Annotated in this window: 96 protein-coding genes and 3 pseudogenes (1 of these 99 cut by a window edge); 47 read left to right on the top strand and 52 right to left on the bottom strand. The window is 69.9% G+C overall.

All coding sequences use genetic code 11. From position 1 onward, the window contains the following. The 3 genes in view from OG729_RS05915 to OG729_RS05905 are tightly spaced (at most 33 nt apart) and all read right to left on the bottom strand, a layout consistent with a single transcriptional unit that may run on beyond the window. Positions 1-1,168, bottom strand: partial view of a nucleotide disphospho-sugar-binding domain-containing protein gene (locus OG729_RS05915; RefSeq protein ID WP_405804730.1) — the 5' portion only. It extends 44 nt beyond the left edge of the window; 1,168 of the gene's 1,212 nt are visible here — the first part of the coding sequence; it begins with the start codon at positions 1,166-1,168; the stop codon falls past the left edge of the window. 33 nt (positions 1,169-1,201) lie between these two features. Continuing rightward, positions 1,202-2,230, bottom strand: coding sequence for an LLM class flavin-dependent oxidoreductase (locus OG729_RS05910; RefSeq protein ID WP_360884579.1), 1,029 nt, complete (start codon positions 2,228-2,230; stop codon positions 1,202-1,204). Between the two features lie 6 nt (positions 2,231-2,236). Continuing rightward, positions 2,237-3,265, bottom strand: a complete 1,029-nt coding sequence (locus tag OG729_RS05905; RefSeq protein WP_405804728.1) for a methyltransferase — start codon at positions 3,263-3,265, stop codon at positions 2,237-2,239. A 300-nt stretch (positions 3,266-3,565) separates the two neighbouring features. On the opposite strand from OG729_RS05905, the gene OG729_RS05900 reads away from it, so the two are divergent. From OG729_RS05900 to ahcY, 7 genes are all read left to right on the top strand, one after another. Continuing rightward, entirely contained in the window at positions 3,566-4,810 is a 1,245-nt protein-coding gene (locus OG729_RS05900; protein WP_405804726.1) for an NAD(P)-binding domain-containing protein, read from the top strand. After that, entirely contained in the window at positions 4,807-5,250 is a 444-nt protein-coding gene (locus OG729_RS05895) for an SCP2 sterol-binding domain-containing protein (RefSeq protein WP_360884570.1), read from the top strand. Before OG729_RS05900 ends, OG729_RS05895 begins: the two co-directional genes overlap by 4 nt. Positions 5,251-5,373: 123 nt before the next feature. Continuing rightward, a complete protein-coding gene (gene metK, locus OG729_RS05890; protein ID WP_405804725.1) occupies positions 5,374-6,600 on the top strand; it encodes a methionine adenosyltransferase in 1,227 nt (408 codons plus the stop codon). A gap of 45 nt (positions 6,601-6,645) precedes the next feature. Further along, positions 6,646-7,629 (top strand): carbohydrate kinase family protein, encoded by a 984-nt coding sequence (locus OG729_RS05885; RefSeq protein ID WP_360884565.1) that lies wholly within the window; start codon positions 6,646-6,648, stop codon positions 7,627-7,629. After that, a complete protein-coding gene (metH, locus tag OG729_RS05880; protein ID WP_405804723.1) occupies positions 7,626-11,138 on the top strand; it encodes a methionine synthase in 3,513 nt (1,170 codons plus the stop codon). The genes OG729_RS05885 and metH overlap by 4 nt, the downstream gene beginning before the upstream one ends. After that, positions 11,135-12,037, top strand: coding sequence for a methylenetetrahydrofolate reductase [NAD(P)H] (metF, locus tag OG729_RS05875; RefSeq protein WP_405804722.1), 903 nt, complete (start codon positions 11,135-11,137; stop codon positions 12,035-12,037). The genes metH and metF overlap by 4 nt, the downstream gene beginning before the upstream one ends. Then, a complete protein-coding gene (gene ahcY, locus OG729_RS05870) occupies positions 12,015-13,424 on the top strand; it encodes an adenosylhomocysteinase (RefSeq protein ID WP_405804720.1) in 1,410 nt (469 codons plus the stop codon). Before metF ends, ahcY begins: the two co-directional genes overlap by 23 nt. A gap of 99 nt (positions 13,425-13,523) precedes the next feature. Here the strand turns inward: ahcY and OG729_RS05865 are convergent, their stop codons facing one another. From OG729_RS05865 to OG729_RS05855, 3 genes are read right to left on the bottom strand one after another with little or no spacing between them, the layout of a single operon-like run. After that, positions 13,524-13,817, bottom strand: a complete 294-nt coding sequence (locus tag OG729_RS05865; protein ID WP_360882705.1) for a hypothetical protein — start codon at positions 13,815-13,817, stop codon at positions 13,524-13,526. 59 nt (positions 13,818-13,876) lie between these two features. Continuing rightward, positions 13,877-14,236: a hypothetical protein gene (locus tag OG729_RS05860; protein ID WP_360882822.1), complete on the bottom strand. Its 360-nt coding sequence runs from the start codon at positions 14,234-14,236 to the stop codon at positions 13,877-13,879. A 53-nt stretch (positions 14,237-14,289) separates the two neighbouring features. Beyond that, positions 14,290-14,790: an ATP-binding protein gene (locus tag OG729_RS05855; RefSeq protein ID WP_405804719.1), complete on the bottom strand. Its 501-nt coding sequence runs from the start codon at positions 14,788-14,790 to the stop codon at positions 14,290-14,292. 124 nt (positions 14,791-14,914) lie between these two features. On the opposite strand from OG729_RS05855, the gene OG729_RS05850 reads away from it, so the two are divergent. Beyond that, positions 14,915-15,775 (top strand): helix-turn-helix domain-containing protein, encoded by an 861-nt coding sequence (locus tag OG729_RS05850; RefSeq protein ID WP_405804718.1) that lies wholly within the window; start codon positions 14,915-14,917, stop codon positions 15,773-15,775. Further along, positions 15,776-16,033 carry a DUF397 domain-containing protein gene (locus OG729_RS05845; protein WP_360882714.1) on the top strand — a complete coding sequence of 86 codons (258 nt, stop codon included), beginning with the start codon at positions 15,776-15,778 and terminating at the stop codon, positions 16,031-16,033. It abuts the gene before it with no gap. A gap of 64 nt (positions 16,034-16,097) precedes the next feature. Here the strand turns inward: OG729_RS05845 and OG729_RS05840 are convergent, their stop codons facing one another. Further along, positions 16,098-18,002: a M64 family metallopeptidase gene (locus OG729_RS05840; protein WP_405804716.1), complete on the bottom strand. Its 1,905-nt coding sequence runs from the start codon at positions 18,000-18,002 to the stop codon at positions 16,098-16,100. A 211-nt stretch (positions 18,003-18,213) separates the two neighbouring features. On the opposite strand from OG729_RS05840, the gene OG729_RS05835 reads away from it, so the two are divergent. Both OG729_RS05835 and OG729_RS05830 read left to right on the top strand, forming a co-directional pair. Next, positions 18,214-18,669 (top strand): hypothetical protein, encoded by a 456-nt coding sequence (locus OG729_RS05835; protein ID WP_360882720.1) that lies wholly within the window; start codon positions 18,214-18,216, stop codon positions 18,667-18,669. 57 nt (positions 18,670-18,726) lie between these two features. After that, on the top strand, positions 18,727-19,071 hold the full coding sequence (locus tag OG729_RS05830) for a hypothetical protein (protein WP_405804715.1): 345 nt from the start codon (positions 18,727-18,729) through the stop codon (positions 19,069-19,071). Between the two features lie 20 nt (positions 19,072-19,091). Here the strand turns inward: OG729_RS05830 and OG729_RS05825 are convergent, their stop codons facing one another. Further along, positions 19,092-20,498, bottom strand: a complete 1,407-nt coding sequence (locus tag OG729_RS05825) for a glycosyltransferase family 87 protein (protein WP_405804713.1) — start codon at positions 20,496-20,498, stop codon at positions 19,092-19,094. 155 nt (positions 20,499-20,653) lie between these two features. Between OG729_RS05825 and OG729_RS05820 the strand changes: the two genes are divergently transcribed. The 3 genes from OG729_RS05820 to OG729_RS05810 all read left to right on the top strand — a co-directional run bounded on the left by OG729_RS05820 (position 20,654) and on the right by OG729_RS05810 (position 22,977). Then, positions 20,654-21,826 carry a molybdopterin-dependent oxidoreductase gene (locus OG729_RS05820; RefSeq protein ID WP_405811063.1) on the top strand — a complete coding sequence of 391 codons (1,173 nt, stop codon included), beginning with the start codon at positions 20,654-20,656 and terminating at the stop codon, positions 21,824-21,826. Continuing rightward, positions 21,826-22,215: a hypothetical protein gene (locus tag OG729_RS05815; protein ID WP_405804711.1), complete on the top strand. Its 390-nt coding sequence runs from the start codon at positions 21,826-21,828 to the stop codon at positions 22,213-22,215. Before OG729_RS05820 ends, OG729_RS05815 begins: the two co-directional genes overlap by 1 nt. Before the next feature lie 129 nt (positions 22,216-22,344). Beyond that, positions 22,345-22,977, top strand: a complete 633-nt coding sequence (locus OG729_RS05810; protein WP_360882732.1) for a hypothetical protein — start codon at positions 22,345-22,347, stop codon at positions 22,975-22,977. Here the strand turns inward: OG729_RS05810 and OG729_RS05805 are convergent. From OG729_RS05805 to OG729_RS05785, 5 genes are all read right to left on the bottom strand, one after another. Then, a complete protein-coding gene (locus OG729_RS05805) occupies positions 22,890-23,537 on the bottom strand; it encodes a methyltransferase domain-containing protein (RefSeq protein ID WP_360882735.1) in 648 nt (215 codons plus the stop codon). The two genes, OG729_RS05810 and OG729_RS05805, sit on opposite strands and share 88 nt — an antisense overlap. Further along, complete coding sequence (locus OG729_RS05800; protein ID WP_405804709.1) at positions 23,534-24,175, bottom strand: DUF2064 domain-containing protein; 642 nt, start codon at positions 24,173-24,175, stop codon at positions 23,534-23,536. The genes OG729_RS05805 and OG729_RS05800 overlap by 4 nt, the downstream gene beginning before the upstream one ends. Next, complete coding sequence (locus tag OG729_RS05795) at positions 24,172-24,855, bottom strand: glycosyltransferase family 2 protein (protein WP_405804707.1); 684 nt, start codon at positions 24,853-24,855, stop codon at positions 24,172-24,174. The genes OG729_RS05800 and OG729_RS05795 overlap by 4 nt, the downstream gene beginning before the upstream one ends. After that, positions 24,852-25,907 carry an NAD-dependent epimerase/dehydratase family protein gene (locus OG729_RS05790; protein ID WP_405804705.1) on the bottom strand — a complete coding sequence of 352 codons (1,056 nt, stop codon included), beginning with the start codon at positions 25,905-25,907 and terminating at the stop codon, positions 24,852-24,854. Before OG729_RS05790 ends, OG729_RS05795 begins: the two co-directional genes overlap by 4 nt. A 226-nt stretch (positions 25,908-26,133) precedes the next feature. Then, the gene (locus tag OG729_RS05785; RefSeq protein ID WP_360882747.1) at positions 26,134-26,550 is read right to left on the bottom strand and encodes an ATP-binding protein; all 417 of its coding nucleotides are present in this window, start codon (positions 26,548-26,550) and stop codon (positions 26,134-26,136) included. A 175-nt stretch (positions 26,551-26,725) separates the two neighbouring features. On the opposite strand from OG729_RS05785, the gene OG729_RS05780 reads away from it, so the two are divergent. Continuing rightward, positions 26,726-27,493, top strand: coding sequence for an IclR family transcriptional regulator (locus OG729_RS05780; protein ID WP_360882750.1), 768 nt, complete (start codon positions 26,726-26,728; stop codon positions 27,491-27,493). A gap of 44 nt (positions 27,494-27,537) precedes the next feature. Next, positions 27,538-29,061, top strand: a complete 1,524-nt coding sequence (gene glpK, locus OG729_RS05775) for a glycerol kinase GlpK (RefSeq protein ID WP_405804703.1) — start codon at positions 27,538-27,540, stop codon at positions 29,059-29,061. 8 nt (positions 29,062-29,069) lie between these two features. Here glpK and OG729_RS05770 read toward each other — a convergent pair whose 3' ends face one another. Then, positions 29,070-30,827: an FAD-dependent oxidoreductase gene (locus OG729_RS05770; protein WP_405811062.1), complete on the bottom strand. Its 1,758-nt coding sequence runs from the start codon at positions 30,825-30,827 to the stop codon at positions 29,070-29,072. A gap of 142 nt (positions 30,828-30,969) precedes the next feature. On the opposite strand from OG729_RS05770, the gene OG729_RS05765 reads away from it, so the two are divergent. Continuing rightward, entirely contained in the window at positions 30,970-31,401 is a 432-nt protein-coding gene (locus OG729_RS05765) for a YchJ family protein (protein WP_405804702.1), read from the top strand. A 36-nt stretch (positions 31,402-31,437) separates the two neighbouring features. Here OG729_RS05765 and OG729_RS05760 read toward each other — a convergent pair whose 3' ends face one another. Next, positions 31,438-31,695 (bottom strand): hypothetical protein, encoded by a 258-nt coding sequence (locus OG729_RS05760; protein ID WP_360882759.1) that lies wholly within the window; start codon positions 31,693-31,695, stop codon positions 31,438-31,440. A 349-nt stretch (positions 31,696-32,044) separates the two neighbouring features. Next, entirely contained in the window at positions 32,045-33,115 is a 1,071-nt protein-coding gene (locus OG729_RS05755; protein ID WP_405804700.1) for an ATP-dependent DNA ligase, read from the bottom strand. Between the two features lie 52 nt (positions 33,116-33,167). Here OG729_RS05755 and ligD point away from each other — a divergent pair, with 52 nt between their 5' ends. Then, a complete protein-coding gene (gene ligD, locus OG729_RS05750) occupies positions 33,168-34,181 on the top strand; it encodes a non-homologous end-joining DNA ligase (protein ID WP_360882765.1) in 1,014 nt (337 codons plus the stop codon). 29 nt (positions 34,182-34,210) lie between these two features. Here the strand turns inward: ligD and OG729_RS05745 are convergent. Continuing rightward, positions 34,211-34,969, bottom strand: a pseudogene (locus tag OG729_RS05745) (DUF1080 domain-containing protein); the annotation flags it as partial. Here OG729_RS05745 and OG729_RS05740 point away from each other — a divergent pair. Continuing rightward, positions 34,955-35,230 (top strand): annotated as a pseudogene (locus OG729_RS05740) (multicopper oxidase domain-containing protein); the annotation flags it as partial. The pseudogenes OG729_RS05745 and OG729_RS05740 sit on opposite strands and share 15 nt — an antisense overlap. An 18-nt stretch (positions 35,231-35,248) precedes the next feature. Here OG729_RS05740 and OG729_RS05735 read toward each other — a convergent pair. Both OG729_RS05735 and OG729_RS05730 read right to left on the bottom strand, forming a co-directional pair. After that, positions 35,249-39,730 (bottom strand): aminotransferase class I/II-fold pyridoxal phosphate-dependent enzyme, encoded by a 4,482-nt coding sequence (locus OG729_RS05735; RefSeq protein WP_405804699.1) that lies wholly within the window; start codon positions 39,728-39,730, stop codon positions 35,249-35,251. Positions 39,731-40,485: 755 nt separating this feature from the next. Further along, complete coding sequence (locus OG729_RS05730) at positions 40,486-40,821, bottom strand: hypothetical protein (RefSeq protein WP_405804697.1); 336 nt, start codon at positions 40,819-40,821, stop codon at positions 40,486-40,488. A 19-nt stretch (positions 40,822-40,840) separates the two neighbouring features. On the opposite strand from OG729_RS05730, the gene OG729_RS05725 reads away from it, so the two are divergent. From OG729_RS05725 to OG729_RS05715, 3 genes are all read left to right on the top strand, one after another. Next, positions 40,841-41,500 (top strand): family 16 glycosylhydrolase, encoded by a 660-nt coding sequence (locus OG729_RS05725; RefSeq protein WP_405804695.1) that lies wholly within the window; start codon positions 40,841-40,843, stop codon positions 41,498-41,500. Positions 41,501-41,763: 263 nt separating this feature from the next. Next, the gene (locus OG729_RS05720) at positions 41,764-44,538 is read left to right on the top strand and encodes an HAD family hydrolase (protein ID WP_405804694.1); all 2,775 of its coding nucleotides are present in this window, start codon (positions 41,764-41,766) and stop codon (positions 44,536-44,538) included. A 262-nt stretch (positions 44,539-44,800) separates the two neighbouring features. Then, positions 44,801-45,919: a GNAT family N-acetyltransferase gene (locus OG729_RS05715; protein WP_405804693.1), complete on the top strand. Its 1,119-nt coding sequence runs from the start codon at positions 44,801-44,803 to the stop codon at positions 45,917-45,919. 7 nt (positions 45,920-45,926) lie between these two features. On the opposite strand, the gene OG729_RS05710 is transcribed toward OG729_RS05715, so the two are convergent. The 4 genes from OG729_RS05710 to OG729_RS05695 all read right to left on the bottom strand — a co-directional run bounded on the left by OG729_RS05710 (position 45,927) and on the right by OG729_RS05695 (position 51,223). Further along, positions 45,927-47,216, bottom strand: coding sequence for a lipopolysaccharide biosynthesis protein (locus OG729_RS05710; protein WP_405804691.1), 1,290 nt, complete (start codon positions 47,214-47,216; stop codon positions 45,927-45,929). A 259-nt stretch (positions 47,217-47,475) separates the two neighbouring features. Then, on the bottom strand, positions 47,476-48,564 hold the full coding sequence (locus OG729_RS05705) for a GNAT family N-acetyltransferase (RefSeq protein WP_405804689.1): 1,089 nt from the start codon (positions 48,562-48,564) through the stop codon (positions 47,476-47,478). 154 nt (positions 48,565-48,718) lie between these two features. Continuing rightward, complete coding sequence (locus OG729_RS05700; protein WP_360882786.1) at positions 48,719-49,786, bottom strand: aminoglycoside phosphotransferase family protein; 1,068 nt, start codon at positions 49,784-49,786, stop codon at positions 48,719-48,721. 186 nt (positions 49,787-49,972) lie between these two features. Beyond that, positions 49,973-51,223, bottom strand: coding sequence for an ATP-grasp domain-containing protein (locus tag OG729_RS05695; protein WP_405804687.1), 1,251 nt, complete (start codon positions 51,221-51,223; stop codon positions 49,973-49,975). 601 nt (positions 51,224-51,824) lie between these two features. Here OG729_RS05695 and OG729_RS05690 point away from each other — a divergent pair. Genes OG729_RS05690 through OG729_RS05670 form a run of 5 tightly spaced genes read left to right on the top strand, consistent with a single transcriptional unit; the run spans position 51,825 to position 57,343 of the window. Then, on the top strand, positions 51,825-52,967 hold the full coding sequence (locus OG729_RS05690) for a phosphotransferase family protein (RefSeq protein WP_405804686.1): 1,143 nt from the start codon (positions 51,825-51,827) through the stop codon (positions 52,965-52,967). After that, entirely contained in the window at positions 52,964-54,820 is a 1,857-nt protein-coding gene (locus OG729_RS05685; RefSeq protein ID WP_405804684.1) for a glycosyltransferase, read from the top strand. Before OG729_RS05690 ends, OG729_RS05685 begins: the two co-directional genes overlap by 4 nt. Further along, complete coding sequence (locus OG729_RS05680; protein ID WP_405804683.1) at positions 54,817-55,209, top strand: hypothetical protein; 393 nt, start codon at positions 54,817-54,819, stop codon at positions 55,207-55,209. Before OG729_RS05685 ends, OG729_RS05680 begins: the two co-directional genes overlap by 4 nt. A gap of 26 nt (positions 55,210-55,235) precedes the next feature. Next, on the top strand, positions 55,236-56,510 hold the full coding sequence (locus OG729_RS05675) for an NAD(P)-binding domain-containing protein (protein WP_405804682.1): 1,275 nt from the start codon (positions 55,236-55,238) through the stop codon (positions 56,508-56,510). A gap of 5 nt (positions 56,511-56,515) precedes the next feature. Continuing rightward, positions 56,516-57,343 carry a family 16 glycosylhydrolase gene (locus OG729_RS05670; RefSeq protein ID WP_405804680.1) on the top strand — a complete coding sequence of 276 codons (828 nt, stop codon included), beginning with the start codon at positions 56,516-56,518 and terminating at the stop codon, positions 57,341-57,343. Between the two features lie 28 nt (positions 57,344-57,371). Here the strand turns inward: OG729_RS05670 and OG729_RS05665 are convergent, their stop codons facing one another. The 5 genes from OG729_RS05665 to galE form a co-directional block, all read right to left on the bottom strand. Beyond that, positions 57,372-58,184 (bottom strand): polysaccharide deacetylase family protein, encoded by an 813-nt coding sequence (locus OG729_RS05665; protein ID WP_405804678.1) that lies wholly within the window; start codon positions 58,182-58,184, stop codon positions 57,372-57,374. After that, the gene (locus OG729_RS05660; protein ID WP_405804677.1) at positions 58,181-59,188 is read right to left on the bottom strand and encodes a glycosyltransferase family 2 protein; all 1,008 of its coding nucleotides are present in this window, start codon (positions 59,186-59,188) and stop codon (positions 58,181-58,183) included. The genes OG729_RS05665 and OG729_RS05660 overlap by 4 nt, the downstream gene beginning before the upstream one ends. An 82-nt stretch (positions 59,189-59,270) precedes the next feature. After that, positions 59,271-60,641, bottom strand: coding sequence for a glycosyltransferase (locus OG729_RS05655; protein ID WP_405804676.1), 1,371 nt, complete (start codon positions 60,639-60,641; stop codon positions 59,271-59,273). After that, positions 60,638-61,480 carry a glycosyltransferase family 2 protein gene (locus tag OG729_RS05650; RefSeq protein WP_405804674.1) on the bottom strand — a complete coding sequence of 281 codons (843 nt, stop codon included), beginning with the start codon at positions 61,478-61,480 and terminating at the stop codon, positions 60,638-60,640. Before OG729_RS05650 ends, OG729_RS05655 begins: the two co-directional genes overlap by 4 nt. A 104-nt stretch (positions 61,481-61,584) precedes the next feature. Continuing rightward, on the bottom strand, positions 61,585-62,622 hold the full coding sequence (gene galE / locus OG729_RS05645) for a UDP-glucose 4-epimerase GalE (RefSeq protein WP_405804672.1): 1,038 nt from the start codon (positions 62,620-62,622) through the stop codon (positions 61,585-61,587). A 206-nt stretch (positions 62,623-62,828) separates the two neighbouring features. Here galE and OG729_RS05640 point away from each other — a divergent pair, with 206 nt between their 5' ends. From OG729_RS05640 to OG729_RS05630, 3 genes are all read left to right on the top strand, one after another. Continuing rightward, positions 62,829-63,635: a TetR/AcrR family transcriptional regulator gene (locus tag OG729_RS05640; protein WP_405804670.1), complete on the top strand. Its 807-nt coding sequence runs from the start codon at positions 62,829-62,831 to the stop codon at positions 63,633-63,635. Positions 63,636-63,744: 109 nt separating this feature from the next. Then, positions 63,745-64,539, top strand: a complete 795-nt coding sequence (locus OG729_RS05635; protein WP_405804669.1) for a VOC family protein — start codon at positions 63,745-63,747, stop codon at positions 64,537-64,539. Positions 64,540-64,644: 105 nt separating this feature from the next. Further along, a complete protein-coding gene (locus OG729_RS05630) occupies positions 64,645-64,890 on the top strand; it encodes a WhiB family transcriptional regulator (RefSeq protein ID WP_360866159.1) in 246 nt (81 codons plus the stop codon). An 18-nt stretch (positions 64,891-64,908) separates the two neighbouring features. On the opposite strand, the gene OG729_RS05625 is transcribed toward OG729_RS05630, so the two are convergent. From OG729_RS05625 to OG729_RS05610, 4 genes are all read right to left on the bottom strand, one after another. Next, positions 64,909-65,307, bottom strand: a complete 399-nt coding sequence (locus OG729_RS05625) for a hypothetical protein (RefSeq protein WP_405804667.1) — start codon at positions 65,305-65,307, stop codon at positions 64,909-64,911. 203 nt (positions 65,308-65,510) lie between these two features. Next, positions 65,511-66,203: a hypothetical protein gene (locus OG729_RS05620; protein ID WP_405804665.1), complete on the bottom strand. Its 693-nt coding sequence runs from the start codon at positions 66,201-66,203 to the stop codon at positions 65,511-65,513. A 16-nt stretch (positions 66,204-66,219) separates the two neighbouring features. Next, positions 66,220-67,455: a hypothetical protein gene (locus OG729_RS05615; RefSeq protein WP_405804664.1), complete on the bottom strand. Its 1,236-nt coding sequence runs from the start codon at positions 67,453-67,455 to the stop codon at positions 66,220-66,222. After that, complete coding sequence (locus OG729_RS05610; protein WP_405804662.1) at positions 67,448-67,750, bottom strand: hypothetical protein; 303 nt, start codon at positions 67,748-67,750, stop codon at positions 67,448-67,450. The genes OG729_RS05615 and OG729_RS05610 overlap by 8 nt, the downstream gene beginning before the upstream one ends. Positions 67,751-67,929: 179 nt before the next feature. Here OG729_RS05610 and OG729_RS05605 point away from each other — a divergent pair, with 179 nt between their 5' ends. Both OG729_RS05605 and OG729_RS05600 read left to right on the top strand, forming a co-directional pair. Continuing rightward, positions 67,930-68,727: a VOC family protein gene (locus OG729_RS05605; RefSeq protein WP_405804660.1), complete on the top strand. Its 798-nt coding sequence runs from the start codon at positions 67,930-67,932 to the stop codon at positions 68,725-68,727. A gap of 146 nt (positions 68,728-68,873) precedes the next feature. Beyond that, on the top strand, positions 68,874-72,269 hold the full coding sequence (locus OG729_RS05600) for a hypothetical protein (RefSeq protein ID WP_405804659.1): 3,396 nt from the start codon (positions 68,874-68,876) through the stop codon (positions 72,267-72,269). A 230-nt stretch (positions 72,270-72,499) separates the two neighbouring features. Here the strand turns inward: OG729_RS05600 and OG729_RS05595 are convergent, their stop codons facing one another. The 3 genes from OG729_RS05595 to OG729_RS05585 form a co-directional block, all read right to left on the bottom strand. After that, positions 72,500-73,474, bottom strand: coding sequence for an acyl-ACP desaturase (locus OG729_RS05595; RefSeq protein ID WP_360866138.1), 975 nt, complete (start codon positions 73,472-73,474; stop codon positions 72,500-72,502). A 116-nt stretch (positions 73,475-73,590) separates the two neighbouring features. Then, complete coding sequence (gene ddaH, locus OG729_RS05590; protein WP_360866135.1) at positions 73,591-74,367, bottom strand: dimethylargininase; 777 nt, start codon at positions 74,365-74,367, stop codon at positions 73,591-73,593. A gap of 114 nt (positions 74,368-74,481) precedes the next feature. Next, on the bottom strand, positions 74,482-76,125 hold the full coding sequence (locus OG729_RS05585; protein WP_360866133.1) for an ABC-F family ATP-binding cassette domain-containing protein: 1,644 nt from the start codon (positions 76,123-76,125) through the stop codon (positions 74,482-74,484). A 275-nt stretch (positions 76,126-76,400) separates the two neighbouring features. Between OG729_RS05585 and OG729_RS05580 the strand changes: the two genes are divergently transcribed. Further along, the gene (locus OG729_RS05580; RefSeq protein ID WP_405804657.1) at positions 76,401-77,078 is read left to right on the top strand and encodes a GPP34 family phosphoprotein; all 678 of its coding nucleotides are present in this window, start codon (positions 76,401-76,403) and stop codon (positions 77,076-77,078) included. A 64-nt stretch (positions 77,079-77,142) separates the two neighbouring features. On the opposite strand, the gene OG729_RS05575 is transcribed toward OG729_RS05580, so the two are convergent. Then, positions 77,143-77,559, bottom strand: a complete 417-nt coding sequence (locus OG729_RS05575) for an SsgA family sporulation/cell division regulator (protein ID WP_360866128.1) — start codon at positions 77,557-77,559, stop codon at positions 77,143-77,145. A 153-nt stretch (positions 77,560-77,712) separates the two neighbouring features. Here OG729_RS05575 and OG729_RS05570 point away from each other — a divergent pair, with 153 nt between their 5' ends. Beyond that, entirely contained in the window at positions 77,713-78,840 is a 1,128-nt protein-coding gene (locus OG729_RS05570) for a WD40/YVTN/BNR-like repeat-containing protein (protein WP_405804655.1), read from the top strand. Positions 78,841-78,859: 19 nt separating this feature from the next. Here OG729_RS05570 and OG729_RS05565 read toward each other — a convergent pair whose 3' ends face one another. Continuing rightward, positions 78,860-79,159 carry a YciI family protein gene (locus OG729_RS05565; protein ID WP_142212731.1) on the bottom strand — a complete coding sequence of 100 codons (300 nt, stop codon included), beginning with the start codon at positions 79,157-79,159 and terminating at the stop codon, positions 78,860-78,862. 293 nt (positions 79,160-79,452) lie between these two features. On the opposite strand from OG729_RS05565, the gene OG729_RS05560 reads away from it, so the two are divergent. Together OG729_RS05560 and mmpA are read left to right on the top strand one after the other, a co-directional pair. Then, positions 79,453-80,166: an endonuclease V gene (locus tag OG729_RS05560; RefSeq protein ID WP_405804653.1), complete on the top strand. Its 714-nt coding sequence runs from the start codon at positions 79,453-79,455 to the stop codon at positions 80,164-80,166. Positions 80,167-80,215: 49 nt separating this feature from the next. After that, entirely contained in the window at positions 80,216-80,356 is a 141-nt protein-coding gene (mmpA, locus tag OG729_RS05555) for a morphogenic membrane protein MmpA (protein WP_404727879.1), read from the top strand. Between the two features lie 14 nt (positions 80,357-80,370). Here mmpA and OG729_RS05550 read toward each other — a convergent pair whose 3' ends face one another. Next, positions 80,371-81,570, bottom strand: a complete 1,200-nt coding sequence (locus OG729_RS05550; protein WP_360866115.1) for a saccharopine dehydrogenase NADP-binding domain-containing protein — start codon at positions 81,568-81,570, stop codon at positions 80,371-80,373. Between the two features lie 259 nt (positions 81,571-81,829). Between OG729_RS05550 and OG729_RS05545 the strand changes: the two genes are divergently transcribed. The 4 genes from OG729_RS05545 (at position 81,830) to OG729_RS05530 (ending at position 87,656) form a co-directional block, all read left to right on the top strand. Beyond that, positions 81,830-82,960: a CaiB/BaiF CoA transferase family protein gene (locus tag OG729_RS05545; RefSeq protein WP_405804651.1), complete on the top strand. Its 1,131-nt coding sequence runs from the start codon at positions 81,830-81,832 to the stop codon at positions 82,958-82,960. After that, the gene (locus tag OG729_RS05540) at positions 82,957-84,099 is read left to right on the top strand and encodes an acyl-CoA dehydrogenase family protein (RefSeq protein ID WP_405804650.1); all 1,143 of its coding nucleotides are present in this window, start codon (positions 82,957-82,959) and stop codon (positions 84,097-84,099) included. Before OG729_RS05545 ends, OG729_RS05540 begins: the two co-directional genes overlap by 4 nt. A gap of 24 nt (positions 84,100-84,123) precedes the next feature. After that, positions 84,124-85,338: an acetyl-CoA C-acetyltransferase gene (locus OG729_RS05535; RefSeq protein ID WP_360866106.1), complete on the top strand. Its 1,215-nt coding sequence runs from the start codon at positions 84,124-84,126 to the stop codon at positions 85,336-85,338. 143 nt (positions 85,339-85,481) lie between these two features. After that, positions 85,482-87,656 (top strand): 3-hydroxyacyl-CoA dehydrogenase NAD-binding domain-containing protein, encoded by a 2,175-nt coding sequence (locus OG729_RS05530; RefSeq protein ID WP_405804647.1) that lies wholly within the window; start codon positions 85,482-85,484, stop codon positions 87,654-87,656. Between the two features lie 35 nt (positions 87,657-87,691). On the opposite strand, the gene OG729_RS05525 is transcribed toward OG729_RS05530, so the two are convergent. The 4 genes from OG729_RS05525 to sph form a co-directional block, all read right to left on the bottom strand. Continuing rightward, complete coding sequence (locus OG729_RS05525) at positions 87,692-88,450, bottom strand: MerR family transcriptional regulator (protein ID WP_405804646.1); 759 nt, start codon at positions 88,448-88,450, stop codon at positions 87,692-87,694. A gap of 232 nt (positions 88,451-88,682) precedes the next feature. Beyond that, on the bottom strand, positions 88,683-89,744 hold the full coding sequence (locus OG729_RS05520) for a S1 family peptidase (protein ID WP_360866097.1): 1,062 nt from the start codon (positions 89,742-89,744) through the stop codon (positions 88,683-88,685). Positions 89,745-89,891: 147 nt separating this feature from the next. Further along, positions 89,892-90,827 carry a cation diffusion facilitator family transporter gene (locus tag OG729_RS05515; RefSeq protein WP_360866095.1) on the bottom strand — a complete coding sequence of 312 codons (936 nt, stop codon included), beginning with the start codon at positions 90,825-90,827 and terminating at the stop codon, positions 89,892-89,894. Positions 90,828-90,905: 78 nt separating this feature from the next. Next, positions 90,906-91,895 (bottom strand): sphingomyelin phosphodiesterase, encoded by a 990-nt coding sequence (gene sph, locus OG729_RS05510; protein WP_405804645.1) that lies wholly within the window; start codon positions 91,893-91,895, stop codon positions 90,906-90,908. Between the two features lie 171 nt (positions 91,896-92,066). Between sph and OG729_RS05505 the strand changes: the two genes are divergently transcribed. Continuing rightward, the gene (locus OG729_RS05505) at positions 92,067-92,561 is read left to right on the top strand and encodes a hypothetical protein (RefSeq protein ID WP_405804643.1); all 495 of its coding nucleotides are present in this window, start codon (positions 92,067-92,069) and stop codon (positions 92,559-92,561) included. A 50-nt stretch (positions 92,562-92,611) separates the two neighbouring features. After that, complete coding sequence (locus OG729_RS05500) at positions 92,612-93,475, top strand: oxygenase MpaB family protein (RefSeq protein WP_405811060.1); 864 nt, start codon at positions 92,612-92,614, stop codon at positions 93,473-93,475. 58 nt (positions 93,476-93,533) lie between these two features. On the opposite strand, the gene OG729_RS05495 is transcribed toward OG729_RS05500, so the two are convergent. The 4 genes from OG729_RS05495 to OG729_RS05480 all read right to left on the bottom strand — a co-directional run bounded on the left by OG729_RS05495 (position 93,534) and on the right by OG729_RS05480 (position 98,394). Next, positions 93,534-94,934 (bottom strand): GH1 family beta-glucosidase, encoded by a 1,401-nt coding sequence (locus OG729_RS05495; protein WP_405804641.1) that lies wholly within the window; start codon positions 94,932-94,934, stop codon positions 93,534-93,536. A 45-nt stretch (positions 94,935-94,979) separates the two neighbouring features. Then, complete coding sequence (locus OG729_RS05490) at positions 94,980-95,885, bottom strand: carbohydrate ABC transporter permease (RefSeq protein ID WP_405804640.1); 906 nt, start codon at positions 95,883-95,885, stop codon at positions 94,980-94,982. Continuing rightward, positions 95,882-96,838: a carbohydrate ABC transporter permease gene (locus OG729_RS05485; protein WP_405804639.1), complete on the bottom strand. Its 957-nt coding sequence runs from the start codon at positions 96,836-96,838 to the stop codon at positions 95,882-95,884. The genes OG729_RS05490 and OG729_RS05485 overlap by 4 nt, the downstream gene beginning before the upstream one ends. Before the next feature lie 251 nt (positions 96,839-97,089). Next, on the bottom strand, positions 97,090-98,394 hold the full coding sequence (locus OG729_RS05480) for an extracellular solute-binding protein (protein WP_405804637.1): 1,305 nt from the start codon (positions 98,392-98,394) through the stop codon (positions 97,090-97,092). A gap of 248 nt (positions 98,395-98,642) precedes the next feature. On the opposite strand from OG729_RS05480, the gene OG729_RS05475 reads away from it, so the two are divergent. Then, entirely contained in the window at positions 98,643-101,426 is a 2,784-nt protein-coding gene (locus OG729_RS05475; RefSeq protein ID WP_405804635.1) for a glycosyl hydrolase, read from the top strand. Positions 101,427-101,472: 46 nt separating this feature from the next. Here OG729_RS05475 and OG729_RS05470 read toward each other — a convergent pair whose 3' ends face one another. Both OG729_RS05470 and OG729_RS05465 read right to left on the bottom strand, forming a co-directional pair. Continuing rightward, complete coding sequence (locus OG729_RS05470; protein WP_360866068.1) at positions 101,473-102,513, bottom strand: LacI family DNA-binding transcriptional regulator; 1,041 nt, start codon at positions 102,511-102,513, stop codon at positions 101,473-101,475. A gap of 269 nt (positions 102,514-102,782) precedes the next feature. Continuing rightward, a complete protein-coding gene (locus OG729_RS05465) occupies positions 102,783-104,288 on the bottom strand; it encodes a M1 family metallopeptidase (RefSeq protein WP_405804633.1) in 1,506 nt (501 codons plus the stop codon). Between the two features lie 189 nt (positions 104,289-104,477). Here OG729_RS05465 and OG729_RS05460 point away from each other — a divergent pair, with 189 nt between their 5' ends. After that, on the top strand, positions 104,478-106,481 hold the full coding sequence (locus OG729_RS05460; protein ID WP_405804632.1) for a Xaa-Pro dipeptidyl-peptidase: 2,004 nt from the start codon (positions 104,478-104,480) through the stop codon (positions 106,479-106,481). Continuing rightward, entirely contained in the window at positions 106,481-107,758 is a 1,278-nt protein-coding gene (locus tag OG729_RS05455; protein WP_405811059.1) for a M14 family metallocarboxypeptidase, read from the top strand. Before OG729_RS05460 ends, OG729_RS05455 begins: the two co-directional genes overlap by 1 nt. Before the next feature lie 75 nt (positions 107,759-107,833). Here OG729_RS05455 and OG729_RS05450 read toward each other — a convergent pair whose 3' ends face one another. Next, the gene (locus tag OG729_RS05450; RefSeq protein ID WP_405804631.1) at positions 107,834-108,787 is read right to left on the bottom strand and encodes an FAD-dependent oxidoreductase; all 954 of its coding nucleotides are present in this window, start codon (positions 108,785-108,787) and stop codon (positions 107,834-107,836) included. A 66-nt stretch (positions 108,788-108,853) separates the two neighbouring features. On the opposite strand from OG729_RS05450, the gene OG729_RS05445 reads away from it, so the two are divergent. Beyond that, positions 108,854-109,894, top strand: a complete 1,041-nt coding sequence (locus OG729_RS05445) for an oxidoreductase (protein WP_405804630.1) — start codon at positions 108,854-108,856, stop codon at positions 109,892-109,894. Between the two features lie 140 nt (positions 109,895-110,034). Continuing rightward, a complete protein-coding gene (locus tag OG729_RS05440; protein WP_405804628.1) occupies positions 110,035-111,672 on the top strand; it encodes an ABC-F family ATP-binding cassette domain-containing protein in 1,638 nt (545 codons plus the stop codon). Between the two features lie 78 nt (positions 111,673-111,750). Here the strand turns inward: OG729_RS05440 and OG729_RS05435 are convergent, their stop codons facing one another. The 3 genes and pseudogenes from OG729_RS05435 to OG729_RS05425 form a co-directional block, all read right to left on the bottom strand. Continuing rightward, the gene (locus OG729_RS05435) at positions 111,751-114,111 is read right to left on the bottom strand and encodes a Tex family protein (RefSeq protein ID WP_405804627.1); all 2,361 of its coding nucleotides are present in this window, start codon (positions 114,109-114,111) and stop codon (positions 111,751-111,753) included. Between the two features lie 82 nt (positions 114,112-114,193). Then, positions 114,194-114,327: pseudogene (locus OG729_RS05430) on the bottom strand (LPFR motif small protein). Between the two features lie 61 nt (positions 114,328-114,388). Further along, positions 114,389-115,252: an SCO6745 family protein gene (locus OG729_RS05425; protein WP_405804625.1), complete on the bottom strand. Its 864-nt coding sequence runs from the start codon at positions 115,250-115,252 to the stop codon at positions 114,389-114,391. Positions 115,253-115,343: the final 91 nt, after the last annotated feature.

Genomic DNA, 115,343 nt, shown 5'->3' with positions numbered 1-115,343 from the left:
CCGCGAGCCCGGTGAGGACGTCGACCACATGGGCGGGCGCCGGACGCTGCTGGATCTCGTGGCGCACTTCCTGCGCGGCCTTGCGGTACGCGGGCTCCTGAAGCAGTTCGCGCACGGCCGTACGGATCCGCTCCGGCTCGGCCTCGTCCTTGGCGAGGCTCAGCCCCGCCCCGGTGGCCGTGAACCGCTGGGCGTTGAAAGTGTGGTCGATGAGCTGGGGAACCACCAGCTGCGGCAGCCCGGCGGCGAGCGAGGTGAGGATCGTGCCCGCGCCGCCGTGCGCCACCACCGCGTCGCAGTGCGGCAGTACGGCGTGCAGCGGCACCGAGTTCAGCACCTTTACCCGCTCGGGCACGGCACCCAGCAGATGGCGCTGCTCCCGGGCCACCGCGACCACGATCCCGACGTCGAGCGAGTCGAGCGCGGCGACGATCCGCGGCGCGAGATACATCTCCCCGTCCAGCCGTCCGACCGTCGTGCCCCAGGTCACGCAGACGCGCGGCCTGCGGCGCTCGACCGGGGGCAGCGGCACGGGCAGCGACCCGGAACCGTTGTACGGCACCGGGCGGACCGGCTGCCGCGTGATCGGCCGCGCCGCCTCGACCGCCGGCACCTGCATGGCTGCCGGGCAGGGATCGAGCGTCAGGCTGCCCAGCAGATCGACGCCGTCGAGGCCGAAGCGCTCGCAGAGCGGGGCCATGACCTCGCGCTCCAGCTCCACGGCCCCCGCGCGGTGCATCAGATCCGCACCCCAGGGAAAGCGCACGGACGGAATCCCGAGCACCGTCGCCGCCAATGGCCCCGCATACGCGGTGGGTTCGAAAACAATGAGGTCCGGCCGCCAGGCGCGGCCGTACGCGACCAGATCGTCCGCCATCGCCGAGGCCAGATCGGCAAAGAGCGACACCGCCCGCGGCCCCTTGGCACGTGTCGGCCGGCCGGCCGACACGGGCGCCCGCCCGGGTATGTAGTCGCGGATCCGGGCGACCGCGTCGACGCTGTCGTCCCCGACCGCCACGGCGGACACCCCGGACGCGGCGATCGTCGCGCTCAGCGCGGGCGCGCTGGCCGCCCGCACCTCATGACCGGCCGCCCGCAGCGCCCAGGCCAGCGGCACCATCTGGTAGTAGTGGGTCGGCCATGCCCAGCTCGTGAACAGCACCCGCATGTGTCGCTCGCCCCTTCCGGTGCGTTGCTCTCGTCAGTCGCCGAGACCTGCCTGCCGGTGCGCCTCGGCCGCCGCGCGCACCAGGGACAACTGGCCCTCCAGCGTCGGCGCGTACGGCGAGATCCCGAGGGTGGTGACGCCCGCGGCGGCGAAGTCGGACATCCGGCGGGCGATCCGCGCGGGCGGCCCCAACAGCGAGGTGCTGTCGATGAATTCGACCGGCACGGCCGCGGCGGCACCGCGCGCGTCCCCGGCCGTGAACCGCTCCTGGACCTCGTCGGCGGCCTTCTCATGGCCCATCCGCACGGCCAGCCGGTAGTAGAAGTTGCTGTCCTTGTCGCCGAGGCTCATAAAGCGGGCGACATAGTGGCTGATGGCCTCGGCCGCGGACCGTACGTCCGAGCCGACCGCCATCGGGGCGGACACGAAGGCGTCGAAACCCTCCAGGTCAAGTCCCGCCCGCTGACGTCCCGTACGCAGCTCGATCAGCGCTTCCTCGGCGAGCTCGGGGGAGCAGAACACCCCCACCCAGCCGTCCGCGATCTCGCCGGTCAGCTGCAGGCTGCGCGGGCCGACCGCGGCCAGGTACACCGGCAGCCGCGGATGCGCGGGCTCGGTGGTGAGCCGGAACGCACCGCCGGTGCCGCCCGGCATCGGCAGCGCGAAGTGCTTGCCGGCGTAGGTGACTTCGTCCCGCGCCAGCGTGCGCCGCACGATCTCCACGTACTCCCTCGTGCGGGCGAGCGGCTTGGCGAACGGCGTGCCGTGCCAGCCCTCCGTCACATGGGAGTTGGAGATCCCCAGCCCGAGCCGGAACCGGCCACCGGACAGTCCGTCCAGCGTCGCCGCGGTCAGCGCCATGCTCACCGGAGTGCGCGCCGGGATCTGGATGACCGTGGAGAGCAGACCGATACGGCTGGTCCGCGCGGCCACCCAGCCCAGCACGGAGACCGCGTCCGAGCGGAACCCCTCGGGCGCCGCGGCGACGTCGAAGCCGAGCCGTTCGGCTTCCTGCGCCGTCTCCGCGCAGCCCTGGGGAACGAGATTGATCCCGAGTCGCATCGCGTGTCACTCGTCCTTGTGGGCGATGACGAGCGAGTCGGTGTTGCTCAGCACCTTGGACTCGGTGCGCGAGAAGCCGGCCGCGCGCATCCACGCGGCACAGTCGGCCGTGCTGTACTCCGAGCCGGTGTGGGTGACCAGCAGCATGTCCAGGCTGATCAGCAGATTGACCAGATCGGTCGGCTGGTCGGCGACCATGCGGTCGTACACCAGCAGCGCGCCACCGGGACGCACCGCCTGGTACGCCTTGGCGATCAGGCCCTGGCGCTCCTCGGCGTTCCAGTTGTGCAGGACGTGCCCCATGATCAGCACATCGCCCTCGGGCAGCTGGTCGACGAAGAAGTTGCCGCCGACGAAGCTGATGCGGTCCCTGGTGCCCAGCTTCTCCATGTGCTCGTCGAAGGCCCAGCCCATGTGCGGCAGATCGAAGACGGTCGCCTTCGGCTTCGGGTGCGCCTCGAGAAGCAGTGCGGACAGATTGCCGCGGGCGCCGCCGACGTCGACGAAGGTCTCGTACGCCGAGAAGTCGAAGGCGGCGGCGAGCCTCGGGGCGACCAGGCTGTTGAGCGAGTCCATCATGGTGAGGAACTGGCGCAGATGGTCGGGGTCGTCGCCCATCTGCCCGACGATGTCCCCCTCCTTGCCCTTGACCTGGGGCTCTCCGGTCTGCAGCGCCGCGGTGAGGTTCTCCCACGCCGGGTACAGCATCGAGTTGGCGCGCTCCAGGAACCCGCCCGCGTAGCTGCGCTTGTTGCGGTCGAGGAACTTGTCGGCGGCCGGGCTGTTGCGGTAGCGGCCGTCCTCCACCTCGACAAGACCCAGGGTGACCAGAGCGGCGATGAAGTCTTCCGAGCCGCGCGGGTGCAGGCCCGCCGACGAGGCCAGTTCGTCCTTGGTGGCGGGTCCGGCGGCGAGGGTGGAGAAGAGGTCCAGTTCAAGCGCGCTCAGCAGGATCTTGGCGGTGCAGAAGGCGGTGCCGATCCGGATCAGCGCCTCAGGGCTGGACGTGTCCGTGAGGGAAGCGTGAGTCGTCACAGACGAACTCCTTTCTCGGTTACCGGACGGGCGGGGTCGTGGCGTGCCCGGGCCATGTTTTGGCACCGGCCTCGAAGTCCTCTTGAGCGGGGATCGGCCGTGCCCCTCGCGCGGGCCGGAGCAGCCCTCGATCGGGCATTGAGCGGCGGCGGAGACCGTGGCGCTCAGGGCCTGTCGTTCGGGTCAGGCCGGATCAGTGAGCGGCGTCGGAAGCGCGTGCCACGGCACGCGAGCCCGGCAAGATCCGGAAGACAGGCCCTTCATCGTGCTCAAGGGACCTTGCGCTTGGAGGCAGACATCATGGCCGGCAATCCACCGTTCCGCGTGATCCTGCGGATGGAGATCCTCCCGGGCGTGCAGGAGGAGTTCGAGAAGGTGTGGTGGGAGGTTGCCTCGGTCATCGCCAGGCAGCCCGCCAACCGAGGGCAGACGCTGGTGCGCTCGGTCGAGGAGGAGCGCGTCTACTACGTCATCACCGACTGGCAGGACGAGCCCACCTTCCGCGCCTTCGAGCTCAGCGAGGCGCATGTGGAGCACCGGCGCAGGCTCCAGCCGTACCGCAGCGGCGGCCATATGACGGTGACGCAGACGGTGTACGACCTGCCGCCCGCGCCGCCCGTCGCCGAAGTGCCGGCACAGCGGACGACGGCCCCCGCCGCGGACCGGGTGGCGTTCATCGGCCTCGGCAACATGGGCGCCGGGATGGCGCACAGCCTCATCGACTCCGGCCGGGCGCTCACCGTCTTCAACCGCACCGTCGCCAAGACCACGCCGCTGGCCCAGGCGGGCGCCGCGGTTGCCGCGAGCGCGGCCGAAGCGGCGGCGGGAGCGTCCGTCGTCGTGCTCAGCCTGAGCGACGAACCGGCCGTCGAGGACGTGCTGTTCGGGCAGATCGTGCCCGTACTCGCCCCCGGCGCCGTCGTCATCGACACCTCCACCGTCTCCCCGGACTATGCGAAGGAGTCCGCCGCCAGGCTGTCGGCCGCCGGGCTGCGCCGGGTGGAGGCCTGTGTCGTCGGCAACCCCTTCCAGGCCCGCGAGGGCAAGCTGCGCGTATACACCAGCGGCGAGCAGGCGGACATCGACGAGGTCCGCCCGCTGCTCGACACCATCGGCAGCGAGGTCGTCCACCTGGGCGCGCCGGGCACCGCGGCCACCATCAAGCTCATCTTCAATCTGCTGCTGGGGGCCCAGGTCGCCTCGCTCGCCGAAGCCGTCGCCTACGGAGTGGAGGCGGGACTCGACCGGGACAGCCTCCTCGGTGCCATCGCCGGCAGCGGATTCAGCTCCATCGTGATGCGGTTCCGCGCCGAGCTGATGCGCAAGTCCAGCTACGAGCCCGCCTTCTTCCGCTCCACCCTGATGGAGAAGGACCTGCGCCTGGCCATCGATGACGCGGCTCTGGCCGGAGTGCGCCTGCCCGTACTCGACACGGTGCGGGAAAGCTTCGCCGCCGCGGTTGCCGCGGGCGACGGCGACAAGGACGCCTCCGTACTCATCGAGCACACCACCGCCGCCACCAAGGGGAAGGGGGGCCGGCCGTGACCGACGAGGATGAACGGCACCTGCGGCTGAGGGACATCGCCGAGGTCGCGGAGGCATCCGGTGAACTCGTCGGCGAGCTCCCTCTCCACGACGACGACCGGATGCTCGACCTGGTGTTCGTCTGGTTCCGTGCCTGCTTCCGCCCCGAACGCACCAGAGGCCGCGGCGGTATCTTCCACTACGAGGTCAACACCCCTTCAGGGGTGCGGCACCGCTATGTCACGGTCACCGACGGCCACTGCACATCGGCCCGCGACGCCGGCACTCCGAACGCGACCATCGGGGTGGACATGCAAGACCTCCTCGCCCTGGCCACCGGGGAGTTGAAGGGCACGGACGCCTTCATCAGCGGACGGCTGAAGATCTCCGGCGATGTCTTCTTCGCGATGAACTGGATCGAGTGGTTCGGATCCCGCAGCGCCCAGCCGACAGCCGAATAGCTTCGTTTAGCCGCCTTCGAGCCCCCTTGCAGGGACGGAGCGCAGCCTGACCGCAGTGCGGCACCTGCGACACCCATGGACAGCACGTCAACGCGCCTACCACGCCCGGCAATTGGAGGATTCGTGTCCCTTCGCCTGTTCACCTCGGAGTCAGTGACCGAGGGCCACCCCGACAAGATCGCTGACCAGATCAGCGACGCGGTCCTCGATGCGCTGCTGGCGCAGGACCCGAAGTCGCGCGTCGCCGTCGAAACGCTGATCACCACCGGCCAGGTCCACCTGGCCGGAGAGGTCACCACCAATGCGTACGCCGACATCCAGAGCCTGGTCAGGGAGACCGTGCTCAAGATCGGCTACGACTCGTCGGCGAAGGGATTCGACGGCGCCTCCTGCGGCGTCTCGGTCTCCATCGGTGCCCAGTCGCCCGACATCGCCCAGGGCGTCAACACCGCCTACGAGAAGCGCGTCGAGGGGTCCGCCGCAGGTGAAGGAGGTGACGAGCTGAGCGAGCAGGGCGCCGGCGACCAGGGCCTGATGTTCGGCTACGCCTCCGACGAGACGCCCGAGCTGATGCCCCTGCCGATCACGCTCGCCCACCGGCTCGCCAAGCGCCTCACCGAGGTCCGCAAGAACGGCACCGTCCCCTACCTGCGGCCCGACGGCAAGACCCAGGTCACCATCGAGTACGACGGCGACGCGGCCGTCCGTCTCGACACCGTGGTCGTCTCCTCGCAGCACGCGCCCGGCATCGACCTGGACTCGCTGCTGATCCCGGACATCCGCGACTGCGTCGTACGCCCCGTGCTCCAGGAGCTCATCGAGGACGGCGTGCAGCTGCGCACCGAGGGCTACCGGCTGCTGGTCAACCCGACCGGCCGGTTCGAGATCGGCGGCCCGGTCGGCGACGCCGGCCTGACCGGCCGCAAGATCATCATCGACACCTACGGCGGCATGTCCCGCCACGGCGGCGGCGCCTTCTCCGGCAAGGACCCGTCCAAGGTGGACCGCAGCGCCGCCTACGCGATGCGCTGGGTCGCCAAGAACGTGGTCGCCGCCGGTCTCGCACACCGCTGCGAGGTCCAGGTCGCCTACGCGATCGGCAAGGCGGACCCGGTCGGTCTCTTCGTGGAGACCTTCGGCACCGAGACCGTGCCCGTGCCGGACATCCAGCGGGCCATCGACCAGGTCTTCGACCTGCGTCCGGCGGCGATCATCCGCGACCTCGACCTGCTGCGTCCCATCTACGCCCAGACCGCCGCGTACGGCCACTTCGGCCGCGACCTCCCCGACTTCACCTGGGAGTCCACCGACCGCGCGGAGAAGCTGCGCCAGGCAGCCATCGCCGACTGAGCCCAACCGAGCCAACCGAGCCATACGAGCCAAGGAGCAGTGACCGTGCGCATAGCCGTAACTGGTTCGATCGCAACGGACCACCTGATGGTCTTTCCCGGCCGGTTCACCGAGCAGCTGATCGCCGGCAGCCTCGACAAGGTCTCGCTCTCCTTCCTCGTCGAAGAGCTGGACATCCGGCGCGGCGGCGTCGCCGCGAACATCGCCTTCGGCCTCGGACGGCTGGGCATCGGCCCCTATCTCGTCGGAGCGGTGGGCGCGGACTTCGCCGACTACCAGATCTGGCTCAAGGAGAACGGCGTCGACACCGACTCGGTGCACATCAGCGAGACGCTGCACACCGCGCGCTTCGTGTGCACGACCGACGCAGACAACAACCAGATCGGCTCCTTCTATCCCGGAGCCATGAGCGAAGCCCGCACCATCGAGCTGGCCCCGGTGCGGGAACGGGCCGGCGGTCTTGACCTGGTGGTGATCTCGCCGAATGACCCCGGCGCGATGATCCGCCACACCCGTGAGTGCAACAGCCTGGGACTGGCCTTCGCCGCCGACCCGTCCCAGCAACTCGCCTTCCTGCAACGTGACGATGTGCGCGAACTGCTCGCCCACCCCGCCTATCTGTTCACCAATGAGTACGAGAGCGTGCTCATCCAGGAGAAGACCGGCTGGACCGAACAGCAGATCCTGGGCCGGGTCGGCACCTGGGTCACCACCCGGGGCGCGGACGGCGTCCACATCGCACGCGCCGGGCTGCGGCCCGTCGAGGTGTCGGCGGTGCCGCCGAACGGCGCCCTTGAGCCGACCGGCGCCGGCGACGCCTTCCGGGCGGGCTTCCTCGCGGCGACCGCCTGGGGCCTGGGCCTTGAGAGCGCGGCCCATCTGGGCAGCGCACTGGCCACGACCGTGCTGGAGACCACGGGCCCGCAGCCGGCCGAGCTGAACGGCGGCGAGCTGCTGGCACGCATCAATGGCACCTACGGAGAAGAAGCCGCCGCCGAGCTGGCTCCGCACGTGGCGGCACTGGGATGAGCGGAACCCGTGCCGACGCCCTGCGCGAGGCCTTTGCCACCCGTGTGGTGGTGGCGGACGGGGCCATGGGCACCATGCTTCAGGCGCAGGATCCGTCGATGGAGGACTTCGAGGATCTCGAGGGCTGCAACGAGATACTGAATGTGACGCGTCCGGACATCGTGCGGGCGGTCCACGAGGCCTATTTCGAGGTCGGCGTGGACTGCGTCGAGACGAATACGTTCGGTGCGAATTTCGCGGCGCTGGGGGAGTACGACATCCCCGAGCGGGTGTACGAGCTGTCGGAGGCGGGCGCGCGGATCGCGCGTGAGGTCGCCGACGAGTTCACCGCGTCGACAGGTCAGCAGCGTTGGGTGCTGGGCTCGATGGGGCCCGGTACCAAGCTGCCGACCCTGGGCCACGCCCCGTACGTCACGCTGCGCGATGCCTATCAGCAGAACGCCGAGGGCATGATCGCGGGCGGCGCGGATGCGCTCCTGGTGGAGACGACGCAGGATCTGCTGCAGACCAAGGCAGCGATCCTGGGCGCCCGCCGGGCCCTGGACCGCACGGGAGTGAACCTTCCGCTGCTGTGCTCGGTGACGGTCGAGACGACCGGGACGATGCTGCTGGGCTCGGAGATCGGCGCGGCGCTGACCGCGCTGGAGCCGCTGGGCATCGACATGATCGGGCTGAACTGTGCGACCGGCCCGGCCGAAATGAATGAACACCTGCGCTACCTGGCCCGCCATGCGCGGACCAGGGTGTCGGCCATGCCCAACGCCGGCCTGCCGGTGCTGGGCAAGGACGGCGCCCACTACCCGCTCAGCCCCGCCGAACTGGCCGATGCCCATGAGGCGTTCGTACGCGAGCACGGTCTTTCGCTGGTCGGCGGCTGCTGCGGTACGACGCCGGAGCATCTGCGCCAGGTCGTGGAGCGCGTACGCGATCTGACGCCGACCGAGCGCGAGCCGCGTCCGGAGCCCGGTGCGGCGTCGCTGTATCAGACGGTGCCGTTCCGCCAGGACACGTCGTATCTCGCGATCGGTGAGCGGACGAACGCGAATGGATCGAAGAAGTTCCGTGAGGCCATGCTGGACGGCCGCTGGGACGACTGTGTGGAGATGGCCCGGGACCAGATCCGCGAGGGCGCGCACATGCTCGACCTGTGCGTCGACTACGTGGGGCGTGACGGCGTCGCCGACATGAAGGAACTCGCCGGGCGTTTCGCCACCGCGTCGACTCTGCCGATCGTGCTGGACTCCACCGAAGTCGACGTCATCCGGGCCGGGTTGGAGAAGCTCGGCGGCCGCGCGGTCATCAACTCCGTGAACTACGAGGACGGGGACGGTCCCGAGTCGCGGTTCGCGAAGGTGACCGCCCTGGCCCGTGAGCACGGCGCCGCGCTGATGGCGCTGACGATCGATGAGGAGGGCCAGGCCCGTACGGTCGAGAACAAGGTCGCCATCGCCGAGCGGATCATCGCGGACCTCACGGAGAACTGGGGAATCCACGAGTCGGACATCCTCATCGACACGTTGACGTTCACGATCTGCACGGGTCAGGAGGAGTCCCGCAAGGACGGCATCAACACCATTGAGGCCATACGTGAGTTGAAGCGGCGCCGCCCCGATGTGCAGACCACGCTGGGCCTGTCGAACATCTCCTTCGGTCTGAATCCGGCCGCCCGGATCGTATTGAACTCCGTGTTCCTGGACGAGTGTGTGAAGTCCGGTCTGGACTCGGCGATCGTGCACGCGTCCAAGATCCTGCCGATAGCCCGGCTGGAGGAAGCGCATGTCCAGGTCGCTCTCGATCTGATCCACGACCGGCGTGCCGAAGGCTATGACCCGCTCCAGAAGTTCCTCGAACTCTTCGAGGGCGTCGACACCAAGTCGATGAAGGCGGGCAAGGCGCAGGAACTGCTCGCCCTGCCGCTGGAGGAGCGCCTCAAGCGGCGCATCATCGACGGCGAGAAGAACGGCCTCGAAGGGGATCTGGACGAAGCCCTGGCCACACGTCCCGCTCTGGAGATCGTCAACGACACCCTGCTCGAGGGCATGAAGGTGGTCGGTGAGCTGTTCGGTTCGGGGCAGATGCAGCTTCCGTTCGTGCTGCAGTCGGCCGAGGTCATGAAGAACGCGGTGGCCTATCTGGAGCCGCACATGGAGAAGTCGACTGATTCATCGTCGGGTGGGTCGGGCAAGGGCACGATCGTGCTGGCCACGGTGCGTGGTGACGTTCATGACATCGGCAAGAACCTGGTCGACATCATCCTGTCCAACAATGGCTACAACGTGGTGAATCTGGGCATCAAGCAGCCGGTATCGGCGATCCTGGAGGCGGCCGAGGAGCACCGGGCCGATGTGATCGGGATGTCGGGTCTGCTGGTGAAGTCCACGGTGATCATGAAGGAGAACCTGGAGGAGCTCAACCAGCGCAAGATGGCCGCGGACTACCCGGTCATCCTGGGCGGTGCGGCGCTGACCCGGGCGTATGTCGAGCAGGACCTGCACGAGATCTACGAGGGCGAGGTCCGCTACGCCCGCGACGCCTTCGAGGGCCTGCGTCTGATGGATGCCCTGATCGCCGTGAAGCGCGGCGTTCCGGGGGCTGTCCTTCCCGAGCTCAAGCAGCGCCGGGTGGCCAGGCGTGAGACCCCCGTCCTTGAGGTCGCCGAGCCCGAGGGCGCGGCCCGTTCCGATGTGGCGATCGACAATCCGATTCCCGGGCCGCCGTTCTGGGGCACCCGGGTGATCAAGGGCATCCAGCTCAAGGAGTACGCGTCCTGGCTGGACGAGGGTGCGCTGTTCAAGGGCCAGTGGGGACTGAAGCAGACACGGGCCGGTGACGGCCCGACCTACGAGGAGCTGGTGGACAGGGAGGGACGGCCGCGGCTGCGCGGCTGGCTGGACCAGCTGCACACCCAGGGCCTGCTGGAAGCCGCCGTGGTCTACGGCTACTTCCCCTGCGTGTCCAAGGGCGACGACCTGATCCTGCTCAACGAGGACGGCTCCGAGCGCACCCGCTTCTCCTTCCCCCGCCAGCGCCGTGGCCGCCGCCTCTGCCTCGCCGACTTCTTCCGCCCCGAGGAGTCCGGCGAAACCGACGTGGTGGGTCTGCAGATCGTCACGGTCGGCAACCGCATAGGCGGGGCGACGGCCGAGCTGTTCGAGACCAACGCCTATCGCGACTATCTCGAACTGCACGGGCTCTCGGTGCAGTTGGCGGAGGCGCTGGCCGAGTACTGGCACGCCCGGGTGCGCGCCGAACTCGGCTTCGCCGGCGAGGACCCCACCGACATGGAGGACATGTTCGCGCTGAAGTACCGCGGTGCGCGGTTCTCGCTCGGTTACGGTGCGTGCCCGGATCTGGAGGATCGAGCCAAGATCGCGTCGCTCCTTGAACCCGAGCGGATCGGGGTCCAGCTGTCGGAGGAGTTCCAGCTCCACCCCGAGCAGTCCACCGACGCGATCGTCCTGCACCACCCCGAAGCCCAGTACTTCAACGCGGGAAGGGCCCGGCTGTGAGGACTCTGCGCGATGTGCTCGCGGCGGGGGAGCGGTCGTACTCCTTCGAGTTCTTCCCGCCCAAGACCGACGCCGGCGAAGAGCGCCTTTGGGACGCGATCCGCCGTATCGAATCCCTGTCGCCGGCCTTCGTCTCGGTGACGTACGGAGCGGGGGGATCCTCCCGGGACCGTACCGTCGCCGTGACGAAGAGGATCGCCGCACAGACCACTCTGCGCCCGGTCGCCCATCTGACGGCCGTCGGGCACTCGGTGGCCGAACTGCGGCACATCATCGGCCAGTACGCGGACGCCGGCATCCGCGACGTACTCGCCCTGCGCGGCGACCCGCCCGGCGATCCGCAGGGCGCCTGGGTGTCGCATCCGCAGGGACTGACGTACGCCATCGAACTCGTCGAACTCATCAGGGAACTGGGGGACTTCAGTGTCGGCGTCGCGGCCTTCCCCGAGCGCCACCCCCGCTCCCCGGACTGGGACAGCGACATCAGGCACTTCGCGGCCAAGTGCCGCGCGGGCGCCGACTACGCGATCACCCAGATGTTCTTCGACGTGGAGTACTACCTGCGGCTGCGCGATCGGGCCGCGGCGGCGGGGTGCGACACCCCGATCATCCCCGAGATCATGCCGGCCACCGACTACCGGCAGATCAGGCGCTTCGCCGAACTCAGCAACGCGGCCTTTCCGGACGACCTGGCCAGACGGCTGTTCGCCGCCCGGGACAAGCCGCAGGAAGCTCATCGGATCGGTGTCGACCATGCGATCGCGATGGCGGAGCGGCTGCTCGACGAAGGCGCTCCGGGACTGCACTACATCACCCTGAACCGATCGCCTGCGACGGTGGAGATACACCGGGGCGTCACGAAGACGAGGAGTACCCATGCCCTCTCAGTCCGCCACTGACTTCAAGGTGGCCGACCTTTCCCTCGCGGAGTTCGGTCGCAAGGAGATCACTCTCGCCGAGCATGAGATGCCCGGTCTGATGTCGATCCGCAAGGAGTACGCCGCCACCAAGCCGCTGGCCGGCGCCCGGATCACCGGTTCGCTGCACATGACCGTGCAGACGGCCGTGCTGATCGAGACCCTGGTCGCCCTGGGTGCCGAGGTGCGCTGGGTGTCCTGCAACATCTTCTCCACCCAGGACCACGCCGCCGCGGCGATTGCTGCAGCCGGGATCCCGGTCTTCGCCTGGAAGGGCGAGACGCTGGAGGAGTACTGGTGGTGCACGGAGCAGGCGCTGACCTGGCCGGGCCATCCCGGCCCGAACATGATCCTGGACGACGGCGGCGACGCCACACTCCTGGTGCACAAGGGCGTGGAGTTCGAGAAGGCGGGCAAGGTTCCCGACCCCTCCACGGCGGACAACGAGGAATTCCGTATCGTCCTCCAGCTGCTGAACCGCTCCACCATCAAGTGGTCCGAACTGGCCTCGGAGATCCGTGGTGTGACGGAGGAGACCACGACGGGTGTGCACCGGCTGTACGAGATGCACCGTGACGGCACGCTGCTGTTCCCGGCGATCAACGTGAACGACGCTGTCACCAAGTCGAAGTTCGACAACAAGTACGGCTGCCGCCACTCGCTGATCGACGGCATCAACCGTGCCACCGACGTGCTGATCGGTGGCAAGACCGCCGTCGTCTGCGGCTACGGCGATGTGGGCAAGGGCTGCGCGGAGTCCCTGCGCGGCCAGGGCGCACGGGTGATCGTCACCGAGATCGACCCGATCTGCGCGCTGCAGGCGGCGATGGACGGCTACCAGGTCACCACGCTCGACGAGATCGTCGACAAGGCCGACATCTTCGTCACGACCACCGGCAACAAGGACATCATCATGGCCGCGGACATGGCCAAGATGAAGCACCAGGCGATCGTGGGCAACATCGGCCACTTCGACAATGAGATCGACATGGCCGGCCTGGCGCAGATCCCGGGCATCGTCAAGGACGAGGTCAAGCCGCAGGTGCACACCTGGACCTTCCCCGACGGCAAGGTCCTGATCGTGCTCTCCGAGGGCCGTCTGCTGAACCTGGGCAACGCGACCGGTCACCCCTCGTTCGTGATGTCGAACAGCTTCGCGGACCAGACGCTGGCCCAGATCGAGCTGTTCACCAAGCCCGAGGAGTACCCGACCGACGTCTATGTGCTGCCCAAGCACCTGGACGAGAAGGTCGCCCGGCTCCACCTCGACTCGCTCGGCGTGAAGCTGACGACCCTGCGCCCGGAGCAGGCCTCCTACATCGGCGTCGAGGTCGAGGGCCCGTACAAGTCCGACCACTACCGCTACTGACCGGTGTCCCCGATCAGCAGCTGATCAACCCCCAAGACCAGGCCCCCGCCTATCCCCCGGGCGGGGGCCTGACCTTTCCCCGTTCGCGTTCCGCCCGACTCAGCGCATCGAATCGATTGCCCATTCCGCCACGAGGGCCAGCGCGACACAGACACCCAGCACCGCGGTGGCCACCCGAGTGCGCCCCTGCCGGCTGAGGACCAGCGCGCTGCCGGAGAGGATCAGCGCGAAGCCGTAGAAGCCCATGGTCAGCACCGAGTGGGTGCTGCCGAGCCGCAGTACGAGAGTGACCCCTACGGCGATCATGATGACCGCGGAGAGAGCAATCCGTACGTGGCGTGCCTGACGTGGTGTGAGCCCCTGCCGCTCAGGGCTCGAATTGGCTTCTGACATGCTCGGAAGACTAGCCGCCCGGTCCTCGTGGAGGGTGCTCGGGCTGAACCCCGGCCAGCTCACGCGCCGCGCGCACTGCCGACGCCCGCCGGCCACAGGGGAGTGGTTCCGGTGAGCTGGCAGGCCATCAGATAGAGCGGTATCGGCGCTGTGTAGGGGCTGGTGTCGTCGGGCCGGCGGATCAGCCGGGGCCTGGTCGCCGGTACGTGCGCCCCGCGGGCGTAGTGCGACGGCAGCGGCCAGGTCAGCTCCTGGTCGGAGCCCGCGGGCACGATCCACCACCACCAGTCGGCGTCGGCGAAGACGCAGCCGTTGCGCGGCAGCAGCCCGAGCAGCCGGATGCCGAATCGTGCGGGCACGCCCACGGCGTCGCAGCCCAGATCGGCCGACAGCGGGGGCGGGAGGGCGAGCCGGGTCATCCGGGTCTCGCTGTCGTGGCGGCCGCTCCGTGCGAGGAACACCGCCAGGTGCTTCAGCACGGCCTCTCCGGCCCGTAGGGAAAGCCCGCTCGAAATCCCGCTCCGTACACAGCGTCCGAGCGCTGCAGCTCCGCCCAGACGATGCGGCCCGAGCCCTGCTTCGCGTGGTGCGCGCCCCAGGCGCTGCTCACCGCCTCGACCAGCAGCAGCCCGCGACCGCGTTCCTCCTCGATGCCGTGGCACACATGAGGTTCCGCGGGCGAGGAGCCCTGGTCCTGCACGGTGATGCGCAAGTGCTCGGCGCCGTTGAGGAGTTCGCAGGCCACCAGGTGGCCGTCGGTGTGTACAACTGCGTTGGTGACCAGCTCGGAGACGACGAGCATCGCCGTGTCGTGCAGATCCCCGCCTATGCGCCAGCAGCGGAGCCGCTCGCGCACGAGCGTTCTGGCTCGGGCGACGAATTCGGCGCGCGCAGGCAACTCGAAGCCATACCGGTGGTGGTCGGCCCCCGAGCATGGGTCCACGAGCTGGGCAGTGAGCGCGTCACGGTTCACAACGACACTGTCCCGCCGCAATGGACACCTTGGCAAGGGTCACTCTGAAAAATCCAGAGTGGTCGTATTCATTGAGGCAGGCGCGTGGCACACTGCTCGCAACAGCACGTGGGGAGGTCTCGAAGTGAGTGAACCGCGGTCCGCCCCCACCGTGGGTCAAGTAGTTCTGGGTAAGCGCTTGCAGGATCTGCGGGAGCGAGCCGGACTCAGACGCGAAGAAGCGGCACGGGTGCTTCGCGTGGCCGCAGGCACCATCCGCCGGATGGAAACCGCCGAGGTTGCGCTGAAGATCCCTTATGTTCAGCTGCTGCTGAATGCGTACGGGATCGCCGACGAGGAGGCCCGCGGTTTTATCGAGCTGGCTGAAGAGGCCAATAAGCCCGGCTGGTGGCAGCGCTTTCACGACGTCCTGCCGGGCTGGTTCAGCATGTACGTCAGCCTGGAGGGCGCGGCCGGCCTCATCCGTGCGTATGAGCCGCACTTTGTGCCAGGTCTGCTGCAGACCGAGGACTACGCCCGGGCGATCATGCTCGGCGGAGCCGTCGGACAGACCGATCCGGCCGACATCGACCGCCATGTGGCGCTGCGGATGGAACGCCAGGCCCTGCTCACCAGCCCCGACGCACCCAAGTTCTGGGTGATCATGGACGAGACGGTCTTCCGCCGGCCCGTCGGCGGCCCGGGCGTCATGCGAGCACAGATCGACAAACTGCTCGAAGGCGCGCAGCTGCCCCATGTCACCCTGCAGATCGCGGAGTTCGCGACCGGACACCACCCCGGCACCTATGGGCCGTTCGTGCTGTTCCGGTTCGCCGTCCCCGAACTCCCGGACATGGTCTACAGCGAGTATCTGACCGGCGCCGTCTATCTCGACGCGCGTCCCGAGGTCGCCTCGCATCTGGAGGTTCTGGACCGCATGGCGGCTCAGGCCGCGACTGCACAACGCACGAAGGAGATCCTCAAAGGTCTCCGCAAGGAGCTGTGAATGGACCACATCTACAACGGCATGCCGGCCGCCGAACTGGGCGACGAGGGCTGGCGCAAGCCGTGGAGCGGCGGCAACGGCGGAAACTGCTTCGAGACCATGAAGCTTGCCGACGGCCGGATCGCCGTACGTCAGTCCGCGGACCCGGACGGCCCCGCGCTGATCTACACCCCCAACGAGATCGCGGCGTTCATCGAGGGGGCCAAGTCCGGGCAGGCGGACTTCCTGCTGCCCGAGGGTTCGGCGGACGCGGCCTGATCCCGCGCCCGGCCGGGCGCGGGATGCAGACCGCGAGCGGCGATCCGGTTCCGGCGGGCCGTGGTCAGCCCGTCGCGGCCGGCGCCGGGAGCAGCGTCGCCAGGAAGGACTTCGGCGCCGAGACATTGCCGGCCGAGTCGATCGTCCGGTACTCGATCGTGTGGGTCCCGAAGTCGGGTGAGGCGTCGTCCCACGGCACCGCGCGCGTCCTGCCGAGCTTGCCGTAGACGAGGTTGTCGATGAGCGTGCCGCCGGGGGTGAAGCGGAACGGTGCGTCCGCGTCGGTCGGCCAGCCGTAGTACGTCTGCCAGCCGTCGCCGTCGACCCGGAACTGCGAGACCACGGAGCCGCCCTGGTCGTCGCGTGCCGTCAGCTTCATCGTGAACGGCCCGTCGTAGACGTACTCCACCGGCCTGCCCGGCCGTTCCACCGTGCGCAGCGGCTTCGACAGCGCGTACGCACCTGTTGCCGGTGTCGCGTCGACCGTCCAGGTCAGCGTGGGCCCGGAGCCCGCGATCCGGGCCGCAAGGGTGTGGGCGCCGGGACGCAGCCGCAGCGCGCCCAGATCGAGATCGCGGTCGTTACCGGGGTTCGCCACCGGCCGTCCGTCGAGCGTCCAGCGGACCGCCAGGGTCCGGTCGACGGGGTGGGTGGTGTCGGCGTACACGACCGACGCCGCGCCCAGCGGGGCCTTGGTGTCGGTGTGACTGGTGAACGCGGCCCGGACCGGCTCCCGAGGGGTCCTGAGGGCCGTGTCCACACTCCAGGAGACGGTCCGCGTCAGTGCGGCCGACGCACGGATGGCGGGGTCACGCACGAACGGCGTGGGATCGGTGATGGTCGCCGTCAGCGAGTGCGTGCCGGGGGAGAGTTGGAGCCGGCGCAGATCCAGCGTGCGGGCGCCGTCGGCGACGCGCAGCGGACGGCCGTCGAGCCGCCATGCGAGATCGAGCTCTCCGCCCACCGGATGCAGGGTGTCCACCCACACGGTGCGGTCGTCGCCGATGGCCGCGGTGTTGGGGGTGTGGTCCTGTACGAGATTCACCTTGGCGGAGATCTTCTGGACCATGACCTCGCGCCCGACCTGGTCGAAGGCGTAGCCGAGGGTCTTCATGATCGAGTGCTTGCTGGGCCGCCAGACACCCTTGGTGCTGTACATCCCGCCCTCGAAGCGGCCGATGACCCCGCCCGACTCGCTCTTCTCACCCAGCCAGCGCCACCACTTGGCCCGCTGCTGCTTCATCTGCTCCTCGGTGAGCAGGGTGTGGTGGACGGAGGAGGGCTCTCCCTCCTCGTACGCGCCTCCTGGGACGCCGCGCGCGTAGTAGTCGTACTCGTCCTGGAGTTTGCCCAGCGAGTGGCCGATCTCGTGCGGAGTGATCAGCGAGGAGAGCGCATTGCCGCCGGACGCCGTGGCGAAGGTGCCGCCCGCGCCGCCGTACGTGTCGCTGTTGGCCAGCGCCACGATCTGCCGGTTGGCGCTCGTGGAGCCGGGGACGAGATCGGCGAGAGCGGTCGCCGAGGTGCTGTCGACGGTGAGCAGCCGCTGCACGCTGTTCGCCTCGCAGCCGCCCCAGAAGCCCATGCCCAGGGCGGTGTCACGGCGGGGTGAATCCAGTCCCGGGTCGCAGTCCACGCCGGACTCGGCCGAAGGGACCTCCACCGCCCAGACGTTGACGTAGGAACGGTACGAGGCGAAGGGTTCGGTGGACCAGAGCACATTGAGATGCTTGTCGACGTCGGCGCGGAAGGCCGGCATCTCCTCGGCGGTGTAGCCGTCGCCGAGGACGATGATGTTGAAGCGTTTGTCGGCGGGTCCTGTGGTCTGGACGGGCACCACCTTGGCGGCCTCGGTGACGGAGGTGTCGGCCGCAGCCGCGGGGGTGGCGGCCAGCAGGCCGGTGGTGAGCAGCGCGCCCGCGGTGGCGAGCGCGGCTGCTCTACGTAAGCGTATGCCGGGTGTGGTCATGGGCACGGAGCGTAGGGCGGTGCCCAATGGGCCGTAAAGACAGCCGAGTTGGCCATGAGGTTCCCGGCGGACGGCTTGGGAGACACCGAGCACAACTTGCTTGACCACGTACCGGAAGGCGTGGTGGTGTGGTGATCTCCACGACCTCGGGGACGAGGTCTGGCACACCATGCCCCGCCGACCACGGGGAATACTTCAAAGGGGGAAACTCATGCGTCTCAACGCATCCCGCACCGTCAAGGCAGCGTTAGTCACTGCCGTCGCCACATCGGCTCTGGTAATCCCGACGGCCGGTTCTGCGACCGCCGCGACCCCTTCGGCCGCTGGGGTCGCCGCCGACAGCATCGACGCCACGTGCCGGAGCCACAGCCGCAATTACGTCGTTCGGACGTACTACCGCGGGCCCGGCAAGTACACACTGCGCTGCGGCACCGCGACGTGGGGCTGGAAGCACATCAAGGCGCGTCATGGCTGGGACCGTACGATGGACAGGAAGATAAGCGCTGCCATCTGGTCCGGGAAGCCCAACGGTCGCGGCGGCTTCTCCACCTACACCAACCAGTGCCCCAGCGTCGAGAAGTTCCGCACCATCATCGGCACCCCCGCTGCGAGGAATGACCTCCTCACCGCGTACAAGGTCAACACTGTCGCCGCCGCAAAGTGTTAGTCGCCGTGCACGGGGACTTGTGCCCCACTGGATGAGGTGAAAGGGCGGGTGGAGTGCATGCCGGCACAGACACCGGCTGAGCGTGCTTTGGCTCGCTCATACACCACAGGTGACGGGCAGATCACATTCGACATCTCAGATCTGTCGGTCGATCATCACTCGGACCGTAGCGTGACATTGACATACCGGTTCACTGCGGTGCGTCAAGGTCACCGGGACGAGCGTTGGGTGTTCACTCTGCCGTGGGACGACAAGTCCATGGTGGATGTTTTTGCCTCCCCCGCCCCCGACCCTGACCGACTCGGGCAACTCGTGTATCTGGTCCACACCCTGTTGGAAGAGTGGTGGGACACCAAGGAGCACAATCGGCAGTCGGCGAAGATGGGGCGCCAGTTGCCCTGACTCGGCGGTTGGTCAGTAGCTCAGGAGCGCCCGATGTGACTGCCGAGCCCGCTCGTCGCGCTCCTGGGCTGCCGGACCTGACCGCGGCGCAGTACGCAGCCGGCGAGCGCCACGATGGCTGCGACCGCGTACACCGTGGTGCCCAGCCCGTCCGGCTTGACGCCCATGTACACGCCGACGTACTTCGCGGCTCCCGCGACCGCGACCGCCAGCCACTCCCACCGCCCGTCGAGCGCCACCAGGGCGACCAGCAGCAGGGCGTACCAGGAGTAGCCCGGGGTCAGCAGCAGGAATGCCGTACCGGTCACCAACAGCGCGCCGTTCCACGGGCGTTCGGGATCGCCGCGCCACATGACGTGGACGGTGACGGCCAGCAGGACGAGGACCGCGGCACCCGGCGCCAAGCCGTCCGGGAGCACCAGCCGCAGCAGCGCGAAGCGGTTGCTGGCCGAGGGGTCGTCGTAACCCTCCTCCTCCATATAGCCACCGAGGAAACCGAGGACCGAGCTGTCGGAGGCGAGGACGTACGGCAGATAGCTCAGCGCCACCACGGCTGCCGCGGGCAGCAGCACGGCCGCGGCATCGCGCACCCGCCGCACGCCGGACAGCGCGCCCGGCAGCACCACGGCGGGCAGCAGCTTGGTGACGATCGCCGCGCCGAGCAGTGCCCCGCCCGCGATGCGACGGCGCCGCACCAGTACAGCCAGGCCCACGACCGCAAGCAGCGCGCCGAGTACATCGGCGTGCGCGTTGTTCACGGCCTCGATGGGCACGAGCGGACACCACGCCCAGTACGCCGCACGGCGCGGATCGCCGCGTCTGCGCAGGACGAGCAGCAGCGCCGCGGTGGTGGCGAGGGACAGCAGCGCGCCGCCCGTCTGCAGCGCCTTGTGCCGCACGCCGTCCGGCGAGAGTTCGTGGACGAGCAGAAAGTACCCCTCCGCCACCGGCGGGTAGATGGTGTGCACCTGCGGCCGGTTGATCCGGGTGCAGTGCGCCTCGCCCGCGGGGCCGGGGACGGGCGCCCGGTCCGGACCCGTGCAGCCTGTCCCGGTGGGGAACAGCCAGCCGTCGCGCAGCCCGGCGAGCGCCGGATCGGCGGGGGCGTGGTCGTACGGCGAGATCCCGGCCGCCTGCACCCTGCCGTCCCAGGCGTAGCGGTACGAGTCGGTGCTGGTGCGCGGGGGAGCGAGCAGCCCGGTCGCGGCGACGGCGACACTGCCCGCGACGATCAGGACCACGGCGTGCCGCACCGGGGCCTTGCGCACGGCGAGGGCGGCCGCCGCGAACAGCGCCCAGCAGGCGGCGTACCACCAGGTGAGCCCGGTGGGATCGGTGAAGTAGCCGTCCTTGCAGATGGTCAGGGCGAGTACGGCGGTGAGGCCCGCCAGCAGGGCTCCGGCGGCGAGGGTACGCGGGTTGATCACATGCCCAGCGTGGCAGCCGGAGCCGGGACGGGACGCGCGCCGCCCGCTGACGTCCGCATTCCGTAAGGTGTCACAACCGTCCGCGGGGGCCCTTGCGGAGGTCTGATGGAGACATGAAGCTCCGACCGCCGCGATCGATCCGAGTGCCCAAGGCAATGAGAGTGCCCCGGCCGCCTCGACTGCCCCGGCTGCCTCGACTGCCCGCCCTCGCCCCGCCCACATTCTCGGGCAGGCTGCACGACGCCCGCACGGCCACCTCGCTCGGCCGCTGGCTGGGCGCAGCGATCGCCGTCTGCTTCGTCACCGGCCTGACCAGCCACTATCTGCAGCACCCGCCGGGCTGGCTGGCGGACGTACTGCCGAGCCGTCCCACGTGGGGCTACCGGCTGACGCAGGGCCTGCATGTGGCGAGCGGGATCGCGGCGATCCCGCTGCTGCTCGCGAAGCTGTGGACGGTCTATCCCCGGCTCTTCTTGTGGCCGCCGATGCGGTCCGTGCGGCATGCGCTGGAGCGGCTCTCCGTGGCGGTGCTCGTCGCCGCAGCCGTCTTCCAGCTCTTCAGCGGCCTGCTCAACACCGTGCAGTGGTACCCGTGGCCGTTCTCCTTCGTGCCGGTGCACTTCGCCGTCGCCTGGCTGCTCGTCGGCGCGGTCGTCCTGCACATCGCGGTCAAGTACCCCGAGATCAGGGCGCATTGGAGCAGACGCTCGCCCGGCACGCTCGAACTCCCGGCGGCCGACGGTCCGGACAGGCGCTCCCTGCTCACCGGCGTCGCGGCCGCGGTCGGCGCGGTCACGTTGACGACCGTCGGCCAGTCGTTCACCCCGTTGAAGCGCTTCGACCTGCTCGCGCCCCGCCACCCCGACCACGGACCGCAGCAACTGCCCGTGAACCGCACGGCGGCCGCCGCGGGCCTTGCGGGCGTGAGCACCGTCCACTGGCGGCTGACGGTGCTCGGCAAAGACTCGTACCAACTCACCCTCGACGAGCTCACCGCGCTGCCCCAGCACACGGTGACCCTGCCGATCGCCTGCGTGGAGGGCTGGAGCAAGTCGGCAGACTGGACCGGCGTACGCGTACGGGACCTGCTGGAGCGGGCCGGAGCGCGCCCCGGATCGGCGGTACGGGTGGTGTCGCTGGAGAAGCGTGGTGCGTACCGCGTGATGGAGATGGGCAGCGACTACGCCGGCGATCCCCTCACCCTGCTCGCCCTGCGCCTCAACGGCCAGGTGCTCTCGCTGGACCACGGCTTCCCGGCGCGCATCATCGCCCCGAACCGCCCTGGCGTGCTGCAGACCAAATGGGTCACCAGGATGGAGGTCATGTGATGCGGATGGTGACGGGCGCACTGGGCATCGTCCTCATGGCCGTCGGCGCGACGTTGCTGGCGACCGGTGGCCAGATCAAGGACGTGGCGCTGTGGCTGGCGGGCGCGATCGTCCTGAACGACGGGATCATCGCGCCGCTGGTGCTCGGCATCGGCCTGCTGCTCGCCGCCGTCCCCGCCAGGGGCACGGTGCGCGGCGCGCTGGTGGTGGCCGGGTGTCTGACGATGGTCGCCCTGCCGGTGCTGCTGCGGCCCGGGCGGCCGACGAACCCGTCGGCGCTGCCGCTGGACTACCTGCGCAACTGGCTGCTCGTCCTGGCGGCCGTGGCGGTGCTCACCGCCGTACTGCTTCTCGCGCGGCGGCTGTTGCGCAGAGTGCCGCGCCGCTGAACTTTTGGCGAACGGCTCGGCGGGGAGGTCGATCTCCGCCGGGCCGCGGGCATAGTGGCAGATGAGTGCCCGTTTCCGGCGGACAGTCGGGCAGGTCGGGCAGGCGGGTCGAGCACGGGGGACGCGGCCATGGTCAGATTCGTCCACAAGCAGTTGGCGTACGCCTCGGTGTGCGTCGTGACCGGGCTGATCGCGCTGGCGGTGGGCATCGCCGTGAACGGCCCCGTCAGACTTCCGGGCTGGTGGTTTCCCCTCGCGATGCTGGGGTGGGGGATCGTGTGGGGCCTGCTCTCCACGACCAGGCTGCTGAAGGAAGGCGACCTTCCGCTGTTCCGCGCGGCCGTCCCGATCGCGGATTCCGCCACCGTGCTGTCCGCTCCGGCACAGAGCCGGCGGACGCTGCTGAAGTTCTACGGCACGATGTTCGGCTTCTGGATCGTGGTGGCCACGGTGCTCGCCGCGTTCGAACCGCTGGCCGCGGTCTTCAACCTCTTCTGGGCCGTCGACCCGCTGATGCGGGCCGAACGGGCGGCGCGGTGGGAGCGGCGGCGCGGGGTGCTGCTGTGGCAGGGCGACGTCGACCAGGAGGCGCAGCCGGTACCGGCCGGTCAGCCGCCCGTCTTCACCACGCCGCGGCGGCGCGCCCCGAACACCTTCTGGGCACGTGTTGGGAATCAGGCCCGGCGCAGCGCCACGAAGGTGCGTCCGGCCACCGTCCAGCGCTCGGCCTCCGGGACCTCCCAGCCCGTGGATCGCGCGTAGTCGAGCAGCGCGGGAGTGCCGACGCGGGCCCAGGGGAAGGCCGAGCCCTGCGCACGTCCGCCGTCGAAGACGCGCACCTGCACGCGTTCGTCCACGTCGAGCGGAGCCGTCTCGGCGAGCAGCAGACCGTCCTCGGCGACCAGGTGTCCTACGCGGGCAAGCAGGGCGTGCGGGTCCCCGCCGATGCCTATGTTGCCGTCGATGAGCAGAGCGGTGCCCCAACTTCCCTCACGGGGAAGCGGATCGAAGACCGAACGGTGCAGCGCGCTGCCGCCCGTGCGCAGGGTGCGGGCCACCGCTTCGGGGCTCACATCGATGCCGAGCGTCGGCCTGCCCAGCGCGGCGAGCGCGGCGACCAGCCTGCCGGGACCGCAGCCGATGTCGAGCACCGCGCCCCGGCAGCGCCCGAGCACGGTCAGGTCCGCGGCGTCCGGCGCGGCACACCAGCGCTCGACCTCCAGGGGCAGCAGCCAGCCGTCGCCGCGGCGCAGAAACAGCGGGCCACGGCCGGTGCGCAGTGCGTCGGTGTACGGATCTGCCTGCCAGGCGGGCGCGGTCATCGCACCCCTGTCCCGGCGAGCGCGGCCAGCGCCACGGCGAACCTGGTGCCCGGCGCCTCGGCCGCGACCAGGCGGGCGTCCGCCGCGGTGTCGACATCACGCAGGAGCGGCAGATCGCGCACGGTCAGCCCGGCCCGGTCCAGCCGGTGCCGCTGTACGGCCCCGGTCTCGGGCACGGACATCGGCACTCCCCGCAACAGCCCGGGATCGGGCTCGGCCATCCCGAGCGCCCAGAACCCGCCGTCGACGGCCGGTCCGAAGGAGGCCTCTCCCGGAGCCAACTCCAGGCCTCTGGTGAGGAGTTCAGCGGTGATCTGCGGAGTGTCCATCCCGACCAGCAGCGTCGGCCCCGTACAGAGCCCGAAGGCATGGGCCAGCCGCGCATCGAGCTCTCCGGCACACTGCGGCACGACCTCGAACCCGCCCGGCAGCCAGTCGCCGGGCACACCGTCGAGCACAAGAACCCGGCGCCGTACGGGAGTGTCGAGCACGACGTCCAGGGTGTCCCGGAGCGCGGCCTCGGCGAGCCGGGCGGCCTCCGCGGGCGAGTAGGCGGGACAGAGCCGTGTCTTGACCCGCCCGGCGACGGGTGCCTTGGCGATGACGACCAGCGTGCCGGGGTCGTGTCGCGCCGTCATCGCACCCCACCCGCAACCGCGCTCATCGGCTGTTCCGACAGCACCGTCCGCATGTCCCTGACCGCCTGCCAGGTGCCCCGCCATGTGCCCGTCACCTTCGACCTTCCCGATCTCGGCAGATACGGGACGTCCACCTCGGTCACCCGCCAGTCCGCGTCCGCCGCGCGGACCACCATCTGGAGCGGGTAGCCGCTGCGCCGGTCCGTCAGGTCCAGGGCCAGCAGGTCCTCGCGGCGCGCCGCACGCAGCGGTCCCAGGTCGCGCAGCCGCAGGCCCGTGCGCCGGCGCAGCATCCGCGCCAGCGCCAGATTCCCCGCGCGGGCGTGCGGCGGCCAGGCGCCCCGGCCCTGCGGGCGCCGCCGTCCCAGTACCAAGTCGCTGTCACCGTCCGCCAGTTGGCGTACGAATCCGGTGAGCAGTCCCGGGTCCAGCGAGGCGTCACAGTCGCAGAAGCACACATACTCCGCCTCCGCGGCGAGCAGCCCCGCATGGCAGGCCGCCCCGAAGCCGCGCCGCTCCTCGTGCACCACGCTCGCGCCAAGTGCGCGGGCGATCACGGCCGAGCCGTCCGTCGAGCCGTTGTCCACGACGATCGCGCGCCAGCCCGGCGGGATCCGCTCCAGCACCCACGGCAGCGCCTCGGCCTCGTCCAGACAGGGCAGAACCACATCCACCCTCATGACGCCGCACCCCGCAGCTCGCTCGCCGCGAACTGGGCCATGCCCTCGGTGAAGCCGACCCGGGCCTTCCAGCCCAGCTCCGCCCGCAGCCGCTGCGAATCCGCGGTGATGTGCCGGACATCGCCGAGCCGGAATTCCCCGGTGACCACCGGCGCCGGACCGCCGTGGGCCGAGGCGAGCGCGTCCGCCATCTCGCCGACGGTGTGCGGTGTCCCGCTGCCCGTGTTGTACGCGGTGAGCACGCCCGGCTCGCGGCCGCGCACCGCTTCCAGCGCGAGCGCGTTCGCGTCCGCGACATCCCGTACGTGCACGAAGTCCCGCCGCTGCCGCCCGTCCTCGAAGACCCGCGGTGGCTCGCCCCGTTGCAGCGCGGAACGGAAGAAGGAGGCGACACCCGCGTACGGGGTGTCGCGGGGCATCCCCGGCCCGTACACATTGTGGTAGCGCAGGGCCACCGCCCGGCCGCCCGTCGCCCTGGCCCACGCCGCGGCCAGGTGCTCCTGGGCAAGTTTCGTCGTCGCGTACACATTGCGCGGGTCCATCGGCGCGTCCTCGCCCACCATGCCCGGCGCCAACTCCGCGCCGCACTCGGGGCACAGCGGCTCGAAGCGTCCGGACGCCAGGTCGGCGGCGGCGCGCGGGCCCGGCCGCACCCGGCCGTGCAGCCGGCAGTCGTAGCGGCCCTCGCCGTAGACGACCATGGAACCGGCGAGCACCAGATCGGGGACGCCCGCCTCGGCCATCGCTGCAAGGAGCACCGCCGTGCCCAGGTCGTTGCAGCCGACGTACTCGGGTGCGTCCGCAAAGCCCTTGCCGAGCCCGACCATCGCGGCCTGATGGCAGACCGCGTCCACACCGCGCACCGCCCGGGCCAGCAGCGTCCGGTCCCGTACGTCCCCGAGGATCCATTCGGCGTCCGGCAGCGGCGGGGGTTCCGGATGGGCCGCCGGGAGCAGGGCGTCGAGCACGACCGGGTCATGGCCGCGGGCGGCGAGCGCCGTGACGACCTGCGAGCCGATGAAGCCCGCGCCTCCTGTGACAAGTACACGCATACCCGCGACGCTACGACCCGGAACCCCGCTGATCGCGGTCGCACGCCGTGCCGTCACAGGTCCGTAAGGACTTCTCCGCGCCGGTCCGGAAGGACGTCTCCACCTCAGGCTGGACGCCGACACCACCTGGGCGAAGGAGACCGTGCCGCGGATCCACAAGCAGCCGCAGATCGACGAGATCCAGGTGGGTTTCGCCTATCCGCGCAGCCACAGCCGCCACTGAGGGCTACGCCACGAAGAGATCAGCCCAGTGGGTGACCCCACCGGTGTGGACGTGTATGCCGCACCGGGCCGACAGGGCGGCGACTATGGCGATTCCCCGGCCGTGCTCGTCCGGGTCGGCCGACTGCCTGACCGGGAGGGCGCGTCCCGCGTCGGTGACTTCGACGCGCAGGGCTCTGCGTTCGTCGACGTGGACCCACGACAACCGCAGCGTTGCCGGTGGCAGGGCATGGAGGAGCGCATTGGTCAGCAGCTCAGAGACCACCAGGAGCGCATCCATGGTGACGTCCGGGGCAAGGCCCCACTCGGCGAGCACCGCGCGGACACGTCCGCGTACGACCGAGACAGCCCTCGGGGAATGCGGCACGGGAGAGACATGATCGACTGCCTCGCGAGCCACTGTATTGAGCTGAGCCGTCATGTACCCCTCCTCGGCCAGTGCTGTCGGCGGGATGCCGACCTCAACGCACGCTAGAGAGTGATACGAGCCCGGTCAATGAACAGCGGTCGGCATTATCGAACGTGAGCCCTGGATCCTGAGAAATTACGGCATTATTCGGCACCAAGACCGGTAAAGACGGACTTAGAATCGCCTTATGGCCGGCCCAGTCCAGTCCATCGAACGGGCGGCGGCAATCCTGCGCCTGCTCGCCGGCGGCCCTCGTCGGCTCGGACTGAGCGAGGTGGCCGCGTCGCTCGGGCTCGCGAAGGGCACCGCCCACGGCATTCTGCGCACCCTGCAGCACGTGGATTTCGTAGAGCAGGACGCGGCGACGGGAAAGTACCAGCTCGGGGCGGCGCTGCTCCACCTCGGCACCAGTTACCTCGACGTCAACGAGCTGCGGTCGCGCTCCATCAACTGGGCCGACGCTCTGGCCGCCCGCAGTGGGGAGGCAGTCCGCCTGGGCACACCCCTGGAAGGCAGGGTGCTCATCGTCCACCACGTCTTCCGGCCGGACGACACGCTCCAGACCCTGGACGTGGGCGCGCTGCTGCCGCTGCACGCCTCCTCGCTCGGCAAGGTCCTGCTGGCCTTCGGCACCGCGACCGTGGAGTCGGCGCTGGACGCCGGACTGGAGGCGTACACCCGGCACACCCTGGTCGACCCGGAGGAGCTCACCCCAGCACTCGCCGAGATCCGGGAGGACGGATGGGCAGCCGAGGTCCAGGAGATGAGCATGGGTGAGGCCGGCGTCGCCGCGCCCATCCGGGGGCACGGCGGCCTCGTGGTGGGAGCCATGGGCGTATCCGGCCCGGTCGAGCGGATCTGCGATGCCAAGGGCAGGCCTCAGCCGGCCCTGATCACCCTGCTCCGTGAGGCCGCACGGGCGATCTCCAGAGACCTGGGGGCGGCCCGCTGGTAAGTCCCACCACCACATCGTGGACGCATCGGAAGGCGGTCCGGATCATGGTTGAACGGTATGTGATGTCCATAGACCAGGGCACCACCTCCACCCGTTGCATCCTGTTCGACCACCGTGGGCGATTGGTGTCGGTGGCCCAGCGCGAGCACCAGCAGTATTTCCCGAGGCCCGGCTGGGTCGAGCACGACGCCCTCGAGATCTGGCGCAATCTGCGGCGCGTCGTGCCCGAGGCCCTGTCCGGCGTCGACGTCTCCGTCAAAGAAGTCTCTGCCCTGGGCATCACGAACCAGCGCGAGACGACGGTGCTCTGGGACCGGCGGACAGGCACCCCGCTGGGGAGAGCGATCGTCTGGCAGGACACCCGCACCGCCCGGCTCGTCGAGGACCTGAGAAACCACCCCGGCGACGAGTTCTTCCAGGAACGCTGCTGCCTGCCGCCCTCGACCTACTTTTCCGCGCCACGGATCCGCTGGCTGTTCGACCACGTCGCAGGGCTGGAACAGCGAGCCCGGAACGGCGAGGTGCTGTTCGGCACGATGGAGACCTGGCTGATCTGGAACCTCACCGGCGGGCCTGCCGGCGGTCAGCACATCACTGATGTCACCAACGCCAGTCGCACGATGCTCATGAACATGCGCACGCTCACCTGGGACGAGGAACTGCTGGGGTTCTTCGGGGTCCCCCGCGCCATGCTGCCCGAGATCCGGTCCTCGGCGGAAAGCTACGGTGAGGACCGCTCGGTCCTCCCGGGCATGCCCATCACGGCCGCGCTCGGCGATCAGCAGGCCGCACTCTTCGGGCAGACCTGCTTCTCCCCGGGCGAAGCGAAGTGCACCTACGGGACCGGCAGCTTCCTGCTGCTCAACACCGGCACCGACGTCGTACGGTCCCGGAACGGGCTTCTCACCACCGTTGCGTACAAGATCGCCGATCAGCCCGCGGTCTACGCGCTGGAGGGCCCGATCGCCGTCACAGGCTCGCTGGTCCAGTGGTTCCGTGACCGTCTGGGACTGATCAGCAGCGCGCCGGAGATCGAGACCCTCGCGCGCACCGTCGAGGACAACGGCGGCTGCTACATCGTCCCGGCGTTCTCCGGTCTCTTCGCGCCCCACTGGCGCAGCGACGCACGCGGTGTCATCGTCGGCCTCACCTCCTACATCACCAAGGGGCACCTGGCCCGAGCTGTGCTGGAAGCCACCGGCTGGCAGACGCGTGAGGTCGTCGACGCCATGAACGCCGACTCCTCGCTGACCCTGAATGAGCTCAAGGTCGACGGCGGCATGACATCCGACAACCTGCTCATGCAGATCCTGGCCGACGTTCTCGACGTGCCCGTGGTGCGGCCCATGGTCGCCGAGACCGTCTCGCTGGGCGCCGCCTACGCCGCCGGGCTGGCCGTCGGCTACTGGTCGGACCTGGAAGTCCTGCGCGGCAACTGGCACCGGGCGGCGCAATGGCTGCCCGACATGGACTCCGCACGGCGCGAATCGGAATACGACAACTGGCAGCGGGCCGTCGAGCGATCGCTGGGGTGGATCAAACCATCGAACCCGCACGGAGCCGCATGACGCTCAGCTCACCCCACGTCGAACGCGTTCCGCAGCCCCAGCCGGTACCGCGCACGGTCATGGCGCTTCAGCAGCTCGATCTCCGGAGCGCTGAAGAGCTTCTGTACGGTGCACCGTGCGGCGGTCGAACCTGTCCTGTCCAAGAGGGCGTTGACGGCCGCGCGGGCTGACGCATTCGCCCCCTCCATCGTCGCCAGATCGATGTCCACGGCCACGTAGTCGCCCGCCAGAAAGAAGTTGGGGATCCGGGTGGCGGCCTGCGGACGGTTGTGGAACGTGCCGACCGGGTGGATCAGCAGCTCGTCCTCATTGGTCGGGTCGGGCGTGCCGAGCCCGTCCACGCCCGGGTCCAGGAACCAGGAGTGCAGCGCGCTGTCCTTGAGTACCGTGCGGCCGGTGTCGTTGACGGCGGCCTTCAGCTGCGCCCACACCTCCCTCGCGACCTCGGTACGGGTGCACTGCTTGGCCGTCTTCCCGTACAGAATCCCGGGCCTGTCCCACTCGGAGATGTCCACGGACAGGCAGTCCACTGCCACCCCGTCGCCGTAGTCGACGGGGAAGTTCCGGGACGGCCAGTGCCCGGCCTGCTGAATGGCTGTCAGGGACCAGGGGGAGTCGATGCAGTTGAGGTGGCCGTGCAGCAGCGGCGCCTTCTCGGTCAGATAGAACTGGATGCCCGTCATCCAGTCCGTCTCCAGCTTGTCGCAGCGGGCCAGTTGGGGGTCTGCCGCACGCAGATCGGCTCCCCAGGTCCGCCGCGCGTGCTCCACCGGCATCGCGGAGATGTAGTGATCGGCGGCCACCGAACGGCGCACCCCCTGAGGGTCCTCGATCACCGCGGCCGACACCTTGCCGGCGGCGTACTTCACTTCCCGTACCGTCCAGCCGACCCGGAAGTCCACACCGAGCTTCTTCAGATGGTCCACCCAGGGGTCTATCCAGGCCTCGTTGGTGGGGGCGTTGAGTATCCGGTCGAGCGGCCCGTCGGCGCCCCGGCCCAGCGCGTTGAAGACGAAGGCCTCGAGGAGTGTGGCGACCGTACGGGTGCTGGCCTCCTCGGCCTTCGTGGCGACGATGTTCCGGGTGAGGCCGACGGCCAGGATGCGCTGGTAGTCGTAACTCATCTGCTCGGCCCGGATGAACTCCCACCAGGGCGTTCTCTCCCAGGCCTCGTCGCGCCGCTCGGCGCAGCTGGTGAGGAAGACCAGCCCGCGGTTGACGAAGTACGCCGTTTCATGGGCCGGTATGCCGTGGAGCGTCTCCAGCATGGCGGTCAGCGCACGGCGGATCTCGTCGAGTGTCAGGTCCGCGGGCTTGTGACCCGGCCAGGGGAGTGGGATCCGTAAGTCCTCGCGGCCGGTACGCGCGAACGACATCTCCGGCGGCGCCACCAGGTTGTCCCAGACCCCGTTGGCGTTTCCGGGGAAGGGAATGCGCCTCATCGTGTCCGGCAGGTTGTGGTAGATGCCGGGAATGAAGCGGAAGCCGTGTTCGGCGGGCAGTGGCCTGCGGCCGCCCTTCGCGCTGTTCGGGACGTCCATGCTGCGGGCCTTGCCGCCCAGCGCTCTGCGCTCGTAGACCGTGATCTGGAATCCGCGTTCGGCCAGCTCGTGGGCGGCGGTGAGGCCGGCCACCCCGCCGCCGAGCACGGCGACCGACGGGGCGGCCCGGGGATTGTCCCCCGTCGTGCGCCCGGCTGCCGCCGCGGTGCCTGTCGCGGCCAGAGCCGCCGTGCCGCCGACTGCGGCGGCCCCCGCTCCTGCCATGAAGGTGCGTCGTGTGCTGCCCACCGGATCCCTCCCCCTTACCGACGGTAACTATCGCGCTCGGCGCAGGAGCATACGGAGATCGCCCATGACCCGGAAGCCATACGTGGGCCCATTCGTTCAATGGCTGGAAAATGGAACCATGTCCCGACGCAGCTCCCGCTCCCGCGGCAAGGCCCCCGCCCTCTCCGACACCTCGCCCTGCCCGTGCGGGCTGGCCGCCGCCTATGGCGAGTGCTGCGGCCGCTACCACTCGGGCGAGTCGGCCGCCCCCACCGCCGAGCTGCTGATGCGCTCCCGCTACAGCGCCTTCGTCGCCGGGAACGAGGCGTATCTGCTGCGTACCTGGCACCCCTCCACCAGGCCGCGGCACCTCGAACTCGACCCGGGAATGCACTGGACGCGGCTGGAGATCCTGGACACCACGGACGGCAGCCCTTTCCACTCCTCCGGCACGGTCACCTTCCGGGCCCGCTTCCGGCACCACGGAAAGCGCGGCGCGCTGCACGAGCGCAGCCGCTTCGAGCGCCAGAACGGCGCATGGGTCTATGTGGACGGGGTCTTCCTGGAATGACCAGGGCTCCCGGGCCGGGGCCGAGCGGATCCCGGGTCAGTGGGCGCGCGACGGCTTGATGATCAGTCGCGGGTTGTAGGCGGCCAGGATCTTGTTGGCCATTGCCAGCGTGGAAAGGGCGTGCTCACGGTCGGCCCGGTCCTCGGTGCACAGCGGGGCACGGAACCGGTTCACCTCGCGTGCCGCGCACTCGGCGTCGATCTCCGCCTGCAGAATGTCGATCGGCATGCAGGAACCGATCAGCGCGGCGACGCGATCGGGGATCGGTACCGGAATGAGGGGCGACGCGGTCACGTGTAGTCCTTCTTCTTCTCTGTCGAGCGCCGGAGGTCGGCGGCTCACCCCTTCATACGTACCGGACACGCTTCCGGATTCGACGGCGGGGATGTCTCTGTGCGGCAACCGTTTCGGGTCACCCGTTGATTCCCATTACGCGGAAGCAAGTCGAGTTCCACGAAGGTGCTGAGATCCCGTCAACTCCCCGCCCTCGAGCCGCGATCAGGAGCCGACCCCCACTGCGCGACCCGCCCGGCCGACCGCCTCCGGCAGCACCGCCGACATACCATACGCGAAGGCGTACCAGACACCCCAATCGATCATCGTTCGTCGCAAAAGCGACCACGGGGAGTGGCGGGGCCCGTGCTCACTGACCGGGGGCGGAAAACACCTCGGCCAGGTCATACCGGACAGGTTCCTCCAGCTGCGCGTAGGTGCAGTCCCCGGGGACGCGGTCCGGCCGCCAGCGGCGGAACTGCGCCGTGTGCCGGAATCTGTCGCTCTCCATGTGGTCGTACGCGACCTCGATCACCCGCTCCGGCCGCAGCGCCACCCACGACAGGTCCTTCTTGCCCGTCCAGCGGCTCAGCGCTCCGGGCAGCCGGGCGCTCTCATGGGCGCTCTCCTCGGCCCACGCCGCCCAGGGGTGGCCGTCCGGAGGGTCCATCAGCAGCGGCTCGAGCTCCTCGATCAGCTCCTCGCGGCGCTTCATCGAGAACGCGGCGCAGACGCCGACGTGCTGGAGCGCGCCCGAGTCGTCGTACAGCCCGAGGAGGAGTGAGCCGACGATGGGGCCGCTCTTGTGGAAGCGGTAGCCGGCCACGACCGTGTCCGCCGTGCGTTCGTGCTTGATCTTGAACATCAGCCGGGCGTCCGGTCGGTAGGGCAGGTCCAGTGGCTTGGCGATGATCCCGTCGAGCCCGGCGCCCTCGTACCGCTCGAACCACTCCTGCGCCAGCGCGGCGTCGGTGGTGGCGGGCGCGAGGTGCACGGGCGGAGCGGCGTTCTCCAGTGCGGCGGCCAGCGTGGTGCGCCTGACCGAGAGCGGGGCGTCCAGCAGAGCCTCGTCACCGATGGCGAGCAGATCGAAGGCGACAAAGCTCGCGGGGGTCTGCTCGGCGAGCAGCCTCACCCGGGACTCGGCCGGGTGGATGCGCTCGGTGAGCCGGTCGAAGTCCAGCCGTCCCTCGTGGGCGATGACGATCTCGCCGTCGACGACACAGCGCTCGGGGAGATTGGCCAGCAGATCGGCGGCCAGCTCGGGGAAGTAGCGGGTGAGCGGCTTGCCGGTCCTGGAGCCGATCACCAGCTCGTCGCCGTCCCGGTGGACGATCGCCCGGAAGCCGTCCCATTTGGCCTCGTACTGCATACCCGGCGGGATCTTCTTCACGGGCTTGGCCAGCATGGGCTTCACGGGCGGCATCACGGGCAGATCCATACGCCGATTGTCCAATATGCGATGAATCTCGGCACGGCCTACGCTGACGGGCATGGCCGGAGCGATGGAACTGGAAGTGGGCGAGCGAACCGTACGCGTGTCCAATCCCGACAAGGTCTACTTCCCCGAGCGCGGCTACACCAAGCTGGACATGGTCCGCTACTACCTCGCTGTCGGCGACGGCATCACCCGTGCTCTGCGGAACCGGCCCACCACCCTGGAGCGCTACCCCGACGGAGTGACCGGCGAGTCCTTCTTCCAGAAACGCGCCCCCAAATACCTCCCCGACTGGATTCCGACCGCCCACATCACCTTTCCCAGCGGCCGGTCCGCGGACGAGATGTGCCCGACGGAACCCGCCGCCGTGCTGTGGGCCGCCAACCTCGGAGCCGTCACCTTCCACCCCTGGCCCGTACGCCGCGACGACACCGACCACCCCGACGAGCTGCGCATCGACCTCGACCCGCAGCCCGGTACGGACTACGCGGACGCCGTGCACGCCGCCCATGAACTGCGGGCAGTCCTGGACGAGGCAGGGCTGCGCGGCTGGCCCAAGACATCCGGCGGACGCGGGATCCATGTCTTCGTACCGATCGAACCGCACTGGACCTTCACCCAGGTCCGGCGCGCCGCGATCGCCGTCGGCCGGCAGCTGGAGCGCCGCATGCCGGACCGGGTCACCATCAAGTGGTGGAAGGAGGAGCGCGGCAAGCGGATCTTCGTCGACTACAACCAGACGGCCCGGGACCGCACCATCGCCTCCGCCTACTCCGTACGTCCCCGCCCGCACGCCCCGGTCTCCGCGCCACTGCGCTGGGACGAGATCGACGACGCGGTGCCGCAGGACTTCGACATCAAGACGATGACCACCCGGTACGCCGAGCTGGGCGATGTCCACTCGGACATGGACGACCACCGCTTCAGCCTGGAGAGCCTGCTGGAGCTGGCCCGCCGGGACGAGGCGGAACACGGCCTCGGTGATCTGCCGTATCCGCCGGAGTATCCGAAGATGCCGGGCGAGCCGAAGCGGGTCCAGCCGAGCAGGGCCCGGCACGACGACGCCTGAGCACGCCCCGCCGGGCCCCCGGTTTCGTACTACAGCTCCTTCACCCGGATATTGCGGTACGAGATCACATCCGTCGTGCCATGGACCTGGAGGCCGATGTAGCCCGACGCGTACCGACGGCCGTCCGTGCCCGGGTCGTCGGCGCGCGGCGGTACGAACTGCTGGCCGCCCGCATTGTCGAACTCATTGATCAGGACGCCGTTGCGGTAGACCGAGTAGTGCTGGCCGACCACCCGGATCTCGTAGTCGTTCCAGGTGCCCTTCGGCGTCACACCCGCACCGCCGAGTCCGACCCGGTCGAAGCCGTAGACCGAGCCGGTCTTGTACATGTCGCCGTCCGGCCGGTCCAGGACCTGCACCTCATGGCCGTACTTGATGGCGACCCACTCGGGGCGCGGCTCCTCCGGATTGTCGTGGACATACGGGAAGCGCACGAAGACACCGCTGTTGGCGTTGGTGCTGCCCGGCGTGTCGTCGCGCCACTGCAGCTTCAGCGAGAAGTCCCCGTACTGCCGCTGCGGGAACCACAGCATGCCGAGGCCGCCTCTGGTGGTGCCGCTGGTCATCGACCCGTCGGGGCCCAGCCCGAACGAACCGCCGCCCACGTGCTGCCACTTGCCGAACGAGGCCTGTGTGCCGTCGAACAGATCGCGGTAGCCGGTGTGCTGGCCCGGCGTGCCGATGCCGGACTGCTTGGCCGCCCGGTAGATCTTCTTGTGCTCGCGCTGGTCGATCACACCGTCGGCGAGCAGCTGGTCGAGGACTTTGTCGACGTGCTTGACAACAAGATCACGGGCCCGGCGGACTCCTTCGGCTTCCAGGTCGTCGCGGGCGAGCAGGTGGGCGCCGGGGCGTGGATGTACCACTGCCATGTCCAGAGCCACTCCGACATGGGCATGGCTGGGCTGTTTCTGGTGGCGAAGCCGGACGGCACGATTCCGGGTTACGAGCCGCACCACCCGGCGGGCGCGAACCCGGACGCGGACGCGGATCCGGGCGCGGGCGCGAACCCGGACGGGGACGCGAAGACGGGCGGCCACAACCACTGAGCATTGAGAGCCAGGAGTTCAGCGCCGCAGCCGCAGTTCGAACCGCTCGGCGAAAGCCGTAAGCGTCTGGTTGAGCCGGCCGATGTCGTCATCGGTGTTCTTGGCCGTGATCTGGATGCGGACACCCACCTTGTCGCGCGGGACCAGCGGATAGGCCGCCAGCGTGACGTAGATCCCGCGGTCCCACAGGAACGTCGCGGCCGCGTCCATGTCTGCGCCGTCGGCGAGGGGGATCTCGATGATGGGCAGCCCGCTCGCGTTGGGCGTCCAGACCCCCAGGGCACCCAAATGGTCCAGGACGCGCATCGTCTTGCGGTAAAGATCGCCGCGGATGGCGTCGCCGCGCCGGTCGTTGAGGTCGAGGCCGGCGAGCGCGGTGGCGAGCGAGGCCGTGGGGGAGGGGCCGGAGTAGAGGTAGGGCGCTGCTGCCACCTTGAGGTGATTCTTCAGCCAGGTCGGAAGGGCGAGGAACGCCAGCAGCGAGGAGTACGCCTTGGAGAATCCGCCCACCAGCACGATGCCGTCGTACGTCTCGCCGAGATGACGGACGACGCAGTTGCCCCGTGCGCCGTACGGGGAGGACTCGTCGGCCCGGCGTTCGCCGACGATCCCGAAGCCGTGCGCGTCGTCGATGTACAGCACTGCGTCCCGCGCCCGGCAGACGCCCGCCAGCTCCAACAGGTTGGGCACGTTCCCTGTCATGCTGTCGACGCCGTCCAGGCACACCAGCCGGGTGGAATCGGCCGGCACGGCGCGCAGCAGAGCGTCGAGTTCGTCGGGCCGGTCGACGTGGAACCGCTTCACTTTGGCGCCTTGCCCGCGGGCCACCAGGCACCCGTCGTAGACCGTGCGGTGTGCTCGTGCTTCGACGAAAACGTGTCCCTCCCCCGCGAGCACCGGGATCACGGAGGAGTGGATGAGGGTGATGGTCGGCAGGAGCAGGGTGTCCGGCGCGTCGAGCAGTTCGGTGAGCCGTTCCTCGATCTCCGGATAGAGCCGGGGGCTGCCGATCAGCCGCGACCAGCTGGGGTGGGTGCCCCAAGCCTGTATCTGTGGCTCGACCGCCTCCATGATCTCGGGCTCGAGGTCGAAGCCCAGGTAGTTGCACGACGCGAAGTCGATCAGCCAGTGATCGCCGCAGCGAATGTGCCGGCCGCGCACCTCGTCGATGACCGCATCGCACATCGGGCTGGACTGCCGCAGGTGTTCGAGCTCTCCCCAGCGTGGGTCGCGTCGCGCGCCGCCGGGTTCCAGTGACGTCCGCGCGGAACTCTCCTCCACCGTCCCCCCTCCTGCGGACGACGGTTTCGGGCCCACCCGGGCCGTGCTGCGGCGGCGCATCGGCGAATTCTTGGCGGTGCTGTTGACCAGGCGTGGTGCGCGGTGTTCCTCGGAGCTGCGCAGGAGTTGTTCCCCCTGGTCCGCTGTCATCGGTCGGGCGAAGAGGTATCCCTGTCCGAACCGGCAGCCCATTGCTGCCAGCCGGTCGCGCTGCTCCACCTCTTCGATACCTTCGGCTATGACCTGAAGACCGAGTGTGTCGGCGATGCGCACAATGCCCTCGACCAGAGCGACTTGCTGGTCGTCGACGCCGACGTCGTCGATGAAGGACTTGTCGACCTTGAGTATGTCGATCGGGAATTCCCGGAGATAACTGAGCGACGAGAAGCCGGTGCCGAAGTCGTCGATCGCCATTCCCACGCCGAGATCCTTCAGCGTCCTCATCACCGAACGGATCTGATCGTCGCGGTGCATCAGGACGGTCTCCGTCAGCTCCAGCACCAGCGAACCGGGCGCCAGGCCGGACGTGTCGAGGACGTGGCGCACCTGGTCGAGGAAGCCCGGGTCCCGGAACTGGCGGGCGGAGACGTTCACGTTGATGTTCAGCGGGTCCGGCCGTGGCACCACCTGTTGCCAGTGGGCGACATGGGTGGCGGCGCGCTCCAGTACCCAGGCGCCGAGCGGCATGATGTGCCCGGTCTCCTCGGCGAGTGCGATGAACTGACCGGGGGGCACCAGGCCGCGCCTGTCGTGCGGCCAGCGGACCAGCGCTTCGAAGCCGGCGACATCGCCGCTGGCGATCTCCACGATGGGCTGATAGCGCACATGGAACGACTCGGCGGCGATCGCGCTCTCGAGGCTTGCCTGGAGTTCGTGCCGCTCCAGCATTCCGGCGTGCAGCCGCGCCTGATAGCGGCGCCACTGCCGCTTCCCGGCCGTCTTCGCCGCGTACAGGGCCAGGTCGGCGTGGCCCAGGAGGTCTTCCGCATTGGCGCTGTCGCGTGCGCTGGCTATGCCGACGCTGGCCGAGAGGCTGATCATTCCGCCCGATAGCCGGAACGGCTGGGTGAGGCTCTGGATGATCTGTGCGGCGAGCACCTCCGCGACCGCAGGGTCCTTGCCACCCTCCATGAGTACGGCGAACTCGTCACCTCCAAGACGCGCCGCCGTGTCACTGGCCCGCAGCGTCCCGGACAACCGCCGCGCCACGGCGATCAGGAGTTCGTCCCCGACCGAGTGGCCCCTGGTGTCGTTGACCACCTTGAAGTCGTCGAGGTCGACGAACAGTACGCAGGTGACGGTGGAATCCCGGCGTCCGCGCAGCAGCGCGCGGTCGATCCGCTCCAGCAGGAGCACCCGGTTGGGCAGACCGGTCAGCGAGTCGTGAAAGGCACGATGCGTAAGTTCGCGTTCCAACTGCCGCTGCTCGGTGACGTCCCGCAGCGTGAGGACCAGTCCGTGCACGGTCTGGTCGTGCCGCAGATTACTGCATCTGGCCTCCACATCGATGCGCCCGCCGCCGTGCTTGACGACTTGCCAGTCGTCGCGGCTGTCCTGGTCGTCCTCGGCGCGCATCCGCTCCAGGGAGCGCATCGCACGGTCGCTGTCCTGGGGCGCGACGAGTTCGGTGAGCCCTACCCCCTTCAGAGGAGTGCGGCTGAACATCCCCTCGGCGGACGGGCTCGCGTATTTGACGGTGTTGTCGTCGTCGAGGATCAGGATCACGTCCGAGGCGTTGTGCACGAGGGTGCGGAAGTACGCCTCGCTGTTGCGGCGGTTGACCTCCTGGCCGAGGGCCACGCGCTCCACCGCCAGCGCGGCCTGTGAGGCCAGGGTCTCGAACGCGCCCCACCGTTCCGCCAGGCTGTGCTCCGTACCGGTGATGACGAGAGCGCCGACCAGCGCGTCACCGGACGGACGGTCCCTGAGGGACAGCGGACACAGCAGCGCGCTCGGCAGGTCCTCCCCCAACTCGGCCGCCGCGGACGCTCCGAGGTCGTCGACGCGTACGACCTGAGTCTCACGGGCGAGAAACCGGGGCAGCCACGCGTTCGCTGTCTCGTCCGTCCAGCTGATGTGCCAGTTCCAGGCGCGCGACTTGGTGCGTACGGTGTGGAGCCTGGTCTCGCCGGGATCGGTGGTCAGCAGCACGGCCTCGTGACGGGTCCCCGTTCCGAAGAGTACTTCCGACGCTCCCTGGATCGAAATTGCGATCTCCTTCACGCTGGCCGCGGCCACCAGCGACGCGGCGGCCACCCGCAGGCCCCGTTCGCGGCTCACGGCCTTCAAGTGAACTGCCACGAGGCCCGACAGCCGGCCGAGTACGAGCATGAAGAGAACGGCGGAGAACACCGCGATGACAGCCGCGTCGTGGATGTTCCCGCGCAGGGACTCGTACAGGAGCATCGCGGGGGCGATCAACGAGGCCAGCGCGAGTACGGCGAGCCGCCCGACGTGGATCCCGGGCTGCCGCTCGGGCATCCGTTCCGTCAGTTTCACCATGGACGGATGCAGCGCCGCCAGCCCCCAGGCGGTGAAGAACACCACCCAGCCCAGGTCCATCGGGGTGCCGACCTGCCAGGCCCCCTTGAGCTGCAGCAGTCCGTACAGGACATCGGAGACGAGGATGCCGATCGTGCCCACGGTGAGGAGCTGGATCGCGGGGCCCCGCAGAACACCGGGCGTGAGCAGCCGCGCGAGCATCGCCAGCATCAGTACGTCACCGAGCGGATAGGCGATCGAGATCGCTCGTTGAATCCATGTCATGTCGGCGGCCTGGGCGTTGGGCGTGATGAGGAAGACCCAGGAGAGCAGCGCCAGCCCGGAGGTCAGGATCAACGCGTCCAGCAGGCTCGCGAGATCCCGCCCAGTGGTGCGGTACCGGATGAATCCGAACAGCCCGATGGCGAACAGCGGATAGGTCGCCAGATAGAAGACGTCGGCCAGCGACGGAAATGGATTCTGTTGGTGGAAGAACGTGTTGAGCACGTTGTACGTCGTGTCGCCCGCGGTGAAGGTGAAGTTGGCGGCGGCCAGCACCAGCCATGGCCAACGGTGGGCCGGACGGTTGATCCGGATGCCCACGAGAATGGCGCAGACGCTCAGGAGACCGATCACGGCCCAGCTGACGTCGTGTCGGCTGGGCATCGTCAGATAGACGACGGTGGGCGGGATCACGAGTACGACGTATCCGGCCATCAGGCGCTGGACCCGGGTCAATGAGAACCGCCTCCTCCCACCACGGACACGGGGCGCTGCACCGTCATCCTGTTCGGCAATGTCGGCCTATTCGTCAGGTTTTTTGATCATATGTCCGCCTTGAGCAAGCGGCGACCGGAGGTCCGGAGCGGCCCGATTCCCGGCGTCGAGCCCCTTTCTGCGTGATCAATTTTCGCGGGGGCGCGCCATGGCCCGCGGTGGCGTCGTGATGCATCGCTTTCGATATCAAAGGGCGAGTTCGCCTGCCCCGTTCGTCCTATTTGGGGGAAATGTAATGCGCTATGGCGGATATCACATAAAAGGCGCTGAGTCTCGTCAACTCGGCCCCGCGCCATAACTCCTGAGGGTGTGTAGATCGCTCGATATGGGTGTCAGGACAAGGACGGCAGTTGCGTGCCGGATTCTGCTCGCGCAGAGTCCATGACCGTTCAGCCCGCTCTTGCGCAGTTGCAATGGCAGGCCTATTGCCGTCGGGGGGCGAAAGGTCACCCATTCATGCTCAGAAATTCAAAGCACCGCCGAAAACTGACCGCCCGGACTAAGGTTTCCGCCCTAGCGCTTTCCTTCGGCATCGTTGCCGCGGGCAGCGCCGCATGGGCCGGCCAGTCGCAGCCGTCGACCGGGGTGGTCGTCGACTCACTGTCCCTTTCGGCGGCGTCGAGTGGTCAGCTGAAGGCGACCGCGAAGGTCCATTCCGCTAGTACGATCAAGGTGCAGGCCCTGACCGTCGCCGTACGGTCCGCAAGCGGCTCCCACTACGACTTCCCCGGGGCGACTGCGCCCACGCTGAGCCCCGCGCAGACGACCTTCACCTCCGGCAGCCGCACCTTCCCCGCCGGCACGTACACCGCCTTCGTCGCGTACAAGTACAACAACACGTGGCACAACCTGTCCCCGGTGAAGACCTTCTCCGGCGGCACCTCCACGCCGGAGACCGGTTCGACGCCTTCGGCCACCGCGTCGCCGAGCCCGGCCCCGACCTCGACTGCCACATCCAGTCCCACTCCGAGCTCAAGCCCCAGCACGTCCACCTCGGCGGCGCCGTCCCCCAGCCAGACGACGTCGACGACCAGCGCTGCGCCGATCGGCATCCCGGGCACCTGGCGCCAGGTGTTCGGCGACGAGTTCAACGGCACGAGCCTCGACGGTTCGAAGTGGAACCCGAACTGGCTGGGCTGCCCCACCTGCACCACGAAGCCGGTCAACTCCGCCGAGCTGGCCGCCTACGCCCCGTCCCAGGTGAGCGTCAGCGGCGGCTCGCTGCACCTCAAGGCCGAGAAGCAGGCGACCACCGCATCCGACGGCAAGACCTACGCCTACCGCTCAGGCCTGGTCGAGAGCAACGGCAAGGCGCAGTTCACCTATGGTGCCTTCGAGGCCAGGATCTACACCCCTGCGGCGTCCCCTGGAGTGATCGCCAACTGGCCCGCCTTCTGGACAGACGGACAGAACTGGCCGGAAGACGGTGAAATGGATGTCATGGAGGGTCTCGGCGGCGGCAAGGCCTGCTACCACTTCCACTCCCCGTCGGGCGGCCCGGGCGGCTGCGCCCCCGGTGACTTCACCGGATGGCACACGTACGGAGCCGAGTGGAAGTCCGGAGTCGTCACGTACTACTACGACGGCAAGCAGGTCGGCCAGATCACGACCGGCATCACCTCGTCGCCGATGTACGTGATCCTCAACAACGGCGTCAGCACCGAGCACGGCGGTCCGACCGTGACCCCGGCCGACATGATGACCGACTATGTGAGGGTCTGGCAGCACTGACCGCCAAAGGCCTCACCAAGGCGCGCCCCGGGGTCGGGTACCTGACCCCGGGGCTCAGCGGTCGCAGGGGCGAGGGCACGGCCCTAGCATGAAACTCAGAAGGCACTGCCGCCTGTGGCCGGTTGGTGCACGTCCAGTCGATTCCCGGGCAGTTGCGCGAGCACCCCGGGAGGAGTGGTCGAGGTCCTGATGGGTTTCACAGGTGCTGATTCCGTGCTCCGGCAGGCGTTGGCCTCACCTTCCGGGGCCAAGGCGTCGTGGCTGTGAGCGGGTCCGGCCCCCGGCAGAGGGCGCCGGACCCGCAGGCATATGTGCCGGACCTGCACGCGACCGTGCCGGAACTGCACAGCCGGCTGAGGGCTGCGGCGGACCGTGGCGATGTGCTGGATGCCTTTCTGAGCGCGGCCGGCATCGTTCAGGTGGGCCAGGATCATCTGCAAGGGACCTCTTGGCTGCCCAATCGGGTGGTGCGGAAGCTCGACGCGCGCGGATCCGCTGCGGCCGCACTGCGCCAGGGCGTGGGCGGGCTGCTCTCGGTCGCCGCCGCGTCGCCGGCGGCCCGTGAACTGAGAGCGTGGCTGGCGACGGTCGAGGATCTCGCCGATGCGCTCGCAGACGCTGTGATCGCCGAGCCGGAGCCTGGTATCGGCGCTGGTTCCTCCGAGTGCGTTGTGCGTGCGGAACGGCTGCTTCGCCGCCACCGGGCCGGGGTGCCCCGACGGATCGCGGCCCTCCTGGAGGGCAGCGTGCTGCGGCCTCCTTCCTGCTTCCGCAGCTTCGACCAGCACCCCCGCGATGTCGTGGAACTCGCCGCACGTTTCGCGCAGAGGTATCCCGAACGTGGCCGTCAGCTCCTGGTTCTGGGTCTTCGCACATCAGGGAGTTACCTTGCTCCGCTGACCGGAGCCGCCCTGCGCGAAGCGGGATACCGGCATGTACGGGTAAGGACCATCCGGCCGGGGGAACCACCGCTGCGGGGCAACGCGGAGTTTCTCCGCTCGGTGGGACGCAGCCGAGCCCTGGTGCTGCTGTGCGACGACCCGCCGACCACGGGTGGGAGTCTGGCTGCTGTCGCCGGACAGCTCGCCCGGGCGGGGGTTCCTGCCGAACGTGTCGTGATGATGTTCGCCGTCTTCGGCAGCGGCGCGGTTCCGGATCCGATTGCCGGTCACCCCAGTGTGGTGCTCCCCGGTGCGGACTGGCACGTGCGCACGCGTATGCGCGAGGAGTCGATGCGCCGCACCCTGGAGCAACTGCTGCCGGACCATGAGGTGTTGGAGCTGTCGCTGGGCGAGCCGGGCCTCCCGTCCCGCTGGTCCCGGGTGGCGGTGCCGCTCAGCGCGCGTGTGCGCACCGGTTCTGGTGAGCAGCGACTGGAGATGGTCGCGGAAGCTGCGGGGACCGGCTACTTCGGGCGGCACGCCGTCGCAGTCGCCGAGCAACTGGGCAGCGTGGTTCCTCATGTCTACGGGTTCCACGACGGGGTGCTGCTGCGCGAACGCCTGGCTGACGAACCCGAGGACACGGCGGCTGCCGGGCCCACCGGTCGGGTGCCGCCGGACGCGGTTGTCGAGTACGTCATGCAGCGTCGGCAGAGCCTGGCCGTGGCTGCCGACCGTAGCCCGTTCCTCAGGGGACGTCAGCCGGTGTGGGAGGTGGGCGCCCGGGTGCTCGCCGACAGGTGCGGACAGCTGGCCGACCCGCTCCGCCCGCTTCTGATCGATCCCCTGCTGCGCGCTCTGCTCCGCTCGCCGGCGCCCTGTCTCGTGGACGGCCGGACCTCCTACGGGCACTGGCGGGAAGGCGCCGGCGGATGGATCAAGGTCGACTTCCACGAAGGACACTTCAGCCACCTGGACCTGGCCGCCTACGACGCGGCGTACGACCTGGCAGGCGCGGCGCTGTCGCTGCCCGACGACGAGGACCGGCTGCTGGCCCGCTACGAGAAACTGACCGGGAGCCGTGTCCCGCCCTCTCGGTGGTGTCTGTACAAGGTGACGCACGGCTGGAACGCGGAGAGACTCGCACACGCGGGTGTCGACATCGGTATGACCGAGGCCGATGCGCGGCGGGCCCAGTCCCGGGCTGTGCAGCAGTACCTCGCAGGTCTCTTCCTCCAGGATGTGGGTACCGGGGCCGACGGGCCGTGGTGCGTCCTGGACGTGGACGGCGTGCTGGAGACGAGCCTGTCGGGTTTCCCGGTCTCCACACCGGCCGGGATGCTCGCCCTCCGTGCGCTTCGCGCCCATGGATACCGGGTGTTGCTCGCTACCGGACGCTCCCTCCCCGAGGTACGGGACCGGTGCCGGGCCTACGGTCTGTCCGGAGGGGTCGCTGAGTACGGGGCCGTGGCGTACGACGCGGCGACGGGCCGCTCGGCCGGTCTCGTGGCCGAACAGGACGGCGCCCTGACCGCCCTGCTGTCCGCTGTGCCGTCGGTGACCGTGGACCCGCTGTACCGGTGGTGCGTACGGGCGTACCGGGGGACAGGCGCCCGCCGTAGGGCACTGGACATGAGCACAGTCCGCGGTCTCATGGCCCGGCCGGGGATCGCCGATCGGTTCTACGTGGTCCAGGGAGACATGCAGACCGATTTTGTGCCCGAGGGTGTCGACAAGGCTTCGGGGCTGCACGGCCTGATGGATCTGCTCGGCGCCCCTGGAGCGCGGCCGGCGCTCGCTGTCGGCGACAGCTTCACGGACATCCCGATGCTGAGATCGGCGCAAGCCGGTTATGCACCGAGCAACGCCGACCGGGCTGTGCGAGCAGCGGGGATTGAGGTTCTTCGGCGGCCCTGCCAGGCCGGGCTCGCCGAAGCCGTCGGGCGGTTGCTGGGCCACCGGCCCGGTCACTGCCCAGCCTGCCGACCGCCGCGCCTGGCTCCCGACGACAGAGCCATGACGGCACTGCTCGCGGTACCGGAGTCCGGCCGCAGCGGGATGCCTGCCCGGCTGGCCAGGCTCGCTCTGGCGGGCGCAGGCCTGGACGGATCCCTCACGGTGAACCGCTGGGCCGCGGGACGCGGGCAGGGCACGTGAAGCCGACGAGAGGCGCCGCCGGCAGCTGGTTGCGCCGTTCGTGGCTGCAGGCTGATCCGTTCGGCTCCGCGGGGCCGGGTGTTGCTGAGGCCGCGGCGCTCGCGTCGCGTTGCGTGGCTCTGCGGGCGCTCGGACAATGGATCGTGGTAGCAGGAGACCTGAGCCAACGCTCCGTGCGCTCCCGCGCCGCTCGCCGGAACACTGAACCTTGGTGTCCCTCCGGCTGCGCGCGGCAGTGCGCGGGGTCGTGAGGAGGCCATCCGTGAGCCACCGACAGGAACATGAGTCCAGAGAGTGGGACGTCCACATCGGTGGCCAGGTGGTACAGGCCGTGAGCCCGGTTCCACGAGCGACCTGGGCGCAGGTGCTCGCCGCCGACCCGGGGGCCATGGCATTCCACATGCCCGAATGGCTGGACTGCATCTGCACCGTCGGCGGATGGCAGGACGCCAGCCGGCTCTACCTGAACGGTGAGGGCCGGCAGCTCGTCCTGCCCATGGTTCGCCGGCCGGCCCGGCCCGGCGGGCTCGCGGTGCAGTCGTCCTTCCCTCCAGGATGGGGAACGGGCGGCATTCTGGCGCCTGGCGGAGTGCACCCTCACGAAGTCGACATGGTTCTCGCCGACCTTCTCTCCGACGGGGCACTGCGCACCAGCCTCCGCCCTGCCTTCACCACAGCAGAAGCGTGGCCGGGCCCGGCGCCGGGGGTCGTCTCCGTCCCGCGGACCATCCATGTGCTTGACCTCGACGGCGGCATGGACGTCTTGTGGACGAAGCGATGGTCCAGGAACACGCGAGCTCGCCTGCGTTCCGCGGAACGCAAGGCCGAGCGGGCCGGCCTGGTCATCGACAGCGGCCACTCGCCCGAGCTGGTGGCCGCCTTCTACGAGCTCTACTTGCGTTGGCTCGAACGGCGCGCGCGGGAACGGCATCTGCCCCCGGCCGTCGTCCGAAACCGTGGCAAGCGTGCGGAGCCGCTCGCCAAATTTCAGGCGGTTGCCGCTTCCCTCCCGGGTGTCTGCCGAATCCTGGTCGCCACCCTCGACGGGGAACCGGTGGCCGGCACGATCGTTCTGCTGTACGGATCGGTCTGCGTCTACTGGCGCGGCTTCAGCGACATGCGGACGGCGGGTCCGCTGCGTGTGAACCAGCTCCTGCAGCTCCGCTCGGTCGAGCAGGCCTGTGATGTCGGCTGCCGCTACTACGAGATGGGCGAATCCGGCGGGGTGGCTTCGCTGGAGCGGTTCAAGGCCAATCTCGGCGGCCGCGAGCGACGCATCACCGAGTACCGGCTCGAGCGGCTGCCGCTCACCCGGGTCCAGGACCAGCTGGACCGGATCCGCGGGGCCGTCGAGGCCCGTCTCACCATCCGGCGGAGCTGACCGCGCTTCAGGACGGTCCGGCCGGGCCTTGGCCCATCAACAGTGGCACCCGGCCCTGTACGGGCAGCCACAGCGGCTTCCGCCACCAGAGCCACGCGGCCACCACACTTTGGGCGATGAGCCACCCGGCTCCAACCCCTGCAATGCCCAGGGGCGCCAGCAGCACCAGGCTCAGCCCGGTGGCCAGCGAGCAGACGACGGCCAGGATTCCGATCAGCATGCCCATCCGGCGTTGGGCCCGGCAGGCGCTCACGGCCGTAATGACGACCAGGTTGGGAAGCGCCGACAGAGCCACCAGACGGAGCAGACCCGCCCCGTTCTCGGCGTAGTCGGTGCCGAACACGCGCAGCACGAGTGGCGCGGCCGCACAGAGCACCAGTGCTCCCACGATCTGCAGCATCCCGGTGTGTCGCAGCACCCGGCGGCACTGCCTGAGCAGTTGAGCCGGGTCGTTCGCCGCCTCGACGATGAGCGACTCGCCCATGCTCGCGTTCAGTTGGTACAGCGTGAACCCGGCGAGCCAGGCCAGCGAGAAGTAGGCGGCCTGGTCGGGTCCGCACCGGTTGAGAACGATGATCGGGAGCAAGGCGGTCGCGCCGAGCCAGAAGAGCGCTGCCACGTAGTCCGCCGCGACGTATTTCGGCGTCGGTCTGGCCGTGTCGGCCCGCTCGTCCGGCGGGGTGCGGGCGTGCCGGGGGAAGGCCCTTGCGTACAGGAAGCCGTTGGTGAGGATGACGGCGAGCACCACGGCGAGGGCCCAGGACAGCAGGATTCCGGTCGACTTCAAGACGGCGGCCAGCACCCCGACGAACACGATCTTCCCCACCGCGAACACGGCGTTCTCCCACACCACCCAGTCCGGACGTCGCAGGCCGGTCAGCACACCGTCCTGGATGACGAAGACCGCGTACGCCGCAGTCGCCAGGACGAAGCATCCCCCGAGCAGCGGCTCGCGCAGGAACTGCAGCCCCGGAGAGATCCAGGGCACCAGGAAGAGAAACATCCCTGCAAGGAACACGGAGAAGACACAAGCGCCCAGATAGGCCCTGGAGACCAGCAGCTGGGTGCGGTTCCCCGCGGTGGGCACGAACCGGAGCAGCACATTGGTCAGGTTGAGCTGGCCCACCCCGGCCAGCAGCATCATCGCGGACACTGCCGAGTAGTTGCGGCCCACCGCACCGGGGTCGTACCAGCGAGCTGCCAACGCCCAGTACCCCGCCCCGAGAGCGGCTGTCAGCAGTGAGTTGAACGTCAGCACGTGGCCGGTGCGCAGCAGGTGGTCCTTGGACTGCCGCACCGGGCTCACCGTGCCCGCCAGTTGTCGGGCATCCGGTCCGGCCGACGGCGCAAGGCGACTCCAGTCTGTGCGCAGCCCGGACGAGGAGGCGACGGGTGATCCGCACAGGGGAACTGCGTTACCGGAGAGTCCATCTGGCGGCCAGGGATAGCGTGGCTTTCCAACAATCGTCGTTCCCCTCAGGCTAGATCGAGGACGGGCACTCTGCCACCCAGGGGGGTCGGCCCTGCACGCTGCGCGACACCCGCTCCCTGGGCCCCTAAGCGTCCTCGAAGTGGATCAGGCGCTTGACGGCGCTCCGCAGCCGGCGATCGGCGGCCGAGACCGGAAGCCGCTCGCGGCGGAAGGCGGGGGTCGAGCGGCTTTCGGCCCCGAAGCCGTCCTTGAAGTGGGCCAGCGAGGACCCCGGCCGGGAGTCCCCCAGGTGGTAGTACCTGCAGCCCGCCTCGCAGGCGTCCTCGACGGCGAGGCGGTGGAGCAGGAAGTTCGCCCGGACCGGGTGGGCGAGATCCTTGTTCATCGCACCGCGCCAGTACTTCGCGTGGTGGCCGTGACGGAGGACGACAATCGCCGCGGCGGGCTCGCCGGCGCACCATGCCAGGTAGATCGCGCACGATTCACCGAACCGATCGGAAACAGCCTCCAGCCGCTGCCGCGGGAAGCTCCGGGTCTGCCGCCATCGGGCAAGCGCCAGCGGCTCGTGCTGCTGCCGGGCCCAGCGCACCATCGACTGTTCGTACAGGTGGTAGAAGGCCGGCACCAGCCGGCCCGTGCGGTCGACCTCCACCTTGATCGCCGACCGCTCCGCTCGGCGCACTGCCCGTCGGACACGCCCGTGGAAGCGCCGGTCCCAGACGGTACCGAAGCCGCCTTCCAGGTCCAGCACCTGCGTCATGTGTTCCTCCGCCCGGAAGCTCTGCGGCGCCGCCCGTGCCCACAGCGGGTCGGCGTCGGGCCCGAACCGGACGCCGACCCGGAGCGCCGGGCGCCGCGCGAGGTCGTCGAAGACGACGCGAGCCTCCGTCTCGTCGGGCGTCCCGGGGGAGACCAACGGCCCGCCGATACCCCAGTCGGACGGCCAGGAGTCCTCCCCGACCAGCCTTGCCGGCCACCCTCGCCGACGCGCCAGCGGTACGACGAGCCGGCGCCCACCCTCGAATTCGTACAGTCGGCTGGCGTCCTCATAGGGTCCCGTCGCACAGATGCAATCGAGCCACGTCGGAGTCTGGCTGGCCAGGGCGTTCTCGTCCGCAGAGGCCAGCTGCCGCCAGACAGCCCGCGGAGCGGGGCTGGTCACCCGCACGGGGCCCGACTCTCTGGCCACCGGGTGCGCGACGGCTGAGTTCATGACTCCTCCTGCCGGGCGTGAGGGGACGGGACAAGAAGCCCGGGACAGGGCGGAGACCCTGGCCTCTTCACCGAGGTTAAACGGACAAGTGGCGCACGGCCTCTTTGACGCGACGCTTGCAGGAGGCCGCGTTCGAGTCGCCGGGCGTGGGCCGCTACCGTCGCGCCACCTCCTTGAGCACCGGCACCACATTGCCCGCGACCCAGTGATGGCTGCGTCCGTAGCGCGCTGACTTCTCCGCGTTTCCCGCCACATGCCACAGCCAGGTCAGCAGTGGCAGCACGTCTTCGTCGAGGCCTTCGTCCGGGGGCGGAACATCTGCTTCGGCGAGGAGGCGACGGTCCTCGGGCAGCAGGGAGCCGCGCCGCACGACATCGGCCACGATCTGCCCCAACTCCCGCCCGCCGCGCTGGTGCCGGAGGGTCAGGACGAATGTGTAGGCATCGATGGCGCAAGGGCCCTCCGCACGGGCGTTCGCCCAGTCGATCACCCCGGTGAGCGTCCCGTGCTTCCCGTTCAACAGGATGTTTCCCGGATGGAAGTCCCCGTGGGTCCACGCAACCGTCAAGGTGTGCCCGGTCAGACCGCTGCGGAGGCGCTCTCTCAGTGCCTCCGTGGCGGCTGCGCCGCGGCCCCGGCGGCACCACGGGATCTCTTCGGTCAGGATGGCGAGCTGGGGGTCGACCCAGTGCCCGATGCGGGACGTGACGCACTCCTGCCGGCCGGTCGCCCGGTGCAGCTCGCAGGCCGCCCGGAGCGCGGAGGCCGTCACTTGCCGAGTGAGGTGTGGAGAGCGCCGCAGCAGCTCGTCGCCTTCGACACCCGGCAGCCGGCCTTCCGCCACCAGGGGAAGCCGCCCGCCGAGGCGGCACACTTCCACCGGAGGCAGCAGCCGCCGCCACTCGTCCAGACGGTCGTCGAAAGTCAGATCCCGCACGGCCGCACACCCCCGGGCGAGTGACGCGGCAGCTCGACTGCTGCGGGGATGCTTGACCACCAGCGGCCGCTTCTCGTCCTCCAGCTCGAACACCAGCAGATCGGAGACCGTCCGCTGCAGCCGGTGCAGGTCGCGGAATCCGGCGCGGTCAGCGCGCAGTTGGTTCGCCAGATGGCGGGCCGTCAGCAGGTCGGCGGGCCGGGTGAGCAGACCCCGGGGGCGAAGGGGGAGGAGGCCGCGCAGCCGGGACCCCCACACATCAGCGCGAGGGAAGGCATCTTCCACGGACCCTCCGTCCGATCGGCTCACAAAGGATCATTTGTCACAGTATGTCGCTGCACGGCCGATGGCGATCGGACGGCTCGCTGTGGACGAGCCGACGGCAACTCCCGCGACCCACCGCGCGCTCGCGCCAGGGCGCGCCGGATCCGGGCCGTGCCTGGCATCGGCTTCAGGTGCCTGGCATCCGCTTCACGTGAGGGGCGCCGCTGGGTGTCCATCGCCCCGGGTGCGCAGGGAATGGCCGAGGCGGTGGGCCACAACGCCTGCGAACCGGATCGCGTCGGCCGCGGCGGGCAGCGGATCGTCCCGGCACAGCCACGCCCGTTCCGTACGCCGCCGCGAAAACAGACCGGGCGGCAGCCTGTGCTCATCCCGCAGCCAGACCGCCGCCGACGGCAGATCGAGTTGACCGGCGACGAAATCCCGGTTTTCGTCCTGCGGGCTGTCCGGCACGTCACGGCCCGTCAGGTCCAGGTGCATCGCCCGTACCACGTCGATTCCGTCGGTGTTCTGGAACAGCCGGAACTGCGCACCGGCGCGCGGGTTGAAATCCACCAGCTTGTAACGCCCGTCTCGACGGTCGTAACGCCAGTCGAGGTCGGCCGGCCCGCTGTAGCTGATCCGGCGGCACAGCCCCGCGGCCAGCTCCGCCAGACAGGAATTGCGCAGGGCGACCGCCCTGGTGGTCACCCCCGCGTACGGCGGCCAAGAGCGCAGCTTCAGGCCGGTGAAGACGACGCGCGGTGTGCCGCCCGCACCGCAGTAGAGGTGGGTGATCCAGTCCTCCGCGTGTTCCCGGGGGATGTACTCCTGCATCAGGACCGGGGGCAGCGCGCCTGCCGGATACCGGGCCAGCAGCTCCCGCTCGTCGCGGACCACGGTGGTGCCGCTCACGGCCGGGTTGCGCAGCCTGCTCCACGCCTCGAGGTTCTTGAGCACCAGCGGAAAGCCCAGCTCACGCCCTGCCTCCACCAGTTCGTCGCGGTCTGTCGGCGCCCATGTGCGCGGGGAGGGCACGCCGAGCTCCTCGCACATCCTGTGCAGGCTCGCCTTGTCGGCCAGCAGCCGCGGCAGACCCGAGGGCACCGGGGGGAGCAGAAAGCACTCCGCCAGTCGTTCGGAGTGCTCGGCCAGCAGGATGGCGGCTTCGTCGTCGGTCGGTACGGGCATGCAGCGCGAGCCGATGGCCCGGCCGATCGACAGCAGGGCATCGACCAGCAGCCGCGGTTCCTCCAGGCCGGTCGTCGGCCAGACGAACCTGCGGGTGACATGGCGTGAGAGCGCCACCGGAGTGAACCTGTCTTCGACGACGGCGTGGACCGGGATACCCAGCCGCCCGATGGTGCGCACCACGCCGACGCCGCCGTGGTGCAGGGGATATCTGCCGATCTTGGTGAGGAGAGCGGGCATCGCACGGTCGAGGGGTGGTCCGGCGTTCATCCGGCGTCCCCTCCGCCATGGAGATCAGCCATGGTCTCTGGGACGTCGACGGGGCGGGCCGCTGTGCGGTGACCCACTGCGGGCAGGCGGTGGGCGTCCACGCCGGAGTTCACCCATGTGCCGCGTCGGCGTCGGCACTTGAAGGTGCGCGAGCCGAGGTTCACGCCCTGCGTGGAATCGGAGAGTTCGCTGATGCAGTGTGTTTCGGAGGGCGGCAGCGTCGTCGCGACGGCCGCAGGTGCGACAGCCCTGCACCGCTTACGCCCCGGCCGACCGTCGGGGAAGGGCCTCGCGCCCATCACTCGTGACCTCTCACTCCGCAGGACGTGGATCTGCACTTCGCTGTCCTTGTGACGGACCGTTACCACTGACCGCTGGGGCCGCCATCAGGGATGATGTCAGAATTAATGCCATATGTCGCTTATTGTGGATGACTGGCCTTATGGTGAATGAGATCCGTCCGAAGGTCGGCCGTCGGCAGCCGAGCGGCCGGTGAACCACCGGGCTGTGGAGAGGAGCACCGCCAACTGGCCCTATCGGATCGGCAGGTTGTGCGCGGCACGGGTCGCGCTCGTGGGCAGCCACCCCCGGAGGTTTGATCGTGAACCGTGTCCCGACCTTCACGAAAGCGCCCGGGACGGCGCCGGGACCTCCGGCCGAGCAGTTCGCGGACTCCATGAATTCCCCGAATACTCCGCGTCACCGGAGCGCCCGTGCGCTGTGGGATCCGCTGCTCGGGCTACTGCCGCTGCGTACTCCACGTGTTCTCGGCACATTGACCGACCGTCTGCGGGCGCAACGCCTGGTGCGCGGGATGCATCCCCGCGAGGTCACTGTGGTCCGGCGCCCCACCTGGCCCCAGACCAATCTGCTGGTGTTCGGCTTGCGGCGGGGCAACCTGACCGTCGTGGTCAAACACCCCAGGAACGAACGGGCTGCCGCCGCCCTCGCCCGTGAATGGGACGTTCTGCGGGAGCTGGCCGCGGACGACCGGCTCGACCCCTGGCGGCAGCTGCTGCCGCAGGCCGTCGGCTATCTGCCCGGCGGGCCCGGCCGGATGCTCGCCCAGGGGCGGCTTGCGGGCGTACCCGCCGAGCGCCTGGTCCGGGGCCGACCGCAGGATCTGCACCGAACGGTCACCGCCGCCCTCTCATTTCTGGCGGACCTGCGGCGTGCGACCGGAGTTGTGCAGCCGGCCGCCGAACGGTCCGGCGAATGGGCCGAACCGCAGCTGGAGATCCTTTCCACGGAGATCGGATGGTGCCGGGCGGGTGCGGGAGCGGCGGGACTTGAGGCGCTGCGCCGGCGCCTGCACGAGGGTCTCGCCAAAGCCGTCATGACGCAGGCCTGGACGCATGGGGACTTCCACCCGGGCAATGTGCTGCTGAGCGACGAGCGCGACCGGGTCACCGGTGTGTACGACTGGGGCAACGCGCGGATGGACGGCCCGTCGGAGATCGACGCATGCATGTTCATCCTGGCGGTCCGGGCGGCGCGCAGCGGCCGCCCGCTGGGGAGGCTGGTTGCCGATGCCGTCCGTGCCGGTGGGCTGCCGGCCGCGGACCGCGCACTGCTCAGGGCCGCCGGCGTGGATCCTGACGGCGGCGGCGACCCGGCGGTACTGCCGCTGCTGACGTGGCTGTGGCATGTGGCGGGCAATGTGCGGAAGTCGCCGCAGTTCGGGCGGAGCCGCTGGTGGGTGACCGAAACCGTCGCGCCCGTCCTCAAGGAGGCGTCCCGATGAGCGAGCACCCGACGCGCCCGACGCACCCGACCCACCCGACGCTGACGGGCGCCTCCACGCCGCCCAAGGAAGGCGAAGAGGCGCCGCCCGGCACGTCCACGACCGACGAATCCCGTACACGGCGAGCCGCCACCCGCCGCTGGGTGATCCGGGCGGTGCTGCCCATCGCGCTCGCCCTGTGGCTGCTGTCGCTGCGCAATGTCGACCTCGACCGGATGCGCGACCTCGGCCTGCTGCAGGTGCTGCCGGTGCTCTTCTGGGTCGCAGTGGCCCTGCTCACCCTGGGTTTCTGTCTCGCGCTCGGCGAGCGGCGGACCGGCAACAGCTGGTACGCGGCCTACGTCCTGGGGCTGATCGCGGTCATCCATGCCACCCCCACCCTGCTCTATCCGACCCTGCGCTATTCCTGGGCCTGGAAGCACGTGGCGGTCATCGACGCGATGCTGCGGCACGGCGGCGATGTGCCGAACGCCGACACGCTCGACATCTACAACGAGTGGCCGGGCTTCTTCCAGCTCAACGCGCTGTTCCTGCGAGCCACCGGTCTCGAGTCCGCCATCGGTTACGCGGCCTGGGCCCCGGCGTTCGTCAACGCCCTGCTGCTCGGTCCGCTGCTGCTGATGTACCGGGCGGTCGCCCGTGACCGCAGGCTCATCTGGGGTGCGGCCTGGATCTTCTACTCCTGTTCCTGGGTGGGGCAGGACTACTTCGCGCCGCAGGCCTTCGACTTCCTGCTGTTCGCGACAGTGATCGCCCTGATCCTGCGGCAGCTGCCGTCCTCCGCGCTCCCTCGTCCGAGCAGGCACCGACGGGGAGCCTGGCCACCGGGACTACTGCTCCTGGTGCTGGTGATCGTGGCCGCGATCGTGTCCTCCCACCCGCTCACCCCGCTGATGCTGATCAGCGCGCTGGTGCTGCTGTCGCTGCCGCGCCGCAACCGGCGGGTGGTGCTGCCGGTCCTGGCGGGGGCGGTCGTGTTCACGGCCGCCTGGGACGCCACCGTGGCACGGCCGTACATCTCCACACACTTCGGCAGCATCCTGGACGCCCTCTCCCAGCCCGACGCCAACATCGCCTCGTCCCTGGCCACCTGGGGCTCCGCCGCTCCGGGGCAGATCCTGCTGTCCTGGGTCGACCGGGGCCTGTCCGGTGCCGTCCTGCTGCTGGCTGTGATCGCCTTCGTGCGCCGACCGTGGACGCGCCGCACCGGACTCCCACTCCTTGTGCTCGCCCCCTTGCCGGTCCTGCTCGCGAACCCGTACGGCGGGGAGATGATCTTCCGGGCCTACCTGTTCGCGCTGCCCGCCGCCGCATTCATGATCGCCGCCCTCCTGCTGCACCGGGGTACTCAGCCGCGCCGTCGGATGCTCACCGTCTACCCCCTGCTGCTGGCCATGCTCGGCGGCCTGGTCTTCGGCTACTACGGCAAGGAGTCGGTGAACCAGTTCACGCTCCAGGAAGTCGCCGCCGCCCGCTATGTGACCTCCCACGCTCCGGCGGGTTCGAAGATCGTGACGCTCACCTCCGCCGTGCCAGGCCTGTTCATGCACTATGACCAGCACGAACGGGTGCTCCTGGCCCAGCAGGCGGTCGAGGACAAACGGCGGCTGGTGCAAGACCCGCTGGACGGCGTGAAGGGGTTCGTCTACGGGGCCACCGCGAGGCAGCCCGCGTACATCATCCTCAGCCAGGCGCAGACCAAGGACGTCTATCTCACCGGGGACCTGCCCGCCGACACCGTGAAACGAGTGGAGTCGGCTCTGTCGGGGGCGGCGGGCTTCGTTCGCGTCTACCACAACGATGACGCGGTGGTTTACCGGTACGTGGCTCCGAGGGAGACGATCCGCCGATGACTGCCATGCGTTGGGGGATCGCCGCGTCCGGGTGGCTGGCCCTCGCGGTCACCGCGCTGCCGACGGGGAATCCGCTGCGCGTCGTCGTCACGGCCGTCTTCCTGGTTGTCTGCCCGGGACTGGCGGCTGTATGGCCGCGGCGATCAGCGGCGCGCCGAGGCCCCGGCTGGGCCACGGTCCTGGAGCCCGCCGTGCTGAGCGTGGTGCTCAGCCTGTCGCTGGCGGTGCTCGTGGCGGAGGCGTTCTTCCTCAGCCGCACGTTCACGTTCACGCGGGCTCTGCTGGCGCTCGCAGTCCTCACCTCTGTCCTGGCACTGATGCCGGGACCCGGCGTACTGCGGTCCGCGCGCCGACGAGCCACCGCGGGAGCCGCTGAGCCGAACGAGTGAACCTTCCGCGAACGAGAGGTACAGGTATGCCCCCGAATTCCCGCTCGGCCGCCCGGCACCACCGGGCGGCCACGGAAGCGACCGGGGCTCCCCGGGAGCGGGCTCCGGTCGTCGTCATCGGCGCCGGCCCGTACGGCCTGGCCACCGCCGCCCGGCTGAGCGCGGCACGAGTGCCCCTGAGAATTTTCGGCGAGCCGATGGAGGGCTGGCACACCCATATGCCCAAGGGCATGTATCTCAAGTCCGTACCGGCGGCATCGTCGATTTCCGCGCCGCAGCCCGGGTACGGGCTCGCGGATTTCCGTGCGGCCGAGGGCAAGGCCCCGGTGGGCGATCTGTATCCGATCCCGATCGAGGAATTCATCGGCTACGGGCGATGGTTCCAGGAGCGCCGCGTACCCGAACTGGAGCGGTCGATGGTGCACGGTGTGCGGGCCGTCGACGGCGGGTTCGGCATCACTTTGGACTCCGGGGAGGAGTTCCTTGCCTCAGCCGTGGTTGTTTCCACGGGACTGGTCCCGTTCGCCCATGAACCGACTCAGCTGCGCCGCCTCACCGCGACGGGCCTGACCTCCCACACCTGCGAGCACCGGGATCTGACCGGCTTCGCGGGACAGCGGGTGGCCGTGCTGGGTGCTGGGCAGTCGGCGCTGGAGAGCGCCGCACTGCTGTACGAGGCGGGTGCCCGCCCCACCGTGGTCGCCCGTGCCCCGGCCGTCGTCTTCGGTGACCCTCCGCAAACGGACCGCCCCGGCACCCGTTCCCGGTCCGTCCGGCTGCGCAAACCCGGCTCCGCGCTCGGCCCCGGCTGGTCGCTGCTGGCCGTCAGCCGTGGCGCCGCCGCCTACCGCCACCTGCCGACATCGGTGCGGCTCCGCCTGCTGCACACCGTGCTGGGGCCGTCCGGTGCCTGGTGGCTGCGGGAGCGCGTGGACGGCCGCTTCCCGATGCTGTGCGGGCGCACGGTGCACTCCGCGGTGCCCGAGGACGGGACGGTGCGCCTGGAGTTGGCGGACCCGGGCGGCGGAATCGAGCCGCTGCGCGTCGACCATCTCCTGGTGGCCACGGGTTACCGGGTGGACGTGGACCGGCTCGGGTTCCTGGAGCCCACCCTTCGTCAGGCGGTACGAACGTTCGGCGGTGCACCGCGGCTGTCGGCCGGCTTCGAGTCCTCGGTGCCCGGCCTCTACTTCACCGGACTGGCCGCGGCACCCACCTTCGGGCCGGTCCTGCGCTTCGTCTGCGGGACCGGGTTCGCAGCCCGGCAGACTGCCGCCGCGGTATCGGCCGGAATCCGGTGAAACCGGTGGCTGCACACATGGCCTGGCGGGCCGGGCGGGCCTGGCGGGCGGTGGCTGCGGGCCTGCTGATGCTGACCGCGGCCTGCGGCAGCGACAGCACGTCCCCGCGTCCGCCTGCCGCGGGCTCGTGGCGGCTGGTCTTCCATGACGACTTCAACGGCTCGAAACTCGACACCGATCGCTGGGTCACCTGCTACGACTGGAACAAGGGCGGGTGCACCAACAGCGGGAACGACGAGTTGGAGTGGTATCTCCCGAGCCAGGTGTCGGTGGGCGAAGGCGCACTGACCCTCAGCGCCGAGCGCCGCAGCACCCGGGGGAGTGACGGCAAGACCTACCCGTGGACATCCGGCATGATCTCCACCGGGCGTGACCACTGGGACGGCCGTCCCCGGCGGACCTTTACCTACGGCTACTTCGAAGCGGCGATCCGCATCCCCGCCGAGGCGGGCATGTTCCCGGCCTTCTGGATGATGCCGGCGTCCCGGCGGACGCCTCCCGAGCTGGACATCATGGAGTTCCTCGGAAACACCGACGAGACCAACATGTATGTGCACTGGGTGAACCGGGCGGGCGAGCAGCGGGAGCGGGGAACCTACGGGCCGGTCAACTTCCCCGACGGCTACCACGTGTTCGGACTCCTCTGGGAGCGCGACGAGTTGACCTGGTACGTGGACGGTGTCAAGAGGTTCCGGGTGACCGCTGCGGACCGGATCCCGCACGTCCCCATGGAGGTGCTGCTCAATCTGGCCGTCGGGGTTCCCAAACCGCCACCCCCCTCGGTCGTTTCGGCGCGGATGCACGTGGACTGGGTGCGCGTGTGGCAGCACTGAGGGCCGGAGCGGGGCCCGGCAGGCACCGTCAGGCTGCCGGAAGCGCCTGGAACGGCCGGTTCAGCCCCACCCGGAGACGGCGGTACGCGCGCCAACCCCTGGTCCGGAATCCCTCGGGGAACGGCGCCACGCGGGCCTCGGACCCTTCGGTCCACCGCCTGAAACGTTCCCGGCCGGTGTCGGCGTGCACCATCAGCCGGGCGATCCTCAGTGGATCGTCCCTGTGTGAGCTGAAGGCATTGCGGACGGCGGCGGCCGATGTCCAGCCCGCCTCCTGAACCAGGCGGCACACCGCTGGGCTCGAGTAACCGTGCGGATACGCGAACGCGGTGACCGGGTGGCCGAGGGCATCCTCCAGTTGGCGCTTGCAGCCGACCACCTCGTCCCTCAGCCGGGGCCCGGGCAGCGTGTCGAGCTGCGGATGCGTCCTGGTGTGACCGCCGATCTCGACGCCGAGCTCGTCCAGTTCCTCGACCTGGCCCCAACTCAGCATCGGCGCGGGCGGGAACAGACTGCCGTCGGCCGGCCGGCCCGGCGCGTGCAGCGCGCCCGTGGTGATGTACAGGGTGGCGGGCAGTCCCCGCTCGGCGAGCAGCGGAGCCACCGTCGAGTAGAAGTCGATGTATCCGTCGTCGAAGGTCAGCACGGCGGACCGGGCCGGCAGCGGGGGGCCGCCGTGCAATGCCGCTACGAGTCGCCGCAGCGGGATCACCTCGAGGCCGCTGTCGGCTATCAGGTCGAGATGTCCGGCGAGGGTACGAGGGTTCACGGTGAGCGGCGCGATCCACGACGGCGGGTCGAGAGTCACCGAGTGGTAGAGGAAGACAGGAACCGGGTTCACGGACGGCTCCTGCCGACGGGAGTCGGTGCACCGTCCATGGGCGATCCGCCCAGGGGCGGCGGCGGGCGGTGCGGAGCGGAGCCGGACGACAGGGAGTGGATCCGGCCGACGGCATAGCCGGCGACGGTGGCGCAGACACCCGCGGACAGCGCCGCGAGCGTGCGCAGGGCGTCGGGACGGCCCGGCCGCAGGGCCCGGGCGAAGGCCCGGGGGATGGTCGATCTCAGATAGGTGCGCTCGCTGGACAGGGCGGCCCTGCTGCCGCTGTGCCGGGCGACCAGTGCCTTGGAGAGCCCTTCCGCATAGCAGCGTGACCTGAAGTACGCCCAGGTGGTACGCGTCCCGGGGACCCGGTGACGTACCGCGGCACCAGGCTCGTAGAGCAGTACGGCGTCGGGACGGCGAGCCGCGATCCGCAGACACAGCTCCGTCTCCTCGCAGCCCAGGGGCCGGGTTCCGACCCGTCCGAGGTCGGTGCGGAAGCCGCCGGCCGAGACCACCTCGGCCCTGCGGAAGGACATGTTGGCGCCGATGAAGTTCCGTACCGGGGCGGTCCGCACGGGCAGCCCCCGGTACGAGCAGCCGACCACCCAGTCGAATTCCGGCGGGAACCACACCGGCCGGCGTGTGACCCACCACGGCCGGACGAGCCCGCCGACACCCACGACCCGGGGGTCCTCGTAGCGTTCCAGCATGCGGTCGGTCCAGTCCGGATCTGCGGCCGCGTCGTCGTCGAGGAAGGCCACTACGTCGCCCAGGGCCGCCGCCACCCCGGTGTTACGTGCACCGGAGAGGCCCTTGCGCTCGCGGTTGGGCACCACCCGGACGCCGGGCAGCGAGGCGGTGGCCTGCTCGTACAGTTCCTGGCAGTGGTCGATCACCAGTACGATCTCGTCCGCCCCGCGCTCCTGGGCACGAACCGAGCCGATCGCGGCCCGGATGTCCTCCCACCGGTCGAGGGTGTAGGCGCAGATGACGACAGACAGGCTCGGTACGGTGCTCATGACGGCCTCCCGGCGGTGGCGGGGGGCGTGGTGGCCGTTCCCGCCGGCTCGGATGCCCTGAGGGCACGTGATGCGTACACAGCTACTTCTCAGTCTCCGTCGCCGCCGTCGCGGCCGCGCGGTTGAGCCAGCGGCTGCGCAGATAGCCCAGCGGCCCGTACAGCAGGCCTCGCATCTCCAGGAGGGCGAGCTGCCGGGACCATCCGTCGCCCGGTTCCGTCCGGCCGCGTGCCTTGGTCGTCGCGTACCGGATGCCGCCGGGGAGCCTGCGCAGCAGGGCGGGCACCATCCGGGGCTCGTGGGCGAGCGCTCCGGTCAGATAGGCCCCGAGCCCGGCTCCGTACCCGAAGGCCTGCGCCTTCAGGGCGTTCTCGGTACGGCGGTGGCGATGCCAGACGATGGCGCCCGGCTGATAGGCGAGGGTGCGGCCGCCGACCAGAACCCGGAAGAAGGCGAGCAGGTCGTCGCCGCCGTGAGCCGGGGTACCGGTGCCGGTGGCCGGGTCGAAGCCCCCGAGAGCGCGGAGCATGTCCGTACGGAAGGCCATATTGGTCCCGGAGCCGAAGCGTCCGGCAGTGAACGGAAACAGGGGGTCGCCCGGCGGCTCCTGCAGCGACCAGGTGCGAGGGGTGTACCCCTTGGCGAATCCACCGTGCCGCTCCAGCGCGGCCTGGGCTCCGGTCCTCAGTTCGGCGGGCACGATGAGGCCGGTGACACAGCCGATCCGGCGGTCCCGGGAGAAGGCTGTGGCGAGCTCGGTCAGCCAGCGGGCGTCGACGAGCGTGTCGTCGTCCGTGAACGCGGCGATCCTGCCGTGCGCCAGGGCCAGTCCCCGGTTGTGTGCGCGGGCCAGACCGGCCACGGGCTCCCGGAAGTAGCGGACCCGTCGGCCGTAGGCCTCCTTGACCAGGTGCTCGGCGGACGCGTCCGTCGGGGCGTTGTCCACCACGATCACCTCGAACCGCGGGTACTCCATCAGCAGGAGCGAGTCCAGGCACTGTCGCAGCAGCTGGGGCCGGTCGTGGGTGGCGACGATGACGCTGATGAAGGGGGCCTCGTCGAGGACGCGCAGCCCGGCGGCCTGGCAGGGCAGGACGGCCGGTTCGCGCCACGGCTGGGAGGAAACTCCGGACGGAGCGGTCGGCCGGTCGGCTGCCAAGTGCCCGGCGACAGCGGTGGTGAGCTCCCGGTGGGCCGCATTGGCCAGGGACCGCCACAGCTCGGCGGGGCTGGTGCCGGTCGCGGAGACCATCCCCAGCGGGTGGCCGTGCAGCCGCACCAGGGCCAGAACCCTGCCCTCGGGACGGATCTGCTCACGGCTGCCGGGCGGATGGAACTCTCCCGGCTCGGCCAGATCGATGTCGACGACCCTGACCGGGGAATAGGACGGGGCCACGGGGACGGGGACTGTGGCGCGGGGGGCGAGGAAGAGTCGGCCGGTGGCGCTCATCATGTGCTCCGTCCTGCCGGCGCGGACTGTGCGCCGGGTCGCTCGGAGAGGAGGGTGCGCAGCACCCGGCGGCCGTCGGAGATGGCGTGCAGGTTGGAACGACCGCTGCGGCGGGGCAGTTCGAGGCTCGGGACCTCGGCGATCCGCAGTCCGCAACGCAGCGCGTGCACGATCATCTCGGCCTCGATCTCGAAGCCGGCGGCGTGCAGGTCCAGCTGGTCCAGGAAGCTGCGCCGGAAGGCGCAGAACCCGTAGCACAGGTCGGTCAGCGAGGCGTCGTAGAGCTTGTTGACCGCTGCCAGCAGCACGTGGTTGCCCAGTCGCCTGAAGCGGGTGATGTCCAGGGAGCCGCCGCCCGCGACGAACCGGGAGCCCTTGACGAAGTCGAAGCCGTTCTCGAGGAAGTGCAGGTAGTGCGGGATCTCGCCGGGCGACATGCTGCCGTCGGCATCCATCATCACCACGTAGTCGCCGGTCGCCGCGAGGAATCCGGTGCGCAGGGCGTTTCCTTTGCCCGGGCCGCTCTGCTCGACGCTGCGGACCGTGGGCAGGCAGTGGGTCGCCATGGAGACCGTGGCGTCACTCGAGTCGCCGTCGACCAGGATGACCTCGTCCACGCAGTCCGGAATCTGCTCGAAGACCCAGGGGATGTTGCGTGCCTCGTTGCGCGCCGGAACCACCAGGCTCACGGACCCACGCGGCGGCAGCCTGTCCTCGGCGCGTCGCATCGGGTGAGTGTCGGTGGCTCGCCGGGCGGGGTGCGCGGCGGGGGTCGGCGCCGGGGCGATGGCGGGGGGCTGGGTCTGGGCGGTGGCGGGGAGCTGAGTCTGGTTCGTGGTCATGATGTCTCCGGGATCGAATCGGTATGGATGGCGCTATGTGTGGCTGTATATCTGCTATGTACGTTTACGTCGTATACATACGATTTACCCTTACAGGCATTAAGTCAAGGGGTGCCGGCCGTGTATCCGGACGGATTGAACTGCTGGAAGCGCCATGCGTCGCGGCACATCGCGGCAACATCCCTGGTGGGACGCCATCCCCACTCCCTCGCCGCCGCGCTGGCGTCGGCGACGAGTTCGGTCACATCGCCGGGGCGGCGGTCCACGACCTCGTACGGGACGGGCCTGCCGCAGGCCTCGCCGAACGCGTTCAGGAGCTCGAGGACGGAGGTGCCCGTTCCGCCGCCGAGGTTGAAGACGCGCATCCCCGTCCGGTCGGCCAGATGCTCCAGTGCGCTCCGATGGGCCTCGGCGAGGTCCATGACGTGGATGTAGTCGCGGACCCCGGTGCCGTCCGCGGTGTCGTAATCGCCGCCGAAGATCCTCAGGCGCCCGCGCCTGCCGGCCGCCACCCGGGCCAGCCGGGACATCAGATTGGCGGGCTCGCCGCGGGGGTCCTCGCCCAGCAGGCCGCTGGGATGCGCGCCGACCGGATTGAAATAGCGCAGCGCCAGCACGGTGAACTCCGGGCGGATCCGGCACACGTCGGCGAGCATCTGCTCGCAGACCCATTTCGACGCCGCGGCAGGGTTCGCCGGACGGGCCGGGTCGCTCTCGGCGTGCGGACCGTTGCGGGCCTCGCCGTAGATGGAGCACGACGAACAGAAGACCAACTGGTGCACACCGTGGCCCTGCATGACGTTCAGCAGGGATGTGGTGGCGCCGACGTTCACGTCGTAGTACTCGATCGGTGCCCGCACGGACTCGTCGACGGACCGCTTTCCGGCGAGGTGCACCACGGTATCCACAGGGTGCTCGCGGAACACGGTCGAGAGCGCCCGCCGGTCACGCAGATCGACCGCGTACACGCCTCCCAGTGCGCGGCCTGCGACTCGCTGGATGCGCAGGCAGGCCAGGGGTGAGCTGGTGGAGTAGTTGTCGACCACGATGACCTCGTAGCCGTGGTCGAGGAGCTCGACGCAGGTGTGGCTGCCGATGAATCCGGCGCCGCCGGTGACCAGAACCGTTGAAGGGGCGGGCATGAGTTCTCTCCTTGAGCGGGGTGGGGCGAAGGGGAGGCCTCCGCTGCCCGGCCAAGGGGCCAGCCGGGACCGAATGGGCGCCGGTATCCTTATGAAATGAACTGACGCCATATATTTACGTCGTATACATACACTTTCATCCCTTTTGGGCCTACGGTCAAGGGAGAGGCCGAGGCGGCTCGCCCCGGCGACTGGAGGCAGACATCGTGAAGAGGGACAAGGGGCCCGAGCGGGGCCGGAAGGAGAACGGGCAGCGGTCCGGGGATCGCGGCCGTTACGGCAAGCTGAGCCGGGAACGCGTCCTGGCCACTGCTCTGGGGCTGGTCGACCGCGAGGGGCTCTCGGCGCTGAGCATGCGCAGGGTGGGAGCCGAGCTCGGCGTGGAGGCCATGGCCCTGTACCGGTACGCCCCCAGCAAGGACGCACTCCTGGACGGCCTGGTCGAGGCCCTCTTCATCGAGCTGGAGGAGTACCTGGCCGCCCCAGCCACCGCTCCTGCCCCTGCCCCTGCCGCCACCGCCGTCGTCGGTGGCGCCGACGCGGCGGCCACTGCCGTGGACCCCTTCGCCGAGGGGCCCGAATGGCGCGCCGAGCTGCACCGCATCGCCCAGGCGACGTACCAGGTCGCGCTGGCCCACCCGCAGGTGGTGCCGCTGCTGGCCACCCGCATGCTGGCGGTCCCGCTGGCCCGGCGCCCGCTGGCGGTCCTCAAGGACCACGAGCACGTGCTGGCCCTGCTCGATCAGGCCGGCCTCGACGAGAACGAGGCCTCGCTGGCCTTCCGGGCCTTCACCAGCTGGGTGCTCGGCTACATCTTCGTGGAGCTGCGCGCCATGGTGGACAACCCCGATGAGTCCGATCCGGCATTCCGGCTCGGGCTGCACCGCATGCCGGTCCAGGAGCTTCCCAGACTCCGCGAGGCCGCCCCGGCACTCGCCGAGCACGGCGGGCCGCAGGGACTGGCCGCAGGCCTGGACGCACTGCTCGGTCGCTTCACGCAGGAGGCCAGGTGATCCGACCAGCGAGGGGGCTGCCCGTACCGGGGCGTACCGGTGCGGTGGGTCGGGATCGGGCGCAGACTCAACACGACAGGACAACGGGATTCCCCAGAAGGAGCGCACCATGCTCACCACCCGTTTTGTCACGGGCACCCCGAACTGGATCGACCTCGGCACGCCCGACATCGAGGCAGCGAGCACCTTTTACGGCGGCCTGTTCGGCTGGACCTTTCAGTCCGCGGGCCCCGAAGCCGGCGGCTACGGCATGTTCCAGCTGGACGGCAAGACGGTCGCAGGCGGGATGACGGTCACTCCCGAACAGGGCGGGCCTGGCTGGACCCTCTACTTCCAGTCGCCCGACGCCGACGCCACGGCCAAGGCGGTCGTGCAGGGCGGCGGCTCGGTTGTCTTCGAACCGATGGACGTCTTCGAACTGGGTCGCATGGCGGTCTTCACCGACCCGGCGGGCGCGGCGTTCGCGACGTGGCAGCCGGGCCAGGTCAAGGGCCTGGACGTGGTGAACGACGCTCGCTCGCTGTGCTGGGCCGAGCTGTACACCTCCGATCCCGGCGCGGGTCTTCGCTTCTACAGCGGTGTCTTCGGCTGGGAGACATCGACGATGCCGTTCCCGGACGGCACAGGCTCGTACACGATGGTGAACCCGGCGGGAGCGGGCGCGGAGGCGATGTTCGGCGGCATCGTCCCGCTGGCCGCGGACCCGGTGGAGACGGAAGGGCCGTACTGGCTGCCGTACTTCGAGGTCGAGGACTGCGACGCGTCGGTGGTGAAGGCCGCGGAACTGGGCGGCAAGGTCAGGATGCCCCCCGTCGACATGGAGGGCGTGGGCCGCTTCGCCAAACTGGCGGACCCGGCGGGCGGGCGCTTCGCGCTGATGCAGGGGGTGCAGGAGGGGGGCTGATGCGGTTCGGGTGTGCGGTCGGGGGTGCCGGTCGCGGGTGGTGGGCGTGGGGACGTTGATGCTTCATTGACCCGGCGTTTATCGGCACGGGGAAATGTGTGCCGCATGCCGATCAACACCATCACCGACCAAGAACTCTCCTGGCAGGAGACCGCGCTGTGCGCCCAGGCGGGCCCGGAATTCTTCTTCCCGGCACCGGGCTCGTCGACGCGGGAGGCGAAGCAGCTGTGCGGGGCGTGCGAGGGACGGGTGGCATGCCTGGAGTATGCGCTGGACAACGACGAGAGATTTGGGGTGTGGGGCGGGCTGTCGGAGAAGGAGCGGTACCGGCTGAAGCGGGCGCAGGGCTGAAGCCGACGGGGGCCGGCGCTATGTGGTGTGGACGCGGCCACTCTTGACGAGACCGGCCAGCTCCGCCAGGGCATCGTCCTCGGGGGTGCCGCTGGGGACGGCCTCACCCATGGCCTCGGGGACGACGCGAACGGGGAAGTGCCCGCCGACGGGGGAGACGACGCCGCCGTAGCGGGGGTCGCCGGCGAACCAGATGGTGTCGGGCTGCGGGTTCTGTTTCTGCGCGAGGTGCACTGAGAACGGTGTGAAGCGCAGGACCGGCGTGTAGTTCTCGGCGAACCTGATCATGATGACTTTCGGGCTCTCTGTGGAGCGGTGCGGATACTCACAGGGGTATGTCCGCCAGGGGTATGTCTTGAGGATGCTTGTGATCCTGCGCGTTCGGCGAAGCGCCAAGAAGGTGACGACCAAGGCCATGGGATAAAGGATGAGGCTGAGCAGGACAAGCCCGATGACGTCCGATGGTGGATGCGCGACGCCCATGTAGGCAGTCGCTGCAGCCAGGCACAGCATGGCAATCAGCCAGGCGCAGCGCTTTCTGACGAGGTGCCGATGACCCACCACGGTGGGCGGGTGATCGAATGCGGTTTTGGCCAGGGGAAGCCCGGGCGGCTGTGATCTCACGTGAGCAGCTCCAGAATGCGGGAAGGTCGTTGAGTGGGCTCCGCTGGGGCAGCAGGCGCGGCGAAAGTGATCGTTTGAGCGATGCCTTCGAGGATGTCGGTGTAAGCATCCGCATGGCGGGTTGCCGCGCTGGTGAGATCGGCTACGCCGATGTGCACACCCGTCGGATACGGGACTGTGAGTCGAGCCTGGAAGATCTCAGAGGGAGCTGCGCTGATGCCCGCGCTTTCCAGTAGGGCGCGCGGTGGAGCAGCCAACGTACCGGCCAGCAGTGCGGCCGGGAGATTGATTGGCAGCTTGATGAGTCTCCCAGTATTTGAACTCCAGTGAGGGGAGTTCGAGAGAGCGAGCGCACTCTGGGCCACGGCCAGCCCTGCTGTGCGTGACGCGGTGACCTTCACGGACAGGGAGAAGAACGAGACGCAGGCGCCATTCTCTCCGTCGGGATGCACTCCGATCGATGTGTGGATACTCCCGCCTTCGTGCATCGCGTCGAAGAGGTTCACCAGGGTCCGGGCGTCGAGAAGGCAGCGGTCAACTGGCGCTGCACTCTCAAGGATTGGCGCGAGAACAGCGGAGACCACCGCTTCCATCTCGTCGAGGGCGATTGCATCGAGCGTGAGGTAGCCGGGCGGCAGCCGAAACCACATCGGGGGCGTCGGCGTCATCGAAACACTGGGCATGACCATTGCCTTACGTTCCTATTTAGTGAGCCAGCGATGCCCATGCATGAGCGGCCTTCGCTGCTGAGCTGGGGCCGTCATCGAGCACTGCGCGGGCACCGTCTACTACCGTTGCGCTGTTTGCGGCGGTTTCGTTGTCATCCAGTGGTGTGAAGTGACTGATGGCCGTCGCAGCGCCGGTCCCCGAGAGGGTGTACGCCACTGACTCATGGACCACCGGGTGGGTGCTCCGCAAAGCCCACCCGGTGAGGGGGTTCTCCACTTGGCGCATCCCATCCATCGCATTTTTTGCCGCGCTGGTGAACGCCTCTGATCCGGCACGGACGGCAGCGAGACGGCCGGAGTCTGCGACGGCAGTAGCCGCCTGAGCGGCGGCGGAAGCCGACTTCGCCCCCTGGGCGATTGCTGCCACGCCGGGCACCGACCCGAGTGCATCCCCGGTCACTGTCACGGCGCTATCCCAGAAGCTGGCATCGAAATCGCCTTTTGTGAAGCCATCTTTGAGCGATTTCTGAACCCTCGAATCCGTCAGGTGGTGCGCAAGGGCACCGATGCTGGCACCGGTCGCCACGAACAGCAGCGCCAAGCCGACGGCTGGGCAGAATGGCCCGACGACCATCGCTGCGAAGCCGACGGCAGCAGAGACGTCCGACAGGAAGTCGCCGAGATCCTCGTCCAGCCACCTCAGGACCCTGTCAAACGCACCCGGTTCCGGTGGCGCCAACCGCTCCGTCGCCTCATTCAGCGCCCTCGCCACCCGCCCCGCCCCCACCCTGTGCGTCTCCTCCAGCTCCCGCGCCAGCCTCCGCACCGACTCCAGCGCCTCCCGCGCCCGCGTCACCGCCTCGCCCGCCGTCCTCAGCTCCGCCTCCGGCAGGTCCGGCGCCGAGCGGACGTGCTCCTCGTGGGACTCCGCCCTCGTCAGCGCCGCCGCGTCCAGCTTCGCCCTGGTGTCGTACCGTCTCGCCGTCGCCTGGTAGCCCACCAGGTCGTCGTGCCACACCCGCAGCTTCGACGCTGCCTTCGACACCGACCTGTGCGCGTTCTTCAGGTGCCGTGGCAGATCTCCGTCCAGCGCCCCGCGAAACGCCTCCGCCGCCTCGCCGCGCCAGTACGTGCTCTCGCCCAACAGCTCGTCCACCAGGCGGTGCGCCGTGCCCAGTGCCGTCGCCGATGTGCTGAGCTTCTTCTGGAGCGCGGCGATCGCCGACGGGCTCCCCGGCGCCGGGTCCCAGCCCAGATGCGGGTACTCAGGCACGCCCGTCCACCGCCCTGAAGGCAGATTCGATCGCCTTGCTGATCTGCGCGTAGCCCTCGTGGCTCAGCTTCACACCGTCGTGCACCGCCTGGATCCGTGCGCCCAGCTGCTCCGCGCCGTACGTCCAGCGCCGCTGGAAGCCGTCGCACGCCTCGTCCAGCTCCCGCGTGCCCACCTGGTCCGCCCGTACGTGCTCCAGCGCCTGTCTCGCCTCCGCGAGCGACGTCAGCGTGCGGCCCAGCGCACGCGAGAAACGGCCCAACTGGTCGGTGTCCACCTGAAGATCACGATCCATGACGGACCACACTTGCAGATCATCGCCATACCTGGATAAATCGTGTCCCTCACACGGGTGAGCCCGGCGATGCCGAAGCCAAGCCGCTTCCCGCCGCCTCCCGCTCGGCGCGCGGGTTGGCGGTCGGCTGGCTAGCGTGAAGACGGACCATTCATCGAGCAGGAGAGAGAGTCGTTGTCATGGCCGCACAACCTGAGGGCACACCGTGCTGGGCCGACGCGATGTTCAGCGATGTCGAGGGTGCCAAGACCTTCTACGGTGACGTGCTGGGGTGGACCTTCGGTGAGGCGTCGTCGGAGTACGGCAACTACACACAGGCGTACTCGGACGGTAAGGCCGTGGCCGCCGTCGTGCCGCCGATGCCCGGCCAGGAAGGCCCGTCCGCCTGGTGTCTTTACCTCGCGTCGCAGGATGTCGCCGCCGCCGCCGGGAAGATCCGTGACAACGGGGGCGAGGTTCTGATGGAGCCGATGCAGGTCGGTGACTTCGGTTCGATGCTGCTCGCCCGCGACCCCAGCGGTGTCGTTTTCGGCGTCTGGCAGGCGGGCACCCACGAAGGCTTCGAGAAGAAGAGCGAGCCCGGCGCGTTCAGCTGGGCCGAGATCTTCACCCGGGAGCCCGAGAAGTCGGACGCCTTCTGGCCCGCTGTCTTCCCCTACGGCGTGCAGCGGATGGACGACGACGCGGTCGACTACAAGCTCTTCGCCCTCGGCGGCGAGACGGTCCTGGGGCGGATGAAGATGGGGGACGAGTTCCCGCCCGAGGTACCGCCGTACCTCAACGTCTACTTCGGAGTCGAGGACTGCGACGCGGCGGTGGCGAAGGCGACCGAACGTGGTGGAGTGCTGCGCTTCGGGCCGATGGACACCCCGTTCGGACGGTTCGCCGCGCTGAGCGACCCGCAGGGTGCGGCGTTTTCCGTCATCGACCTCAACACGACCCGGGGGGACGTGCCCAAGACGACCGACGTGTCCTGAGCCGTCGTACCGGACCGGACCGGCCCGGGCCGCTGGGGCCCGGGCCGCGCCAGCTGCCGGGCGGCCTGTGCGTTCTGTGCCGGTCGATCATGCCGGGTGGGGCATTCACTGCGGTTCGCAGCGCGTCAGCAGGCACAATTCCCCGCATGGCCCACACCCCCCGCTACCAGGCGGACCTCCTCCTGGATGTGCTCGAGCCCCTCCCGTATCCCCGGCGCATGCGCGAACTCGCCGCGCGGACACGGGAGATGGAGCGCGCGGAGCTGCGTCCGCTGCTCGCCGAGCTCGACGGGCGGGGCCCCTATGAGCGCGGGCTCGCCGTCGTCGCGGCCGCAGTGGGCGGGGATGCCGAGTGGATCGGCGCCCGGCTCGCGGACCCGCACTCCTTCGTCCGCGCCCAGGCCCTGAGGGTCGCCGCGAGCCTCGGTGTGCCCGACCACGCCTTTGTCGCCGCCCTCGACGACGCCCCCACCGCAGTACGCAAGCAGCTGCTGCGCGCGATGGTCCGCGAGCGCCGCTCCGCGCTCGCCGACCGGGTCGTCGACGGGATCCGGGAGACCTGGGGCGATGTGGAGGCGGCCCGCCTGCTGCCCGGCTGCGGGGCTGCGACCGTCGAACGGCTGCTGCCCGCCCTGTTCCATGCCGTACGCGGTTGGCGCGGGCTCGCCACCCGCCATCCCGGCACCCTCCTCGACGTGGCGGAGCGTGAGCTCTCGGCGTTGCCGGAGGCGCTGCGCGACGGCTGGTGGCAGCGGTACGCCGGTGCCGTCGCCGCCGTCACGGGCGCCGAACCCCTGCGTGTCCTCGACCTGTTCGAGCGCCTTGGACCCGGGGCTCTGCCCTTTCCGCTGCGCGCGAAGACCGGGGCACTGGCGAAGGCGGACCCCGCCCGTGTCGTGCGGATGCTGCTCGCCCCCGAGGGGCACGCGATCCGCCGCAGCACCACACTGCGCCCCGCTGTCCTGCGACACCTCGCCCGGAGCACCCCCGAGAGCCTCCTCGTCGATCTCGGCACCGTCGTGGCCGCGAACCACGACGAGTTCGCCCGGCTGATCGCCGCCCACCCGCCGGGCCGCCGCGGTGCCTTCTACGAGGCCGTGCTCGCCGGTCGCGGGCGCGAGGCCCAGGCCGTGAACGCCGAGCTGCTCGACGTACTGCCGCGCAACTACGTTGCCGGCGAGGCGCGCCGGATGGCGGACCGGGCCAAGGAGAGTGGAGCGGGCTGGAGTTCGGTGCTGCTCGCCGAGTCCTATCTGCCTGTAGCGCAGGCGCGCGAGCAGTTGATCGCGGCCACGCACCGCGCGTCGGCGGAGGACCGCGCGGAGGCCTGGCCGCTGCTGATCCGCAACGCCGGCCGCTCCGGCGAACCCGACGCCGTCACCGCCGTACTGGGCGAGATGGCGCGGCTTCGCAACGAACAGGATCCGGTGCGCTCGGCGGCGATGCGCGCGCTCGCCGACACCCCGCCCGTGCTCTTCACCGACGAGGCGGAGCCGGATCTCGACCGCGTGGCCACCGATGCCGTGGCGGCCCGCGACTCGTCCCCGGACACGCGTCAGGCGCTGAGCCGCCTCGCGCTCGCCGTACTGCGCGAACATGCCGCCGCCGGCCGACGGCAGTTGGTGAACTGGGCGCTGCGCACCCTGGTACGCATATCGGGCAGCACCGGCGGCGCAGATCTCGGCCGACTGGACCGCACCCTGCGCCATGGCCAGGAGCACACGGTCTTCGAGGCGCTGCACCCCTGGATCGAGGCGGGCGCGGAGAAGGCCGACTTCTCTCTCGCCTTCGCGCTCACCCGCGCGGTCGGCCGGCGCGCGGCCGGCATGCCGGACCTGCAGGACCTCCTCTGGCAGGCCGTCCGGTTCGGCAGCAACAGCACCGCGCAGACAGCCGTCGGGCTCTGGCTCGAACCGTCCGCCGAACGAGACCGGCGGGTGGAGCTCCTGCTCAACCACGAGGCGTCGGCCGCCGTACTCCCCGCTGTCGTACGGGTGTTGACCTCGCACCGCACCGACCTGCTCGACCCGCTCCTGAGCGAGTCCCCACCGTACGGGCGTTTCCTCACCAAGGGCACCCACTGGACCGTGCCGGTGGGTGCCGACGTCCATCGCTGGACCGCCTGTCAACAGCTGTCCGCCGCACGCCAGTTGGAGCGTGCGGTGCGCGATGACTCGCTCCCCTTGCACGCGCGGGCGTCCGCCCTCGCGGCCGCGGCGCGTATCCCCGCCCTGGGCGGGGAGATCGTGCGCCGCTGGACGGGGTCGTCCGACGTGGTGCTCTCGGAGGCGGCCCTCGCCGCACTGGCATGGACCGACCGGCCCGCTGATGCGCTGCCCGAACTCCTCGGCCACGCGGGCGGCGACCGGGCACGCGTCGCCGTCTACGCGGCCACCCGCGCCTCCCGGTACGCGAAGCCGTCAGTGCTCGGCGCACTGCTGGGTGGCGTACTGGCATCGGGCGCCGCCAAGGTGACCAGCCGCAAGGAGGCCGTACGACTGGCCGCCACCCGGCTGCCGCTGCCGGAGGCGGCGGGGCTGCTGGCGGACGCGCATGCCATGAAGGACCAGCACCGCGATGTGCGGGCCGCGTGCGTGGCCTTCGCCGCCCCGCTGCTCCGCGACGAACGGACCTGGCAGCTGCTGAACGACGCCGCGTCGGGCGACACGGCGGCGCGCACCGCCGTGCTCAGGGTGCTGCCGATGGATCTCCCGGAGCCGGACAGGCCTCGCTACGCCCGTCTGGTGCGGGATGTGTGCGACACCGGGGACAGGGAGCTCGCCACCCTCGCGTATGCGGCGCTCGCGCGTTGGGTGCCCTGGTCGCCGGACGCCTCCGCGGTCCTGGTGGCCGCGATCACCGACCTGGCCGACCGGCAGTCCTGGTATGCCGCGGCCGACGGACTGGCCTCCGCCGCGGCCTCCGGGCCGGAGGCGGGCCGTGCCGTGGAGCGGGCGCTCCAGGCGCTGGTCACGGCAGAGGAGCAGCTGGTCACTGCCGAAGAGCAGGAGACGGCCGACGCGGGCGTGGACCGGGACCGGCCCGCGCGCCGCAGGATCGAATACCTCGTGACGCGGCTCTCGCGGCAGACCGTGTCGCGGCCCCGCACGGTACGACCGGTGCTGACGGCCGCTGCCGAGCTGCTCGCGGGCCACGACGCCTTTGTGCCACAGGCCGCGACGCTGCTGGTGGAATCGCTCGACCTGGACGCCGCACCGGCGGTGCTGTATGCCGCCTTCGCCCGGCTCGTCCGGCTGCACGAGGGCCGCTCCGCCCTCGTCGTACGCACCACGGACGTGCTGGACAGGAGGCTCGGAGGCACCGACCGGCCCGGCGATCCCGGGACGCTGCTCGGCGCCGCCCGGCGGCTCACCGAGGCGGGCGGCCGCACGGAAGGACTCCTCGCCGTGACGCTCACCTCGGCCGGCGGCGGGCGCACGTCATGGACCGGGCCGTGGCGGGCCCAGCTGCGGACGCTGCGCCGCCATGCGGACGCGGACGTGCGCGATGCGGCCCTGGGGAGGGTGACAGCGTACGAATAGCCGGTGCCGGGCGGATGGCTCGGCCCTCGCCCCGGGCCGGCGGCCTCAGCGCATGAGGTCGCCGGAGGGCATGGCGTGCCCGCCCGCCGGGTCGCCGGACGATGCGGCGATGCGCCTGCTGGGGGTCGCCGGGCGGTTCAGCCTCCCGCCCCATTCCTGCTGGGCGGATCAGCCCGCCGCCCGCCGACCTGCCGGGCGGTTCAGCCCGCCCCATGCCTGCCGGCCGCGGATCAGCCCGCCGCCCGCGCCGCCATCCGCGCCTTACGGGCCGCGAGCTTCTCGTCGAACTTGGTCGCCTCGGAGTTCAGCCCGCCCATGTACAGCCCGAGCTCCTCCTGCGCCTTCAGGCCCTCCGGGCCGAGCCCGTCTATCTCCAGGACCTTCAGGAAGCGCAGCACGGGCTGCAGCACATCGTCGTGGTGGATCCGCATGTTGTAGATCTCGCCGATCGCCATCTGCGCGGCCGCGCGCTCGAAGCCCGGCATGCCGTGTCCCGGCATCCGGAAGTTGACGACGACGTCCCGCACGGCCTGCATCGTCAGATCGGGGGCGATCTCGAAGGCCGCGCCCAGCAGGTTCCGGTAGAAGACCATGTGCAGGTTCTCGTCGGTCGCGATCCGCGCCAGCATCCGGTCACAGACGGGGTCGCCCGACTGATGGCCGGTGTTGCGGTGCGAGACGCGGGTGGCGAGCTCCTGGAAGGCGACGTACGCCACCGAGTGCAGCATCGAGTGGCGGTTGTCGGACTCGAAGCCCTCCGCCATGTGCGCCATCCGGAACTGCTCCAGCTTGTCCGGGTCGACCGCGCGCGAGGTGAGCAGGTAGTCGCGCATCACGATGCCGTGCCGGCCCTCCTCCGCGGTCCAGCGGTGCACCCAGGTGCCCCAGGCGCCGTCGCGGCCGAAGAGCGAGGCGATCTCGTGGTGGTAGCTGGGGAGGTTGTCCTCGGTCAGCAGGTTCACCACCAGCGCGATCTTGCCGATGTCGGTGACCTTGGACTGCTCGGGCTCCCAGGCCAGGCCGTCCTCGAAGTGGCCGGGGAAGTTGCGGCCGTCGGTGAACGGGACGTACTCGTGCGGCATCCAGTCCTTGGCGACCTTGAGATGGCGGTTGAGTTCCTTCTCCACCACCTCCTCCAGCGCGAACAGCAGTCGGGCGTCAGTCCACGCTTCCGAACTGCCGAGGTGGGGAGAGGTGATCGTCACGGGTGCTCCAGGGGGACGGGAGAGTTACCTACGTATTCGTAGGTTACGAGACCGTAGGTTAAAGCCGCAGTAAGCCATGGGCCAAGCCCGGATGGCTGATGTCCGGTTACGTTCCGTTATGCGTACAGGTCACGGAGACGGACCGAGAGGCAGGTCACGCAGCCTTCGAGCTTCTCGAACTCGCTGATGTCCACCGGGACCGGTTCGTAGCCGAGGTCCGTGAACAGTTCGGCCGTCTTCGGCGCACTCGCCGCCATCAGCAGTTTTCCGCCGCCGAGCAGCACCACGTGGGAGCCGGACTCCTCCGGCACCGGGAGATGGCGGGGGAAGACGGACGGGATGTCGACCAGCGGCGGGTAGCCGATGACGGTGGAGTCCGGCAGCGCGGTGACGGCCGACTTCAGATGCAGCACCTTCGTCACCGGCACGGCCACGACCCGGGCGCCCAGCGGCTCGAAGGCGGCGCGCAGCTGCTGGACGCCCGCGGCGTTCGTACGGCCGCCGCGGCCGACGTAGATCGTGTCGCCGATCTTGAGGACGTCGCCGCCGTCGAGGGTGCCCGGCTCCCACACCCAGTTCACCGAGCAGCCGAGCCGGGCCAGGGTCTCCTCCACGGCCGCCGTCTCCGGCCTGCGGGACTCGGCCCCCGGCCGGGCGATCAGCGCGACATTGCGGAACACCACCACCGTGTCCTCGATGAACACACCGTCCGGGCAGTCGTCGGCCGGCTCCGCCTCGACGGTCTCCCAGCCGTGCTCGCGCAGAGTCGTCGCGTACGTCTCCCACTGCTCCAAGGCCAGCTCGGCGTCGACGGGGGAGCGCTCGATATGGGTGACAAGCCCCTCGGCAAGGCGCGGGCTGGGGCGGCGGATCAGGGCTTTCTTGCTCGGCACGAGGGGTTCTCCAGGGGAGTCACGGGTCTGTTCGGCCCATCATGACCCGCCGCCCCGGGTCCCAGTCCAGCCCTCGGGCCCTGCGTACTTACTCCGCAGTACCCGCTGTGATCCTCACGCCATCGGCAGCCCGCCCTCCCGCACCTCGTCCGCCGTGATGTCACGCAGCTCGCCGTCCAGCAGCAGCCAGCGCGTGATGCCGATCGACTCCAGGAACGGCACATCGTGACTCGCCACGATCAGCGCTCCCTCGTACGACTCCAGGGCCTCGGTCAGCTTCCGCACACTGGCCATGTCCAGATTGTTGGTCGGCTCGTCGAGCATCAGCAGCTGCGGCGCCGGTTCGGCGAGCAGCAGCGCCGCGAGCGCCGCCCGGAACCGCTCACCGCCCGACAGGGTCCCGGCCGGCTGATCGGCCCGCGCGCCCCGGAAGAGGAAACGGGCGAGCCGCGCCCGGATCCGGTTGTTGGTGGCGTCGGGCGCGAACCGCGCCACGTTCTCGACGATGCTCAGCGCGTCGTCGAGCACATCGAGCCGCTGCGGCAGAAAGCGCAGCGGCACTTCGGCGACCGCCTCGCCCGAGACCGGATCCAGCTCGCCGGTGATCGTCCGCAGCAGTGTCGTCTTGCCCGCGCCATTTCTTCCGACCAGTGCGATCCGCTCGGGACCGCGCACCTCGAACTCTCCCTTCACCCCGGCTCCGTAGCGCAGTCGCAGCTCGCTCAGCCGCAGTACGCCCCGGCCCGGATGGACCTTGGTGAACGGCAGCTCGATGCGGATCTCGTCGTCGTCGCGGACCGCGTCCACGGCCTCGTCGAGGCGCTCCTTCGCCTCCGCGAGCTTCTCCGTGTGCATGATGCGGTGCTTGCCCGCCGAGACCTGGGCGGTGCGCTTGCGCATCTTCATGACGGCGCGCGGCTCCCGCTTGATGTCGTACATCTTCTGGCCGTAGCGCACACGCTTGGCCAACTTCAGGTGGGCATCGGCCAGTTCGCGCTTCTGCCGCTGTACGTCGGCCTCGGCGACGCGCACCAGCCGCTCGGCGGCCTCCTGCTCGACGGCGAGCGCCTCCTCGTACGCGGAGAAGTTGCCGCCGTACCAGGTGACCTCGCCGTCCCGCAGATCGGCGATCTGGTCGACCAGTTCGAGCAGTTCACGGTCGTGGCTGACCACGACCAGCACTCCGGACCAGGCGGCGACCGCGTCGTACAGCCGCCGGCGCGCGTACAGATCCAGATTGTTCGTCGGCTCGTCCAGCAGCAGCACATCCGGCCGGGCCAGCAGCAGAGCCGCGAGCCGCAGCAGAACGCCCTCACCGCCGGACACCTCGCCGATGGTGCGCTCCAGCCCGATGTGGCCGAGCCCGAGCTGATCGAGGGTGGCGTGGGCGCGCTCCTCGACGTCCCAGTCGTCGCCGACCGCCGCGAAGTGCTGCTCGCCGGGGTCGCCCGCCTCGATGGCGTGCAGCGCGGCGCGGGTGGCCGCGATGCCGAGGACCTCGTCCACCCGCAGAGCGGTGTCGAGCACCAGGTTCTGCGGCAGAGCGCCGACCTCGCCCGCGATGCGGACCGCTCCGCCCGTCGGCGTCAGCTCGCCGGCGATCAGCTTCAACAGGGTTGACTTTCCGGAGCCGTTGAGGCCGATCAGCCCGGTGCGGCCCGGGCCGACCGCCAGCTGGAAGTCGTCGAAGACGCCGGTGCCGTCCGGCCAGGCGAAGGAGAGTGAGGAGCAGGTGATGTGAGAAGAGGCAGTAGACATACGGGTCTCCCGGTTGCGTGAAAAGAGGCAAGGGCAACGGGTGGAGACACCGCTGATGCGTACGACGGCCGCCGGGAGCACAGAAGGTCCCGGTCGGGGAGGACGGCTGGAAACGCCGAGGTCGCACGCGGCGCGCACAGCATGCTCAAGGAAGCTGTGGCGCACGGTGTCTCATGACCTCAGACGAGCAACGTCCTTCTCCAATCAACGACAACAGGACTGCTGTACACCGTACGAGCGGGCCCGGTCGCCGTCAACGAATTATCGTGAGCGCTGTGCCCAATGGATCGCTCTCGCTCGCCGCGCGGCTCTACCTCCTGTCGTGGGACACCGAGCGCATGACGCTCATCGGCGCCCCCCACCTCGCCCTTCTCGTACGGGCCGGGGCACTCGCCGAGCTCGCGCAGCGCGGCATGCTCACGGACGACGACGACGTGGTGCGGCCCATCGGTGACAACCGCACCGGTGACCTGCCCCTCGACAGACTTCTTGAGCTGATCGAGGAGTCCAGGCCCCGCAAGTGGCGGCGCTGGCTGACGTTCCACTCCGCGTACACCCTCGACGCCGTCCGCTCTCAGCTCACCGCGGCCGGCTATCTGCGCAGGCGGCGCAGGCGGGTACTCGGTCTCTTCCCGTCCGCGCACTACGAACTCGACCGCGTCGATGTCGTGAAGTCGATGCGCGAGGACACGCGGACCGTCCTGGTCGGCCCGGCGGCGGTGGCCGACATCTCGGACCAGGACGCGGCCCTTGTCGCGCTCGGGGCCGCGGCGGAACTGCGCACGCTCGCCGACAGCAGGGAGCGGGGGCGCCACAAGGCCCGCATCGAGGCACTGACGGAACGCAGCGCCGCGGCCGCGCCCGCCCTGAAGAAGATCATCCAGGAGGTGCGGGACACGATGGCCGTCGCGGCGACGTCGGCGCCCGCCACCGGGGCCATGGGCGGCAGTTGACGCGGCACCCGACGGCACGGAGATGTCGGATCCTGCGGGTCACGGCGGCCCCTCTGCCCCGGAGTCAGCAGGCGTCGCGCAGCAGCTCGGCCAGATTGTGGTCGAGATCCAGGTAGAGGTGCTCACGGCCGCGGGGAACCATGCCCTGCACCCGCTTGAGGAAGCGGCGCAGCTCGCTGGTGCGGACATGCACCATGGCGACGCCCTCCGGAGCGTGGAACTCCACCACCGTACGGTCGAAGCCGAACGGCCTGACGCGCACGTCGCCGACGCCGGCCGGCGCGTCGATGCCCGCCGCGAGCAGCTCACGCGAGAACGCCCACGACACCTCGTTGCCCTCCAGCGTCGCCGGGGGCGGGAAGGCCATGCGTACGGCGAAGGGATCCTCGCGGTCGTACCGCAGTGTCGCCGCGACGGACTCCATCTGGGGCGACGCGGCGACCAGCCGGGCCTGCACGGCGTGCTCGATGACGGTGGACAAGGCCTGCTCCTTCGTGCGCGGCTCGCTAACGCCTCCCTTACACCGGGAGAGACGTCGGATTGACTCAATCCGTGCATCGGGTGAGCGAGTGACGTGCGTCACCGCCCGGCGCACCCTGGACGGGATATGGCCCGTGGGCTAGCTTCCAGCGCCATGACGTCCAAGGGGAAGACGAGACGAATGGTGTCGGTGGGACTGTGCGCGGCGGCGGTGGCCGCGGTGCTGGCCGCACCGGCGCAGGCAGCCCAGCAGAGGAGCGGCAACGCGGCAGGCGGGGACGCGGCGGGCGGGGACGCGGCCGGCTCGAAGGGGCCGAGCTGGAGCCTCAAGAACACGGGCGCAGACGTACGGTTCCGGGGCCTCGCGGCCGTCAGCCGCAAGGTCGCCTGGGTCGCGGGCTCCAAGGGAACGGTGCTGCGCACGGCGGACGGCGGCCGCAGCTGGCGCAATGTCTCCCCGCCCGGCGCGGGAGAGCTGGAGTTCCGTGACGTCGAGGCGTTCGACAGCCGGCGCGCGGTGGTGCTGGCCATCGGGGAGGGCGAGGCGTCCCGGGTCTTCCGCACGGACGACGGTGGAGCGAGCTGGACCGAGTCCTTCCGCAACACCGACCCGAAAGCCTTCTACGACTGCCTTACCTTCTTCGACAGCCGCCACGGCCTCGCGATGAGCGACCCGGTGGACGGCGCGTACCGCATCCTGTCGACCGGCGACGGCGGCAAGTCGTGGAAGGTGCTGCCGAACGCCGGGATGCCCGCGGCGCTGCCGGGCGAGGCGGCCTTCGCCGCCAGCGGCCAGTGCCTGGTCAGCTCCGGGCCGAAGGACGTCTGGCTGGCCACCGGCGGAGGCGCCACGGCACGGGTACTGCACTCCGCCGACCGGGGTCTGAACTGGACCGTCGCCGAATCGACCATTCCGTCAGGGGATCCGGCACGCGGGGTCTTCGCGCTCGCCTTCCGCGACCGTGCCCACGGCATCGCCGTCGGCGGCGACTACCGCGGCGACCAGGCGTCTCCGCTCGCCGGAGCGGTCAGCTCGGACGGTGGTCGCAACTGGCAGCAGTCGAAGACCCCGCCGCCCGCCTACCGTTCCGGCGTGGCCTGGCTGCCGCACAGCAGGTCCGGCGCGCTGGCCGTGGGCCCGACCGGAACCGATCTGACGCTGGACGGCGGCCGCAGCTGGCGCACCGTCGACACCGGCTCGTTCGACACGGTCGACTGCACGCCCGACTTCGGCTGCTGGGCCTCGGGCGAGAAGGGCCGCGTCGCGCGGCTGGAGTTGTGAGCCGCTTCTCGCGATCGTTCTAGGAGGGCAACTGCTGGCGGTACGGAGCCAGTTCGGGCGCGGTCTTGGTCGCGATGAACTCCGTGATCCGGTACTCGCACACGCCGCCGACCGTGAAGGGGTCGGCCGCCGCGATCTTCTCGATCGTCGCGCGGTCGTCCCCGACGGCCAGAATCACGCCGCCGTCGCGCGGGTTCTTGCGGCCCGAGGCGATGAACACGCCCTCCTCGTAGAGCGCGTCCAGCCAGGCCACATGCGCATCGAGGAGCTCGTCGACGCGCTCGACGGGCGCGGTGTAGGTCAATTCCAGTACGAACATGATCGCCAGGCTACGCGACACGGGAGTCCTCGGGCCGAGCGGTCCGGGGCTCAGGTCCTGTCCGGCCGATCTTGCCGGGCTCGCGTGCCCTGGCACGCACATCTGCTGCGTTGTCGTCAGTCGCCTACTCCCCCGTAGCCCTTCGGGCACGGGAGGTGCCCCCATCGCGTGGGCTTCTTCCTCCGCCTTGCATCTGCACGCACCAGACCCTCCCCCTACGCCCTGGAGGCGTGGGGGCCCCCACTCACTGATCCGGCCTGATCGACCGGACAGGACCTAGGCTGGGCGTCACCATGAAGATCATCGACATGCCCGCGGACTGGCCCGCCGACGAGGCCGCGGCCCTTTCCGTCCAGGACGAACTGCGCACCCGCGTCATCCTCGACGAGCCCGGGCCGCCGCCCGCCACCGGTCTGGTGACCGGCGTCGATGTGGCGTACGACGACGAGCGCGACATCGTCGCCGCGGCGGCCGTCGTGCTGGACGCCGCGACGCTCACCGTCGTCGAGGAGGCCACCGCGATCGGCCGGGTCGCCTTCCCCTATGTCCCGGGACTGCTGGCCTTCCGGGAGATCCCGACCGTGCTCGCCGTCCTGGAATCCCTCGCCACGGACCCCTCTCTCGTCGTCTGCGACGGCTACGGGCTGGCTCACCCGCGACGCTTCGGGCTCGCCAGCCATCTCGGCGTACTGACGGGGCGGCCGGTGATCGGCGTCGCCAAGAACCCCTTCGTCTTCAGCTACGGCGAACTCGGCCCACGCCGAGGGGACTTCGCCTCGCTTCGCGCCGACGACGGCGAGGAGGTCGGCCGGGCGGTGCGTACCCAGGACGGCGTCAAGCCGGTCTTCGTCTCGGTCGGCCATCGCGCCACCCTGGACAACGCCTGCGCGCACACGCTCCATCTCGCCTCCCGCTACCGGCTCCCCGAGAGCACCCGCCTCGCCGACCGGCTCTGCCGACGTGCACTCGTGGTGGCCCGTACTCAGGTACCCGTGCCGGGAAACTGAGTATCTGAGCGGATGTCAGGAACCGGCCGTGATCGGCATGCTCCTGCGCATGACGACTCACACCACGAACAGCGCCGCCGAATCCACCACCCGCCCCGTTGAGCGCACCGTGACGATCGTGCTCATTCTGTCCGCACTGGCAGGCTTCGCCTGGGTGGGTTCGATGGTCTTCTCCGCGCTGCGGGGCTGACTGCCTCGGCGCCTTCAGCGGGTGGCCGCCACCCGGAAACGGATCCCGGCCGCCTGAAGCCGCGCCAGCAGCGCATCCCCCATCGCCACCGCCGTAGTGACCTGACCCGAGGTGTCGGGCAGTTGGTCGAAGGCCAGCGACAGCGCCGACTCCGCGAGCATCTTCGCCGTCTCGTCGTAGCCCGGATCGCCACCCGACACCTCCGTGAACACCGTGCGGCCACCCCCCTCGCCCACAAAACGGACCGAGAACCAGCTCTTCGCCCGGCGCCGCTCGTCCGGACCCTCACCCGGCTTGATCCGGTCCGACAACCAGCGTCGGGCGGGAGGCAGTTGGGCCAGCCCGAAGAGCGCGCCCATCGCCGCCACACCGCCCGCCGCCATCGGCAGCGTCTCCACCGCCGCATAGTGCCGGTAGCGGAAGTCCGGACCGTACCGGGGCAGCGCACGCGCCGAGCGCGCCACGATCTGCGGGTCGACCGTCGGCAGCGGCAGCGCCCAGGTCCCGGTCTCGCGGCTGAACCGCGGCCCGCCGAGCGGAGCCCGCGCCCGCCGTCCCACCAGCCGCGGCTCGTGCAGCCGCCGCTCGTGCGCCGCTTTCAGCATCTGTCGGCCGCGACCCATCGCGGTGAGCGCGGAGGCGAACGTCCCGCCGGAGAAGGTCGCGTTGGAGCGTACGAACCCGTCGACCCGCAGCGGCACGTCCTCCGGCAGCTGCTGGACGGTGAAATACGCACCCAGGTCGTGCGGGACGGAGTCGAAACCGCAGGCGTGGACGAGCCGCGCCCGGGTCTCCCGCGCCCGCGCGTCATGCCGCACGTACATCAGATCCACGAACTCGGGCTCACCGGTCAGGTCCAGATAGTCGGTGCCGGCTTCCGCGCAGGCGGCGACCAGCGGCTCGCCGTACCAGACGTAGGGCCCGACCGTGGTGGCCACCACACGGGCGGACTCGGCGAGTCGGCGCAGCGACTCGGGATCGTCCGCGTCCGCCTCGATCAGCGGGAGTTCTGCGCAGTCGGGATGCCCGGCGGCGAGGTGCTCGCGCAGTCGTTCCAGCTTCTGGCGGCTGCGGCCCGCGACGGCCCAGCGGCATCCCTCGGGGGCGTGCGCCGCGAGGTACTCCGCGGTGAGCGCGCCGACGAATCCGGTCGCTCCGAAGAGCACGATGTCGTACGGGCGCTGTGCGCGATCAGTCCCGTTCTGCCTGTTCAATGGCCCCTCCGCCGTTGCCCCCGAGGTCATGTCGGTGGCTGAGGCTAGCGTGCCCGGCGTCGGCCGGGCGCGCGAGGGCGACCTGAGCCCGCCACGCCTCCGGTGCTGGCCGGAAAGAGCCGATTTCGCCGGGAATCAAACGGTAAGCTGCGCCCAATTCTAAGCGCTTGCTCGGCCAGGACCCTTGTGCCGGGTGGAACGTGTTCTTACCATCACTGGTGTTACATCAGTTGTGTCACAGTGCGGCGCTGGGGGCTTGATGGCAGCGATGGGTAACGGCCCGCTGGCCGGGGTACGCGTGGTCGAACTGGCGGGCATCGGGCCCGGCCCGTTCGCCGCGATGCTCCTGGCCGACCTCGGCGCCGATGTCGTCCGGGTCGACCGGCCCGGCGGCGCAGGTCTGGCGATCGACCCGGCGTACGACCTCACCAACCGCAACAAACGCTCCGTGCTCATCGACCTCAAGGCGGACGACGGCCCCGGCCAGGTGCTCGACCTGGTCGAGCGGGCCGACGTACTGATCGAGGGCTACCGCCCCGGCGTCGCCGAACGACTCGGCGTCGGACCGCAGGAGTGCCACGCGCGCAATCCGCGCCTGGTGTACGGACGGATGACCGGCTGGGGCCAGGACGGGCCGCTCGCCCAGCGCGCCGGGCACGACATCGCGTACATCGCCGTCACCGGCACGCTCGGCATGATCGGCAAGCCCGACGAGCCGCCCGCTGTCCCGGCCAATCTCGTCGGCGACTACGCGGGCGGCTCGCTCTATCTCGTCGTCGGAGTGCTCGCGGCCCTGCAGCACGCCCGCACCGAGGGCGGCTCCGGCCAGGTCGTGGACGCGGCCATCGTCGACGGTGCCGCCCATCTCGCCACCATGATCCACGGGATGATGGCGGCCGGCGGCTGGCAGGACCGGCGCGGCGCGAATCTGCTCGACGGCGGCTGCCCGTTCTACGGCAACTACGAGACCGCGGACGGCCAGTACATGGCGGTCGGGGCGCTTGAGCAGCAGTTCTACAACGAGTTCATCGAGCTGCTCGGCATCAAGGACGAGGCCCCGGCCCGTAAGGACTTCGCGCGCTGGGGCGAGCTGCGGGCCGCCGTCGCCGCCCGCTTCAGGACCAGGACGCGCGAGGAGTGGACAGCCGTCTTCGAGGGCTCCGACGCCTGTGTCGCGCCGGTGCTCTCGCTGCGGGAAGCCCCCTCGCACCCGCATCTCGCGGCCCGCGGAACGTTCGTCGACCACGGCGGACTCACCCAGCCCGCGCCCGCGCCCCGCTTCTCCGCCACGCCCGGGTCCGTGTACCGAAGCCCCGCCCAGCCGGGTGCCGACACCGACGACGTGGCGCTCGACTGGGACGTGCCCGGGCTCACCAAGGAGGACCGTTGAAGCGCCAGATCTTCCATGCGGAACACGACGCGTTCCGGGAGACCGTCCGCACCTTCCTCGCCAAGGAGGTCCTCCCGCACTACGAACAGTGGGAGAAGGACGGCATCGTCTCGCGGGACGCCTGGCTGGCCGCGGGCAAGCAGGGGCTGCTCGGACTCGCCGTGCCCGAGGAGTACGGAGGCGGAGGGAACGCCGACTTCCGCTACAGCGCCGTCCTGGCCGAGGAGTTCACCCGGGCGGGCGTGGCCGGACTCGCGCTCGGGCTGCACAACGACATCATCGGTCCGTATCTGACCTCGCTGGCCACCGACGAGCAGAAGCGGCGCTGGCTCCCGGGATTCTGCAGCGGCGAGATCATCACCGCCATCGCGATGACCGAGCCGGGCGCGGGCTCCGACCTCCAGGGCATACGGACGAGCGCCGAGGACCGGGGCGATCACTGGCTGCTGAACGGCTCCAAGACCTTCATCTCCAACGGAATCCTCGCCGACCTCGTGATCGTCGTCGCCAAGACCACCCCCGAGGGCGGGGCGAAGGGACTTTCCCTGCTGGTCGTCGAGCGCGGCATGGAGGGCTTCGAGCGCGGCCGCAATCTCGACAAGATCGGCCAGAAGTCCCAGGACACGGCCGAGCTGTTCTTCAACGACGTACGCGTCCCGAAGGAGAATCTGCTCGGCGAACCGGGCGGCGGCTTCATCCATCTGATGACCAATCTCGCGCAGGAGCGCATGGGTATCGCGGTCGCCGGTATCGCCGCCGCCGAGTATCTGCTGGAGATCACGACGGCGTACGTCAAGGAGCGCGAGGCATTCGGGCGGCCGCTCGCGAGGCTTCAGCACATTCGCTTCGAGATCGCCGAAATGGCCACCGAATGCGCCGTCACCCGTGCGTTCCTCGACCGCTGCATCGTGGATCACTCGAACGGGGAACTCGATGCCGTACACGCGTCGATGGCCAAATGGTGGGCCACCGAACTGCAAAAGCGTGTCGCCGACCGCTGTCTGCAATTGCACGGCGGCTATGGCTATATGACCGAATACCGCGTCGCCAGGGCTTTCACCGACGGCCGGATCCAGACCATCTACGGCGGTACGACCGAGATCATGAAGGAGATCATCGGTCGTTCTCTGCTCGGCTAACCCTCAGCGAAAGGCTCTTGACCAGTGAGCACCGAAGCGTATGTGTACGAGGCGATCCGCACCCCGCGCGGTCGTGGCAAGGCGAACGGCGCCCTGCACGGCACCAAGCCGATCGACCTCGTCGTCGGTCTGATCCACGAACTCCGCAGCCGCTTCCCCGGCCTCGACCCGGCGGCGATCGACGACATCGTGCTCGGCGTCGTCGGCCCGGTCGGCGACCAGGGCTCCGACATCGCACGTATCTCCGCCATCGCGGCGGGGCTGCCGGACACCGTCGCCGGTGTACAGGAGAACCGCTTCTGTGCCTCCGGTCTCGAGGCGGTCAACATGGCCGCGATGAAGGTCCGTTCCGGCTGGGAGGACCTGGTGCTCGCCGGCGGCGTCGAGTCCATGTCACGCGTGCCGATGGCCTCCGACGGCGGCGCCTGGTTCGCCGACCCGATGACCAACTTCGCGACCGGCTTCGTCCCGCAGGGCATCGGTGCCGACCTCATCGCCACCATCGAGGGCTTCTCCCGCCGTGACGTCGACGAGTACGCCGCGGTCTCGCAGGAGCGGGCGGCCGCGGCCTGGAAGGACGGCCGTTTCGAGCGTTCCGTCGTCCCGGTGCGCGACCGCAACGGCCTGGTCGTCCTCGACCACGACGAGCACATGCGCCCCGGCACCACCGCGGACTCCCTCGCCGCGCTGAAGCCCTCCTTCGCGGGCATTGGCGACATGGGCGGCTTCGACGCCGTGGCGCTGCAGAAGTACCACTGGGTGGAGAAGATCGACCACGTCCACCACGCGGGCAACTCCTCGGGCATCGTCGACGGAGCGGCGCTCGTCGCAATCGGTACGAAGGAGGTCGGCGAGCGGTACGGCCTCACCCCGCGCGCCCGGATCGTGTCTGCCGCTGTCTCCGGCTCCGAACCGACCATCATGCTCACCGGACCCGCGCCCGCCACACGCAAGGCGCTCGCCAAGGCCGGTCTGACGATCGACGACATCGACCTGGTGGAGATCAACGAGGCGTTCGCCGGAGTCGTGCTGCGCTTCGCCCGCGACCTCGACCTCCCGCTGGAGAAGATCAACGTCAACGGTGGCGCGATCGCCCTGGGCCACCCGCTCGGCGCGACGGGCGCGATGATCCTCGGCACCGTCATCGACGAACTGGAGCGCCAGGACAAGCGGTACGGCCTCGTCACGCTCTGCGTCGGCGGAGGCATGGGCATCGCCACGATCGTCGAGCGCGTGTAGCGCCGCGCGCACACCCCCGGGGCACGCACATCCGAGGTGCGCGAGCCCGTCGGCCGAAGCGCAGCCGCGCGGACGCGCGTGCCCGACCGTCGGCGCCCGACAGGTCCGCCCGCGCGCTCACCACACTCCAGGAGACTTCGCACATGACCGAGAGCACCACCATCCGCTGGGAGCAGGACGACACCGGCGTCGTCACCCTCGTCCTCGACGACCCCAACCAGTCCGCCAACACGATGAACCAGGCCTTCAAGGACTCCATCGCGGCGATCGCCGAGCGCGCGGAGGCCGAGCAGGACTCCATCCGCGGCATCATCTTCACCTCCGCCAAGAAGACCTTCTTCGCGGGTGGCGACCTCAAGGACATGATCAAGGTCGGTCCCGAGAACGCCCAGCAGGTCTTCGACACCGGCATGGACATCAAGCGCGCGCTGCGCACCATCGAGACCCTGGGCAAGCCCGTCGTCGCGGCGATCAACGGCGCGGCACTGGGCGGCGGTTACGAGATCGCCCTCGCCTGTCACCACCGCATCGCCCTCGACGCGCCCGGCTCAAGGATCGGCCTGCCCGAGGTCACCCTCGGGCTGCTGCCGGCGGGCGGCGGCGTCACCCGCACCGTACGGCTGATGGGCATCGCGGACGCGCTGCTGAAGGTCCTTCTGCAGGGCACGCAGTACGCGCCGCAGCGCGCCCTGGAGAACGGCCTGGTCCATGAGGTGGCCGCCACCACCGACGAGATGCTCGCCAAGGCGCGCGCCTTCATCGACGCCCACCCCGAGTCCCAGCAGCCCTGGGACGTCAAGGGCTACAAGATCCCCGGCGGCACGCCTTCCAACCCGCGCTTCGCCGCCAACCTTCCTGCCTTCCCCGCGAATCTGAAGAAGCAGACCGCGGGCGCCCCCTATCCCGCCCCGCGCAACATCCTCGCGGCGGCCGTCGAGGGCTCCCAGGTGGACTTCGAGACGGCGCAGACCATCGAGGCCCGGTACTTCACCGAGCTGGTCACCGGCCGGATCGCCAAGAACATGATCCAGGCGTTCTTCTTCGACCTGCAGGCCGTCAACTCCGGCGCCAACCGGCCGGCGGGCATCGAGCAGCGAGAGGTCCGCAAGGTCGCCGTCCTCGGCGCCGGGATGATGGGCGCGGGCATCGCGTACTCCTGTGCCCGGGCCGGCATCGACGTCGTACTCAAGGACGTGTCCCAGGAGGCCGCCGACAAGGGCAAGGCGTACTCCGCGAAGCTGCTCGACAAGGCCCTGAGCCGGGGCCGTACCACCGAGGCCAAGCGCGAGGCACTGCTGGCGCGCATCACGCCGACCTCCGACCCCGCCGATCTCGCGGGCTGCGACGCCGTGATCGAGGCGGTCTTCGAGGACACCGCGCTCAAGCACAAGGTGTTCGAGGAGATCCAGGACATCGTCGAGCCGGACGCGCTGCTCTGCTCCAACACCTCGACCCTGCCCATCACGGTGCTTGCCGAAGGCGTGTCGCGGCCGGACGACTTCATCGGGCTGCACTTCTTCTCGCCCGTCGACAAGATGCCCCTGGTCGAGATCATCAAGGGGGAGCGCACCGGCGACGAGGCGCTGGCCCGCGCCTTCGACCTGGTTCGCCGGATCAACAAGACCCCGATCGTCGTCAACGACTCGCGTGGCTTCTTCACCTCGCGTGTCATCGGCCAGTTCATCAACGAAGGCGTGGCGATGGTCGGCGAGGGCGTTGACCCCGTGTCGGTCGAGCAGGCCGCGGCGCAGGCCGGCTACCCGGCCAAGGTGCTCTCGCTGATGGACGAGCTGACGCTCACCCTGCCGCGGAAGATCCGCAATGAGACGAGGCGCGCGGTCGAGGAGGCGGGCGGCAGCTGGGCCGGGCACCCGGCCGACACGGTGATCGACCGGATGGTCGACGAGTTCGGACGCACCGGCCGCAGCGGCGGGGCGGGCTTCTACGACTACGGCGACGACGGCAGGCGGACCGGGCTGTGGCCGGGGCTGCGCGAGCACTTCGCGAAGCAGGACGTGGACGTCCCGTTCACCGACATGGTGGAGCGGATGCTCTTCTCCGAGGCGCTGGACTCGGTCCGCTGCCTGGAGGAGAACGTGCTGACCTCGGTCGCCGACGCCAACATCGGCTCCATCATGGGCATCGGCTTCCCGGCCTGGACGGGCGGCGTGCTCCAGTACATCAACGGCTACGAGGGCGGTCTTTCCGGCTTCGTGGCACGCGCGCGGGAGCTCGCCGAGCGGTACGGCGAGCGCTTTGAGCCGCCGGCGCTGCTGGTCGGCAAGGCGGAGCGCGGCGAGGTCTTCGCGGACGCATGACGGTGTGACCGCGGGCCGCGCTCGGCTTCGAGGCCTCAGCCCTTCAGGCTCTGGCTCTCCTGGCCGAACGCGGCCCGCAGCTCTTCCTTGAGTGAGCGCTGGAAGGCCGTCACCAGCGCCTGCACCACCATCGGCTGCATATGGGCGGACAGCGACTTCATCGCCGCCACCTGCTCCGGGTCCGACTCCCGCTCGCGGTACGGGTCCCAGACCTCGTCCCGGAACAGCCGGGTGAGCTCGTGGGCAGCCGAGCGGGTGTGCTCCAGCAGGACAGTGCGGGCCGCGAGGATCGTCTCGTGGGCGATCGGCACATCGAGGAGCTGCACACCGAGCCGCAGCAGTCCGGGGTCGAGCCGGTACCCGCCCTCGTGTCCGTCTGCGGTGGCAGCGCGCTCCAGGACGCCCATCGCCGCGAGCCGGTCGATGTCCCCTTCGGTGAGCGCCCGGCCGGCGCGGCGTTCCAGTTCCGAGCGGGTCGCCTCCTCGGCCGAGTCCGGCGCCCAGGAGGCCACCAGCGCACGGTGGATCGCGAGGTCGTGCGCGCTCAGATCCTGGGGCAGCTGCTCCAGATAGCGCTCGATCGCGGCGAGCGTCATGCCCTGGAACTGGAGCTCCTCGATGAGGGCGAGGCGGGAGAGATGACTCGGGCCGTAGTGACCGACGCGGCGCGGTCCGATGGCCGGGGGCGGCAGCAGCCCGCGCGTGCTGTAGAAGCGGATGGTGCGCACGGTGACCCCGGCACGCGCGGCCAGCTCGTCGACGGTGAGCGTCGGCTCCTCGGTCTCGGTCGCCATCTGTGCGCCTCGCTTCCCGTGCCCCGTTCCTGATCGTCGTGCAGTGCAACAGTATTGCTGTCTCACCACTGTTGTGAAAGCGTCCGTGGCGACCTTCGTGGCGACCTTCGTGGCGACCTTCGGGGCGACCTTCGGGTGGCCCACAAGGGGGCGCCGCACGGCTTGAACAGCCGACGAGGGCGTCCCCACCTGTGTGGGCACGCCCTCGTCGCCGCGTCGTGCGCAGCCCGGATCAGTACACGGCCACGCCGTACGCGCTGAGCGCTTCCCGCACCGGCTGGAAGATCGCCGTGCCACTGGTGCCCCTGCAGCCGGAGCTGCCCGAGTGGATGCCCAGGGCGGTGGAACCGGCGAAGTGCGCGCCGCCGCTGTCGCCGCCTGCCGAGCAGACCGTGGTGCGGACCATGCCGTAGACCGGGCCGTCGCCGTAGTTCACGGTGACGTTCACCGCGGTGACGGTGCCACTGGTCACCCTGGTCGTGGAGCCGCTCTTCTTGATGGCCTGGCCGACGATCGGGTCGGCGGCGGAGGTGATGTCCTGGTAGGTGCCGTTGTACAGGTTGACGACCCCGGCGGGCTGGGGGCCGACTCTGTACCGGACGATGCCGTAGTCGTTGGTCGGGAAGCTGGTGCCCACCCGGCCCCCGATGGACGGGCCGCCTGGCGTCGCGTACCAGGTGGCGGCCAGGTTGGTGCAGTGACCGGCCGTCAGGAAGTAGCGGTTCGTGCCCTTCGAGACATTGAAGGCCGCCGAGCAGCGGTAGCCACCGCCGTAGATCGCGTCGCCGCCGACCACTTCCCTCGCGAAGACTCCGGGCACGCGCTTGATCGTTACCGCGTCGCCGAGACCGGCGGCCACGTTCTGCAGCTGCGTCATGGAGGACGCGGAGACCGACTGGTCGGCCTCGATCACGACCTGGTTGACCCGGGGGTCGATGCCCCACGAGGTGCCGGTGATCTTCGCCTGGGCTTCGAGCGTGCTCATGGCGGATTCGAGCTGTGCCGTGCTGTGTTCGACGAGTTGGGCGCGTGCGCCCTCGGCCCGCACCTCGTCGGCTGCGGCGGCGTCGGTGACGGTGACCACCAGTTCGCCCGTCGTGGCGTCGAGATACGAACCGGCGCTCCGGTCGCCGAGGCTGTGTTCGATCGTCTTGTCGAGGCTGTACTGCGTCGGCGATGCCGTGACACCCGGCACCGGATCCGGTACGGCCCCGGCGGTGCCGGAGCCCAGGCCGACGGCGGGCAGGGCAAGGATGACGGAAAGGAAGATGCGCGCGCGGAGCGTGCGTCTCATAGGGGCTTCTCCTTCGTACGAATCCGCAGTGGACTTCCGAGAAGCAGTCTCAAACGGACAAGTACGAAATGCGGCCTTGAATATGCCAAATCCCTGCCATGCACACCAGGGCAGGAGAACGCCGAACGACCCACCCGTTCGGGGGAGTCAGGGATGGACCTGGACGGTGGCCGCGGTCAGCCGCCGGACGCCGCGCAGCAGCGCGTGCTCGGCCGCGAGGGCAACCGCATGCGCCTGCACCACCGTCAGCGCGGGGTCGACGATGATCGAGGTCTCGGCGCGCAGATCGTGCCCGAGCCAGCGCATTCGTACGTTCCCCACGGCGCGTACGCCCTCGACACGGGAGAGCGCGTACTCCGCCTCGTCGACCAGCGCCGGGTCCACCGCGTCCATCAGCCGGTGCCAGATCTCGCGCGTCGCGGCGCGCAGCACCAGCGTGATCGCCGCCGTGATCGCGAGCCCGATCAGCGGATCGGCCCACCGCCATCCGAGTGCAGCTCCGCCCGCGCCCACCAGTACGGCCAGTGAGGTGAAGCCGTCACTCCGGGCGTGCAGTCCGTCGGCCACCAGCGCGGCCGATCCGATTCTGCGGCCGGTACGGATCCGGGCCCTTGCCACCCACTCGTTTCCGGTGAAACCCACCAGACCGGCTGCGGCGACCGCCGTCAGATGGCTGACGTCCTGCGGCTCGAACAGCCTGCGCAGCGCCTCGTACCCGGCGAAGACCGCGGACGCGGCGATCACCAGCACCACGAAGACGCCCGCCAGATCCTCCGCCCGGCCGAAGCCGTAGGTATAGCGGCGGGTCGCTGCCCGCCGGCCGAGGACGAAGGCGAGCGCGAGCGGCAGCGCGGTGAGCGCGTCGGCGGCGTTGTGGACGGTGTCGCCGAGCAGTGCCACCGAGCCCGAGGCGGCCGCGATAACCGCCTGCACGGCGGTCGTGGCCGCGAGCACGCCGAAGGAGAACCACAGCGTCCGCAACCCCTGCGCAGATCCTTCGAGCGCGGCGTCGATACGGACGTGGGTGTGGTCGTGGGTGTGGTGCTGGTGGTGGTGACCATGGACGTGCCCGTGACCCGTCATGGCCACCACCGTGGCACACCGAATCCCTTGCAGCCACTACCGAAGAGCGGCCCCTGACCAGCTGCGAAGGGCTTGCGACTACTGCCCGGACGCGATCAGCGGATAGTGGTCGGAGAGGTTGGTGTACGTGTACTTGGTGCCCCAGCTGGAGACCGTCCAGGGCGCGCTCTGCTCCTTGATCACCTCATTCGTCCAGCCCGCCGGCTTCGCGTGCCCGGAGCGGTGCAGGACGTAGTCGAGGTCCTCGCGCGGGTCGTTCGGATAGCGATAGGAGGCGATCGAGTTCTCCTTCGTGTCGAAGGAGTACGGGTGTCCGGTGCGGGCATCGGCTCCCACGAGGCCGGCGTCGGCGAGCATCGTCGCGTACTCAGGCGTCCGCGAGTCGACATTGAAGTCGCCCGCGACCAGGACCTGTTCGGACGCCGGGATGTTCTTGGCGTCGAGGAAGGCGTCGATCGCCTTGAACTGGCGGCTGCGCATCTGCGCGGCCTCCCCAGCGCCGCAGCCGGGGTCGGTCGACTGCGCGTGCGTGCCGACCATATGGACCTTCGCGCCGTTCACGTTCAACACGGCATAGACAAAGCCCTTGTTGGACCACCAGTCCGCGCCGCAGGCGTCCTTGTAGACGTACTGCTCCTTCCGCAGGATCGGCCATTTGCTGAGCAGTGCGACCCCGCCGTCCTCGGGGGTGGTGGCCGAGTACGAACCGCCCGTGGCGTCCCAGCCGTCCTTGCTCCGCCCCATCACCGGGGTCTGGTACGGGTACTGGGCGGCGGCCTTCTGCTTCAGTGCGTCCGACGAGGAGTTGTCGAAGGCCTCCTGGACCACGACGACGTCGTTGCCCTGGAAGAACGAGGTCGCGGGGATCGTCGCGGCCCGGTGGTCCTGGCCCCAGTTGGGGTACAGCGTCTTGCTGAAGAGGAAGGTGTTGTACGTCAATACCTTCAGCGACGGCGTCGCGGCCTCCGGGGTGGCGGAGGCGGCCGGAGCGGTCCCGGTGAGGACGGCTGCGGCGAGCGCGGTGGACAGGGCTGCGCCAGGGATGCGGCGGAGCGCGGAGTGCGGCACAAAGTCTCCCGAGTGAGGTGGGGGGTACGACCGGCGACGCACATCAAATCAGCAGCAGTTACCACCTGGTAATGACCAGGAGTCCACTTTCTTTCCACAGCCGCACGATCACACCAACTCCTGTGTGCCGCGGGCCGGTTCCTCATTCGGACGGCCGGGTAGGTCCCCACCATGAACGATCACCTGATACCGATGGACATCGGCCCGCTCAATCCCAGCGGATACGGACTACTTGTCGGGTTCCTGGCGTTCGCTCTTGCCTTCGCCGTGCTGTCGCGGCGGGTGCTGCCGCGCGCGGAGCGCATCCTTCGGGAGCGCGACGAAAAGATTCACGGAGTCGCCGAGCATGCCGAGCAGCTGCGTGTACAGGCGAAGGAGGTCCGGGCCGACTACGAGGCCGCGCTCGCCGCGGCCCGCCACGACGCCGCGCGCACCCGCCAGCGGGCGCACGAGGAGGGCATGGCGCTGATCGTGGCAGCCCGCGCGGAAGGGCTGCGCGAGCGCCAGCGGATCGTGGCCGCCGGAGCCGCGGCCATCGAGGCGGAACGGGCCGCGGCGGAGGAGGAGTTGCGGGCCGACGCGGACGCCTGGGCCGCAGCGCTGGCCGAACGGATCCTCGGTGAGCCGCTCGGCGCCTGGGCGGACGGCGCCCACAGCTCCGACTGAGGCACCCCACCGAGGGTCCGCCGCGGGTAGGACAAAGTGGACGTACACTGATCGCTGTGACCAGGACCGCGGCAGACCCCGCGCCGCCACCTCCCGGTGGTGTGCTGTGGACGCTCGTCGGTGACATCCGAGGGCTGCTGATGCTCCCCGCCGCCCTCACCCTGCAGGTCGCCCACCCCGCGGTCGGCGCGGGCGTCGACGAGCACTCCGTCTTCCGCACCGACCCGTGGGGCCGCGGAGAACGCTCCCTGCGCTCGCTCCAGCTCTGGGTGTACGGCGGCGACGCGGCGGCCGACGAAGGGCGCCGGCTGCGCGAACTCCACCGGGGCATCCACGGCATCGACGCCCATGGCCGCCGGTACCGCGCGCTCGACCCCGACTGCTACGCCTGGGTCCACGCCACCGGCTTCCCCGTCTACCGGCACGCCCTGCGCTATCTGGTGCGCCCGCTGACCGACGCGCAGGAACGGCAGCTGTACGCCGAGTGGCTCCAGGTCGGCAGGGTCCTCGGTATCCAGGACCGGGACATGCCCCTCAGTGTCGAGGAGTTCTGGCCGTACTACCGCATGATGCTCGCCGACGAGGTGGAGAAGACGGTCGTCGTTCGCGAACTGACCGCCGCCGACCGGCCGCTGCCGCCGCCGGACTTCGGGCCGCCGCCCGTCTCACTCCTGCTCAAGGCGGTGTGGCCGGTGCTGCTGCCGCCCTTCGCCCGCTTCCGCAGGTTCATCACCGTCGGGCTGCTGCCGCCCGATGCGCGTGATGCGATCGGCCTGGAGTGGACGGACGCGCAGGAGCGCGCGCTGTGCAGATTCGCCCGGGTCGTTCGGGTCGTGGTTCCCGTACTTCCCGAGCGACTGCGCTACCTCCCCATGGCGCGCGAGGCGCGGCGGGCCGCCCGGCTCAACCGGTAGCGACCGCCCGGCTCAACCGGTAGCGGCCGCCCACCGCAACCCCAGGCGGCCTCCCGGCTCAGCCGCCCAGACCGCCCCGTGCGATGACGTCCGCGTACCAGCGGGCGCTGTCCTTGACCGTGCGGCGCTGCGTCGCGAAGTCGACATGGACGATGCCGAACCGCTTGCTGTAGCCGTACGCCCATTCGAAGTTGTCCAGCAGCGACCAGAGGAAGTAGCCGCGGACATCCGCGCCGTCGGCGATCGCCCGGTGCACCGCGGTGAGATGCGCCCGCAGATAGTCCACCCGCTCGGGGTCGTGGACATCGCCGGACGGGTCGGCGTAGTCGTCGTACGCGGCACCGTTCTCGGTGATCACCAGCGGCACGCCCGGCAGATCGTCGCGCAGCCGGGTCAGCAGTTCGTACAGCCCGTCGGCGTCGACCGGCCAGTCCATCGCGGTGCGCGGTCCCGGCGCGGGCAGGAAGCGCACATGCTCCTCCGCCCCGGCCCACGGAGACGGCGCAGCCGACGAGCCGGCGCCCACGACGGTGGGGGAGTAGTAGTTGATGCCCAGCGAGTCGATCGGCGTGGAGGTGACCTCCAGATCTCCGTCCTGGACGAAGGACCAGTCGGTCACCGCAGCCGTGTCGCGGACCAGATCCTCCGGCAGCCGGCCGTGGAAGACCGGCTCCAGGAAGATCCGGTTCCCGACGGCGTCGATCCGGCGCGCCGCGTCCACGTCCGCCTCGGAGTTGGTGAGCGGACGCACCGCGTGCAGATTGAGCGTGAGCGAGATCTCCGAGGCATGGGGCAGGGCGGCGTGCAGCAGCTGCGCTGCCCAGCCGTGCGCCAGATTGAAGTGATGAGCCGCGCGCAGCGATGCGCTCGCGCTGGTACGGCCCGGGGCGTGCACCCCGGAGCCGTAGCCGAGAAACGCCGCGCACCACGGCTCGTTCAGGGTGGTCCAGGTCGCCACCCGGTCCCCCAGGGCTTCCGCCATGATCCCGGCGTAGTCGCCGAACCGCTGCGCTGTCTCGCGCTGGGGCCAGCCGCCCGCGTCCTCCAGTTCCTGCGGAAGGTCCCAGTGGTAGAGCGTGGCGACCGGCCGGATGTCCGCCGCAAGGAGCTCGTCGGTGAGCCGGCGGTAGAAGTCGAGGCCCTTTTGCACGGCGGGACCGCGCCCGGTCGGCTGGACCCGCGGCCAGGCGATGGAGAACCGGTAGTCGGTGACGCCGAGCTGCTTCATCAGCGCGACGTCCTCGTGCATCCGGTGGTAGTGGTCCGCGGCTATGTCGCCGGTGTCACCGTTGCGGACCTTGCCCGGCGTGCGGCTGAAGGTGTCCCAGATGGACGGCGTGCGGCCGTCCTCCTTGGCCGCGCCCTCGATCTGGTACGCGGCGGTGGCGGTGCCCCAGCGGAAACCGGCCGGGAAACGAAGCTCCGTCGTCGTCTCGGGGCCTGCGTCGACAGCGGTCATGAGAAAAGAACTCCCAGAAAGTGAGATGGACCTGCGGGGGAGAGATCAGCCCTTGACGGCGCCCTGCATGATGCCGCCGACGATCTGCCGGCCGAGCAGTCCGAAGACGATCAGTACGGGGAGAGTGCCTAGCAGCGTGCCGGCCATGATCACGGACTGGTCGTGGACATAGCCGCCGCCCAGCTGACGCAGCGCGACCTGCACGGTCGGTTCCTGTGACGAGAGCGCGACGATCGGCCAGAAGAAGTCGTTCCACGCGGCCATGAAGGTCAGCATGCCGAGCACCGCCATACCGGGCCGGGCGATGGGCACCACGATCGACCAGAAGATCCGCGCGGTCGACGCGCCGTCCACCCTGGCCGCCTCGATCAGCTCGTCGGGCAGCGACTGGACCAGGTACTGCCGCATGAAGAACACGCCGAAGGCCGACACAAGACCCGGCAGGATCACGGCCTGCAGCTGGTTCACCCACTGCAGTTCGGCAATCAGCATGAACAGTGGGATCACGCCGAGCTGTGGCGGGATCATCATCGTGCCCACCGTGACAGCCAGCAGCGCCCCGCGGCCGCGGAAGCGCAGTTTGGCGAAGGCGAAACCGGCGAGCGTGCAGCACAGCACTGTGCCGACGGTGATCGATCCGGAGACGATGAAGGAGTTGAGGAGGGCCTTGCCGATGTCGGCCTCCTCCATCACCGCCCCGAAGTTGTGGATCAGATTCGACCCGGGCAGCAGCGTCGGCGGCACCTTCGCCAGATCGGCGTTGGAGCGGCTGGCGGCGACGATCGTCCAGTAGAACGGGAACGCCGAAATCAGCACGGCGAGGATCAGCAGTGCGTACGCGAGTCTGCCGCCTTGCATCGTGCGCCCGGCCCGGCTTCTCCTGGGGCGCGACGGCGTGGGCGGTGCGCCCGCGACGGGCGGCTCGGTCGGCGGGGCGGCGAGCGCGGTCATCGGCCGGCCTCCTTGCGGGAACGGCGGCGCGCGATCAGGGCGTTGACCCCGACCAGCACCAGGATCAGCAGGAACATCACCCAGGCGATGGCGGCGGCCCGGCCCAGATGGAAGAAGCCCCAGCCCTGCTCGTACATATAGAGGCCGAGCGTCTGGTACTGGTGCGAGATACCGCCGGAGATGGACCCCTCGAACAGCAGCGGTTCGCCGAAGAGCTGAGTGGCGCCGATCGTCGAGACGACGACCGTGAACAGGATGGTGGGACGCAGCCCCGGCAGCGTCACATGGATGAACTGCCGCCAGCGCGAGGCCCCGTCCATCTCGGCGGCCTCGTACAGCTCGCTCGGGATGGACTGCATGCCCGCCAGATAGATCAGTGCGTTGTAGCCGGTCCAGCGCCAGATGACGATGGTCGAGACGGCGATCTGCGAACTGACTGTGCCCGCCTGCCAGTCGACCGGATCGAAGCCGACCAGACCCAGGACGTAGTTGATGAGACCGAAGTCGCGGCCGAAGAGCTGGGCGAAGACCAGTGTCGCGGCGGCGACGGAGGTCGCGTACGGCAGCAGCATCGCCGTACGCAGAAAAGTCCGGCCGCGCAGCCGGTAGTTGAGCAGATGGGCCAGGCCCAGCGCCATTATCAGCTGGGGGACGGTGGACAGCACCCCGATGGTGAAGGTGTTGCGCAGCGCGGTCCAGAAGATCTCGTCGCCGAAGAGCGCGGTGTAGTTGCCAAGGCCCCGCCACTCCATCTCGCCGGGCGTCTGCAGCTCGACCCGGTAGAGCGAGACGAACGCCGTGTAGATCAGCGGGAAGAGCCCGAAGGCGGCGAAGAGCGTGAAGAACGGGGCGATATAGGCGTACGGCGAGAGCGTGCGCCAGGTCCGGAGCGCGGCCGATGGCCGGGCCGCCGGCTGCGGGGCGACCGGCTTCGCGGTGGCGGTGAGGGTCACGGTGCGGCCCTTCAGGAGTCGTTGCAGGGGCTCCGCTCCCGGCGGCGCGAAGCTGCCGCCCCGCCGGGAGCGTGGGGTTGCCCGCACCCCCCACTCAAGGCGGGCGGGTGGGGCAGAAATGGAAGCCGGAGGCCGGTCCGGCCGGGTGTCGAGGACCGGCCTCCGGAGCCGTGCGGCCCTGGAGATGCGAACGGCTTGGGGCGGCGGCGAGAAGCAGCCGCCGGGCGCCCGCACCTCCCGGCGCCGCCGCGTCAGCCGGTCGCGTTCGCCACGTTCTTCTTCGCGGTCGACCAGGCCTTGTCGGGTGAGGTGCCCTTGCGCTCCACCTCGCTCAGCGCGTTGGTGATCTGGTCCGCGACGCTCTTGTCGTGCACGCCGAGAACCTGGATCGGAGCCGCCTTGGCCGCGTCGCCGAAGATCTGGCCGATCGGGGCGTTCGAGAAGTACGGGTCCTTGGCGGCCGCGACCTTGGCGATGGCGCCGGTCGACGAGGGGAAGTTGCCCTGCTTGGTGAAGAGCTTGGCTTGCTGCTCGGGGGCGGTGAGCCACTGGATCAGCTCGTACGCCTCCTTCTTGTGCTTGGCCGCACGCGGGATCGAGAGATACGAGCCGCCCCAGTTCCCCGCTCCCTCGGGCAGCTTGGCGACGTCCCACTTGCCCTTGCCCGCATCACCGGCCTGGCCCTTGATGTAGCCGAGCATCCAGGCGGGACAGGGCATGGTGGCGAAGGAACCGGCCGAGAACGCCTGGTTCCACTGCGGGGACCACTGGTCGAGCTTGGCGCTCAGACCCGCCCCGGCGGCCTTCGTGGAGGCGTCCCAGGCGGCCTTGATCGCGGGATTGTCCTCGTAGATCAGCTTCCCGGAGGCGTCGTAGTACCGCTCCTTCTGCTGGCCGACCATGATCGCGTAGAGGCTGCCGACGCTGTCCACCCAGGCACTCTTGGCGGGCGCCTTCTTCTTGTACTCCTCGCCGAGTGCGAGATAGCCGTCCCAGGTGGACCACTTGGCGGCCAGCTGGGTGCGGTCGGTGGGCAGGCCCGCCTGCTTGAAGAGGTCGGTGCGGTAGCACATGGCCTCCGGGCCGACGTCCGTGCCCAGGCCCAGGATCTGGCCGTCCTTGCCGGTGGCCGCAGCCCACTTGGCCTCGGCGAACTGGTCCTTGAGCTTGTCCGCGCCGTACTGCTTCAGGTCCTCGAACTTGTCGGCCTGCTGCTGGGTGACGGCGGCGATCCGGCCCACCTCGATGCCCTGCACATCGGCGAGGCCGCCGCCGCCCGCGAGCCGGGTCTGCAGCGACTTCCAGTAGTCCTGCTCGTCCTCGGTGTCGCTCTGCTTGATCTTGATGTTCGAGTGGAGCTTCTCGTACTCCGCGTAGAGCCCGGCCTCCTTGTAGCCGAAGGATCCGAAGAGGTCCACGGTGAGCGTGACCTTTCCGCCCGCGCTGTCGGACGTGCCGTCCGACGAACCGGATCCACAGGCGGCGAGCAGTGCCCCGGCGAGCGCGACCGCACCCAGGCGGACAGCGGCCCTCTTGGCGGCTCGGGCGATGGGCATGGGAAGCCTCCCTTGGCTTCGGTGGAGCGAGAGTGCTTGAGAGCGCTCTCAGATATGCGTCTGGAGCGTGCCCCGCAGGGGCTCATCCCGTCAAGACTCGAACACATAACGGCTTGGACTCGGGGGCAACTACTGCCGCTGTCCCACGTATTGACACGTGTGTTTCAGGAGTTTTACGTTCAACGGCATCTGAGAGCGCTCTCAGAGCCCCTTCCCGTCTTTCCCGCAATGACTTCGAGGTGCCGTCCATGCCAGCCCACCGCACCAGACCAGCTGCCGCGCTGATCCTGGTCACCGCCCTGGCCGCCATCGGCCTCGGCCCGGCCGCCACCGAGGCGGCGGCCGCCACCGTCCCCGTAGGGTCCGGCAGTTACTCCGACACCCGCCCCGCAGGGACGTCGGGCCCCACGACCAACACCGGCGCACCGGTCACCCCCAAGACCACCGCCGCCGCGAAGGACCGGCCCGTCCCCACCAACGACTGGTGGTCGTCCCTCGCCTTCCAGCGGTACGGCGACAACCCGTACTCCACCCCCATGTACGGCCACCCCCTCACCTACCAGGCAACGGCCGGCGGCCTCGAGGTCGGCTACCCGACGCCCCCCGCGATCGTCGGCGAGGGCCGCCAGTACGAGTACGCCCACAAGCGCGACCTCACCCTCGGCCTGACCGGGCTCAACTCCCCGGACACCAAGGCCGACGACTGGTCCGACTGGACCGTCACCCCCTACTGGTCGGACGGCACCCGCACGCTGCGCACCACCATCGGCCACGGCCTGCCCTTCGTGTACGCCAAGGGCTCCGGCGCGGCCGCCCAGATCACCACCGCCGCCGCGCCCGCCGTCTTCGCCGACCAGGGCAATGTCCTCGGCATCACCGTCGCGGGCCACCACTACGCGCTCTTCGCACCCAGCGGCAGCGACTGGACGGTCTCCGGCTCCACCATCACCGCGGGACTCGGCGCCAAGGACTACTTCTCACTCGCCGTGCTGCCCTCCACCGACGCGCTCGCGACGTACACGAAGTACGCGTACAGCTTCGTCACCGGCTCCAAGGCGACCTGGAGCTACAGCGGCGGAGCAGTCAGGGCGACCTACACCCTGACCACCGAGGCCAAGGAAGGCACCGAGCGCGGCACGCTCCAGGCGCTCTACCGCCACCAGTGGCTGCACACCGCCGACCCGCTCACCTCCTACACCTACGTCTCACCGCGCGGCACCATGAAGGTGCGCGAGGCGGTCTCCTTCACCACCAGCCAGAAGGCGTCCGCCGTGCTCCCCGGGCTGCCGAGGACGGACGCCGTCGACAAGGCCCGGCTGAAGGGCTACCTCGACCAGGTCGCGAACGACCCCGACCCCTTCTCCGGCTACACGGACACCTACTGGACCGGAAAGGCGCTCGGCCGGCTCGCCCAGCTGGTGCCGGTCGCCGACCAGATCGGTGAGAGTGCGACCCGCGACAAACTGCTCGGCCTGATCAAGGGCAAGCTCCAGGACTGGTTCACGGCGGGCGGCGCGAACGAGTTCTCGTACGACAAGGACTGGAAGACCCTCACCGGCTACCCGGCCTCGTACGGCAGCGACACCGAGCTCAACGACCACCACTTCCACTACAGTTACTACGTCTACGCGGCCGCGATCGTCGCCCAGTACGACCAGAACTGGGCCGCCGACTCCGCCTGGGGCGGGATGGTCAAGACCCTGGTGCGGGACACGGCCAACCCCAGCCGCACCGACACCGCCTTCCCCTTCCTGCGCGGCTTCGACGTCTACGCCGGCCACAGCTGGGCCTCCGGACACCAGGGCTTCGCCGCAGGCAACAACCAGGAGTCCTCGTCGGAGTCCATCAACCTCAGCGCGGGACTTGTGCTGTGGGGCTCGGCCACCGGCGACACCGCGCTGCGCGACCTCGGGACGTATCTGCTCGCCACCGAGTCCGAGGCGATCGCCCAGTACTGGTTCGACGCCGACCAGCAGGTCTTCCCGTCCTCCTTCGGCCATGACACGGCCGGCATGGTGTGGGGCAGCGGCGCCGCGTACGCGACCTGGTGGACCGCCAACCCCGAGGAGATCCACGGCATCAACGTCCTTCCGGTGACGGGTGGTTCACTCCACCTGGGCGGCCAGAAGGCCGCCATCGCCCGCAATATCGCCGAGATGGAACGGGAGAACGGCGGCCCGGCCGTCGAATGGCGCGACATCCTCTGGGAGTTCCAGTCGCTTACGGACCCGGCGGGCGCGAAGGCCAAGTGGGATGCGGGCAACGCGGGCTACACCCCCGAGCAGGGCGAGTCCAAGGCGCATACGTACCACTGGATCGGCACCCTCGACGCGCTCGGCGCCCCGGACGCGACGGTGACCGGTGACATCCCCACCTCCGCGGTGTTCGCCAAGGGCACGGTACGGACGTACGCCGCGCACAACTACGGCACCACCGCCCGCACGGTCACCTTCTCCGACGGCAAGACGCTCACCGTCCCCGCGCGCTCCACGGCGACCGGAACCGGCACCGGGGGAGGCGACCCGGACCCGGATCCCGATCCCGAGCCGCCGACGGGCAACACCTTCCAGCTCCGCACGGGAGGGGTGCTGACCACGGCGACGGGCGGTACGGCGGGCAGCGACACCATCGCCTCGGCGGGCGGCGCCAACTACGACGGCACTCCGCACCAGCCGCTCGTCTACGAGATCAAGCAGGTCAACGGCACGCTCACGCCGGGCGCGGCCACCGCCTTCCGACTCCAGCTGGATGCGGGCAGCACGGTCGGGCTCGGCCAGCAGGCCCGTATCAGCTACGACTTCACGGGTGACGGCACCTTCGACCGGACCGAGACCTATCAGTACTTCGCGACCGATCCGGTGGCGGGCTGGGAGGAGTACGCGCAGTCACGCGGCCTGAAGGCGGCGACCGGAAGTCTCGGCGACCTCAAGGGCGGCACCGTACGTCTGGAGGTGTGGAGCGCCATCGGCAACGGTACGTCCCGGCTCCAGACGGGCACGGACAAGTCCGTGCTGGTGATTCCCTTCGGATGATTCCCTGCGGATAGCCGGCACCCCACAGGGCGGCGGGCTTCGGACATCAGGCCGAGGCCCGTCGTACCAGTGTGGTCGGGGTGATCACCGAGGCGGGGGCGCCCGAGTCCGGCTCGTCATCGTTCAGCACGCGCATCAGCAGCCGGACCATCAACCGGCCCATTCCCTCTATGTCCTGACGGATCGTCGTCAGCGGTGGATCGGTCGACTCGACGACCGATGCCATGTCGTCGAAGCCGACCACCGCCACTTCGTGGGGCACGCGTCGCCCGCGCTCGCGCAGCGTCCGCAGTGCCCCCGAGGCCATCAGGTCGTTGGCGGCGAAGACGGCGTCCAGATCGGGGCGGCGGTCGAGCAGCTCGGCCATCGCGCGGGCGCCGCTCTCCGCCGTGAAGTCGCCCTGGCGTATCAGCTCGGGGTCGGCGTCCAGCAGGACGTCGCGGTAGCCGTCGATCCGGTCCGTCGCGGAGGTCTGGTCGCGCGGCCCCGCGATGTGCGCAATGCGCTCTCTGCCGAGCGAGACCAGATGCCGTACGGCCTCCCGGGCGCCGCCACGGTTGTCGCAGTCCACATAGGGGACGGCCAACTCGGCGGCGGCGCCGGGCCAGCCGGGGCGGCCGCCGAACACGGTCGGGACCTTGACCCGGCGGATGATGGCGGGCAGCTCGTCGTCGTTGTGCAGCGAGAAGGCCAGTGCGCCGTCGACATGGCCGCCGCCGAGATAGCGGGCGATCCGGTCGTGGTCGCCGGGCCCCTCCACCCACAGGAGCACCAGTTGGGAGTCGTACGCCGTCAGCTCGCGGCTGATGCCGCGCACCTGCTGCTCGAAGAACGGGTCCGAGAAGATCCTGAACTCCGGCTCGGCGATGATCACTGCGACCGCGCCGTTGCGGCGGGTGACCAGGGTGCGGGCCGCTTGGTTGGGTACGTATCCGAGCTCCTCGACCGCCCGGCGCACCTTGTCGACGAGGGGGGCGCGGACCCCGGCGCCGCCGTTGACGACCCGGGAGGCCGTGGCCCGGGAGACGCCCGCGCGGGCGGCGACGGCTTCCAGCGTGGGGCGGGACCCGGTGGTCTGCTCGGGCAAGGCGGGTGCTCCTCGTCTGGGTTCATTCAGCCGCGTCGGGCGTACAGGATATCCGGTCCCGACCAGCTGCTGAGAGCGCTCCCACCCCGGCCCGGCCAGGGGCTCGTCCCGGGGCCTGCACTGGACCTGCCCCGGACCTGCCCCGGACCTGCCCCGGACCTGCCCCGGACCTGCCCCGGACCGGGAGCGCCGCCGCCCCGGCCGGGGCGGCGGCGCCTCACGATCGCGCCTCGCGGCTGCGGCGCAGTGCTGCAGCTCAGTGCCGCGGCTCAGCGGTGGTCGTGCTCGTGCTCGTGAATCGTGTTCGTGGCGGCGATCTTCTGCCACGACTTCGGCCGGGAGTGCTTGCCGTCGGCCTTCGCGATCCTGGCGCCCGCCGCGGCCGGAGCGCCCGGCTTCGACGGCTGGTAGAGCCAGGTGTCCAAGAGCCCGGCGAGCGGCTTGCCGGAGACCTTCTCGGCGTACTTCACGAAGTCGCCGACCTTGGCGTTGCCATAGGCGTGCTCGGCCGGCCAGCCCTTGAGGATCGCGAAGAAGTCCTCGTCGCCGACCTCGCCCCGCAGCGCCTGGAGTGCCAGCGCACCCCGGTCGTAGATGGCGATGTCGAACTGCTTGTCCGGGCCCGGGTCGCCGGGCTTGACCGTCCAGAAGGCGTCATCGGCCGGGTGCTGGGCGTAGACCCAGTCCGCGAGCTCCTGCGCGGTGCCCTCGCCCTCCTTCTCGGACCAGAGCCACTGGCTGTAGCGGGCAAAGCCCTCGTTGACCCAGATGTCCTTCCAGCCGTCGACGGAGACGCTGTCGCCGTACCACTGGTGGGCCAGTTCATGGACGACCACGGAGACATTCGCGCCGTTCGCGAACTGCCGCGGGCTGTAGAACGGACGGGTCTGGGTCTCCAGCGCGTAGCCGCTCGTCACATTGGGGACATAGCCACCCAGAGCGTTGAAGGGGTACGGGCCGAAGACCCCGGTCAGCCACTCGGCGACCTCACCGGTCCGCTCGACGCTCGCCCGCGCCGCCCCCGCGTTGTCGCCGAGGTCCTTGCTGTACGCGTTGAGGATCGGCAGCCCGCCGGCCGTCTTGTCGGTGGTGATGTCGAACTTCCCGACGGCGAGCGTGGCGAGATACGACGCCTGCGGCTTGTTGGAGCGCCAGTTGTAGCGCGTCCAGCCCAGCCTCGAACTCTGCGACTGCAGGACACCGTTGCTGATCGCCTGGGTCCCGTCGGGCACCAGGACCGAGATGTCGTACGTCGCCTTGTCCAGCGGGTGGTCGTTGCTCGGGAACCACCACACGGCCGAGTCCGGCTCCTGGGCGGCGACTCCGCCGTCCGGAGTGCGGTGCCAGGCGGTGTACCCGCCGATGTTCAGCTCGGAGGGCTTGCCCGCGTAGCGGACGACCACCGAGACGGGCTTGCCCTTCTCCAGCGGCGTGGCGGGAGTGATGACCAGCTCCTGGTCACCCTCCTTCTTGAACTGCGCCTTCTTGTTGTTGACCCGCACCTCGTCGACGTCAAGACCGAAGTCGAGGTTGAAACGGCTCAGGTTCTGCGTGGCGGTGGCCAGGATCGTCGCCGTGCCTTCGAGCAGATCGGTGGCGGGCTGGTACTTCAGCCTCAGGTCGTAGTGGGATACGTCGTATCCGCCGTTTCCGCTGGCCGGGTAGTAGGTGTCGCCAATGCCCGGGGCGCCCGGCGAGGCGTCGGCGGCCGATGCCGGGATCGCCAGCAGCAGTGAGGCCGCGAGCGCGCTCGGGACGATGAGTCTGCGGTGCACGGATGCTCCAAGTCGTGGGGGTCGATGATCTCTTGAACCCTATTCAGGCCCGGCGCCCGCAGTCAGGAGCGCCGTTCGGCCTTTCATGTGATCGCCATTCGGCCGACATGAACCCGGGTATCCCTCTCGTCACTTTGATGCCCTGATTGCCCTCTGTTGCAGGGGAGTTGGCCGGAGTACCTTCCGCCCATGCCGAAACGCGCGCGGAGCTCCCGCTGGACGTGCAGATCGCTGGTGGTGGCGGCCTCGGCCGCCCTGATGGCCATGACCCTGTCCCCGACGAGCGCACAGAGTGTGCCCGTAGAGGAGAGCAAGCCCTTACGGGAGAGCAAGCCCGTCTACTCGTACGAGAACGCGATCCGCGAGTCCGTCTGGGTGGACACCCGTCTCGACGGCGACGGTGACGGAAGGACCGACCGCGTAGCCGTCGACATCGTCCGGCCGCGCGAGCCCGCCCAGCAGGGCCGCAAGATCCCCGTGATCATGGACGCCAGTCCGTACTACTCCTGCTGCGGGCGCGGCAACGAGAGCCAGAAGAAGACGTACGACGCGAACGGCAACGTTGTCCAGTTCCCGCTCTTCTACGACAACTTCTTCGTCCCGCGCGGCTATGCCTTCGTCGCGGTCGACCTGGCCGGAACCAATCGTTCCGACGGCTGTGTCGACGTTGGCGGCCGCTCCGACGTCCAGTCGGCCAAAGCCGTCGTCGACTGGCTGAACGGCCGCGCCCGCGGCTACACCACCCGCACCGGCGGCGAGCGCGCCCAGGCCGGCTGGACCAACGGCGACACCGGGATGATCGGCAAGAGCTACGACGGCACGATCGCCAACGGCGTCGCCGCCACCGGAGTCGAGGGGCTCAAGACGATCGTCCCGATCGCGGCCATCTCCTCCTGGTACGACTACTACTTCGCCAAGGGCGCCCCGCTGTACGACTCGGGACCCGAATGGCTCTCCGACTACGTCGAGAGCACCGAAGCCCGCGCCCGCTGCCAGGCCGTCCAGAAGAGGCTGGTGGACCAGGCCCCGCGCACCGGCGATCTGACCGGGCTGTGGAGCGAGCGCGACTATGTGCGCACCGCGGAGCGGGTCCGGGCCAGCGTCTTCGCCGTGCACGGCATGCAGGACCTCAACGTCCGCACCAAGCACTTCGGTCAGTGGTGGGACGCCCTCGCCGCGGGCGGCGTGGAGCGCAAGGTCTGGCTCTCCCAGACCGGACACGTCGATCCGTTCGACTTCCGCCGGACCGCATGGGTGCCGACCCTGCACCGCTGGTTCGACCACTACCTTCTCGGCTACGACAACGGCATCGAGCGTGAGCCGATGGCCGACATCGAGCGCGCCCCCGACCAGTGGTCCACCGACCGTGTCTGGCCGCCCCGGGCCACCACGACCACCAGCCTCCACCCGGACAAGGGCGCCGTGGCGGGCGTCGGCGCCCTCGGGCTGAAGCCGGCCGGCCCCGGCACGACCGAGACCTTCACCGACGACCGTACGCAGGACGAGACCGACTGGGCTGCGCAGATCGACAGTTCAACACCCGCGAAGGCGGGTTTCGTCACCAAGCCGCTGGGCCGCGAGCTGCGTCTGTCCGGCTCCTCCACGGTGACGGTCACCGCCACCCCCTCCACGACGAGCGCCCATCTCTCCGCGGTCCTCGTCGACCTCGGGCCCGACACCATCCGCGACTACGCGGCCGCCGGCGAAGGCATCGCCACGCTCACGGAGCGGACCTGCTGGGGAGCGGCCACGCAGGGCGACAGCCCCTGCTTCAAGGAGACCAAGGCGCGCACGGCCGCCGTCGGCTACACGGTCTTCAGCCGCGGGTGGGCCGATCTCGGCAACTACGCCTCCGATGCCAAGGGCCGCCCGCTGACCCCCGGTACGTCGTACACCATCACCCTCGATCTGCACGCGAGCGATCACATCGTCCCGGCCGGGCACCGGCTCGCCCTGATCGTCGCCGGTACGGACCGGGATCTGATCGAAGCGCCCGCAAGCACGCCGACGCTCACCCTCGATCTGGCCCGGACCTCGGCGAGGCTGCCGATCGTCGGTGGCGCCCCCGCCTTCGTACGTGCCACCGCCGGGTCCGCCGGGTCCGCCGCGTCCATCGCCCCGGGCGCCTCTCGACTCAGCGGTGTGGCCGAACCCCGTCCGATCCGACCGATCCCCTCAGGCGGCATCCGATGATGCTCCGTATCCGCGCTCTCGTCCTCACCGCCACGGCCGCGGCGCTCGCCGTGCCGCTCGTCACGGTGCCGGCCCAGGCGGCGCACGGCCTGCCGCGCACCGGCTTCGAGACCAGCAACGGCGCGCGCTGGACCAGTCAGCCCGAAGAGCAGTCGTTCCTCGCCGCCGTCGACCGAGGCAGCGACCGGGTCTCGGTCGGCCGGATCGGGACGACCAAGCAGGGGCGGCCGCTCCAGCTCGTACACATCGGCGCCGAGCACGCCGCCACCACGGTGCTGCTGGTCTGCACCCAGCACGGCGACGAGCCCTCGGGCCGCGATGCCTGTCTGACCACGATCCGGGATCTCGGGTACGCGAAGGACCGTGACACGCGCAGGCTGCTGTCCCGGACCAGGATCCTCGTCGTCCCCACCGCCAACCCGGACGGCCGGGCTGCCGACACCCGGACCAACTCCGACGGCGTGGACATCAACCGCGACCACATCGCGCTGCAGACGGCCGAGGCACGGGCGCTTGCCGCCGTCATCCGCGACCAACGACCGGACGTCATCTACGACTTGCACGAGTACGGTGCAACGCCGCCCTACTACGACAAGGACCTGTTCGACCTCTGGCCGCGCAATCTCAACACCGACGCCGCGATCCACCGGGAGTCGCAGACACTGTCCGCGGGCTATGTACGCCCGGCCGCGCACGACGGCGGCTACACCACGGGCACCTATGGAATCTGGACCGACCCGGTCACCGGCGACCCCATCAAACAGACCGCCGGCGACGGCCAGGAGCGCATCCTGCGCAATGCCTCGGGCGTCAAGAACGCGCTCGGTCTGCTCATCGAGAGCCGGGTCGACCCCCTGACGGACGAGGAGAAGGCCGACCCCGCGCTGAACAACCGACGCCGGGTGGACAGCCAACTCGCCGCGCTGGACGGCCTTTTGGCCTTCACCGACGAGCGGCGCGGCCGGATCGAGGCCGCGACGACCGCCGCCCGGCTGGCCGGGTTCAAGGACCGCGGCCCGGTCTATCTGGGTGGCGCCGACAACGAACCGGCGACGCCGGAGCAGACCCTGGAGGATCCACCCTGCGGTTACCGCCTCGACGCGGCGCAATACGCGGACGTCAAGGATGAACTGGCCCTGCACGGAGTCCGATCGAGGCCGGACGCGGACGGGGCGTTCGTACCCTTGCGGCAGTCCCAGCGCGAACTGATCCCGCTGCTGCTCGATGCCCGTGCCACGTACCACCTCACATCGGGGCAAGCGGTCACCGCCTGTTGAGGCCGGAGCCGTCCTCAGCCGCCGGACGGGCTCACCTGGAGCCCGTCCGGCGACTGGGGTCCGGAGCCGGGGAACCTAGCCGGCCAGGGCGGCCGCCGCCTGCGCGCAGCCCCAGGCGACCGTCACTCCCGCGCCGCCGTGGCCGTAGTTGTGGATCAGCAGCCCGCCGCCCGGCAGTGGCTCCGACTCGATCCGCACGCCGGCCGCCCTGACCGGACGCAGCCCGGCCCGGTGTCCGAGGATCCGCGCCTCCGCGATCTCCGGACGGATCGCCGCACAGCGCGCCACGATCTCCTCGGCCGTCGCCGGATTCGGCGCGAGCCGCCGGTCGCCCTCCTCCGCCGTGCCGCCCAGAATCAGCCGCCCGGGCTGCGGGAAGAAGTACGTCGTCTCGGCCGACGCCTGGTCGACCGCGGTGAACCACTCCTCGATCCCCGGGTTCTCCACCAGCACCAACTGCCCGCGAACCGGCACCAGCTGGTCGTCCGCGGCCAGCTCGCGCGCGCCAAGACCGGTGCAGTTGACCACGACCCGCGCCCGGTCCGCGGCCTCGGCGAAGGAACGGATCGTCCGGGTGTGCAGCGTGCCGCCCGCGGATTCGAGGCGCCGCCGCAGCCAGCCCAGATGTACGGGCATGTCGATCAGCGGGATCCGGGCCCAGAGCCCTGCCTTGTATCCCTCGGGCAGCTCATCCGCGCGGGCCGCGCGCAGTCCCTCGACCTGGTCGGCCCAGGGGCCGAGAGCGGACAGCCGTTCGCCGGCCTGGATACCCGGGACCAGGCGTACACCACTCTCGTCGGCGTTCTCGGCGAGCTGCTCGTACATCCGCAGTGAGGCGAGCGACCAGTCGCCGACCCGCTCCTTGGGCTCGATGCGGTACGGCCACCACAGGGCGCCCGCCACCGCGGACGTGGTGCCGTCCGCCGCGTCCCGCGTCCACAGCTGAACGTCACGGCCGCTTTCCGCCAGGACGATCGCAGTAGTCAGTCCGATGACTCCGCCGCCCACCACGATCACATCGCCGCTCATGGCGGGACCGTAGCTCATCGGCGTGTGCCACGCTCGGAACAGGTCACAGGTGGGAATACTCAGGACATGTCTGCTTTATACGCGACCTTCGGGCTGGCGCCGGCGATGCGGGCCGGGGCAGTCCTCGCGGATGGTGTCCATCAAGTGCACCGGGACTTCATGGACTTCGTCGTCGACGGGCGGCCGCTGCTCTTCCAGCTCTGTGACCTGGACGCCGTCTCACCGCTCGCCTCCGACATACCTCCGGCGATCTTCACCGCCCAGGTGCGCACGCTGCTGCTCGACGCCCCTGCCCCGCTGGCGGACGGGCGCTGTGTGATTTACGGCTGTCCCGAGTGCGAAGGCATCGAATGCGGCGCGGTGACGGCCGTCATCGAGCGGGACGGGGAGGATGTCGTCTGGCGTGACTTCGCCTGGCAGACCTCCGAGACGGCGGATCTGGAGCTCAACGGCTACCAGGGGATAGGGCCGTTCCGCTTCCGTGGCGACGCGTACCGGGCGGAGCTGGAAGGCCTGCTGGCAGACGGCGAGGACGCGGCGCCCGTCCGCCGCCGGGTCCTGCTGATCGGTGCGCGCGTCGCCGTACTGGCCAAGCTGGCCGCGGCCCTGCGCATGATCGGCATCGGCGCGGACATCACGCACGACGCGTCCCAAGTCCCCGCGGACGAGCTGCGTATGTATGGCGCGGTGGCCTTCGGACATGCCGTGGGAGAGGCGGAACGCGCGGCCGTGCGCGGGGCTTTCGAGGCGGCGGGTGCGAAGGTGGCGTACGTGGAGGGGCTGGCCCCGATCATCCCGCTGCTGGTCGCGCAGATAGAACATGCCCTGGACTGGACCCCGTTGGAGCTCCGCAGGCTGACCCGCCTGACGGTGTCCGACGGTGCTGCGTACGTGGAGGTCGCCTCGTCCTGCCGGGTCGAGCTGGTCGCGTACCGCCTGGACCGGCTGTCCCGGACGCACACGCGGGAGGTGTTCGACGCGATGCTGGAGCCGGGGGAACACCTGATTCCGCTTGACCGGCGGGCGGTGAAGGGGACATCGTTCCTGGTGGCGCGGACAACGGGGAGCGTGCGGGTGGCACCGGTGGTGCACCCGCAAAGGGCTTGATCACGTCCCATGGCGCGGGCAGCATCGCCGCGCGCCCTGCGTGCGGCTCCGAAGAGGGGACATGCCTCAGCTCCTCGGCCCGCGGGCGGCCCGGCGGGCCGAGCGAGGCGAGAGATGCCTTCGTTAGGATCGGGCATCTGATGACTGCAACCCTCGTCGCCAAGGACCTCGCCGCCGGACACGGTGACCGCTCGCTCTTCTCCGGGCTCGACCTCGTCGTCGCGCCCGGCGATGTGATCGGCCTCGTCGGTGTCAACGGCGCGGGCAAATCGACCCTGCTGCGCCTGCTCGCCGGACTCGACCGGCCCGAGCAGGGCGAGCTCAGGCTCTCCCCGCCCACCGCCACCGTCGGCCATCTCCCGCAGGAGCCGGAGCGCCGCCCGGGCGAGACCGTACGGGACTTCCTCGCCCGCAGGACCGGTGTCGCCGCCGCCCAGCGCGCCATGGACGAGGCGACCCAGGCGCTCGTCGACGGCGCGCCCGGCGCCGACGACGCCTACGCCGACAGCTTGGAGCGCTGGCTCGCCCTCGGCGGCGCGGACCTGGACGAACGCGCCGACGAGGTCGCCGACTCGCTCGGCCTGACCATCGGACTGGACCTGCCGATGACCGCGCTCTCCGGCGGTCAGGCGGCCCGCGCCGGGCTCGCCTCGCTGCTGCTGTCCCGCTACGACGTCTTCCTGCTGGACGAGCCGACCAACGACCTCGACCTGGACGGCCTCGACCGCCTGGAGACCTTCGTACAGGGTCTGCGCGCCGGGACGGTCGTCGTCAGCCACGACCGTGAGTTCCTGACCCGCACCGTCACCAAGGTCCTCGAACTCGATCTTACGCAGCAGCAGATCACCCTGTACGGGGGCGGTTACGCGGCGTATCTGGAGGAGCGCGAGACCGCCCGCCGGCACGCCCGCGAGGACTTCGACGAGTACGCCGACAAGAGGGCGTCGCTCGAGGGCCGCGCCCAGATGCAGCGGTCCTGGATGGACAAGGGCGTCAAGAACGCCCGCCGCAAGGCGACGGACAGCGACAAGCTCGGCCGCAAGTTCCGCAGCGAGGCGAGCGAGAAGCAGGCGGCGAAGGCCCGCCAGACACAGCGCATGATCGAGCGCCTCGATGTGGTCGATGAGCCCCGCAAGGAGTGGGAGCTGCGGATGGAGATCGCGTCCGCGCCACGCTCCGGCTCGGTCGTCGCGACCCTGCGCGGCGCCGAGGTCAGGCGCGGCGACTTCTCCTTCGGACCGGCCTCCCTCCAGATCGACTGGGCCGACCGGGTCGCCATCACCGGCGCCAACGGAGCGGGCAAGTCCACCCTGCTCGCCGCCCTGCTGGGCCGCCTTCCGCTGGACGCGGGCCACGCCTCGCTCGGCTCGGGCGTCGTGGTCGGCGAGGTCGACCAGGCCCGGGGCCTGTTCTACGGCACCGAGTCGCTGCTCGACGCCTTCTGCGCGGCCGTCCCCGAGACCGAACCCGCCGAAGTGCGCACCCTGCTCGCCAAGTTCGGCCTGAAGGCGGATCACGTGCTGCGCCCTGCCACCACGCTCTCGCCCGGCGAGCGCACCCGCGCCGCACTGGCGCTGCTCCAGGGGCGTGGCGTCAATCTCCTCGTACTGGACGAGCCGACGAACCACCTCGATCTGCCCGCGATCGAACAGCTGGAGTCGGCGCTCGACTCGTACACCGGCACGCTGCTGCTGGTCACGCACGACCGCCGGATGCTCGACGCGGTCCGCACCACGCGCCGTATCGAGGTGGCCGCGGGCAAGGTCACCGAACTGTGATCGCCTGCTGAACAGCAGCACACGCACGGGGCCCCGCCGCCGAACGGCGACAGGGCCCCGAGTGCACTCCCAGCTGTGTCAGCGACGCCGGTCCGGATCCGCAAGCCCCGCCCGCCGCAGCGCGTCCGCCATCGCACTGTTCGCCGGCGGCGGTCCCTGGCGATCTGAGCCACGGTCCCCGCGGCCGCCCTGCTGGCGGCGCTGCTGCGGCGGACGCCCACCGCGGTCCCCGCGCTCCCGCTGCCCGGGGCCGCCGCCCGACTTCGGGGCCGCCTCGTCCTCCAGCCGCAGCGTCAGCGAGATCCGCTTGCGCGGAATGTCGACGTCGAGGACCTTCACCTTCACCACGTCGCCCGGCTTCACCACGTCCCGCGGGTCCTTGACGAAGGTCTTCGACATGGCCGAGACATGTACCAGACCGTCCTGGTGGACGCCGACGTCCACGAACGCCCCGAACGCCGCCACATTGGTCACCACACCTTCGAGGACCATCCCGGACGCCAGGTCGCCGATCTTCTCCACGCCCTCCTTGAAGGTGGCCGTCTTGAACGCCGGCCGCGGGTCGCGCCCCGGTTTCTCCAGCTCCCGCAGGATGTCCGTCACGGTCGGCAGACCGAAACTCTCGTCCACATAGTCCGCGGGCCTGAGCGAGCGCAGCGTCGAGGCGTTCCCGATCAGCGAGGCGACCTCGCCGCCCGCCGTCTTCACCATGCGCCGCACCACGGGATACGCCTCCGGGTGCACGCTGGAGGCGTCCAGCGGGTCGTCACCACCCCTGATCCGCAGGAAGCCGGCGCACTGCTCGTACGCCTTCGGGCCGAGCCGGGCGACGTCCTTGAGCGCCTTGCGGGAGCGGAAGGGGCCGTTCGAGTCGCGGTGCGCCACGATGTTCTCGGCCAGCCCGGTGCCGATGCCCGACACACGTGAAAGCAGCGGCGCGGACGCGGTGTTGACGTCGACGCCGACGCCGTTCACGCAGTCCTCGACGACCGCGTCCAGCGAGCGCGAGAGCTTCACCTCGGACAGGTCGTGCTGGTACTGGCCGACACCGATCGACTTGGGGTCGATCTTGACCAGCTCGGCCAGCGGGTCCTGGAGGCGGCGCGCGATGGAGACGGCGCCGCGCAGCGACACATCCATGTCGGGCAGCTCCTGCGAGGCGAACGCGGACGCGGAGTACACCGAGGCGCCCGCCTCCGAGACCATCACCTTGGTGAGGCCCAGCTCCGGGTGCTTGGCGCACAGTTCACCGGCGAGCTTGTCCGTCTCACGGGACGCCGTGCCGTTGCCGATCGCGATCAGATCGACGGAGTGTTCCTTGGCGAGCCGCCCCAGCTTGGCCAGCGACTCGTCCCACCTGTTCGCCGGGACGTGCGGATGGATGACATCGGTCGCGACGACCTTGCCGGTCGCATCCACGACGGCGAGCTTCACACCCGTACGGAAACCGGGGTCGAGCCCCAGTGTCGCCCGGGTGCCTGCCGGGGCGGCCAGCAGCAGATCCCGCAGGTTCGCGGCGAAGACCCGCACCGCCTCGTCCTCGGCCGCCGTGCGCAGCCGCAGCCGCAGGTCGATGCCCAGATGCACCAGGATCCGGGTCCGCCAGGCCCAACGCACGGTGTCGGCGAGCCACTTGTCGCCCGCCCGGCCGCGGTTCGCGATGCCGAAGCGCGCGGCGACCAGACCCTCGTACGACGAAGGGCCGTCCGTGGCCTCCTCCGGCTCGAGCACCAGGTCGAGGATCTCCTCCTTCTCGCCCCGGAACATGGCCAGCACCCGGTGCGACGGCAGCTCCTTGAACGGCTCCGCGAAGTCGAAGTAGTCGGCGAACTTGGCGCCCGCCTCCTCCTTGCCCTCGCGCACCTTCGCCGCCAGCCGCCCGCGCGTCCACATCCGCTCGCGCAGCTCCCCGATCAGATCGGCGTCCTCGGAGAAACGCTCCGTCAGGATGGCTCGCGCGCCGTCCAGAGCGGCGGCGGCGTCCGCGACGCCCTTGTCGGCGTCGACGAAGGCCGCGGCGGCCGCGAGCGGCTCGACCGACGGATCGCCGAGCAGCCCCTCGGCGAGCGGCTCAAGACCGGCCTCGCGCGCGATCTGCGCCTTGGTGCGCCGCTTGGGCTTGAACGGCAGATAGATGTCCTCGAGGCGCGCCTTGGTGTCGGCGCCCCGGATCTGCGCCTCCAGGGCCGCGTCCAGCTTCCCCTGTTCGCGTACGGACTCCAGGATCGCGGTCCGCCGCTCCTCCAGCTCGCGCAGGTAGCGCAGCCGCTCCTCGAGCGTGCGCAGCTGCGCGTCGTCGAGCATCTCGGTCGCTTCCTTGCGGTAGCGCGCGATGAACGGCACGGTCGACCCGCCGTCGAGCAGCTCGACGGCCGCCTTCACCTGCCGCTCGCGTACGCCGAGCTCCTCGGCGATCCTGCCTTCGATGGACGTGGTCACGGTTCCCCGACTCGCCTTCTCGTGCTGGCTGTGCTTGAGAGTGCATTGTGCCGGGTGGGCGGGGGCTGTGTCGCGTGGCGCTTCAGACGCGGCGGGCGCGGCCGCCCCCGCGTGAGGCTCCGCCGAAGAGCCGCGCCAGGGCACGCAGCGGCAGCGTCACCAGGGTGGCGATCGCGGAGCCGGTCGACCGCTGTAGGCGGCGATGGCCGCGAACATGGGTGCCTCCGGAGTCGGTGCCTGTCGCCTTCCGGGTTGCCGCGGCCGACCCGGGTAAACGTCAGCCCTTGCCGCTGAGGTCCGCGGGGAACGCGCCGGCGGCCACCGCGGCCAGCAGGAACCCGCGCCCGAGCTCGGTCAGCCGCTCGACGCCGTCGGCCCCGAGATGCGCGTACGGAGCGAGGTCGGTACGGTCCGTGTGCTCTTCGACCTCCGCCCGCAGCCGTATGCCCTCCTCGGTCAACTCGCCCTCGGCGCCCAGCACTCCACGCTCGCGCAGCCGTCCCTGGGCGGCCTCCCAGTCGGCGCGCCGCCAGCCGCGCGTGGCCAGAATCCAGCGCACGGCCATGCCCTTGCCCGTCGCGGTATGGCTCACCAGCGCCTCCAGCGGGTCGAGCCCGGCCAGGAGCAGCGCGGCGAGATGGCCGTCGCCGCGGTGCTCGCGCAGCAGGGTCGCGGCGTGCCAGTACGCCAGATGCGGCTCGTCCGGGACCGGCAGATCGGCATGCGCGGCATACAGCGGCCGGGCGTGCCGGGTGCACGCCTCGGCGGCGCGCAGTGCGAGCTGTGCCGCCTCCGCCAGCTCCTTGGAGGCGATCATCTCTTCGCCCAGCAGCCGCCGCAGCGTGCTGTCCACGGCACGCAGCCGGGCCTCGAGGACGGCCTCGGGCGATGCGATGTCCCAGACGGCGGGCAGATGCCGGGCGATCAGCTCGTGGTTGAAGTTGTAGAAGGCCGCGGCGACCGTCCCCGCTCCTACCGCGCCCATCGCGGCGCCCCGCCCGGCGAAGTAGGCGGCGTTCGCGTCCTCGATGCCGATCTTGGCGAGCTCCTTCGCGAAGTCGGGCGAGAAGTAGACCGTCGAGTGAAACGGGTTGAGGGCGTTGTGACAGCGGCGGCCGGCGCGCGCGGGCAGAGAGCTCATGCACGGCACGTTACCGACTGGTCGGTACGCAGTGAACCCCCGGGTCCCCGTGGCAGGAAAGGAGGGGTACTCGTCATTGCGGACATATCTC

It is taken from the genome of Streptomyces sp. NBC_00210, from assembly GCF_045160975.1.
Lineage (GTDB): Bacteria > Actinomycetota > Actinomycetes > Streptomycetales > Streptomycetaceae > Streptomyces.
Note: the sequence above shows the minus strand (reverse complement) of the source record. Positions and strands in the feature narration are given on the sequence as shown.

Bases quoted from the DNA above. Each gene is read 5' to 3' on its own strand.
- OG729_RS05910 (WP_360884579.1), bottom strand. From the start codon at position 2,230: ATGCGACTCGGGATCAATCTCGTTCCCCAGGGCTGCGCGGAGACGGCG.
- OG729_RS05900 (WP_405804726.1), top strand. From the start codon at position 3,566: ATGGCCGGCAATCCACCGTTCCGCGTGATCCTGCGGATGGAGATCCTC.
- metH (WP_405804723.1), top strand. From the start codon at position 7,626: ATGAGCGGAACCCGTGCCGACGCCCTGCGCGAGGCCTTTGCCACCCGT.
- ahcY (WP_405804720.1), top strand. From the start codon at position 12,015: ATGCCCTCTCAGTCCGCCACTGACTTCAAGGTGGCCGACCTTTCCCTC.
- OG729_RS05865 (WP_360882705.1), bottom strand. From the start codon at position 13,817: ATGTCAGAAGCCAATTCGAGCCCTGAGCGGCAGGGGCTCACACCACGT.
- OG729_RS05860 (WP_360882822.1), bottom strand. From the start codon at position 14,236: ATGACCCGGCTCGCCCTCCCGCCCCCGCTGTCGGCCGATCTGGGCTGC.
- OG729_RS05845 (WP_360882714.1), top strand. From the start codon at position 15,776: ATGGACCACATCTACAACGGCATGCCGGCCGCCGAACTGGGCGACGAG.
- OG729_RS05840 (WP_405804716.1), bottom strand. From the start codon at position 18,002: ATGACCACACCCGGCATACGCTTACGTAGAGCAGCCGCGCTCGCCACC.
- OG729_RS05835 (WP_360882720.1), top strand. From the start codon at position 18,214: ATGCGTCTCAACGCATCCCGCACCGTCAAGGCAGCGTTAGTCACTGCC.
- OG729_RS05830 (WP_405804715.1), top strand. From the start codon at position 18,727: ATGCCGGCACAGACACCGGCTGAGCGTGCTTTGGCTCGCTCATACACC.
- OG729_RS05820 (WP_405811063.1), top strand. From the start codon at position 20,654: ATGAGAGTGCCCCGGCCGCCTCGACTGCCCCGGCTGCCTCGACTGCCC.
- OG729_RS05815 (WP_405804711.1), top strand. From the start codon at position 21,826: ATGCGGATGGTGACGGGCGCACTGGGCATCGTCCTCATGGCCGTCGGC.
- OG729_RS05810 (WP_360882732.1), top strand. From the start codon at position 22,345: ATGGTCAGATTCGTCCACAAGCAGTTGGCGTACGCCTCGGTGTGCGTC.
- OG729_RS05805 (WP_360882735.1), bottom strand. From the start codon at position 23,537: ATGACCGCGCCCGCCTGGCAGGCAGATCCGTACACCGACGCACTGCGC.
- OG729_RS05800 (WP_405804709.1), bottom strand. From the start codon at position 24,175: ATGACGGCGCGACACGACCCCGGCACGCTGGTCGTCATCGCCAAGGCA.
- OG729_RS05795 (WP_405804707.1), bottom strand. From the start codon at position 24,855: ATGAGGGTGGATGTGGTTCTGCCCTGTCTGGACGAGGCCGAGGCGCTG.
- OG729_RS05790 (WP_405804705.1), bottom strand. From the start codon at position 25,907: ATGCGTGTACTTGTCACAGGAGGCGCGGGCTTCATCGGCTCGCAGGTC.
- OG729_RS05785 (WP_360882747.1), bottom strand. From the start codon at position 26,550: ATGACGGCTCAGCTCAATACAGTGGCTCGCGAGGCAGTCGATCATGTC.
- OG729_RS05780 (WP_360882750.1), top strand. From the start codon at position 26,726: ATGGCCGGCCCAGTCCAGTCCATCGAACGGGCGGCGGCAATCCTGCGC.
- glpK (WP_405804703.1), top strand. From the start codon at position 27,538: ATGGTTGAACGGTATGTGATGTCCATAGACCAGGGCACCACCTCCACC.
- OG729_RS05770 (WP_405811062.1), bottom strand. From the start codon at position 30,827: ATGGCAGGAGCGGGGGCCGCCGCAGTCGGCGGCACGGCGGCTCTGGCC.
- OG729_RS05765 (WP_405804702.1), top strand. From the start codon at position 30,970: ATGTCCCGACGCAGCTCCCGCTCCCGCGGCAAGGCCCCCGCCCTCTCC.
- OG729_RS05755 (WP_405804700.1), bottom strand. From the start codon at position 33,115: ATGGATCTGCCCGTGATGCCGCCCGTGAAGCCCATGCTGGCCAAGCCC.
- ligD (WP_360882765.1), top strand. From the start codon at position 33,168: ATGGCCGGAGCGATGGAACTGGAAGTGGGCGAGCGAACCGTACGCGTG.
- OG729_RS05730 (WP_405804697.1), bottom strand. From the start codon at position 40,821: ATGCCGATCGGCGCAGCGCTGGTCGTCGACGTCGTCTGGCTGGGGGAC.
- OG729_RS05705 (WP_405804689.1), bottom strand. From the start codon at position 48,564: ATGAACTCAGCCGTCGCGCACCCGGTGGCCAGAGAGTCGGGCCCCGTG.
- OG729_RS05695 (WP_405804687.1), bottom strand. From the start codon at position 51,223: ATGAACGCCGGACCACCCCTCGACCGTGCGATGCCCGCTCTCCTCACC.
- OG729_RS05685 (WP_405804684.1), top strand. From the start codon at position 52,964: ATGAGCGAGCACCCGACGCGCCCGACGCACCCGACCCACCCGACGCTG.
- OG729_RS05680 (WP_405804683.1), top strand. From the start codon at position 54,817: ATGACTGCCATGCGTTGGGGGATCGCCGCGTCCGGGTGGCTGGCCCTC.
- OG729_RS05675 (WP_405804682.1), top strand. From the start codon at position 55,236: ATGCCCCCGAATTCCCGCTCGGCCGCCCGGCACCACCGGGCGGCCACG.
- OG729_RS05660 (WP_405804677.1), bottom strand. From the start codon at position 59,188: ATGAGCACCGTACCGAGCCTGTCTGTCGTCATCTGCGCCTACACCCTC.
- OG729_RS05655 (WP_405804676.1), bottom strand. From the start codon at position 60,641: ATGATGAGCGCCACCGGCCGACTCTTCCTCGCCCCCCGCGCCACAGTC.
- OG729_RS05650 (WP_405804674.1), bottom strand. From the start codon at position 61,480: ATGACCACGAACCAGACTCAGCTCCCCGCCACCGCCCAGACCCAGCCC.
- galE (WP_405804672.1), bottom strand. From the start codon at position 62,622: ATGCCCGCCCCTTCAACGGTTCTGGTCACCGGCGGCGCCGGATTCATC.
- OG729_RS05635 (WP_405804669.1), top strand. From the start codon at position 63,745: ATGCTCACCACCCGTTTTGTCACGGGCACCCCGAACTGGATCGACCTC.
- OG729_RS05630 (WP_360866159.1), top strand. From the start codon at position 64,645: ATGCCGATCAACACCATCACCGACCAAGAACTCTCCTGGCAGGAGACC.
- OG729_RS05625 (WP_405804667.1), bottom strand. From the start codon at position 65,307: ATGGCCTTGGTCGTCACCTTCTTGGCGCTTCGCCGAACGCGCAGGATC.
- OG729_RS05620 (WP_405804665.1), bottom strand. From the start codon at position 66,203: ATGGTCATGCCCAGTGTTTCGATGACGCCGACGCCCCCGATGTGGTTT.
- OG729_RS05610 (WP_405804662.1), bottom strand. From the start codon at position 67,750: ATGGATCGTGATCTTCAGGTGGACACCGACCAGTTGGGCCGTTTCTCG.
- OG729_RS05605 (WP_405804660.1), top strand. From the start codon at position 67,930: ATGGCCGCACAACCTGAGGGCACACCGTGCTGGGCCGACGCGATGTTC.
- OG729_RS05600 (WP_405804659.1), top strand. From the start codon at position 68,874: ATGGCCCACACCCCCCGCTACCAGGCGGACCTCCTCCTGGATGTGCTC.
- OG729_RS05585 (WP_360866133.1), bottom strand. From the start codon at position 76,125: ATGTCTACTGCCTCTTCTCACATCACCTGCTCCTCACTCTCCTTCGCC.
- OG729_RS05570 (WP_405804655.1), top strand. From the start codon at position 77,713: ATGACGTCCAAGGGGAAGACGAGACGAATGGTGTCGGTGGGACTGTGC.
- OG729_RS05565 (WP_142212731.1), bottom strand. From the start codon at position 79,159: ATGTTCGTACTGGAATTGACCTACACCGCGCCCGTCGAGCGCGTCGAC.
- OG729_RS05560 (WP_405804653.1), top strand. From the start codon at position 79,453: ATGAAGATCATCGACATGCCCGCGGACTGGCCCGCCGACGAGGCCGCG.
- mmpA (WP_404727879.1), top strand. From the start codon at position 80,216: ATGACGACTCACACCACGAACAGCGCCGCCGAATCCACCACCCGCCCC.
- OG729_RS05545 (WP_405804651.1), top strand. From the start codon at position 81,830: ATGGCAGCGATGGGTAACGGCCCGCTGGCCGGGGTACGCGTGGTCGAA.
- OG729_RS05530 (WP_405804647.1), top strand. From the start codon at position 85,482: ATGACCGAGAGCACCACCATCCGCTGGGAGCAGGACGACACCGGCGTC.
- OG729_RS05525 (WP_405804646.1), bottom strand. From the start codon at position 88,450: ATGGCGACCGAGACCGAGGAGCCGACGCTCACCGTCGACGAGCTGGCC.
- OG729_RS05520 (WP_360866097.1), bottom strand. From the start codon at position 89,744: ATGAGACGCACGCTCCGCGCGCGCATCTTCCTTTCCGTCATCCTTGCC.
- OG729_RS05515 (WP_360866095.1), bottom strand. From the start codon at position 90,827: ATGACGGGTCACGGGCACGTCCATGGTCACCACCACCAGCACCACACC.
- OG729_RS05505 (WP_405804643.1), top strand. From the start codon at position 92,067: ATGAACGATCACCTGATACCGATGGACATCGGCCCGCTCAATCCCAGC.
- OG729_RS05495 (WP_405804641.1), bottom strand. From the start codon at position 94,934: ATGACCGCTGTCGACGCAGGCCCCGAGACGACGACGGAGCTTCGTTTC.
- OG729_RS05490 (WP_405804640.1), bottom strand. From the start codon at position 95,885: ATGACCGCGCTCGCCGCCCCGCCGACCGAGCCGCCCGTCGCGGGCGCA.
- OG729_RS05480 (WP_405804637.1), bottom strand. From the start codon at position 98,394: ATGCCCATCGCCCGAGCCGCCAAGAGGGCCGCTGTCCGCCTGGGTGCG.
- OG729_RS05475 (WP_405804635.1), top strand. From the start codon at position 98,643: ATGCCAGCCCACCGCACCAGACCAGCTGCCGCGCTGATCCTGGTCACC.
- OG729_RS05460 (WP_405804632.1), top strand. From the start codon at position 104,478: ATGCCGAAACGCGCGCGGAGCTCCCGCTGGACGTGCAGATCGCTGGTG.
- OG729_RS05455 (WP_405811059.1), top strand. From the start codon at position 106,481: ATGCTCCGTATCCGCGCTCTCGTCCTCACCGCCACGGCCGCGGCGCTC.
- OG729_RS05450 (WP_405804631.1), bottom strand. From the start codon at position 108,787: ATGAGCGGCGATGTGATCGTGGTGGGCGGCGGAGTCATCGGACTGACT.
- OG729_RS05445 (WP_405804630.1), top strand. From the start codon at position 108,854: ATGTCTGCTTTATACGCGACCTTCGGGCTGGCGCCGGCGATGCGGGCC.
- OG729_RS05440 (WP_405804628.1), top strand. From the start codon at position 110,035: ATGACTGCAACCCTCGTCGCCAAGGACCTCGCCGCCGGACACGGTGAC.
- OG729_RS05425 (WP_405804625.1), bottom strand. From the start codon at position 115,252: ATGAGCTCTCTGCCCGCGCGCGCCGGCCGCCGCTGTCACAACGCCCTC.